This is a genomic window from Helicobacter ailurogastricus, from assembly GCF_001282945.1.
GTDB lineage: Bacteria > Campylobacterota > Campylobacteria > Campylobacterales > Helicobacteraceae > Helicobacter > Helicobacter ailurogastricus.
The window spans coordinates 409,383-495,979 of record NZ_CDMG01000009.1; the positions used below are offsets into that span (position 1 = coordinate 409,383).

Consider the following 86,597-nt stretch of genomic DNA (forward strand, 5'->3'; position numbering starts at 1 on the left):
TGTTTTTGGGCAAATCTTCAAAACCAAAGGAGCTAAGGCCTCGATAAATCGTGTCAAAGCCCACATAATCGACTAAATTAATCGTAGCAAGGTTAAGCGAGTGGGTGAGAGCTTGTTTTAAGGTAACTAGGCCATTGACTTTGCGGTTGTAGTTTCTGGGCCGCCAGTGGCGTTGTTGTGGAGTTGCGCCGTTGCGGTTATTAAAACTGCGCGCCATGTCCGGGATTAAAGACGCGCTTGTCAAGCCATTGTCAAAGGCGACTTGGTAAATAAAGGGTTTGACGGCACTGCCAAATTGGCGTTTGGCCTGCGTGGCGCGGTTAAAAGCACTCCTGTGGTGATCCACGCCGCCCACAAGGGCTAAGACATGCCCGCTGTTGGTTTCTGTCACCACGATTGCGCCATTTAGGGTGTCGTCTTCGCTCTTGCCTAGCTTTTTAAGCGTGTTGGCATAGCCCAGTCTTAAAGAATCGCGCGCAAATTTTTGGTAATCCAAATCGATGTAAAGCTTGATTGTGTAACCCCCAGTTTTTAAATCGGGTAAGAAGTTTAGGGTACGCACCACTTCATCGACCACATAGGGGGCGACATTTTGGGTTAGAGTGGTGTGATAGACCTTAGGCACTTCATTTAAGGCCGTGTCCATCTCTTGTTGGCTAATCCAACCCAAATCATACATGCGCTTGACAATGCTATTGGCACGGGCCAAAGAAAATTCTAGCCGTCTTGTGGGGTCGTAAAAAGAGGGGGCGCGCGGCAGTGCCACGAGCATGGCAATCTCTTTGAGGCTCAAAAGGACTAAGGGCTTTTTAAAATACCCCAAAGCCGCTGTTTTGATGCCATAAAAGCCATGCCCAAAAAAGGTCTGGTTAAAATAACGCTCTAAGATTTGTTCTTTGCTTAGAGCCCGCTCCAATTTCAGTGACAAGATCATCTCTTTGAGTTTGCGATCCAGTGTTTTAGCGCGGGTAAGCAGCATATTTTTCACCAATTGTTGGGTTAAAGTGCTGCCCCCCTCGGCGTACTTTTGGTTGCGTAAATTCTTAATAAAAGCGCGCATGATCGCGTCTAAATTCACGCCATTGTGCTCAAAAAATAAGGTGTCTTCTACGGCAAGCAGTGCCTCCACCATGCGCGGAGGGATTTCATTAAAGTGCGCATAGACACGAAATTCTTTATCGTAAATGTTGGCGATGAGTCGCCCTTTGGTGTCTAGGATTTGTGTGGTCAAGTCGGGCTTGTAATCCACAACTCTTTGAATATCCTTGCTCGCTTCTTGCCACAAGTAAAACACATACCCACTCCCAAAGACCCCGCCCAAAACCATGGGCAGGATGAATAAAACCCATAGGACTTTTTTAAGAATCTGCATTAAAACTTCTTCTTGTTCGCGTCCTCTAAAATGTCTTGGGAGATGCGCTCAATGTTGTTACCCACTTCTAAAGAAGTGTTGGCGACATTGAGGTTGTTTTGTGTGTCCTCTTTAAACACTTGTAAAGAGGCGTTGATCCCCTCCACGCTTTGGCTTTGCACCTTAATGGACTCTGTGGTGTCGGCAATGCTTTGGACTAAAATATTGATGTTTGCCTCAATTTCGCCCAAAGACTTTTGGGTGCGTTCAGCTAGCTTTCTCACTTCATCGGCCACCACCGCAAAGCCCCGCCCGTGTTGTCCCGCTCGGGCCGCCTCAATGGCGGCATTGAGGGCCAATAAGTTTGTTTGATCGGCGATGTCTTTAATGATCTCTACAATGTTTCTAATGTCTTGTCCTTGGGCGATCATCTCCTCGCTTTTTTGGCTGATGTTGGTGATGTTCTCTGTGATGGATTCGATGGATTGAGAAGTTTGAATCAAACTTTTATTTTGCTGGTTTGCGCTGTTTGTGAGCTGATCAACACAGGTTTTTAAGCCTTTTGATTCTTTTGTGAGTGCGCTGGCAAAATCTAGAGAAGTGCGTAACATTTTGGTGATCTCGGCCCCCAAAGCATCGATAGCCTTTTCAATATCGCCGGAGGGATTTGGGATACCCTTTGTGAAGTCTAGAGCCTGATAGCGTTCAAAGGCTTGGTTAATGGTTTGCATGTAAGAACCTATGCGTTCTTGCAAATACGCCACCACATCGTTAAAGAGCTCTCTTAATTGCAAGAGATCGGGGTTATTAGGCATAGCGGTGATCCTTTGCGTGAAGTCACCTTCCTTAATGTGGCGCACCACCTCTAGCATGTTCTCAATGGTGGCGCTGTCCGTTTTGGTGTTTTCGTGGATTTTTAAGATACTCTCATTGATGGATTGTTGCATATACCCGATCTCATCGAGCATTTTTGGCTCGACAATGTGTATATCCTGGCTATTCTTAGGATCGTTAAGTAATCTAAAGAAACCACTTAGGGTGTTGGAAACCACTCCAATGCGGTCACCCACCAAATAGCGTACGAGGATATAAACAGTGGCTACCAACACAATCACCACAACCAACCCCATGATAAAAATCAACTTTTGCAAATAGCGAGCTGCTGCAAAAACCTGGTCTTTGCTCACAAACCGTGCGATCGCCCAATTGAATTTAAAATCATCAGGACCAATTTTGCTAAAAATATCAAAGGATCTAACGATTAAAAAGCTACTTTTCTTGGTACTAATGGCGTGGTAGTCCATAGCACCGGAGCGGTTTTCATGCACAACTTCCATGAGATGCTTTGCTGTGGGATCGGTATTTACATCGCTGAGTAATTTACCTTGGATGTCTTTAGGGTGTGTGAGCAACAAATACCCGTTTTGTTGCATCACAAAGGTGTCGTTTTTGGCACGCATGACCACATCCGCAAAGCTATCAATATCCACAAAAGCGATCATCACTCCCACTAACTTAGTTGCACCACGCTCATCTCTGTTAAGGGGCACCGCTAATTCAAAACCAAAAGCCCTTTGCCCACCAATCTCTTTAAAATAGGGCTTCGTTTTGAGAATCCTTCCATTTTGTAAAACTTGACGGGTGATCTTGGGGTTGTAAAAATCTTTTTTAATGAAAGTTTCTAGGGTATTTCCCACTTTGCTCACAATGTAAGAGCCATTGGGATCGCCCACGGCGGATACACTGATCAGTCTAACGTTTGGAGTACTATTTAAAAATTTTCCAATCAGTTGTTGCTTTCTACTTTCATTATGGATAAAATCAATGGAGGCGAGATTTTCTCCTAGGACGCTCATAGATGCAAACATGCGATCCATCACCCTTTGTAGGCGAGCGGCATTTTGATTAATATTTTCTTGCATGGTTTCAATGGTGGTGTTGCGCATAACACTTCTTACCTGTTTGCTAATCATCACCCCTAGGACCGTAATGCCTAGCATCACCACCACGCACACGCCAATAATGAGCTTGGCCGCTATCCCTAGTTTAGCAAACATAAAATCCATCTTCTGCACGATGCATTAAAAGTCTTTTTTCAAAATCTCTTCCACTTTAAGAATTGAAACCAATTTATCCTCTCTTTTGCCAATGCCATAGATCAATTGGTTATTTTCTAAAAGGGTTTCGGGCACGGGGTCGATGTCGGATTGTTTAATGCGGATGGCTTCTGTGAGGCGGTCAATGAAAAAGCCAGCAATTTGATCCTTGTGGCGCACCACCAAGTAGCGCATGTCCTTATTGAGCTTTTCGGCCGACAAACCAAACTTCAAGCGCAGGCTAATTAAAGGGAAAACATTGCCCCTAAGGTTAAACACCCCTAAAACATAATTGGGCGTTTCTGGCACCCTTGTGTAGCCTATGGGTTTGACAATCTCTAAAATATTCAAAATGGGGATGGCGTATTCCTCACTGCCAATGATGAAACCGATGAATTGTAAAATCTCCTCGGTGTCCTCTTGTTTTTCCACTTCGCCTTTTTTTTGCTTTTCAAACAACTCTTTTAATGCGATGGCATCTTGCATACACGCTCCTATACATCTAGTTTAATGCTGCGTTTGACAACATTAGCTAAATACTCAGGGCTATAAGGCTTGGTGATGTACTCTGTCATCCCGCTTTCCACCCCTCTAATGCGATCGGTCTTGGTCACCCTTGAAGTTACGGCAATCAAAGGCAGATTTTTAAACTTATTGTACTTACGCACTTCAGAAGCGAAGGCGTAACCATCCATTTTAGGCATTTCAATATCCACCAACACCGCATCCGGCGTTTTATCAGCGTTTTTCACCATCTCCAGCCCCTCTATGCCATTTGTTGCCTCTAGTACGGTAACGCCTAGCGGTTTTAAGGACTTGCGCATCATTGCCCGATCTGTGCTGCTGTCGTCAATGGCTAAGACAATGTAATCGCTGGGGTTGTTTTTGGCATTGGAGCTTTGCGCCTCGTCTAAAAGGCTATTGACATTGACTTTGACATTTTTAGCCATTTCCATCATCGTACCCACATCCACGATGAGTGTGATCTTGCCATCGCCACGCACCGTGGCCCCGGCAATCCCCTTCGTGCTTTTTAAGTAGTAGCCTAAGGATTTGATCACCACTTCCTCTTGCCCGATCAAGTAATCCACAATCACCCCGATTTTTTGATCGGCTAGGCCGATGATGACGACATACACCTCTCTAGAGCTCTCTAAAATCGCATCGACTTTAAAAATATCTGCTAGGCGCACGAGCGAAAGCACCTCATCGCGCAGACGCAGCACACTCTTGCCATCCACGCTGTAAATCTCATCTTGGCTAACACGCACGGTTTCTAGCACAGAAGAGAGCGGGATTGCGTAGTACTCCTCTTGCACGCCCACGAGCAAGGCTTGGATGATGGCCAAAGTGAGGGGGATTTTGAGTTTTTGCGTGGTTCTCACACCCACCTCTGACTCGAGCTCAATGATTCCATTGAGTTTTTCAATGTTGGTCTTCACCACATCCATGCCCACGCCCCGCCCGGAAACATTGCTTAAAGTTTTAGCGGTGGAGAAGCCGGGTTTAAAGATGATGTTTAAGGCCTCTTTGTCCGTCATCGTGGCCGCTTCTCTTTCAGTGATCACGCCCTTTTCAATGGCTTTTGCTTTGAGTTTTTCTGGGTCTAAGCCCGCCCCATCATCGGTGATCTTGATCACGATATGGTTGCCCTCATTGTAAGCACTAAGCTCTACCCGCCCCGTCTCTGGCTTGCCTAACATTTTGCGCTCTTCTGGTTTTTCAATCCCGTGGTCGCAAGAGTTGCGGATGATGTGAATCAAGGGGTCGCCGATCTCCTCCACAATGGATTTATCCAGCTCTGTTTCCTCCCCATCGATGATCAAGTCAATGCTTTTACCCAGCTCGCGACTCAAATCGCGCACCATGCGGGGGAATTTATTAAACACCTTGCCAATGGGTTGCATCCTTGTTTTCATCACCGCCAGCTGTAAGTCTGTCGTTACGGCCGAAATTGAGGACACCACTTGGTTCAACTCTTCTAAGAATTTCTCCCCATCGTAGCGCTCCTCCACATCGCTATAAATGCGAATCAGGCGGTTTTTACCCAGCACCAACTCCCCAATGAGATTCATTAAGTGATCCAGCCGCCCCACATCCACGCGCACGGTTTGCTCCACTCCAATAGCGACCGACTTTTCTCCGTCTTTCTTGGGAGCGGGCCCCGCTTTAGCAGCGGGTTGAGGGGGCGCACTTGGGACTGGGCTAGGTGTGGGCGGCTTGGGAGCGCTTTGTGTGGCCTTACCTTCAGTGGTTTTCTTTTTCTCTGCGCGGCGGGCTTTGTCTGCCTCTTGGCGCAATTTTAACAACCGCTCGATCTCTTGCTCCACCTCTTGCGGGCTCATATTCGAGTAATCCGGCTCGCCCTTTGACTCGGCCTCTTCTTTTTTAGCCTCTGCTGTCGTTTCGGCCTCTGTTTTGGGCTCTTCTGTTTTTGCGGGCTCTGCGGATTCGCCCTCTTGGGTTGGGGCTTGTGTGCCATCGCCTTGCACAATGGCCTGCAACTCCCTAGTGATCCCCTCAATGTCCAAGCCAGCATTCGCATCCGTGCCCGTGTCGCGGATATTGACCAATAGGGTCTTCATCATATCCACCGAACGCAAGACCACATCCATCACGTCCGGGGTGATCTTTAGCTCGTTTTTGCGCGCCCGATTCAACACATCTTCCATGTTGTGGGTCAAATGGGTTAGGGTGTCTAGGTTGAGAAAAGAGCTCGAGCCCTTGATTGTGTGGGCGACCCTAAAAATGCGGTTTAATAAGTCTAAATCCTCCGGGTTGTGCTCCAACTCCACCAAATCTTGGTCGAGCTGTTCATTCATCTCGAAGGCTTCGACTAAAAAGTCCTCCATGATCTCCTTCATATCATCCATACAAACACCTCTTCCTTTTAAATCTGTCGTATTATACTTAAAATTAGCCTAAAATCTTAGCGATCTCGTCCATAAAACGCTCTTCATCAAACTTCACCAAATACCCCTTGGCCCCCAAATTTAACGCTCTTTGCGCGCTGTAATCATCGCAAATCGAAGAGTTAAAAAGTACAGGGATTTGGCAAAACCTTGGGTCTTCTTGGATTTTAGAAAAAAAATGATAGCCATCCATCTTAGGCATCTCTACATCCGACACGATGAGTCTTAATTTTTGATCCAACTTGTTTTGGTATTGCTGGTAAAGCTTTTCTAATTTAGCCAAGCCATCCTTGCCATCCACCGCCTCCACCACCTCAAAACCCATTTTTAACAAGGTGCGCTTAATGATGGTGCGCGCGGCTTTACTGTCATCCACAAACATAGCAATCCCCTCAAACTGCCTAATCTCTTGTTTTTCTGCGTGGAATCTAGGGGCTTTGGGCTCATGTATTTGCAGGTCGTCTAAAATGCTCTCCAAGTCCAAGATCAACAAGGTTCGATCCCCCTCGATCTTGGTGATCCCTGTGATCTTGTCCCTACTCATCGTGTTGTGGTTGCTAAAGGCAGCGGTCTCGACTTTGCTCCAGTCAATGCGCCGAATGCGCTTGGCCTCATGCACTAAAAAGCCCATTTTAACGTTGCTAAACTCGGTGATGACCACGACCCTTTCTACAATGCGCTGTTCATCCTCAGGGATCCCCAGCCATTTAGATAGATCGATGAGGGGGATGATGGTTGAGCGCAGATCAAAAACGCCCAAAATGTAGTCCAAATTAGTGGGGCACTCAAAGATTTCAGGCATCATGATGATCTCTTGCACCTTAGACACATTGATCCCATAAATGCCCTCAAAGGGTTGATCACCCTGCAAGCCAAAGATTCTAAAATCCACCAACTCAATCTCACCCAAATTTAAGGCGGTGTTTAAATTTTGTTCCGTCAAGCGCCATCCCCATTTCACAAAATTTAAAAGGGCTTTAATTCTAGCTTATTTTCTCTTAGTTTAGCGCAGGGCTGGGTGGATAATCCAGTCCAAACCCCCCAATTCTGTAATCTCTTTCGTGCAGTAAAAGGAGGGCAGACCCACATACAACGGGCTTTCTTGGGGTTTGTGGATGCGCCCAATGTGAAAGTGCCCCTCGATGACACCGCTTAAAGGTGGTGTGCCGTTTTTACACAAAGTGTATTGTTCTAGCCGCGCCGTGGCAAAGCGTGTAAAATCTAAATCGCTTTGGGGGAAGTTTTTAATTTTTTTGGCATAAATGGGCGTGCTAACGAGCGCGTAAAGGGGACGAAAACGGGCTAAAAAACCTAAAGATCGCAGGCTCAAGCCATTTAAGAGCAAGCGGATATACAAACCATACCCAAAGCCTAAAAACAAATCCCCATGCGCGAGGCAATAGATTTTATTTTTGTGCGTAAAGGCCACGGGTTGCGTGCCCCTAGGGTAGATTGTGGCGTTTTTCAGCTGGGGCAAAGAGCGCAAGCCAAAGTCGTGGTTGCCCTCAAAGTAAAAAACGGGGATTTGTCGGCTCAAAGACTCTATTTGCTCTAAAACACATGGGGCGTGGCTTTGCACCACGCTGCCCACTAAAATTTGGAAAATATCGCCCATCAAAAAAAGCTGGCTAGGCGGACGGGCTCTAATCTTTTCCAAAAAATGAGGCAAATCTGCCATGCCCTCTTGGTGGTGGGCATCGGCGATAAAAAGCGCGCCCTCTAAAATTTGGGGCAAGACGAAAGCAGAGCGCGGGCGATCTTTAAACAATGGCAACTTTTTAGTAAAAGGCATTTTTAAACAAAGGCGATCCTCTATGTCTTAAAGGCGGTGGCAACACCAGCCCTAAAACGATTGAGGGAGGCGGTTGCCGGCTGAAGGCGGTTGATAATATCAACCGCCTCCCATAAACTGCAAACACTCTAGGCGGTCGTTTTCTTTTAAGGGCGTTGTGCTCCACTTCTCTTTTTTCACCACCGACTCGTTTAAAGCCACCGCACACACCTGCGCCTCAATGCCCAACTCTTTAACGGCGGTGCCGATGTCTAGGGGCTTGTCAAATTCCCTTGCCTGCCCATTGATGAAGACTTGCATATCAATCCTTTGGCTAAATAAGCCCCCATTATAACAAAAACTCCTAAAAACTCCATGCTATAATTCTTAAAAACGCTAAGGTTTGTCGTGTTTGCTCCGCTCTTAAGAGTTTTTATTGAGTCTAGTCAGCTAAAAAATGCCCCGGTTAAAAAGCCGATCGCAATTGGGGTTGCCAATTGGTTTGCCGGCGACACTTTAGGGAATTTTAAGAGTTGGTTTTTCTACCACATTCTAGCCACACAACACGACATCACCCTCACCACGAGCCCTAAAGATCCTTGTGCTCTCGTTTTTGGCGCTTCTTTTAGAGAAGAGGGGTATCATTTTTTTAGAAGTATCTTGGACTTCCCCCAAAAGCGCATAGGGCACACGGGCGAAAACGAGCGCATCGATTTTAATGTTTATGACTTTGGCATGGGATTTGATGAGATTGAATTTAACGATCGCTATTTACGCGTGCCTTTGTATTATCTCAACTTATGGCAGATGCATGCAAATCTTTTAAAACACACAAACACCCCTTTTCATTTAGAAACCACAAACCCCACTAAGGCAGACTTTCAAAAAGTCCATCCCCAAATAGATAGCCTCGCACGAGAACAAAGCGACCCACTCAAACGAGGATTTGCGAGTTTTGTGGCCTCTAATCCTAATGCACCTATCCGCAATGCTTTTTATCAAGAATTAAACACCTACAAACCGGTTGCGGGGGGGGGGGTGTTTAACACGATCGGGCACTTGGTGCAAAACAAACACGAGTTCATCAGCGGGTATAAATTTAATCTGTGCTTTGAAAACTCAATAGGCTTAGGTTACACCACAGAAAAAATCATAGACGCTTACTTTGCCCACACCATCCCCATTTACTGGGGCAATCCTGAAGTGGCTAAAGATTTCAACCCGAAGAGTTTTGTCAATGTCCATGATTTTAAAGACTTTAAAGAAGCCCTAGACTTTATCCGCTATTTAGACACCCACGACAACGCCTATTTAGACATGCTGCATGCCCACCCATTAAACACTTATGAGGGCAAGCCTAGATTTTATCAAGATTTGAGCTTTTCTAAAATCTTAAACTTTTTACAAAACGCCATAGAGTGTCCGCACCTTTATCACGAACACACAAGCTTTAACCACACGGGCACTTCCTTAAAACACGCCTTTTTAAGCAAACTTACACAAATTAAGGCCAAGTTCTCCCGCGCACAAGACACTAGGTGAGGGCAAACAGAGCCACAGACTAGATCTTAGGTGCAAGTCTTAAGTGGCTCATTCAAGTTGCCCCATTCCTGTCTTAAAACTTCTTCTTATTGACATCGTCAAAAATTTCCTTAGCGATGTCATCGACTTTTTGGGTGATCTGATCGGTGTCTTGGGCGATTTGGGCGTTCTTTTGCACCACAACTTCTAATTGCTCGACCGTTTCATTGACCGCTTCAATCCCACTGGCCTGCTCTTGGACATTGGCAACAATCTCATTGATGCTTTGGATCAATAAATTAGCATTGGCCTCGATCTCGCCTAAAGATTTCCCGGTCCTCTCGGCTAATTTTCTCACTTCATCAGCCACCACCGCAAAGCCCCTCCCGTGCTCGCCCGCTCTGGCGGCTTCAATGGCGGCATTTAAGGCCAAAAGATTGGTTTGATTCGCGATGTCTTGGATGATGCCAATGATGTTTTTGATCTCTTGGGCCTGCTTGGTGATCTCTGTGGTTTGGGTGCTGGTGTTTTGCATAAAAGCAGTGATTTGGGCAATTTTTTTGGCTGTCCCCTCTAGGGAGTTGGATTGCTCCACACTGCTTTGCGAGAGAGCTTGCATGGATTCTCTTAAGATGGCACTCTGGGAGGACAATTCTTTGGCAAAAGCAAAAGAGGCACTCAGCATCTCGCGGATGTCTTGGCCTAGCATATTCGTGGTGATCTCCACCGCGCCCTTAGCCTCTGGGATTTCAGCCGTGAAGTCAAATTTCTTGTAAGCTTCAAAAACGGCGTTGATGGTCTGCATATTGCGCCCCACCTTGCTCTCTAGGGTGTCTAACATGGTGTTGAGTACATTTTTAAGTTCTTTAAGCTGGGGGTTAGCAGGGATTTGTGTGATTCTTGCGCTCAAATCGCCCGACTCGATGATCTTAGCCGTGCTGACTGATTGGGACACTGCCTGCTCGTCCTCTTGCAAAGATTTTTGGATGTTTTGGATATTGGCATTGATGACACTCACCATCTGCCCCAATTCGTCATTGCTTTGCGTCTTTAAGGGCTTCAGGGAGACTTTTTCGTGGTTTAAAAACCTAAAAAAAGTAACCAAGCCCTCCAACACGACAGAGAGGCGCGCAGAGATGATTTTATTGGCCAAAAACGCCACGCACACCCCCGCGGCAATGAGAGAACAAACAGCGGTCACGATGATAAGTCTTGCAAGCTCGTTTCTAGGCTTAAAAATGGCCTCTTTAGTGGCGACAATAAAGACCGACCAAAACTGATCGATGCCGCGCCACACCTTAAAATTCACCAATCCAATGAAAGATTCTTGGTGTCTAATATTCATATAAGGAAACACCCCTTCTTTGTGCTCTTTTGCAGCTTCTAAAATGGCCTCTGTCAAAGGGCCCGGATTGACTTCAATCAAGGGTTTTCCAATCATTTTGGTGTCCGGGAAAGCGGCAACCTTGCCCGTAGGGGAAAGCACTGCGATGATGTCCCCCCGATAAACCGAGCTGTTTTTATCCAAGATGATCTCTTGGCGCATTTTAGCAAGATCGATGGCAACGCTGATAAACCCTACCACTTGTTTTTGTTTATTTCTAATGAGGACGGTGGCGATGACGGTGCTTATCTCCTTGCCTGCAATGTTGATGTGCATCGGCTCACTCACCGCGTCTTTATTCTTCTGCAACACTTCTTGGATGTGGGCGCTGTTAAAAACACTGGCACTCTGCTGGGCAGAGAGGGAAATCACCCCTCCTGCGTGTCCCATATCGGTGTCCTCAAAAGCCAAATAGAAACCTTTAGAATCAAGGTGTTTTGCTTCTTCTGGCTGCAAAATTTTAGTGCGCGAATCTTTAAAGACGGCGCGTGGAAGGTAAAGAAAACAATAGTCTGACCAATTGGCCTCGTCAAAAGCAGTGCTCACAAAATTAGACAATTCATCTTCGTATAAGGAGTTGTTGGCAATGGAGGCTTGAATCGTCTCTCTTAGGGTTTCTAGAAGGGCAAAACTTTGGCCAAAGGCGGGGATGATGCGATTAGCGTGCCTCTCGGCAACATTGTAGAGGGTTTTGTAAGCCTCTTCTTGCAGAGTTTCAGAAGACTTGTGGGTGATCACTAAGGCCAAAACGATAAAGATGACCAGTAAAACTGCAATGATTAAACCAACGAGCTTTGTGCCAATCCTGACATTAGATAAATTCATAAGCCATGCCTTTCATTCCTAAATTACAGCGCTATGCTTTTTTGACTCCACTCCACACCTATGTTTAATAAATAGTAATTTTAAATACAAAATTCTAATGCAAGGCAACCAATTGTATAGGGTTACCCTACAATGAGTCAAGCCACGCTTTTACAATCTGCCATGCCATTCTTTTAGACTTTAACCCTAAAATTTTTGTCAATCTTCTATGATTTTAAAGACTTTAAGGATTTTAAAGAAGTCCTAGATTTTATCCGCTATTTTGCAAAATGCGCTAGAGTACTCCTATGTTTATCAACTGCGGGTTTAACTTTAGGCAAATTTTGCTAAAATGGAAAAATGTTTGAAATCAAAGTGCAGGCTTTTGGCAACACACAAACAAATTGTTATGTCTTGCAATTGGCACAGGGCGATTTGGTGATCGATCCGGGCTTTCAGGCCAGCTCGTGGGTGCAAGAGCAGGCCAAAAACCCCCTAGCCATCCTCATCACACACGGGCATTACGATCACATTTGGGACGCGCCCGCCTTAAAGCAAGCATGGGCTAGCGTGCCTTTGTATATGCCTAAAGAGGACATTTTCATGCTCACCACAGATTGTTTTCATTTAGGCCAGCCCACTTGCAAAGAGGCAGACATCCAGCCCATTGAGGGGCATAAAAGGAGCCATTCTTTTGAGGTGGAGGGGGTCAAGATCACTTATTGGCACTTTCCCGGGCACACCCCGGGGTGTAGTGTCATCGAAGTGGGGGGGGTGTTTTTTAGCGGGGATTTTATCTTTCACAGAAGCATCGGCCGTTACGACTTCCCCTACTCCAACCCCAAAGACATGAAAGAGTCTTTAGAGCGTTTTTACGCACTAGATAGGCCAGATTGCCCCATTTACCCCGGGCACGGGCGCGCCACAAGCCTAAAGGCCGAGCAGCCCCACATGCCCGCGTGGATTGCACACATCACTTCTTAAGGAAAGCTATGACAGAGAGCCAAAAAGAACGCTATAAACGGCATTTAATGTTAGAAGATGTGGGCGAGGAGGGGCAGGAAAGGTTGTTGCGTGCGAGCGTGCTTGTCATTGGAGCCGGGGGGCTTGGCTCGCCCAATTGTTTTTATTTGGCCGCAGCGGGCATCGGGCGCATTGGGATTTTGGACTTTGACATCATTGAGTTGAGCAACCTGCAGCGCCAAATTTTACACACCACGCCCGAGATTCACAGCTCTAAGGTCAAGTCTGCTGAGCGCAAAATGCTGGCCTTGAATCCTGAAGTGCAAGTTGAAACCCATTTTGAGAGACTCACCGCCGCCAATGCTTTGCACCTGATTCAAGACTACGATTTTGTCATCGATGCAACCGACAACTTCGCGGGCAAGTTTTTGATCAACGATGCCTGTGTATTGGCAAACAAGCCTTTAAGCCACGCCGGCATTTTCAAGCACCACGGACAAACCATCACGATTTTGCCTAGAAAGAGCGCGTGTTTTGCCTGTATTTTTGACAAACCCCCGAGTGTGGAGCTTAACAGCGTGTTTAAGGCGGGGTTATTCGGGGTGGTGCCCGGGGTTGTGGGTTGCATCCAAGCGTCTGAAGCGATCAAATATTTTCTAGGTTTCCCCCTACTCACTAACCAGCTCTTGCATGTGGATACCAAAAACATGGATTTTAGAAAAATCAGTGTCCAGCGCAACGAAGAGTGCCGGGTGTGCGGAAAACATGGCATACAGGCTTTAACGGATTATCCGCAGTAGATTTTAAAGAAAGGGTAGTTTTTCATGGATTTGTCATCAATCCTAGGTGTGGTCTTGGCGATTGCATCCATTGCAGTGGGGGATATTTTAGAGGGGGGCAACCCTGCCCATGTTATACACATAAGCTCCTTAATCATTATCATCCCCACGACCTTGTGCGCGGCGATGGTGGGCACCCACGCCCGCCATGTCAAGGCAGCCTTTAAAGAGATTAAAATTGTGTTTTTAAACCCCAAAGTGAATTTACAAGACACGATTAAAAACATCGTGGAGCTCTCCACCATGGCAAGAAAAGATGGGGTGCTCTCGCTCGAGTCTAGAGTGGCACAGATTGAGGACGACTTCACCCGCAACGGCTTTTCGATGATCGTGGATGGCAAGGACATTAAATCCGTGCAAGAGAGCCTAGATGTGGCAATCGAAGAGTTAGAAGAGTATTACCACGGGGCAGCACACTATTGGATCACCGCGGGCGAGTCCTCCCCGACCTTTGGGCTTGTAGGGGCGGTGCTGGGGCTGATGTTGGCGCTGCAAAAACTAGACAACCCCCCAGCAATGGCAGCAGGCATCGCGGGGGCTTTCACCGCCACGGTGACGGGGATCATGTGCTCTTACGCCCTCTTTGGCCCCTTTGGCAATAAACTTAAAAACAAATCTAAGGACATTTTAAAAGAAAAGGTGATGATTTTAGAGGGCATTATCGGGATTGCCAACGGAGACAACCCTAGGGATTTAGAAATGAAGTTATTAAACTACATTGCTCCCGGCGAGCCTAAAAAATCGCAGTTTGAATAATGGCAAAGAAAGCAAAAAAGGTCGAGTGTCCCGTTGGGGAGCGCTGGGCGGTGCCTTATGCGGACTTTTTGTCCTTGCTGCTCGCGCTTTTCATCGCCCTTTACTCGATCACCGTGGTCAATAAAGCCAAGGTCAAGGCCTTAAAAAAAGAATTTATTAAGATTTTTGACTACACCCCTGTGCCCGATTCCATGCAACCTGTGATTCAAATCCCCCCCGCCCCGGGTGAAACCCAAAGCAATGTAGACGAAGAGAAAGAATCCTCAGAGCGCTCCAACCGCTCACAGATAACAATCATCAAAGTGGGGGAGGGCTCGATTTTAGAGCAAACCGATCAGGGGGCTGTGCTTAAATTGCCCTCTAGTTTGCTCTTTGAAGACCCCTATGGCGATAAGATCAACGCCGGCATGCGTGAGTACATCCACCGCATCGCCAAAATCATCAAACTCTTGCCAGACCAAGCAGAAATCAATGTACGCGGTTACACCGACAACACCCCCTTACCCGCTTCTAGCCATTTTAAAGATCACTACGCCCTTGCGGCAAGCCGCGCCTACAAGGTCATGCAAGCCTTGTTAAGTGATGGCATTAATCCACAAAAGCTTTCTTTCACCTCCTATGGCAAAAACGACCCCATCATGCCTAATGACAGCGTAGAAGATCGCATGCGCAACAACCGCGTAGAGATCTATTTTTCCACCAACCACCAAAATGTCGAAAAAATCCGCTCCATTTTAGATCGCAACATCAACAGGAGCAATGATTGAAAGCCCTTGCGCTTGGTTTGCTCTTAAGCCCCCTGCTGGCTTTACCCACCGGCGAACAACTCTTAAGAGAAGAGCAGATGCAACAGCCTAGAGCCCCTTTAAGTGCGGTGTTTTTTAGCCAAAAACAGCCCTACACCTCTTGGACAAGAGATTATGGGGTGTGGCAAACCAAGCACATTTTAGAGATCAAAGCCCTAGTTAAAAGAGTGCATATCAATAAAATTATTCTCAACCGGGGGCGTTGCGCCCTCTTGCCTATCTTGCCCAGCTTCGTGCTGAATTTTGGCGAAAAAATGGACTACGAAGTTTTTTGTGAGGGGTCCTTAAGGGTGGAGGTGGATACAGATTTTGGAGCGCAAGTTTTCCACTTGCGCGAAGACCTGCCTAACGACCCTTCTTAAATTTTTCCACCAAGTAGCGGTAACCTGTGAGCTGGTCAGGGTCTAAGGTTTGACTGATTCTATGCACTCCCTGCGCATAGATTTGCATTAAAATTTGGTAAACATTGCTGTCAAAGCCCTCCCCGCGGATGGGGGTCACTACACTTGTAGGCATATACCCCCCAGAAACGCCGCGCTCTTGACGCACGGTTACAGGGGTGCGGACTTGATAACCGGGCAACTCTAAACTCGCCATATTCAAGGGTTTTTTGCTCTTAGGCTCTAAAACTTTTAAGGTCAAATACCCCATGGACAAATTCGCGTTTTTGCCCTCCAAGCCGCCATTTCTTAGCCTATCCTCCTTTAAGCTGATGTCCTCCAAGACTTTCACAGACCCGCTCACCTCTATGAGGGCGTAACCCTGCTCTTGCTGAGTGGGGCTTAAGGGGAGTGTAACCTCTTGCACGCTAAAACCACGCCTTGTTAAGATTGCCTTGATCTGATCGCGCATAGACTCTTTAAAGCCTTGTTGCATACTCACCGGCACGGTTTTACTAAAGCTGATGGCAAGTGGGGGGATCAAAACCAATAAATGGTTTTTAGGCTGGGGCTTTTCGCTCTCCTCGTAGTAAGAAAAGGGAATCGGGCCTTGCTCGTGTTTGTCTGCTACCTTAGGCGCACAGCCAAACCCTAACAAGCCCGCCAATGCTAATGGTAAAAATGTCGTTTTTTGCATGTTCTCCTCAATGTTTTTTTAAAAAACGCCAAAGGCTTTTAAGCAAGCGGGTGAGCGCTTTAAGCTTTTTATAATTGTCATAAAAAGACCCGCCCCGGCGTTTAGGCATTAGCAAGAATAGGTGGTTTTAAACTCAAAGGGGTGGGGGCGGCTCTCCCAAGGAAAGACTTCTGAGCGGAATTTAAAGCTCTGGTAAGCTTGGATAAACTCCTCTGTAAAGACCTCCCCCTTTTTTAAGAACTCTTTATGCACCAACATCTCTTCTAGCGCGCTTCTTAGAGTGTGGGGGAGCTGTTTAATCCCCTTGTCCCTGATTTCATCCAAAGTGAGCTGAAAGAGGTTGATGTCCATAGGCGCACCCGGATCGCTTTTTTGCGCCAGCCCATCCAAGCCGGCCATTAAAATCGCCGCAAAGGCTAGATAGGGGTTAGAAGAGTTGTCGGGGAATCGAAACTCAAAGCGCGCCGCCTTGCCCTTCACCCCATAGGGGATCCGTACGCTGGCACTCCTATTTTGCGCTGAATAGGTCAAGATAGAAGGGGCTTCAAAGCCGGGGATCAAGCGCTTGTATGAATTGCTAGACGCGTTGGTGAAAGCCGCTAAACTTCTAGCATGCCCTAAAACTCCTCCCAAAAAATGCAAGGCCATTTGGCTTAGATTTTTATAAACATCGCCACTAAAGAGATTCTCGCCATTTTTCCACAAGCTCACATGCGTGTGCATGCCACTACCATTATCCCCGTGTAGGGGTTTTGGCATGAAAGTGGCGGTTTTGCCATTTAAATGGGCGACCATTTTCACCACATATTTGAGTTTTTGCACATTGTCCGCCGCCTCGACCAACTCCCCAAAGCGCACGCCGATCTCGCCCTGTGCCTGCGCCACCTCGTGATGCACGACATAGGTTTCTAACCCCACTTGGTTTAACACCTTAACGATCTCGGCGCGAATATCCATCATCGTGTCGGTGGGGGGGGTGGGTAAATACCCGCCCTTGTGTCCCGTGCGGTGCCCAAAATTCACGCCCCCCTCAAAACTGCGATCCCGGTTCCACTCGCCCTCTTCACTATCAATTTCGTAATACTGGCAGTTTGCGCTGTTTTTGATTTTAATGGAGTCGAAGATAAAAAACTCATTTTCTGCTCCAAAGTAGGCCATGTCCGCGATGCCTAAGTTTTGCAAATGCCTGAGTGCTCGCTTGGCAATGCTTCTAGGGCATTTCTCATAATCCTGCTCTTTATAGACATCCCACACATCACAAAACACCACCACCGTGATGTCTGCGCTAAAAGGGTCTATGAAGTAGCGGATCAAGTCTGGTTTTAAGATCATGTCTGACCTGTCAATGCTCTGCCACGCCTTGATTGAGCTGGCATCAAAGGGGATGCCCTTTTGCAACAAATCCTTATCCACCCCCCCGATAAAGTAGCCCATGTGATTCCAAGTCCCCTTCACATCAGTAAAGCGAAAATCCACAAATTCCACTTCTTTTTCTTTGCAAAAGGCAAAAAATTGCTCTACATCGGCATCGCTGTTATGAATATCCATACCATTCCTTAATTTTTTACTCCATTTTAACATGCCTAGCATTAAGACACAGCCACAAATGCGCTTTCGGCCAGAGGCGGGGCGATGCGCCCCTTGTAGGCATTCAAGCAAATGCGCGCGCTCGCCACGAGCACCAACAACGCCACGAGCATGAAAAACACGCACAAAATCGCGTCTATGCTGTGGTTAAAAATGGCCTGCTTGAGTAGGCTAGCTTGCTTAGGGTCTGTGGCGTGGGTGAGCTTTTCGCTTAAAATTTGGGCGGTAGCGACATGCGACACTTTGTTTAAAATAGGATCCGTGCCTTTAGGCAACACCTTTAAAATCCCGCTGTAAAAGGTGATGAAGAGGATAAAAACAGCCGGTAGAGCACTCACCAAAGCGTGTCTAAAGCGCCCCATTTTAAATAAAACCGTGGTGCCAAGAAGCAACGCCATGCCTGCGAGCATTTGGTTGCTCACGCCAAAGAGCGGCCATAGGGTGTAAATGCCCCCTTTAGGATCGATCGTGCCTTGATACAAAAAATATCCCCAAAGCCCGACTGCCAATAAAGTCGCCACAATGCCCGCCGCGTAAGAATTGGTGTTGCCTAAAGGCTTGTAAATATGCCCTAAAATGTCTTGGATCATGAAGCGGGCGGTGCGCGTGCCCGCATCCACAGCGGTTAAAATAAATAAAGCTTCAAAGAGGATCGCAAAGTGGTACCAAAACGCCATCACGCTAGGATGCCCCACGACTTTATACACGAGCAAACTAAGCCCAATGGCAAAGGTGGGCGCGCCTCCCGTGCGGCTTAAGATGCTTTGCTCGCCGATGTGCTTAGTGATGCTTGTAATCTCTTGGGGGGTGATTTGAAAGCCCCAAGAGTTGATCACCCTAACCGCTTGGGCGATGTCGCTGCCAATCGTGCTTTGGGGGGCGTTGATCGCAAAATACAGCCCCGGGTGTAAAATGCCCGCCATTAAAAGCGCCATTAAGGCGACCACAGACTCCATCAGCATCGAGCCATAGCCCACTAAACGGGCGTGGCTCTCTTTGGCGATGATCTTAGGCGTGGTGCCCGAGGCGATCAAGGCGTGAAACCCGCTGATCGTCCCACAGGCGATGGTGATGAATAAAAAGGGAAAGAGCGCGCCCGCAAAGACAGGCCCGCTCCCATCCACAAAGTGCGTGAGTTTGGGTAAGTGCAAAGGCGGGGCGACAACAACAAGGGCTAAAGCCAAGATCAACACGACCCCGATTTTTAAAAAAGTGCTTAAATAATCCCTAGGCGCGAGCAAGAACCACACGGGCAAAATCGAGGCCACAAAGCCGTAAGCGATGATGATCCACGCTAAAGAGCTGGCCTTAAGGGTGAAGTAAGAGGCCAAAGTGGGATCGTTAGCCACCACCTTGCCATAATAAATCGCTAAGAGCAAGAGTGCAAAGCCAATCAGCGAGCTTTCGAGCACTTTGGGGCGCAAAAAGCGCATGTACAGCCCCATAAAAATAGCAATGGGGATCGTGCAAGCGATCGTAAAAAGCCCCCAAGGCGAGTGGGCGAGGGCTTTAACCACCACCATCGCCAAAATGGCGATGATGATCACCATGATCCCCAAAGTCCCCAACATGGCAAACCAACCCACAAAAGGACCCATTTCATCCTTGATCATCTCCCCTAAAGAGCGGCCACTTCTGCGCATGGAGCAAAAGAGCACGATAAAGTCATGCACGCAGCCGCCTAAAACACTGCCGATCAAAATCCACAAAATGGAGGGCAAATAGCCCATTTGGGCGGCTAAAATAGGCCCGACCAAAGGCCCCGCCCCTGCGATGGCGGCAAAGTGGTGCCCAAAGGTGATCGCCTTGTGCGTGGGGACAAAGTCGCGCCCATCGTTAAAGACACAGGCAGGCGTGGCGCGCTTGTCATTCAGACACAGCACTTGATACGCCACAAAATGGCTGTAAAAGCGATACCCTAAACTATAAATACACACCGCCGCACACACGAGCCAAAGCGTGTTGATGCTCTCGCCCTTATGCAAAGCCAACACGCTAAGAGCCACAGCCCCCATAATCGCCACTAGCCCCCAAAGCAAGGCCTTGAATTGTTGCATGGTGCTCCCTTAGCAAAAAGCAAAGTCTAACACAAGGGGGTAAATTTAAACAGGTTTTGGCGTGTAGGGCGTGTTTTTAACTCAAAATGTGTAGAAATAATGCGCAAAAAGAGCGATCCCGCGCTTTAAGAAAATGCGGGCTTTACCATTTTTGCCATAAATGCCCCACTTGTTTTTGTCTTCCTCGGTGTAGTAGGTGTGCTCTAAAAAGGGAAAGCGCACCCCCACTTCAAAGCTTTGGTGCTTAGAGAGTTGCACCCTAAAGCCCCCTTGCACCGCCACTTGAAAGCTAGGCATCTCATAAAACTTTGCGTCATTGCCCATAGAGTTGGCGATCGCAGCGTTGTTTTTCCACACCACATCCGCACTCACGCAGTCTTTAGGCTGTGAGGGGATTTGGGTTTGGCAGAGTTTGGCCGCATACGCCCTGCCAAGAAGCCAGCTTTGCCCGCCAATCATCCCGCCCACAAAGACCCCTAAGCTGTGATCGCCCCTATCGTAAAAATTAGACAAAATGTCGATCCCTGCCCCATAAAAAAATGTGGCGGCGTTTTGTGTGGCACTTGTCATTTGGGCGTGGCGATCAAAGGTTAAGTAGTTATACCCCCCATCCATCCCATTGGCAAAGGCAAAGTAACGCAAGCCAAAGAGTCTAGGCTTGCCAAAGAATTGTTTGTAGCCCAGCATAATCTCCCCCCCATAGAGCGCACCGCTGTGCTGCTGGCTATGTGTGGTGCTCTCATCGGGCACGGGGTCTAGGGTGTGTGTGCCATCAATGGGGATGGTAAAATCCAAATTACGGGTAAAGTGGTTGTAAATAAATCCGCCCCCCATGAAAAACCCGTTTTTTTCCGCAAGCAGAGGGGAAAAGAGCAACAAAGCCACCGATGATAAAATCCGATTCTACCCCCACCTTTAACACTAAAATCCATGCCTATCCTCACCTATGCAATAAGATCTGAGATTAACATAAATCCACCCATTAAGCGATGGGTGTTGTGGCTTGGCACTAAAAAGGTGGGATCAAGATTAAATTAAGCTTTTTTAAAAACGCCCCACAGACACAAGCGGTGTTAGCCACTTTATCCACCACAAAAGGCCTTAATACACCCCAAAACTGGCTAAGACCATCCCCACCACTAGGGCAAAGACGGGAATCACCACGGCCACAACGGCGATGTCTTTATAGCTGCGCTTGTGATCCATTTGTGTGATGGCAAGCAAAGTGAGCACGGCCCCGTTGTGGGGCAGAGCGTCTAGTCCCCCAGAGGCAACAGAAGCAACTCTGTGCAAAAGTTCTAAGGGGATGTGCGTGCTTAAGGCTAATTTGGCATACTCTGCGCCCAACGCTTCTAGGGCAATACCCATACCACCCGAAGCTGAACCTGTGGCCCCGGCCAAGATGTTGATCGTGATGGCCTCACAGATTAAGGGGTTGGATTTAGCGCTTAAAAAGTGCTGGGCTAAAGTGTGGAAACTGGGCATCACCTTCACCACAGAGCCAAAGCCCACAGCCGCGCAGGTGTTGATGAGAGCCAAGATCGAATCTTTGGCCCCGGCATTGATCGCGCCAACAAAGCGTTTGTATTGCCCCACGCTTAACATTAAAATCAGGCCAATCCCACCCAAAAGGGCGTAGATGATGGACAAAGAGAACACGTTTAAGGCGCACACCACGCACAAAAGGGGTAAAAGAGAGAGCCAAACGGGCGGAGTGTTGGCGCTTAGTGTCTGCTCTTGTTGGCTGGGCGCATCGTAGCTTTCGCCCAAAGCCTGATAACGCCTCTCTTGTCTTCTTAGGTACAAATAACCCCCAACAAACATCACTAAAGCACAGACAACTTGGAATAGGGATAGGGACAGGGGATAAACACAAAACACAACCACAAACAAACTCACGCCCCCATAAGTGAGCAGGGCGCAGGCTAAAACCACCCCCAAAATGGCACGCTTTTGCCCAAGTGTTTTGGCAATGAGTCTAGCGATTGCGCTTGCCATGCCACTCATCTCCATTAATTTACCAAAGATGGCCCCGAGCATAAAAACGGGAAACCACACCTTAGCAAAGGCACAAAACCCGCCCATGTAAGTTTGGGTGTAGGTTTCTAGCCAGTCTAGCCCACCGGTCAGTGCCACCACCCCCGCCGCAATGGGCGCAACCCACACAATCGACCAACCCAAATAAGCCAACACCATTAAGACAACTAGGCCTAAGAGAATGCCCCACATACACGCCCTTTATTGTGCGGTGTAACCGCCATCGATCACGCAGGCCTGCCCCGTGATGTTCTTGCCTGCATCGCTGACTAGAAACAGGGCATATTGGGCGATGTCCTCAATGGCGATGAGGCGCTTTTGGGGGATGAGGGGGTAGATGATCTTTTCTAGGGCCTCCTCTTGGCTTATTTGGCGGGTTTTAGCCAAGTCGGCTAATTGGTTGCGCACCAAAGGGGTATCCACATAGCCCGGACAAAGGGCGTTGGCCGTGATGTTAAAGGGCGCTCCCTCTAAAGCGCAAACCTTTGTAAGCCCGATGAGTCCGTGTTTGGCGCTGTTGTAGGCCGCCTTGCCCGCAAAGCCCACTAGACCATTGATAGAGGCCATGTTGAGGATGCGCCCAAATTTTTGCGCTTTCATGATGGGGAGAGCATATTTGGTGAGCATAAAAGGGCCTACAAGTTCCACTTTGAGCATCTTTTCAAAAATGTCTGTGGGAAAGTCCTCTATGAAAGCCACATGCTGGAAGCCGGCGTTGTTGATGAGAACATCCACTGCATTAAAGGCCTTTTGGGTTTGGGTGATGAGGTTTTGACAAGAATCTTCGTTTGCAACGTCGCAGGGGATAAAACGGGCATTTTTGGATGGGGTGGTGCTCGCCACTTGCTCTAAGGCTTCTTGATTAAAATCCGAAAAGACCACTTGATGACCCTCTTTTAAAAAAGCTTGCGCCACGCCTAGTCCAATCCCGCTGGCACTTCCCGTAACCACAACAACCATGCGCGATCCTTTCGATTTTTAGGAATGCTAACCACCTTAAAACAACACGCAGATTTTAAGATGGGTTTTTAGTGGATGAAAGAAACCGCTTGTTGAAATTTTACACAAATCCCCAATCTACTGGGGTGGTTTCGATAGCAAGCCCCACCCCAAAAGTGGGCTTTAAAGCCGCGGCCTATAAGATTTGTTAAAAAATGCCAAAAGCACTTAGGTTAGGGGGTTTGCGCCCTAAAGAGACCCGCGCACTTAAACTGAAGTCAAGGGCATCTTATCCAACTAATCGACATATTCTGTTGTACACCAATTATTACCCCCTAAAGTGCGCTCCGCTAATCTTTTTAGAGTGTTGTTCCACACATTTTCGCCTCCATCAAAGTCCCCGCTCAAACACCCACACACAAAGTTGAAATCATTGTACATAATGCTCCCATACTCTTTGCGTGTGCCGACCATGCCAAGCGCACGCTCGCACACTTCTTGTTAAAACAAATGGGCCTTGATCTCTCTTGGGTCGTATTAAAATAGAGTAAAACAAGCTAAAATGATAGAAAAAAGAAGAATACATGTTAAGCATTGCCCACAGCCCCGATGCGGATGATATTTTTATGTTTTATGCCCTTGCCTTCGGGTGGGTCAATTTTCCTAAGCCTTTCACACACCACGCCCTAGACATTGAAACTTTAAACGAGCAAGCCCTCAAAGGCACGCACGCCATCAGCGCGATTAGCTTTGGGCTCTACCCACTCATCAAAGACCATTACGCCCTATTGCAACCCGCCACAAGTTTTGGACAAGGCTATGGGCCTAAGCTGGTTAGGCGCAAGGACAAGCCCTTAAAAAAGAATTTTAAAGTGGCTCTAAGTGGGCGTTACACCACAAACGCCCTGCTCTTTCGACTTTACTACCCACAAGCCAGAGTGGTGTATAAGAATTTTTTAGAAATTGAAAAAGCGGTTTTGAGTGGTGAAGTGGATGGGGGGGTGTTGATACACGAGAGCATTTTAGACTTTCACCCTGATTTGGTGGTGGAAAAAGAGATTTGGGAAGTGTGGTGTGAGCTCTCTGGCTCTCATTTACCCCTGCCTCTAGGGGGCATGGCTTTGCGCCGCTCAATCCCTTTAACTCAAGCAATCCACATGCAAAAGGCTTTGACTCAGGCGATTGTCATTGCTCTAAAACACCAAGAATTATTGGCAGACATGCTCTTAGAAAGGCATTTAGTGCGGGTCAATAAAACGCATTTAAACACTTATCTTAGCATGTATGCTAATGAAAACTCTTGCGCCTTGAGCGCGGAGCAGATGGCGGGCATCGATGCGCTTTTTGCTTTGGGCTTTAAACACGGGTTTTATCCCGAGCCCATCACTTGTCAAGATCACTTGATTCCCGACTTGTATGAAAATTTGCGCTTCTCTTAAAGGATGGTTATGGTGTCTAAGAATCAACGCATCAACAGCGACAACCCCCCTTATTTAGAGCTCTACTTTGATCGCTATGAGCCTGAAGAGTCTAGGGGAGTGGTGGTGCAAATTGCCACGGGCATGGTGGAGCATAAGGAGCATTATAAATGGGTCGCTAACGAGTTGTGCGCCAGAGGGTATGTGGTCTTTGTGGCCGATCACAGAGGGCATGGACTGAGTGTTTTAGAGGATAAAAGCGAAATTTATTGGGGAGAGATGGGGGAACATGGCTTTGAGTGGGCGGTAAAGGACATGGTAAAGCTGGCCCGCCACATTAAAACCCTCTATCCCACGCATAAGCTGGTGCTTTTAGGGCATAGCATGGGCTCTTTACTGGCGAGGCGGTGGGTGCAACACAATTACTACCCCCTAGACGCTTTAATTTTAACGGGTACGCCCTCTCCCTTTTGGGGTTTGAGATTTTGCGCCTTTTTGCTAAAAACTTTGGGCCGTTTTAATGTCCGCTTGAAAGCTGGGGTCAATACCCTATTTAGTTTGCACCCAAAGATACGCCGTTATCAGGGCAACTGGGTTTGTAAAAACACGGCGGCGTTGAAACTTTTACGCATCGATCCTGCCTCGCGCTTTTTATTCAGCACAAAGAGTTTTGCGCTCTTGGTTGAGGGGGCTTTTATGGTGTTTCACACCCACGCCTACGGGCGCAAAGATTTACCCATTTTGTTTTTGAGCGGGCTAGATGATGTGTGCGGGGGTTTTGGTGTGGGCGTGGTGAAAGCGCACCACTGCCTAGAAAAACAAGGTTTTAAAGACATAGAATTGCGCCTTTTTTCTAAAGATCGCCACAAAATCCTAGATGAGACCGACAAGCAAGTGGTGTTAGAAAGTTTGCTTAAATGGCTAGAGAGCAAGGGGCTTTAGCGGTTTCTCATTTGCTGGATGTGCGCTACTTGGGCAAACACAATCGCCACCGCCTCAAACAACACTTTAGGGATCACCTCATCAACATCCACATCTTGGTAAAGTTGGCGGGCAAGTTTGGGGTTTTCGATGATCTCGATTTCATGCTCTCTTGCCACGCCCTTAATGCGGATGGCTAAGTGGTCAATGCCCTTAGCCACCACCACAGGGGCGGGGTCATCCTCCTCAAAGCGCAGAGCCACGGCGTAGTGCGTGGGGTTTGTCACAACCACATTTGCGCTAGGAATCGCCGCCATCATTTTACTCATCGAGTTTTTCAACATAAGTTGCTTGATTTTTGCCTTGATCTCAGGGTTGCCTTCTTGTTGCTTGTATTCGTCCTTGACCTCTTGTTTTGTCATTTTAAGCGACTCGATGTATTGTCTGCGTTTGAGCATAAAATCGAGCAACGAAGCCACTAAAAACAAAAACAACAAACTGGCAATGACTTCTAAAGCCTTGCTTCTAAACCACAGCAGCTGGTCTTTATAACCCACTTGCGCCACGCCCATGATCTCATCCACAAAAGAATACACCAAGACAAAACCCAAAATAAAGGCGATAAAAACTTTTGTGGTGATGAGTAGCCCGTCTAAGAGTCGTTTTAAACTAAAGAGGTTTTTAAAGCCCGTGATGGGGTTGATCTTGCTCCATTTGGGCGCAATCGCCTTGGGGCTGAATAAAAAACCAAATTGCAAGACATTGGCCAAAAAGGCGATAAATCCCACTAAAAAGAGAAAGGGCAACAAAATCCATAGGGCATCTTTGAGAAGTTGCAAGCACAGCACATATAAATTGTGCGGGCTAAAGTCTAGCTTGATCCAGTGCAAAGACTCTCTAAACATGCTCTCAAACCCTTCAAGCCAGAACTTAAAAAGCGCAAAAATCCCCCCAAAGCTGCCAAGCAAGCCCAAAAACCCTAAAACCTCAATGCTCTTAGCCACATTGCCCTCTTCGCGGGCTTTTTCTATCTTTTTAGCTGAGGGGAGCTCGGTTTTTTCTTCTTCAGCCATTTAACGCCTCTGTATAGTCAGTGTAGGTGTTTAAATTGCTAAACTCTTTGCTCTCTTGCACTTCTACCCCAAAGCCTATTTGTTGGAAGAGCGCCCCCACTTTCTCTTGCCCGCTTGCCAACGCCTCTTTTAAGTAGCTCAAGGCGGTCAGTTGGCATAAATTAGGCAAATAAAAACCCTCAGCACTTTTTAGATAAATGAGGCAGGCTTTAAGGCGGTTTTCATAGAGTTTTAAAAGACTCTCTTTAGAAATAAAGGGCATATCCACGGGGATAAAAATGAGGGGGGCTTTAAGCGTGGATAAAGCGTGCGCCATCCCCACTAAAGGGTTAAAATGGCTCGTTGCCTCGATCAAATACGCGGCCTTAAAAGAGTAGGGCTGTTTGCAAGAGATATAGACTCGTTGAAACCATTGTTTGAGCTTAGTGTGCTGGTGCTCTAAAAGCGTGGTGTCTTTAAAGGGCAATAAAGCTTTGTCAAACTGCTGCCCTTGCATTTGCATACGGCTACTTCGCCCCCCGCAGAGCAACACGCAGCTAAGTTCTTGCACTAGGCGATCCACTTAGAGATTTTTTTAGACAGCTCGCCAAAGCGCATGTCTAAATCCTCTTTGCGCTTAATGGCAAGTTGTATAAACTCAAACTCCCTTTCAATCCCCACAAAGGATCGCCCGAGTAAATTTGCCGCAATGCCCGTAGAGCCTGAGCCACTAAAAGGGTCGCAAACCAAACTTTCTTCATGGCTTGCCATTAAAATCAAGCGGCTAAGAAGGCTTAGGGGCTTTTGCGTGGGGTGCTTGCCTAATTGTTTCTCCCAAGGGGCAATGGCGGGTAAAGTCCATACATCGCGCATTTGTTTATTGCCGTTTAATTCTTTCATGCGCTTGTAGTTAAAAATGTGAGCGTGCTTGGGGCTCTTTCTTGCCCAAAGGATTTGCTCGCTGGCATGCACTAAGCTGCGGCAAGAAAAATTAGGCGGGGGGTTGCTCTTATGCCATGTGATGAGGTTTAAAAGTTTAAAGCCCAGAGATTGTAAAGCAAGCCCCAAAGAAAAGAGATTATGGTAAGTCGCGCTGATCAATAGACTCCCCGCGGGCTTTAGGGCCTCTTTGGCAAGGCCTAGCCACTCCACATTAAAGGCGTGCATGTGCTCTAGCCCTTGGCTTTTGTCCCACTCTCCCTTATTGACGCTCACGATTTGCCCGCTTTGGACACTAAGTCCGCCGTTTGAGAGAAAATAGGGCGGATCGGCAAAGATCAAATCCACTTGTCCTTGCAAATGGGGCAACACTTCCCTACAATCCCCGCAATAAAGCTGGAATTTTTGATCTAAGCTGGTGAAAGCGGGTTTAAGCATGGCTTAACTCGTCTAATAAAGTGTCTAGCTGGCTTAGGTTGTAAAGGCGCACGCTCTTATAGGCTTCTTGGAGTTTATTTTTGGCGTCCAGCCACCCCTGTCCGTCTGTGATCCAAATAAATTCTTTGTGTGGGTCGTTGGCAAAACGGGGGGCGAGTTCTTGATAAGCCCGAGCGACTTCGTTTAACTTGCTCCCCCCGCTGCTGTAAAAATTGCACTCAATAAAATAAGTCGTCCGTTTGCCAAAGACCACAAAGTCAAATTTCTTAATATCGCTGCCAAAACTCTCATGCAAGGCGGCAAACTCTTTAACGCTCACCTGTGCTTTAAAATTTAACTTGGCTTGTTTGAAGGCGTGTTCTAGGTGTTGCTCCATTAGGACCCCGCTGCGGTTCTTACGCGCATTGCTGTCTAGGCCAATCTCAATCCCTAAAATCACATCGTTTAAGTCTTTGATCTGATGCGCGCCAAAGATTTTTAAAAGCCCGCTCTCTTGTAAAAGCGTGCAAATGCCCTCAGGGCTTTGTAAATACTCTTGCAGGGTTTTTTCTTGGCTGGCGTGGCGCACAATTTCGTTAGGGTTTCTCATGGCAAGCAACAAAGGCAAAATTGTAAAGGCATGGGGGCACTCTTTAAAAAGTTGCGCCACTTTTGCAGCCAAGTCTGGCGCGCTCACCCCGAGCAAAGAGTTTAAATGGTTGGCATAAATGCGGGTTTTTTCTCGGTTGTTGAGGCATTTTTGCCAATCCACGAAAAAATCTAAGGAGCGGTTGGTTTTTTGCAGAGTGGCTAAAAAATCTATAAAAGGCGTGGGGTTTGTCATCGATTTCCTTAAAAATGTCTAGGCTGTGCGTGAGCCCTTAAAATTTCAGCCTAAATTGTAAATGGATTTGCTATTTTACCCTTTTAGCCTAAAAAGTGGAGAAATTTATGCTTGTGGATACCTTTGCACGCCGTATCGATTACCTACGGGTGTCTGTAACCAAGCAGTGTAATTTTAGGTGCCAGTACTGCATGCCGACCACACCCATGGATTTTGAAGAAGAATTGTTGCCCCTTGATAAAATGCTAGAGTTCATTAAAATCGCCATCGATGAGGGGGTGGCTAAAATCCGCATCACGGGCGGAGAGCCTTTGATTCGCAAAGATTTAGCCCCCTTCATCGCTAAAATCCACGCCTACGCCCCGCATGTGAAGTTAGCCCTAACCACAAACGGGTTTTTGTTAAAAAACCAAGCCGCACAACTCAAAGAAGCGGGCTTAGAGCGAGTCAATGTGTCCTTAGATTCGCTAAAGCCAGAGAGGGTCGCTAAAATCTCGCAAAAAGACGGCTTGAAAGCGGTTTTAGAGGGCGTGGAGGAGGCGTTAAAGGTGGGCTTGGGGCTGAAGTTTAACATGGTTGTTTTACGTGGGATCAATGAGGATGAGGTTTTAGAGCTTTTGGAGTTTGCCAGGGGCAAAAACGCCCAAATCCGCTACATTGAGTTTATGGAGAACACGCATGCCAATAGCCAACTAAGGGGCCTTAGCGAGGCGCAGATTTTGAAGGCAATTAAACAAAAATACCCCAACTTGTGCCTTAAGAGCGAGGGGTTAAGCCCTTCTAAGATTTACGCCCTAGAGGATGGCTATGAATTTGGCATCATTGCCCCGCACAATGACGACTTTTGCAAACATTGCAATAAAATCCGCCTGAGTGCGGATGGTACGATTTTCCCCTGTCTTTACTACCAAGACAGCGTGAGCGCAAAAGGCGCGATTTTACAAGGCGATCTAACGCAAATGCGCCACGCCCTGCACCAAAGCGTGCATAACAAACCCGAAAAGAATTTATGGCAAGCGGGCACACAAAACCAAGTGTCCGAGCGGGCTTTTTACAAAACGGGAGGATGACCCTGAAAGGATGAAGCGATGGATTTATTAGAACAAGCCCTAAGCGGGCAATGCACTGAGGCGAGCGCTCTAGCTAAACTTTATGATTACGATTTATTCGTTTTAGCTAAAGAAGCGCACGCGATCCGCACCCAAATGCACCAAGACAAAGTCTATTTCAACACCAACCGCCACATCAACCCAAGCAATGTCTGCCAAGATAGTTGCAAGTTTTGCGCTTTTTCTGCTGGCCGCAAGAACCCCAACCCCTACGAGATGAGCCAAGAGCAGATTTTAGATCAGATTTCTAGCTCTTATGCGCGGGGCATTAAAGAGGTGCATGTGGTGAGCGCACACAACCCCAATTACACCTATCATTGGTATTTCGAGCTCTTTAGGGCGATCAAGGCGGGGTTTAAAGACCTGCATTTAAAGGCGATGACCGCGGCTGAGGTGCATTTTTTAAGCACGAAGTTTAACAAGCCCTACCAAGAGGTGCTAGAGGACATGCTAAAGGCGGGGGTGGATAGCATGCCCGGGGGCGGGGCGGAGATTTTTGATGAAAAGGTGAGGAAGCACATTTGCGCGGGCAAGGTGAGCTCTGCTAGGTGGCTTGAGATTCACCAATACTGGCACTCTTTAGGCAAAATGAGCAACGCGACCATGCTCTTTGGGCATGTGGAGAGCAGAGAGCACCGCTTGGATCACATGTTGCGCTTGAAGCACGCCCAAAGCCCGCAAACAAAAGTGCAGGCAAAAGAGGGAGGGTTTAACGCCTTCATCCCCTTGCTCTATCAAAAGGACAATAACTTTTTAAAGGTGGATCAAAGCCCAAGCGCGGTGGAGATTTTAAAAACCATTGCCATTGCCCGCATTGTGCTCTTAAACATCCCCCACATTAAGGCCTACTGGGCGACTTTGGGTCTGAACTTAGCCCTAGTGGCCCAAGAGTTTGGGGCGGATGATTTGGACGGCACGATTGAAGTGGAGATGATCCAATCAGCCGGGGGGGCTAAGAGCAAAAAAGGGGTTTGTAAAGAGGATTTGATCTATCAAATCAAGGACGCGCGCTTTTGCGCCATTGAGAGGGACAGCTTGTATAACCCCATCCAAACATGGTAAAAAGTGTGTATTTTTGTTATTTTGTTGGTTTTTTGTTTACCAAAATGTTATTTTTGGGTATAATGCACGGATTGCAAAAGCCAAATGCAAGGATTCCGCATTAAAAAGTTTTTCACAGTTTGCCTAGTTTGGCTCGGCCAATTTTTTTTGCCCCTAGACGCTGCTGAGGAGAGGATCACCAGAATTGAGTACAGAAACCTCTCTTACATGTCGGATATGCTTGCCAATGAGATTGTCAAGATCAAGAAAAACGACGTTTTGGACTTGAAAGCGATCGATGAGGCCGTCTTGGCTTTGTATAATCAGGGCTACTTCGAAGATGTCTATGCGACCTTTAAAGACGGTGATTTGGTCTTCCACTTCAAAGAAAAGCCCCGCATCGCTAGCATTGAAATCAAGGGCTATGGGACTGAGAAAGAGAAAGAGAATCTTTACAACCAAATGGGGATCAAAAAAGGCGACACCTACGATGAAACCAAACTAGACAACGCCAAATACATTTTAAAGAGTGCCCTAGAGCAACAGGGCTATTATGGCAGCGTGGTGGAGGTGCGCACAGAAAATTTAGCCGGCGAGGGGGCGTATCGGATCATCTTTGATGTGAATCGTGGGAATAACATTTACATCACCAAATCCGTTTATGAGGGGCGCAAACAGCTAAAACCCCGCTTGGTAGAGAGTCTTAGCGCAAACAAACAGCGCGACTTTATGGGCTGGATGTGGGGCTTAAACTCGGGTAAATTGCACTTAAACGAGTTAGAGTACGACTCCATGCGTATCCAAGATGTCTATTTACGCAATGGGTTTTTAGATGTCAATGTGTCCTCCCCTTTCTTAAACACCAACTTTGGTACGCACAAGGCCAAGCTTTACTATAAGGTCAAAGAGGGGATTCAATACCGCGTTTCAGGCATCGAGATCAAAATCGATAAACAAGTCGTGCCGATGGCTAAACTTTTAAAATCCATTAAGATCCACAAAAACGCCGTTTTTAACATCGAGCACATGCGCGCAGATGCCCAAATCTTAAAAAGAGAAGTCGCTGACCAAGGTTATGCTTTCGCGGTGGTTAAGCCCGACCTAGATAAGGATGAAAAACACGGCACCGTGAAGGTGATTTACCACATCCAAACCGGGGACTTGGTCTATATCAACGACATCATCATCTCGGGCAACCAGCGCACCAGCGATCGGGTGATTCGCCGTGAGGTGTGGTTAAGCCCCAAAGAGCGTTATAGTCTCACTAAAGTCGCCAGCTCTGAAAGTGCGTTGCGCCGCTTAGGCTTCTTCTCTAAAGTAAAAATCGAAGAGCGGCGGGTCAATAGCCAGCTGATGGACTTGTTGGTGAATGTCGAAGAGGGGCGCACGGGGCAGTTGCAATTTGGGCTAGGTTATGGCAGCTATGGGGGGCTCATGCTCAATGGCAGTGTGAGCGAGAAAAACCTCTTTGGCACGGGACAAAGCATGAGCTTATACGCCAACATCTCCACCGGTGGGGGCAATAAAAACTACGGCATTCGGGGCAGCGGACGGATGTTTTCAGGCAACTTGACTTTAAGAAACCCGCGCATTTTTGACAGCCGCTATAGTTCTTCTATTAGCCTTTTTGCGGAATACATCATCAACTACAACTATATCCAACAAGGCGGGGGTTTTAGCGTGAGTGCAGGGCGCATGATCACCAACACCTTCAGCATGAATTTGGGCTACAATTACAGCCTCAATAAAATTTTGGGCTTTTCTAGCCCCTTGTATGAAATGTTTTACAGCAGTACCAACACGATCATTAAAGGCCCCAATGGCTCGCCCGTCACAGGCCCCGATGGCCAACCCTTACGCGGATTGTGGAGCAGGGACTACAACACTCCCACAACCAGCTCTTTCACACTCAGCACTAATTTTGACAACACAGATGACTATTACTTCCCCAGAAATGGTTTCACCTTTTCTAACTACACCACAATGTCTGGTCTGCCCTCAGATCACCCCCTTAATTCGTGGAATGGACTAGGAGGGAATGTCCGCAACACGAAAATTTATGGCAAATTTGCCGCCTATAAAGACCTCAAAAAATATTTACTCATCGATCTCATCGCCCGCTTTAAAACCCAAGGGGGCTATATTTTCCGCTACAACACAGAAGACTACTTGCCCCTAAACTCTGTGTTCTATATGGGGGGCGTTACCACCATTAGAGGCTTTAGAAACAGCTCGATCACACCCAAAACCAACTTAGGGATGTGGGTAGGGGGCGATGGGCTTTACACAGGCTCAGTGGAGCTGAGTTATGGGCTTTTAAAAGCAGCGAAAATGCGCTTGGCGTGGTTCTTTGACTGGGGCTTTTTGACCTATAAAACCCCTGATAAAGCCGGGGGCTTTTGGCAACAAGCTTACTCAACCAATGTGAGTTTTAAAGATTATGGCGTGGTGGGGGCGGGCTTTGAGCACGCCACTTGGCGGGCTTCTACGGGCCTACAAATTGAGTGGATTTCCCCCATGGGTCCTTTGGTGCTCATTTTCCCCATTGCCTTCTTTAACGAGTGGAGCGATAAAAAGGGCTTGTGGTTTAACCCCAACTTGAACGACTACACCCAACGCTTCGCCTTCTCAATGGGTACCCGTTTTTAGGAGAGAATATGCGTTTAAGCAGAGCAGAATTGCTAGATTATATGGCCAACAAGCCCCTAAAAGAATTGGGGCAAATGGCTTTAGCCAAAAAGCAAGAGTTGCACCCAGAAAACACCACGACCTTTATTGTGGATCGCAACATCAATTACACCAATATCTGTTTCGTGGATTGTAAATTTTGCGCTTTTAAGCGGACGCTCAAGGATAAAGACGCGTATATCTTGGACTTTAAAACGATCGATCAAAAAATCGAGGAGCTGTTAGCCATTGGGGGGACGCAAATCCTCTTTCAAGGCGGGGTGCATCCGCAGTTAAAAATCGATTACTATGAAAATTTAGTCGCCCACATCGCCCAAAAATTCCCCACCATCACCATACACGGCTTTTCAGCAGTCGAGATCGACTACATTGCCAAAATTTCTAGGCTGTCCTTGCAAGAAGTTTTGGGCCGTTTAAAAGCGGCGGGCTTAAGCTCAATTCCTGGGGCGGGGGCAGAGGTTTTAAGCGATCGGGTGCGTGCGAAAATTGCGCCTAAGAAACTAAGCGCAGATCGCTGGATTGAGGTGCATAAAGAGGCGCACAAGTTAGGCATTAAAAGCACGGCGACCATGATGTTTGGCACAACGGACACCGATGAAGACATCGCCGAGCATTTGGAGCGGGTGCGCAATCTGCAAGATGAAACGGGGGGCTTTAGGGCGTTTATTTTGTGGAGCTTTCAGCCCGATTTTACCCCTCTGCAACAAGAAATGCCCCACATTAGAAAAGCCAGTTCTAACCGCTATTTGCGCCTGTTAGCCTGCAGTCGGTTATTTTTAGATAATGTAAAAAACATCCAAAGTTCTTGGGTGACACAGGGGGCTTTTATCGGGCAGTTGGCTCTGTTGTTTGGGGCCAATGATTTAGGGAGTGTAATGATGGAGGAAAATGTCGTTAAGGCAGCCGGTACGAGCTTTTGTTTAAACGAGCAGGAGATGGTGCGCTTGATCGAGGACATCGGCAGCCTTGCGGCCAAGCGCAACACGGCCTATGAAATTTTAAAACACTACCATGTCTAATAAAATCCGCAACATGCGCTATACTTTGTTGCTGGTCTTAGTGGCCGTGCTTCTTATAGTGCTTGGAGTTTATAAGGAAAAGAAAATGCCAACAAAAACACAAGAAAAAACCACAGAGGTGATTAAACGCAACGAAGTGGGTGAGAGAATCCATTATTTTGAGGTCAAGGGCGTAAAAATCCCCGTCATTTATGAAAATAACCACATCTTGCCTATGGGGACGGTCAAGCTGATGTTTATGGGCGGGGGCAACGTCATGGATAAGGACAAATTCGGCCTCTCAAAGCTGAGTGCGAGCATTTTAAATGAGGGCACAAAGGAGCTAGGCAGCATCGCCTTTGCCGAACAATTAGAGCAATTGGCCATCACGCTGGATGCAGACATCCGCTTAGAGTCCTTACACATTGATCTGAGCTTTTTAAAAGAATACCAAGGCAAGGCCATTTCTTATTTGCACGATCTCTTGCTCTCGCCCAATCTCACGCCCAGCACTTTAGAGAAAGTCCAACAGCGCATGGTCGCCGCGGCCTTGAATAAAGAGAGCAACTTTGACTATGTAGCGCAACTGGGTTTAAACGAAATTTTATTTGCGGGCACTCCCCTAGCGCACCCGGCCACAGGCACCCCCAAGAGCATTAAATCGATCTCACTAGAGGATGTCAAAAAACGCCTAGAGGATGCCCTAGACATTGAGCGGTTGATCATTGTCATGGGGGGGGATTTGGATATCAATAAAACCCTAGAGGCCTTAAAACCCACTCTAGAGTCCTTGCCCTCCAACAAGCCCTTCTTCACCCCCTATTTTAGCACCACTGAAAAACCTGAAACGAAAGTGGTCTATAAGGACAGCCAACAGGCTTATATTTACTTTGGTTCGCCCTTTGTGATGAAGGATTTAGCCAAAGAATTGCCCTTAGCAAAAGTCATGGGCTTTGTGTTGGGCTCTAGTGGATTTGGCTCTCGTTTAATGGACATCATCCGCGTTAAAGAGGGCTTGGCCTACAGTGCCTATATGCGCATCCAGCTCTCTAGAATCATCAATTGCACCACAGGCTATTTACAAACAAAACTAGAGAACCAAGATAAAAGCGTGGCTTTAGTTAAAAAGGTGATTAAAGAGTTTGTCGAAAAAGGGATCACACAGGAAGAGCTAGATGGGGCGAAAAAGTTTTTACTAGGCTCTGAACCTTTGGCTAACGAAACCATCAGCAAAAGGCTCACAACCAAATTCCACAACTTCTACTTAGGCCTGCCCATAAACTACGATGTTACCATGCTAGAGCGCATTAGAAAAATGACCCTAGAGGAAATCAACGATTACATCAAATCGCACACAGAGATCAACGATCTAAGCTTTAGCATCGTAACCATGGACCCCAAAAACCCCAAATACAATAAGCTCGTGGGCAAAGAAGAAAAAAAAGAAGTGGCTAACCAAGGTATTTAAAATACGCCGCGCAAGCCCCCTCGGCGCTCACCATGCACGCCCCCACAGGATGGCTAGGGGTGCAGGCTTTGTTAAACAGGGTGCAATCTAGGGGTTTGGCAAGCCCTTTTAAAATCTGTCCGCAAAGGCAGTTCTTGGGCTCAAGTGCGCTTTGCTTTGGTAGGAGCTTGGCAAACACCACTTCAGCGTCAAAATCCGCAAACTCGGGGCGCACTTGCATGGCTGAAAAAGGGATTTCTCCTAAGCCACGCCATGCAAAACTTGGGCGCACTTGCATGGTCTGCGCGATCAAACTTTGTGCCTTTAAATTGCCTGCAAAGCTCACCACGCGGCTATATTGGACCTCTAAAAGGGCTTGTTTGTTTAAAGCTTGGCGCACAATCCGCAAGATGCCATCCAACATATCCACGGGCTCAAAGCCTGCCACCACAATGGGGATTTGAAAGAGATCGAGCAGGGGTTGATAAATCTTAGCCCCCGTGATGACGCTTACATGCGAGGGGGCGATGAGGGCATTTATGGAGGCGTTTTTTAGCACGGCTTGCACGCTGGGGGGCACAAGCACATGGTTATTGTGGAAAAAAAGGTTTCTCAAACCTTTTTCTCTAGCCTGCAATAATAAACTTGCTGTCATGGGGGTGGTGGTTTCAAACCCGATCGCCACAAACACGACCTTTTTATGCGGGTTAGTGGTGGCGATCTCTAGGGCTTGCAGGGGGGAATAGACAAAGCGCACATCAGCCCCCCTAGCCCTTAAGCCTTGCAGGCTCAATTTGCTCCCGGGTACACGCATTAAATCCGCCAAAGTGATTAAAATTGTGTCTGGCATTTGAGCTAAAGCGATGGCCTCATCGATGCGCAGTTTTGGCATCACGCACACAGGACAACCGGGGCCATGCACAAAGTCTAGGGGGGTGTCTTGTAAGAGATTTAACAAACCATAGCGCATGAGAGAGTGGGTGTGCCCGCCACACACCTCCATGATTTTAAAGGGGGCTTGCAGCTTAGAGCTCTCTTTTTTAATTTGGCTGACAAGGGCTAAAATGGTGTCCTTGTCCCTAAAAGAGCCGATAAAATCAGTCATCCTGCTCCATTTTAGCGACCATCTCGGCGTAAAGCTTTAAAGATTCTAGGGCTTCATTGGTGTCGATCTTACCCACCACAAAGCCAATGTGTAGCAACACAAAATCTCCCACATCTACGGGCTCGTCCATTAAGTCCAAACTTGCCCGCCTTTGCACGCCCAAAGTTTCTAAAGTCGCCGTGTTGCCCTCAAGAGCAATGACTTTAGAGGGAATCGCTAAACACATTAAAAGGCGTGGCTTGATTGGTAATTTTGCGCCCGCCTTGCAACAAGAAAGTCTTTAAAGGCCTCTAGACTCGCGCGGTCTTTAGAGCTTACGGTAAAAATGGGCGTGCCCGGCTTGAGCTTATCCATGTCCTCTTGCACCTGAGAAATCCTAAAGCCAAAGACATCCATTAAATCCGCCTTGCTCACCACCACGGCATCGGCGCACAAAAACATGCTGGGGTATTTGAGCACTTTATCATCGCCCTCTGGCGTGGAGAGCAAAACGATATTCATCGCCGCGCCCAAGTTGTAGCTAGAGGGGCAAACCAAGTTGCCGACATTTTCAATCACCAAGTAATCACTTTGAGCGATCGCGCCCTTGTCTTTTAAAATGTCATAAGCCCCCTCTAACATCGCCGCCTCTAAGTGGCACGCCTCCCCTGTGGTGATCTGCTGGGCGGCGACATTTTTCTTAATCAAGCGATCGGCATCGCGGTTTGTCTGCAAATCCCCCTCAATCACACAGAATTTAAAATCCTCAAAGCTGGCTAAATTCTCCAAAAGTGTGGTTTTGCCACTGCCCGGCGAGCTCATGAAATTGAGCACATACAGCCCATCTGCTGTGTAGCGCTCTTTCATTTCAAGGGCCTTTAAATCGTTCTTGCTTAAAATTTTCTCCACAACCTTGACATCTTTTTTACTCAGGTTGGGGTTGTTGTTAAGGCTTTGTTCTCTTGTTGTTGCTTCTAGCATGCGTAACTCCTCATTTTGAAAACCCCCCATATTAACACAAAAGGTTTAATAATCTCTTTTCAAGCCAAAGAGGCTAAAATGCCCGGATGTTACCTTTAATCTTTTTTAGCAACAACGCCCATAAATGCGCCGAAGTGCGCGCCATTTTAGGCCAAGAGGTGTTGCCCTATGCAAGCCTTGTCGGACGCGTAGAAGTGCTAGAGAGTGGGGCAAGTTTCACCCAAAATGCCCGCTTAAAAGCGCGCGCACTCTACCCTCTTTTAAAGGATAAGTTTCAAGATTTTTGCGTGTTGGCGGAGGATAGCGGGCTGTGCGTGGATGCTTTAGCAGGGTTGCCCGGTATTTATAGCGCGCGCTTTGCCAGCATTAAAGAAAACGCCAAAGAGATGATCGCTAGGGATTTTAACCCGCCTAGCGTGTCTTGCAGCGACACAGACAATAACTGCAAACTCTTGGCATGCTTAGAGGAATTGGGGTTACTGGAGTCTCCTGCCCGTTTTGTGTGCGTGGTGGCGGTGGGCGTGTGCGGGCAGGGGCGTGTGCTTGAAAAAACCTTTAGGGGGGAGTGCTTGGGTAAAATCATCAAAGCCCCCTTAAAGCCTAAAGCCTTTGGCTACGACCCTTTATTCATCCCCCAAGGCTATCACCAAACCATGGACACCTTAAAAGAGAAAAACCAAATCTCTCACCGCTTTTTGGCCCTAAAGCAAGTCCAAAGCTTTTTAAAAACCTTGGTTTAATACACCAAATGGCCGCAATAAACCCTTTTTCTATGTGTATTGTGTATCAAACTTGGGGCTAAAAAGATTTTTAGTGTCTAGGTTGTCCTTGGTGTGTATGCCTACAAGGGGCAAAAGAGAATGGATTAAATCATCGCTCATGAAGGGTTTATGCACCGCTTGGGCGATGGATTTTACTTTATCAGGATGCCTTTGTTTAAAGGTGTTGGTAACGAAGATCATAAAGGGGATTTCTACCCCTTGAGGCGAACAGCTGTGCCCGGCATAATGCCCGCCTTGAAACACAGCTTCGGCGTGGTCTGAAAGATAAACCATGAGGACATCTTTGTTTTGAAAAAAGCGATAAATCTTGTCTAAGACATGGTCAGTGTAGTAAAGAGAATTGACATAATCTGCCACAATTTGCCTATCTGTTTGGTCTTTGACTTTTAGACCGCTATAAGGGATGTCTTGAGGGCTAAATTTGCTAAAGCTTTTGGGGAAACGCCGGTTGTAAATAAAATGACTCCCAAAGAGGTGTAAAAGGATAAAATTTTTGCTTTGCAACTGTGGCTGTATGTGTTTTAACATTTGAAGCGTCCAAATGTCTTGAGTGGTTTGCGGGAGATCTGAGGGGGCGTTTGTCCAATATTTATGGGCAAAAGGGTGGGCTAAGTGGGCATAAACATTATTCCGCGCCAAATCCTCTTGCACATCTATCCAAAATGTTTCATACCCCGCTTGTTTAAACACCGCCCCCATAGTTTTATAGATGTACCAAGGGGTGTTTTTATGCTCAAAATCTTTATAACTGAGTAAAGTGGGGAAGACAGCCTCAGTGGTGGCTTGGGCCGAGATGACATCGCTGAATACAAAGAGGTTTTGGCTTTTTTGTAGAGCGCTGGCTAGGGGGGAGTTAGGCACACGATACCCATAAAGTTGCATGAAATTGCGCGAGGCGCTTTCTCCTATAATTAAAACGACATTGGGTACGCTGTCTTGATCCACGCGCAAATAGTCTTTCTCTAGAGGTTTGTTTAGATTTTGATACAGCGTTGCGCTGGTTGTGTAGTCTTTGATTGTGGTGAGGATAGCAAGGATTTCTTTAACCACGGGGATATTGTGCGTGGTGATGTTAGGGTTAATCACAATCCCGTGCATGCCTTGTAAGTAATAGCCCACCCCCGTATGCACCCCAAAAATCCCCAAAACCCCCACCAAAAACCCATAGCTAGATTTGCGGCTTAAGCTTACCCCCCCCCCCCCCCGGCGCCAGCCACATCAGCCAAAATTTATTGTCCAAAACAACCATAAAAACTCCTTTGCAAAAGCCCTTATTCTAGAGCAAGGGAGCTAAAGCAAAAGTTAGAGCCACTGATAAGGCCTTTGACCCAAGAGAAACACAAAGGGCTCAAAACACCACAAAGCCAATTCTCTAGGCTCAACCCTAATAACCCCCGCTCCTATGCTGATAAAAAGCACTAGATGAGGCTGTGAGAAAAAGATATGAAGGGTGGTCTTGTTTTAGTGATGTCTTGCCAAGACTGGCTGCACGCCAAAATCCCGCCCAAAATCTACATTTTCTTAAAATTCAGCGCAATCTTTCAGTTTAAAACCAAGAGTCTAGTCTTTTTAATAAAACAAAAAGAGACATAAAAGGGATTTTTATCCCTTTAATTAGTCTTTACGCTCCACTCTAAGGGCATGAAGTGGGGGATGACAAGTTGCCCCTTTAAAAGTGCGTTAGGTAAGTTGGGTGGGGTTCTTTGGAGGGTGATGCGCTTTTGAGGCAGGTCTTTTAACCCATAAATGCGCGTGGCGTTGGTGCTGATGAAATCTTGTAAAAATTCGAGCGCCCCGTGCTTTTCAAACAGACCACACAACCCGCTAAGAAGCAAGGGCGCGCTAAACACCCCTGCCGCACAAGCACAGGTGTGCTTAGTGCCGATTAAATGCGGGGCGCTGTCCGAGCCAAAGCACACTTTGGGGCAAGCTTTTAAGGCAAGCTCTAAAAGGGCTTCTTGATCTTTAGGGGTTTTTAATAAGGGCTTACAAAATAGATGTGGGGCCAGCGCGCCTCCGGCCAAAGCGTCTAAATTTAGGGCCAAATGGTGCAAGGTTAAGGTGGCGTAAAGGTTGGGGTATTGCTCGAGTAAGGCGATGCTGCGCCTATCGCTCATGTGCTCTAAAATGATGGTGAGCTTGCTAAAAGTCTTGGCTAAGGTGTGGATAGTGGCGTGAAACTCAAATTCGCGCTCCAAAACAAACCCCCCGCTCTCAGCGTGGATACACAAGATAAAGCCCAAATCTTGCGCTGTTTGTAAAATCTCTAGCATTTTGGGGCTTAATATGTCGCTCACCCCTTTAGCGGAGTTTGTGGTGGCGTTTTTGGGGTAGAGTTTGAGTAAAAACAACCCTGCTTCTTTGGCTTGCGCTAGGCTTGGTCTGAGGTTTTCATTTAAATACAACGCCACAAGGGGTTTAAAGTCAGCGGCTAGGGCTTTGATTTGCTCTTGGTAATCTAAAGCAAGGGCTGGGGTGCTTAAGGGTGTGCTAAGATTTGGCATCACCACCGCCGCGCTAAAATGCGCCGCGCTAAAGGGCAAGACGGCTTTAAGCAAATCCCCCTCTCTTAGGTGTAAGTGCATGTCTAGGGGGTTATTTAAAATCAGAGTCTGCATGTTCTAGCGGTAGATGAAGTAACGCACACGGATACGGATCAAGGTCGTGGTCGTGGGGCGGGGGTAGTCTTTGTAGGCGATGGTGATGGTTTTTAAGGTGTTGTCGTCTAAGAGTTTATAGCCGGACGCTTCGATGATTTTTAAGCCTGTGATGTCGCCATTGGGGTGTAGATAAAACTCCACGGCATCCACGCCATCTTGCCCTAAATACCCGGCTGCGCTGGGGTATTCTAAGTATTTTTGCGTGATCCGCCCGATTTCGCTTAGATTGCTTCTAATGAAGTCTTTTTCCGCTGTGCCCAAGTCCCCAAACTCTTCACCATAAAGTTCGTCAATGTCTTTGCGGGTTTGGCTATCCATCCCCTTGTCGTTCTCATAGCTGCGGTCGCTTTGTTGTCTGGGTGGGGGGGTGGCGTTTTCTTCAGAGGGCAAGAAAGAAAGATTGTTGGGGTTAAAGGTGTCGGTTTGTTCTTTCTTGGTGGGTTTTTTCTCCTCCCTTTCTTCTTGGTAAAGGGCTTTGTGTTTGTTCTCATGGCTAGCCACTTCGGTGCGCTTGCGTCTGTGGGCGTGGCGCTCTTGCGGGCGGTGCGTGGTGGGCTTGGGCTTGAAGCGTGGCGTGGGTTTAACCTGTGGCGTGGGGGGCGTGGGTGGGGTTGGGGGTTGTGGGGGGGTTTGGGCAACTGGGGGCGTGGGTGCGGTTTTAGGCGCGGCTCTTGTGGGCCTTAGCGCGCCCTGAGTGTGCTTGGTTGGATCAAGCGATCGCCCTCTTTTTAGGACCAATAAATTACTAGGGTTGATTTTGACTAATTTGGGCTTGTGGAAAAATTTGTGGCCGTACTCTAAAAGCCACCAAATAAACAGGTGCAACAAGCACGACAAGAGCAAAGAAATATAAAAATTGCGATCAGAGCGGCTGTTGCTCAACTCTTTATCAAGAGCGCGCACCCTAGACATACGAGCTCTTCAATTTAGATTGCCGTAGGTGCTTTTTGGTTTCTTCAACGAGGGCTTCTTTTTGGCGCAAGGGGGGGTCTTTCTTGGGGAAGTCTAAAGTGATCTTGTCTAAAACGAGGCTTTGGTGCGAGTTTAATAAAATCAAGTACAGATGGTTACGCACTTCAACGGTGATGAGCTTATGGGTCGCGTCTAAGGGCTTAATGTAGGTGACGCTAGGCTCTAAGCCCACTTTGGGGAACAAAAACTTTTGCGTGTCTTTGCGTCTTAGCAACCATAAAATCAGCAACAAACCCGCAATCACCACGCCCACTTTCCATAAATAATCCCACTCAAAATCAGAGAGTCTAGTCGTTGTGGGAGCGGGCTGCACTTGTTGCATTTGCTCGGGGGGAGTGGGGTTTAAGTCGGCAAATAAGGGCACAAATTCCAAGTGCAAAAAGCGCTTGTCTTGGGACAATTTGGCATTGACTTTAAAAAGGGCGTTGCTCTTTGGCACGATAAAAAGGGTGTTGTTTTGGTTGTGGATTTCTAATTGGCTCAAAATGGCGGCACTAAAGTGCTCGAGTCTAGGCGCAAAGGGGGAGATGTCTTGCAAAGTGATGGTCTGCGAGGGGGAGATTTTGGGCACTTGCGTCAGGGCTTGGCTAAAAAGCAACTCCAAAAGTATGCCCTTATGATCGGGTGTGGGTGTTACTTGGATGTGCGTGAGTTGGTTGGCCCCAAAAAGCGCGCTAGGTCCGCACAAAACCCCCAAAACTAAAAAAATGCGTGCAATGGCTCTCAAGCTTACATATCCTTAGCGATGTAATAGACAATGGCGTTTGAGTCGAGCACTTCGTTTAAGCGAATCGCGAGGTTCTTTTCATACACCATGACTTCTCCCTTGCCGATGACCCGCCCATTGACAAAGGTATCTACACTTTCTCCTGCGGGCTTTTGTAAATCGATCACCGACCCCCTTTCAAAGCGCAAGACCTCTCTTAGCGGGATCGAAGTCGAGCCCAGCTCTGCCATAAAAGTTACCTCCATGTCCAACAAACCCTTATAGTCGTTGATGAGCTCTTCTAGGTAAGTGGTTAGCTCCAGCTCCCTAGGGTTTAGGGTGGGTTGCTTTTTGAGCTTGGGATTGACAGAAGGCAAATTGGCTAGCGTGGGGTTGGATTGGATATTCACCCCATCTTTATTGTTATTTTGGTTGTCCATGGCAATCTCGCTTTATTTTAACACTCAACTTAAAGACCCACAAAAGAAAATATGCCATTATACTAGATTTTGATTAGCGGGGTTTGAAATTCGCCCGACTCACGCAAAATTCTTGTAAAAAACAAGCGGAGCATTTAGGATGGATCGCCTTGCAAATGCGCCGCCCAAATAAGATCATGGCATGGTGTAAAAGGCTTAGGTCATTGATAAAAAGCGCGCTCAAGTCGCTTTCTGTTTGCTTGGCGCTCTTGGCATTTGAGAGCCCTAAGCGGTGCGCCACTCTAAAAACATGCGTATCGACCGCTAAGAGATTTGCCCCAAAGGCGACAGACAGGACAACATTCGCGCTCTTTTGCCCGATGCCTGCTAGGCTTTTTAACTCAGCTTGGGTCTGTGGGATTTGTCCTTGAAAGTTTTGTAAGACTTGGTTAGCCATTTTGATGAGGTGCTTGGCCTTGCTGTTAGGATAAGAGATGCTTTTAATGCACTCTAGCACTTCTGCAAAGTTGGCACTGGCTAGGCTCTTCATGTCTGGGTATTTGGCAAAAAAGGCGGGGGTGGTGGCATTGACTCGCGCGTCTGTGCATTGCGCTGAGAGCAACACCGCCACCAAGAGTTGGTAGGGGTCTTGATAGGTTAGCTCAGTGGTGGGGTTAGCAAAGTGGGTGAGTAGCCTTGCTTTGATGGTGCTTGCACTCATAGGGGGCGCACCAAAATGTGCTGGGCTTCGCTGGCACGCAAGGCGATTTGGGCGTGATCTATGGCGATGCTAAAAGTGGCTTTCTTTAGAGAGTGTTGCAACAGCACAAACTCCACGCCCACAGCAATTCCAAAGGATAAAAGCCTCTCTTTTAGCTGTGAATCGGGGGTGGTGATTTCAAGGATTGTGTAGCGTTGGTTTTTTTGGCACTCCAGTAGGCTCATCTTGCATTCCTTTTCTAATTTCATCGATGATAATATCAATGGGTGTAAAAATCCGCCTTAAAATCCTAAAGGGGGCTTGCAAAATGTCTTTGGCTAAAGTTACATTGGCCTTTGGGTTGTCTAGACTCCCGCTTAAACTCACGTGCGTGGAGATTTTGCCATCTCCGCCCAAAATCAAGTAACTTAAAATGGGGATTTTGTTGATCACATTAGCAAAACCCTTAATGGTTGCGATGTTTAAAGACATGTCGATCGTGCGCTTAGACAGCTCTACGATCCCGTTTCCATCGACATCTAGGGTCGTACCCGTGAGCTGAATATGCTCTAGCCCTAAATAGTCTGAGTTGATGCCAAAGACCACTTTGCCCTTAGAAATCTCATAGCCATTGGCTCCAAGACGGGGGTTTCTAAACACGATTAAAGAGGGGATTGTGTTGATTAAATTGATCATGTTTTGCAAGACTTTAAAGTTTTTGATCGTGGTGTTTTGCAATTTAAGCTCTCCACTAAAGACATTGTCTTTATAGCCACCGATGAGCGTGTAAAGCCCCCCTTGTATGAGATTTTTTGTGGTGATGGTCTGTAACACCATGTTTAAATAGTCCCCACTAAAATTGTGCGCTTTGATCCTCAGTTGCCCGTGCGCCATGTCAAGGGCAAGTGAGGCATGGCGGTAGCTCGCATCCGCTTTTAAACGCCCATCACGCATGCGAACAAGGATGTTTTCTAACGCAAAGGGGAAACCTTTAAAGGTGATCACGGCATTTTTAGCCTGAATGATGAGCCGATTTGGGGGGATGTTGTGCTCTTTTTCGTAGCGTTGCTTGGCTTTGATAAAAATCGTCTCGTCCTTGATCTGCTCTTTTGTGGGTTTCTTACCACTTGAGGCCAGCAATTCTTTGATGGCGGGCATTTTTGCCTTTAAAAACGCATCCACATTAAAATTAATGTCATTGACGAACAAAATTTTCTCCCCACCTTTAATGCGCCCCATCACTGCCCTATCTGGGGTGAAAAACTCCAAACCCCTATCCCCAAAAGTCCCCAAAAGCGAAAAAGATCTAAAACGCCGTCCATCGTTGCGATACAGCGGTAAATCGATGTCTAAATTTGTCCCAAAAAACTTAAATTCTTTTAAATCCTTTGTGGTCACTTTAAGCGCGCCTCTTTTAACGGCAAAGTAGCGTGCTAGGGGCGAAATGGGTACCAGTTTGGCTAAATTCTTAAGGTGCAGACCATAACCCTGATCGATCTCGCCCTCAATCTCCAATTCCTTGACTTGAAAGGTGGTTTTGCCTTCTTTGGAAAAGTCTAAATCAAAGCTTAGATTTGGCAAATTCTCCTGTGTGGCGTAAATGACATCTTGGCTAAAAACTTCGGCGTTTTGGGCTTGGACAATTTGGCGGATTTTATTCTTAAAGGCAAAGGTATCCACGCCCTTAGCGATTAAATTAGGCAAAGTGCTTAGGTGCAAGACGGGGGGGGCTTTGGGTAGGCTCGTGCGCCTTGTTTCAAAGGGGCTGTTATTAATGGCTTGGTTGGTGTTGATTTGGATTTTATTGATCGTGGCTTGGCTGGTTAAATTCTTGTGGGTGAAGTCTAGGGTTATGCGGCTATCGATGTCGGCCATGTTTTTGTAGCGCGTGTGTGTGGTGTTGATGTAGATCATTTTACTCGTGGGGCTGATGTCTAAGAAAACTTGGGCGTTTTGGGTGTGTAAGGGTACACCATAGAGTGCAAAGCCCCCCGCCTCCACATCCACGCTCCCTTGCACGAATACTAGGGGCTTGGCGTGGGGGACAAATTGCATGGTGAGTAAAATGTCTGCCCCTATAACAGGCTTAAAGTGCTCTAAGGGTAAAGTGATGTCATAAGCTTTTAAGATATTTTGCACGGGGCTAAAAGCCAGGCTTGGGGCGTTTTTAATGCCGGCCACTAACCTTAAAGTGGGGCCAAAATGATCCATCACCACTTGCGAGCCTTCTAGGCGCATGTTTTGGTAGTTGATGTGTTTAGGCGTGATTGTCAATTGCCCGTCTTTAAACTCTAAATCCACTTCTTTTGCCAAAATAGGGGGCAATTTAGGGTTGTAAAAAACCCGTGCATTTTGCACCACAGCCTGCACACTTAAATTCTTTTGCAACGTTTGCAAAATGTGTTTTTCTTTGAAATTTAGGGCGATTCTTGCGTCCTTAATTTGAAAGCCTGAAAAGGCAATGTTTTCAAAAAGCCATTTTTGCAACCCTTGATGTTTGTCGGGCTTGAAGTAAGGTTTTAAAAAGTCTATGTGCTTGATGCTGTTGGAGTTGAGCTTGAGTGCGATGGCTTGAAAGTCGGTCAGGCCCTGCATAAAAACCCTTAAATGCGACTCTTTAATGTTGGGGACTCTTGTGGGAGAAACTTCTACATTGAAGTTTAATTGTTGGGTGCGCCTGTGGTAAGTGGCGCGCCCCACAAGGCGCACATAGTAGGGCTCAACATTCAAATAAGCGATGTTTAAATGCAATTCTCGGCGTTCTTGTTCTCGTAGGTAAAATTGTCCGCTCAGGTAGTTAGGAAAGACAAATTCATAGCGGTGCCCATCAAAGAAGACATGGGCTTTGATTTTGGGCTTGATGTCGATCTCGTGGATTGTGAGTCTCTCGAAGTAGTCCATCCCCCACATACTGTATCGGATGTAGCGCACAATGGCATCGACTGTGGGGGGTTTTCTGTGCGGTTTGGGCTTGACAAGCTCTATGACATCTAACCGACCGATGTCTAGCGAGAATTTATTATTTAGTTTTAGATACAATCGCTCTATTTTGAGCCCGCCAAAGTGCATGGAGGAGATGTAAATTCCGTTTTTTAGAATGAGAAATAAAATTAAAAATAGTACCGCCACAAGCCCGACAGAAAAAAAGGGGCGTAGCATCCTCTTGGAAATGGCTTTTATCATCGCGCTTTCGTTAATGTTTTACCTAAGTATAACCATAAAATCCTACCCAATCGTTTATATCCCTAAAGGTTCTCTTAAAAACGCCTTAAGTCATTTGAGCGCGCTAGAGGCCCCCACGCCCACGACGAACATTTTAGATTTGTGGATTTTAAGACTCATGGCGCGTTTGCACCTGTGGCACACCCCCAAGAGAGGGTATATTTCAATCCCGGTGAGCCCTAAAAACACCACCACGAAGGGCGGCTTTTTGCACGCCTTGAGTCTGTCTAAGGCCGTTTACAAGAACACCACCTTGATCCCGGGCGAGACTTTGTATTTTTTCATCAGGCATCTAGCCAAGGCGTTTCGTCTAAAAGTGGAGGATCTAGAGCAAGCTTACAACGCCAAAGCCCTTTATGCTGATGGGGCGATTGTGCCAGACACCTACCGCTTCACTTTAGGCATTTCGGCTAAAAATCTCATGGATTATCTCTTGCAACACGGGCAAAATCATTACAGAAAGCTCAGTGAGCAACTGCTAGGCAATTACGATCCGCAAAAATGGGAAAGGGCTTTAATCATCGCCTCCATTGTCCAAAAAGAGGCGGCAAATGTGTCTGAAATGCCTCTCATTGCTGGGGTGATTTACAACCGCCTAAAGAAAAATATGCCCTTGCAAATGGATGGCGCGCTCAATTACGGTAAATACTCCCACGCCAAAATCACGCACGAGCGAATCGCCACAGACAACAGCCCTTACAACACCTACAAACATAAGGGCTTGCCTAGCGCTCCCGTGGGCAGTGTCGGGCTAGAGGCCATTAAAGCCGCCCTTTTTCCTGCCAAAACCCCCTTCTTATACTTTGTCAAAACCAAGGAGGGGATGCATAAATTCAGCGCCAACTACAAAGACCATGTCCGCTCAATCCACAAATTCTAGCTGTACCTTAGTTTGGCTTTAGATATTTAATGCTAGTATCTTGGGCGGATTTTACTAAGGGTCAAGGAGATTAAATGGCAAAAATGCTAGCCCCCGAGGGCGTGCCGGTTTGGGTCAATGAAGCCCGGTGTAAGGGTTGCGATTTATGTGTGTCGGTGTGTCCGGCGGGGGTTTTGGGCATGGGTTTTAAGCCCACGCACATACTGGGTAAGGTCGCCAAAGTAGCCTACCCTGAAAGTTGTATTGGGTGTTGCAAATGCGAATTGGGTTGTCCTGATTTTGCCATTTATGTCGCAGAGAAAAAGGAATTTAAATTTGCAAAGGTGTCTAAAGAAGCTGAAGAGAGAGGGGCTAGAGTGCGGGCAAACCATTACATGCTCTTAGCAGAAAGCGTGCAAGAGGGGAGGGGACAATGAGAGAGGTGATCTCTGATGGCAATGAGTTGGTCGCTAAGGCGGCCATTGAGGCGGGTTGCCGCTTTTTTGGGGGCTATCCCATCACGCCTAGCTCAGATGTCATGCACGCCATGAGTGCGTTGTTGCCCGCACACGGGGGGCATTTTATCCAAATGGAGGATGAGATCGGGGGCATTTGTGTGTCTTTGGGCGCGAGCATGAGCGGGGTGAAGGCGATGACGGCCAGCTCAGGACCGGGGATTTCTTTAAAAGTGGAGCAAATGGGCTATGCGTTCATGACCGAAACCCCTCTTGTGATTGTCGATGTGATGCGCTCAGGGCCTTCTACGGGGATGCCAACAAGGGTGGCTCAAGGCGACATTAACTTTTTAAAACACCCCACACATGGGGATTTTAAAGCGGTGGCCCTAGCCCCGGGGAGCTTGGAGGAAACCTACACCGAGACGATTCGGGCGTTTAATTTGGCGGAAAAGCTGATGACTCCTGTTTTCTTGTTGCTGGATGAAACCGTTGGACACATGTATGGCAAGGTGTCTTTACCCGATTTGCAAGAGCTAAAAATCATCAATCGGCGGGTGTTTGAGGGCGATCCTAAAGAGTACCGGCCCTATGGCGTGGCTGAAAATGAACCCGCCATTTTAAACCCCTTTTTCAAGGGCTACCGCTACCACATCACCGGCTTGCACCACGGGCCCATTGGTTTTCCTAGCGAAGACCCTAAAATCGGTGGGGCTTTGATCGATCGCCTTTTTAACAAGATCGATTCACAGAGCGCAGAGGTGTGCCTAAATGAGGAAATGGACATTGAGGGGGCGGATCTTTTAGTGGTGGCTTATGGCTCAAGCGCGCTGGCGATTAAAGAGGTCTTAAGGGAGCTAAAAACTGAAAAGTACCCCAAGAAAGTGGGCTTTTTTAGGCCACTCACGCTGTGGCCCAGCCCCAAAAAACGCCTAGAAGAGCTAGGCAAGCAATTTAAAAATATCTTGGTGGTCGAGCTCAACAAGGGGCAGTATTTACAAGAAGTGGAGCACATTTTAGGGCGCAAGGTCCCGGCTTTGTTGCAAGCCAATGGGCGACCGTTTTCACCCAGGCAAATCATGGCAAAAATCAAGGAGTTTTAATGGCGTTTGATTACGACACATATTTACGCGTGGATAAAACCCCCACTTTGTGGTGTTGGGGCTGTGGGGATGGCGTGATTTTAAAATCCATCATCCGTGCCATTGACGCTTTGGGCTGGAACATGGACGATGTGTGCTTTGTGAGCGGGATCGGGTGCAGCGGGCGCATGAGCTCTTATGTCAATTGCAACACCGTGCACACCACGCATGGGCGCGCGCTTGCCTACGCCACGGGCATTAAAATGGCAAACCCCACCAAGCATGTCGTTGTGGTCTCTGGCGATGGGGACAGCTTTGCCATCGGGGGCAACCACACCATCCACGCTTGCAGGCGCAACATTGATTTAAATTTAGTTTTGGTCAATAACTTCATTTACGGTTTGACAAATTCGCAGACCTCCCCCACCACACCAAATGGCATGTGGACGGTAACCGCCCAAACCGGCAACATTGACAACAGCTTTGATCCTTGCGAAATTGCGATGGCAGCGGGGGCGAGCTTTGTCGCCCGTGAGAGCGTGCTTGATCCTAAGAAACTAGAGCGCACCCTTGCTGAGGGCTTTGGCCACAAGGGTTTTAGCTTTGTGGATGTGCATAGCAATTGCCACATTAATTTAGGACGCAAAAATAAAATGGGTGAAGCGGCACAAACTTTAAAATGGATCGAGTCGCGCTTAGTTAGCCGCCGTAAATACGAGGAAATGACCCCTGAAGAGCGCGTGGGCAAATTCCCCACAGGCGTGCTAAAACAAGACACTTCTAAGATGGAGTATTGCCAAGCGTATCAGGGCGTGATCGATGCTGCCCTAGCCAAGAAAAAAGCATAAGGAAAGTTATGGAAACACAATTGCGTTTTACGGGCGTGGGCGGGCAGGGCGTGCTTTTAGCGGGCGAAATTTTAGCCGAAGCCAAGATTGCTGCCGGGGGCTTTGGCACCAAAACTTCCACTTACACCAGTCAAGTTAGGGGAGGTCCTACGAAAGTGGACATTATTTTAAGCCCTGATGAGATCATCTACCCTTATGCCAAAGAGGGCGAAATTGATTTTATGCTCTCAGTGGCGCAGAGCAGTTACCAGCTCTTTAAAAACGATGTCAAAGAGGGGGGGATTGTGGTGGTCGATCCCAATCTGGTCCAGCCCACGCCCGAGGACGAGGCGAAGTTTCAGCTTTATAGACTCCCCATCATCACGATTGCCAAAGAGGAAGTTGGCAATATTATCACACAATCGGTGGTGGCTTTGGCGGTAACGGTCGTTTTAACCGGCTGTGTGGATAAAGAACAAGTTTTAAACACCATGGTTTCTAAAGTCCCCGCTAAAGTCGTGGAGCTGAATCAAAAGGCTTTTGCCATCGGTGAGGCCCACGCCCTAAAAGCTCTTGTAGCTAGAAAAATCTCTTAGTGGTAGACCCCGCACAAATCGCCACTTTGGCGCACAAAACCCCTTTTTACCTCTACGATTTAGACGGCGTTAAAAACGGCTTTTTAGAGTTTAAAGAGGTCTTTAAAGGACAAAAGTCACTCATTTGCTACGCCCTAAAGGCCAATTCTAATCTAGCTCTTTTAGAGGTCTTAGCCAAAGCGGGGGCGGGGGCAGATTGCGTGTCTATTTATGAAGTCCGCCGCGCGCTTTTAGCCGGCATTGCGCCCTACAAGATCATTTTTAGCGGGGTGGGTAAGTTAGAAAATGAAATTGTAGAGGCCCTAGAGAAGGGGATTTTATTTTTAAATGTGGAGTCTTTTGAAGAGCTAAGACTCATAGAGCAAATCGCAAAAGAGCACAACACAAAGGCCCGCATTAGCGTTAGAGTCAATCCTAACATTGACCCCGCCACACACCCCTATATCTCTACGGGGCTGTGGGAGAATAAATTTGGCGTGGAAGAAAAAGAGGCGGTGCAAATGTTTATGTTTGCCAAACAATCCGCCTTTTTAGAGCCCATCGCCTTGCAGTTTCACATAGGTTCGCAACTCTTGCAACTCTCCCCCCTGAAACAGGCCTTTGAAAAAATGGCGGCTTTAGCCCGCTTTTTGCTAGCCAGTGGGGTGGAGCTGAAGTTTTTTGATGTGGGCGGGGGGCTTGGCGTAGCTTACCAAGACGCACAACAGCCCATATCCTTAAAAGACTACGCTAAAGCTATTTTTAAAGCCACAAAGGGCTTGGATTTAACCCTTGTTTGTGAGCCGGGGCGGCGCATTGTGGCAGATCATGGGGTTTTGATCACTAAGGTGCAATACACCAAGTCCAACGCCTATAAAAACTTCGCCATTGTCGATGTGGGGATGAACGACTTTATGCGCCCCGCCCTTTACCAAGCCACACACCCCGTGCATTTACTCACCCCCAAAGACACCGCACCAGTGGCTTACGATTTGGTCGGGCCCATTTGTGAGAGCGCGGATTGCTTTGTTAAAGGTGTCAGTTTGCCTAAGTTAGAGCGGGGGGATTTGTTGGTGTTTGAAAAAGTGGGGGCTTATGGGGCGAGCATGGCAAGCCACTACAACAGCCGCCCCAATCTTTTAGAGTTAGGTTTTGAGGGGGGAGAAATCCGCACTCTAAGGGAGAGAGAAGACTTTTTTGACTTGATTGAACACGAAATGGGGCATTTAAAGGGGGAGGGCATCGCTTCTAAACGAGCGCAAATCGATCAAATCGATCAAACCTTAAGCAAACTTCTAAACGCCCGTTTTGCCTTAAGCGCGCTCATCGCCAAGGACAAACACGAAGCAGGGCTTAGTGTCTATAACCCCATTAGAGAAGCTGAAATTTTTACCAAAGTAGGAGGGCAGTTAGAGAGCGTTTATACAGAGATTTTAGGCGTGTCTAGGGGGTTGGTGCGCCCCGAAAAAGTGGGTGTGGCCACGCACGCCAACACGGCTAGAAGACTTTTAGGGCAGAGGTTTCAATTAAAACTTTACAACCCCCTAACGCTCTTTGAGTCCATTTTGCTTAAAAATGTGGATTACGGGCTTTTAGAAGTGCGTGGCAGTAGCGCCTACGCTCAAGGGCTAGAAACCCTAGTAGAGCATGTCAGCCAACAACGCCTAGAAGTGGCGCACAGCTTTAAAATCGGGGAGGTGTGGTGCTTGTTGATCGGGCGTTTTGGCTTTTTGGTGCAAACAAGTCCCACACGGCGGGCGTGGTGGTTTGCCCCCACAAAAGTGCAAGAAGTGCGCGCCCTTTTAAATTCTTGCAAAGACCCTTATTTTTTAGCCATACCGCCAGGGTGCTTGCTAGAGGCAAATATAGACCTAGAGTTGCCCGCCCACTTACAGCCCCTCATGTTAGGCACTTATTCTCATACACGGAGGACATGTGGAGTTTAGCCCCCTTAGTTTAGAACAAAAGAGTGCTTTAGATGCAGCCTTGCAAGCGGATCACTTTATCGTGGCCGATGTCAATTTTACCAATCTATATCTTTGGCAAAACGCCAGAGAGATTAGCCTAGCCTGCACGTGTGGTTGCACCATCATAAAAACTCGCTACCCCCAAGAAAACCCTTTTTATTTTTACCCCATAGGCTCAGGGGACAAAAAAGCAGCCCTAGAGGAACTCAGCGCCCACGCAAGGGCACAAGCGCAGACCTTAGAATTTAGAGCGTTGCAAGTGGAGCAAAAAGAAGAATTAGAGCGTTTTTTCCCCAACGCCTTTAGCTTTGAAGCTAAGAGGGATCGCTTTGACTATGTTTATAGTGTAGCCGAGCTCATCGCTCTAAGCGGTAAGAAATTCCATAAAAAGAAAAACCACTTAAATGCCTTTTTAAAAGCTTACCCCCACTACACCTACGAGCCGATAAACCCTCTAAATGTTCCCGAATTAAAACTTGCTCTAAAAGAGTGGCACGAGTTAGACGACCCACAAGACTTAGGCCTAAAGCACGAGCATATGGGGATTTTAAACACCCTAGACATTTACGAAAAACTGCCCTTGCTTGGAGGGGTGATTAAAATCGAGGGGCGGATTGTGGCGATGAGTTTTGGGGAGAAAATCAACGAGGACATGGCGGTGATTCACATTGAAAAGGCGGATCCAAGCGTGCGCGGAGCTTATCAAATGATCAACCAACAGCTCTTAAAACACGCCTTTGCTGATTGTGTGCATGTCAATAGAGAAGAAGATTTAGGCATTGAGGGCTTGCGCCAAGCCAAAATGGGCTATAACCCTGTGTTTCTCGTAGAAAAGCACCACGCCCGCTTGGTCTAAAATTTGAGACTAAAATTACCATCGATTAGCTTTAATACCCTAGCATGGGGTATTTAATTAGAAGGAGTGTTTCGTGGATTTGCTTGTTAGGCAACTTAAACATGAGGACTTGCAGGAGTTTCAAAAGATCGTTGCTGGGTTTGGGGCGAGCGTAACTGTGTTACCCGACATTAAAACCTCCCCCCAGCCTTCGGTCTTACAAAGACTCTCGGACGACCCCATTGAGGTGAATATGCCCCTTGTGGATGGGGCGTTTGTGGCAACTTTAAACCGCGAAAAAAAAGAAGTCCAAAAGACTTATTCCAGGCGTTGCCAAGATGCGCTAAACACACAAAAACATCGCCACGATCACCACAAGCTCGGCTGTGGGCGCACGCACCACGCTGATAAATTCACCGAACGCCCCCTACGCCACAGCGACAGAGACTCCGACTCTGGGTTTGGGATGGATATTTAGAGCCACTGCTCTAAGTCTTGCATGACTTGGGTGTGTTTGTCATCAGGCGCACCGTCTTCTTCGTAGGTCTGGTAGTTTTTAATCGCCTCTGTGTAGAGTCCTTTGGCTTTCCCTAAGTCTTGCGCCACGCCTTGCCCGAGCTCGTACATTTTGCCTAGAGCGTAAAACTCATAGCCGAAGTCGTTTTCCCTGCGGGCGATTTTATAAAAATATCCAAACGCCTTTAAATAGTCTTGTACCATGTGAGGCGCGCCCTGCGCCTCGCCATTGTATTGGTTAAACAAATCCAAGAGCGCATCATCGCTCAAGTGCAAAGATAGATGGGATAAATCCTCTAGCATGGGCATCCTTGTTTTTGGGTTAAAAAGAGAGTCTTCTTTTTGCTTTGGGGTTTGGTTTTTTTAAATAAAGGCGTAAATAGGACTTGGTGACTTCTAATTTCGCCTCCTCTAGCTTGCTTTGATAGTGCAAGGCTTTTTGGGTGTCCTTAGCCACGCCATCGCCCATCTCATAGGCCGCAATGAGCTTAGTCAAGGCGTGTATATAAATCCACTGGGTCTTAACCGCCACTTGCACGACCCCCTGATAGCAAGAAAGGGCTTTTTGCATGTCTTGAGCGACCCCCTGCCCCTTTTCATACATTTGCGCCAAGCGGTGGAACACCTGCCCGTTGCGGCAATGCCCAAAGACAATTTGCTTATACAGGCTAAACGCTCTTAAGTAGTCATGTACGCTGTGAGGAGAGAGGCAAGTTTTAGAAGCTCCCACCTGTCTTTTTCCGCACCCATTGTAGGCGTTAAACATTTCCAACAAGGCAGCATCACTCAAATTTAAACCCATTCCAGCGGACATACAACTCCTTTTGCGAAGCGAGGATTCTAACACACTATGTTAAATTTAAAGCTATATTGTAAAGCTTTTTACGCTCTGTGGAGCTGGCGATGTTTAAGAGTTTGCGGTACTTGGTGATGGTGCGGCGCACCATCTTAAGCCCAAATTGCCTTTCAACCAACTCCAGAATTTTTAAATCGCTCATGGGGTGTTGTCTATCCTCCTTGCTGATGATCTCTAGCAAAAATTCTTTAATAGCGGCGTTAGACACATCGCCCTCTAAAGCGGTGGCAAAAAAGCACTTGATCGCAAAGACCCCCCGACTGCACGCCAAATATTTATTCGAAATCGCTCGCGAAATGGTGCTCGCCGAGTAGCCAAACTCTTCTGCAATATCCACTAAGCGCATGGGCTTGATCGCCCCGCCCTTAAAAAAATCGTATTGGTATTCCACGAGCATGAGCCCGATTTTTTGGATGGTTTGGTGGCGCATTTGCAACGCATCCACCAAATCCCTAGCCTCTTTAAGTTTCTCTTTTAAATACCCATTGTCTGCGGTGATTTTATGCTGTTCTAACACCACTTTAGGGTAATAACCCTCATTGAGTTGCACGCTGATGTCCCCGTCTTCTTCAAGCACTAAAATGTCGGGGATGATGGGGGGCAAATTCTCAGAAAACTCCAAAGCGGGGGGGGTTTTAAAAGAAGTGATGGTTTGCATGGCTTTTAAATATAGGGGATTGTGGCGGTACTTTTGGTGTTGCTCTAAATCCTCTAAAATCTTAGCGCAAAGTTCGTAAGTGGGTAAGTCCAGCTCTTCGTGCTGGATCAGCTGAAAATAAAAACTCTCCATCAGATCGCGCGCGGCTATGCCCGGAGGGTCTAAGTAGGCGAAGCGTTGGCGCACCTTTTCATAGTCGCTCGCTAACACGCCCAAGCTTGAGGCCTGCGTCTGTGTGTCTCCCTCAAAATACCCCTCTGGGCTTAAATTATCGATGATGTCCATGGCGATTTTAAGAGACATCTGTGTGGGGAATAAGGGGGGTAAAAGTTGTTCGTTTAAAGTTTGGTGCAAAGTTTTGGGGCGCACGCTCAAGCGTTCGATGTGATCGCCCAAAGCGTTTTTAGGGAGTTTGTAAAATCTTTGGGAGCTAAAGTCTGTGCGCATCCCGCTTTGCACCCGCACAAAGGGGTTATCTCTGGCACAAGTCAATAAAGTTTCTTCAATTTCTAAGGGGTCGCTTTGCAAAATAGGCAACCAACTTTTGAGGGTAGCAGAGAGCTTGTTTTTAAGGTTTGGGCGGGCGCGTAGCATTAGGCCTTAAAACTCTCGCCTAGATAGTATTTACGCACTAAGGGGTTGTCATAAATTTGCGCCGCACTCCCGCTAGCTAGCAAAGTCCCGCTTTTGATCACATAAGCCCTGTGGCACACGCTTAAAGTCTCACGCACATTGTGGTCGGTGATCAAGACCCCGATATTCATCTCTACGAGGTGCTCGATGATCTTTTGGATGTCTAAAACAGCGATGGGATCCACCCCCGCAAAGGGTTCGTCCAATAAAATAAACTTAGGGTTTTTCACCAAAGCCCTTGCGATTTCCACGCGCCGCCGTTCCCCGCCACTTAAGGACATGCCCTTGCGCTCTCTAATGGCTTGGATATTAAAAGCGTCTAGCATCTCTTCAATACGCTCTAAAGCGTCTTGATTGCTTTTAAAAGTCGTTTGGGCGGCGAGCATTAAATTGTCCTGCACGCTCAAATCCTTAAAAATGCTCGACTCTTGGGGCAAATAGCCAATGCCCATATTCGAGCGTTGGTGCAAGGGGTAGCTAGACAGATCGATGTCGTTTAAATACACCTTGCCCCCGCTGGGTTGCAAGAGCCCACAGATCATATAAAAAGTCGTGGTTTTGCCCGCCCCATTAGGCCCTAAAAGCCCCACCACTTGCCCGCTTTCCACTTCTAACGACACATCATGCACGATTTTGGTCTTTTTAATTTGTTTGCTGAGGTTTTCGGCTTTTAATTTATCCATGCGTCAGTGTGTAGCGGCAACTCTCTTTGCCCCGCTCTAGGCTTAAGATTAGGGGAAGAAATCCGCAGGATTTTAGCCACGCTAAAAGGCGGGTGTCTCCCCACTCGATGAAATGCACCCCCGCTTGCTCTAAATTCTCCAAAACCCCCAAAGCGTGCAACTCGTTGAAGTCTTTTAAATAAAAATCGTAATGGTAAATGCAAAGGTTTTGGGCGTTGTAGATGTGTAGCAGGCTAAAAGTGGGCGAAGTGGCGCTGGGGGCATTGTGCGCCTTGCAAAAATGTTGTACGAAAGTCGTTTTCCCACTGGCTAAATCCCCTTGTAAAAAAATGAGCGTGTGGGGGGTCAAGTGGGCTTGCAGAGCTTGCACCACTTGGGGGATTTGTCCTTGGTCGGCGCGCATGTCTAGCAATCCTCCACCTTGCCATCTGTGGTGCCCAACTTGTCTTGCATGGCTTGCATTAAGGATGGGTTATTTTCTTTAAATTGCTCTAAGGGCTTGGGGTTTGTCTTGTTTGTTTCGATGCGGGCATTTGCGCCAAAAACCTCTCTCAATCTGGGTACAACCAAATTTTCATAGTGTTGGCGTAAAAGTTGCCTAGCCGGTCCTGTGGCGCTAGAGTGCAAAAACAAGACACCATTTTTAAAAGACTGAAACACCACAAACTCCCTAAACACCCTACCCAAGTCGGCATGATCGCTCTCGATCTTGGCGATGAATTGTTGAAACAACTCTTCAGGAGAACCAGCGTGGCTAGGGGCGGGCTGTGCTGGGGGTTTGGGCTGTGGCTGGGCTTGGGCGGGGCGATGATCTGTGGGCGGAGCGGGGTTTTGTAGGCTAGCTTGCATTTTAAGCGTGCTTAAAGCCAGCACAAAATCCCCCTCGATCCCATAGTTTAAGAGGGGTCGTGCTTGCGCGATTGCGTCCATTAAAGGCTCTAGCACGCTTAAAGACCATTTTTGGCTAAACATGGCCTCTTTTAAAAAGCGCGCCATCTCCTCTAGCACCATTGCAATGTCATGCGCGCTTAAAATCTGTAAAAAGTCCTCAACACTCTCGCGGGCAATCAAAGCGTTAAAAAACCCCTCCAAGACTTTTGTATCCACAAGCCCCAACATCTGACTTGTGGCCAGCGCACTGACATTTTGCCCGCTAAAGCTCATCGCCTGCTCGGCTAAGGTCAGAGTGTCGCGCAAGCTCCCCCCTCCACTTCTAGCCAACATCTCTAAAGCGGCCTCTTCATAGCCCACGCCCTCTTGCTCGAAAATAAATTTTAGATGCGCCACAACCGCTTTAAGGGGGATTTTTCTAAAGTGGAATTGCTGTGTGCGGCTTAGGATTGTGGCGGGGAGCTTAAAAGGGTCTGTGGTGGCTAAAATGAATTTGACATGGGCAGGAGGCTCTTCTAAGGTCTTTAACAAAGCGTTGAAAGCCTCTTTGGTGAGCATATGCACCTCATCGATGATGAAAATTTTAAACCGCCCTAAAGAGGGTTTGTATTTGCTCTGCTCGATGATCCCGCGCACATCTTCAATGCGCCGATTAGAAGCCCCATCCATTTCAATGGTGTCTAAATGCGTACCTTGCAGACTCTCCACACAACAAGAGCAAGCATCACAGGGCGTGGCGCTGATGCCCTCTTTACACTGCAAAGCCCGAGCAAAAATGCGCGCACTGCTCGTTTTGCCACTCCCTCTAAGTCCGCTAAACAAATAGGCGTGCGCTAAACGGCCACTCTCTAGGGCTAGGCTTAAGGTTTTAGCGACACTCTCTTGCCCCACCAACTCTTCAAAATGCTTGGGGCGGTATTTCAGCGCAAGGCTCAAGGGTTTCCTTTAAAATGGATGTACCATTATAGCCTAATTTACATGGGGCTTTGCTCAAACAATTCATGCTAAAATGCGGGTTTTACTTTAATCTTTGGAGGCAAATATGCGTGTATTTGGGCGTTTATGTGCTTTAGTGGTCATTAATGTGAGTTTAGTTTTTGGAGCATCTTACCCCCCCATTAAAGGCCCCGCGCTGGCTCTTTCAAGCCACTCTTTAGCCGATCAGATCGGGCAAGAGGTGCTGGCTGAGGGGGGCAACGCCATCGATGCGGCGGTGGCGATCGGCTATGCTTTGGCGGTGGTGCATCCCTCTTCGGGCAATTTGGGAGGGGGCGGATTTGCCGTGGTGCATTTGGCTAATGGAGAAAACATCACTTTAGACTTTAGAGAAAAAGCCCCCCTGAAAGCCACAAAAAACATGTACTTAGACAAACACGGCAATGTAATCCCTGATTTGAGCACCGATGGCTATTTGGCAGCAGGTGTACCCGGCACTGTGGCTGGTCTTAGCGCACTTTTAGACAAATACGGCACCCGTAAGCTCGCCACTTTAATCCAACCCGCCATCGATCTAGCTCAACACGGCTTTAGACTCACCCAAAGGCAGGGCGAAACGATGTTGGATGCCAAACCCCGCTTTGCCAAATACGCGAGCAGCCGTAAATATTTCTTAAAAAGGGGCATGGTGGCCTATCAAGAGGGGGATTTATTCGTGCAAAAAGACCTCGCTAAGACCTTAACCCTCATTAAAAATCAGGGCCCCAGTGCCTTTTACAAGGGCAAAATTGCGGATTTAATCGTGGAGGACATGCGCAAAAACGGCGGGATCATCACTAAAAAAGACCTAGCCACCTACAATGTCGTGTGGCGTAAGCCCGTAGTGGGCAGTTATAGAGGCTATAAAATCATCTCTATGGGGCCACCCAGCTCAGGCGGCGCGCATGTGATTGAGATTTTAAACACCATAGAAAACGCCGACTTACACAAACTCGGCTTTGGCTCTAGCAAGACCATCCACATCATGGCCGAGGCAATGCGCCAGGCTTATGCTGACCGCTCCGTGTATATGGGCGATCCAGACTTCATCACCATCCCGCTAGAAAAACTCACCAGCAAGGCCTACGCCAAAGAAATTTACGACCACATCCAGCCAGGCAAAGCCACTCCAAGCAGCCAAATCAACCCCGGACTAGGGCAGTTGCACGAGGGCAAGAACACCACACACTATTCTGTTGCCGATAAATGGGGCAACGCCGTGAGCATCACCTACACCATCAACAACTATTATGGCAGCGCGGCTGCTGTCAATGGAGCAGGCTTTTTGCTCAACGATGAAATGGACGACTTCTCCATAAAACCGGGCACACCCAATCTTTACGGGCTTGTGGGTGGGGAGGCCAATTCCATCGAGCCCAACAAACGCCCCTTAAGCTCCATGTCGCCCACTATTGTGTTAAAGCACAATAAGGTTTTTATGGTCGTGGGCAGCCCCGGGGGTGCAAGAATCATCACTACCGTGTTGCAAGTGATCAGCAATGTCATCGACCACAAAATGGACATCTCTCAGGCTGTGAGTGCCCCGCGCTTTCACATGCAGTGGTTGCCCGATGAAATCCGCACAGAACCTTTTGGCATGGTAAAAGATGTACAAGAGAACTTAGAAAAAATGGGCTATCACATTGTGGTTAAACCCGTGATGGGCGATGTGAATGCGATCGTCGTCAACTCCAAAAGCCATATGATGTATGGCGCACACGACCCCCGCAAGGAATTTTAATGTTTGTATTTGAGCCGACCAAAACCCTAGAGGGCAAGAGTTGTCAAGCCACGCTTTATCACTCCAAAATGGGGCAAATCGCCCACATCACGGGGCAACAAGGGGGGTTGCTCTTGCAAGACTTCCCCCACTTAGAGGCCGAGCTTTTAGCCCATATAGCCGCTTGCACGCACCCTAAGCCACAAGATGCGTTGATCTTAGGGGGCTTTAACACAGAGATCGCCTTTGAGCTGTTACGCCATGAAAATTTAAAAGTGGATTTTGTGCAAGAAGAGGGGGTACTCTTAGAGGAGCTAAAAGACTTCTTGCCCCACTTTGCAAGCCTACAATCCAATCCCAACTTTAAGCAATACCCTAAAATCCTAGATTTAGAGGTGAAAAAATACGATTTGATTTTTGCCCTAAACACCCTTAACGCCCACCAGATTGATGGCTTGCAACGCATGCTTGGCACAGAGGGGATTTTAATTGCGAGTACGCCTAGCCCCCTAGTAGAGCCCACAGCCTTTAAACAAAGCGTGCAAGAGCTTGCCCCCCACTTTAGCGTGCTGATGCCCTTTTTAAACCCTTATGCACCCCTGCCAACAAGCTATCTTTTTGCCTCCAAGCAAGCCCACCCTTTAGCAGACATGATCTTGCAAAAAATAGACATGCTCGAGGGTTTAAGCCATTACAATGAAGAAATCCACACCGCCGCCTTTGCCCAGCCCCAACGCTTACATCAAGAGCATTTAGGGTTGTTTAAAAATTGAGCCTCAAACACGCCTTTGTGCTCACCGGGGGGATTGGCACGGGCAAGAGCACGGTGGCTAGCCTACTTGCTCTGCATGGTTACGCCATTTTAGATGCCGATAAGAGCGCACACGCCTTACTGGGAAAACACGCAACAGAGTTGATTAAAATCTTTGGTGAGGGCATTAGCCAAAACGGGCAAATTGTGCGTAAAAAACTAGGGGCACTTGTCTTTGGCGACCCGGCTAAAAGGGCAACCCTTGAGGCGTTTTTACACCCTAAAATCCGCCTAGATTTATTGCAACAAGCCCACTCCCTTGAAACCGCTAAGAAACCCTATTTTTTAGACATTCCGCTGTATTTTGAGATCGAGGGGCAAAAGAGTTATGGCATTTCGCAAATCATCTTGGTTTATGCCCCAAGAGAGGTGCAGATACAAAGAGTCGCTCAAAGGGACCACTTGAGCCAAGCACAAATCTTAGCCCGTCTAAACGCCCAAATAAACATTGAGCTTAAGCGCACCCTAAGCCCCTACATCTTAGACAACTCCAAGGATTTAAAACACCTGCAAACACAGGTAGAAGTCTTTTTAAACAGCCTATGAGCCTTTATTTCACCCATAACAACATCTCTTTACACCACGCCAGTGCCCTAGACCCTATGGCTTTAGAAAAAGAGAGTCTCGATTGCACCATCACCTCCCCGCCCTACAATGTCGGGATCGCCTATAGCAGCAATGAGGATGGCCAAAGCTATTTAGAATATTTAGACTTCAGCGCCACTTGGCTACAAAACGCCTATTTATGGGCTAAGGATAGTGGGCGGCTGTGCTTGAATATCCCCCTAGATAAAAACAAGGGCGGGCAACAGAGCGTGGGGGCGGATTTGATCACTCTGGCCAAAAAAGTGGGCTGGCTTTATCACAGCAGCATTGTTTGGAACGAGGGCAACATCTCTAGGCGCACGGCGTGGGGCAGCTGGCTTAGTGCGTCTGCTCCCTATGTCATCGCCCCAGTCGAGCTCATCGTCATTTTATATAAACGGACATGGCGCAAGGCACACAGGGGAGAGAGCGACATTTCTAAAGAGGAATTTATGGCTTGGACCAATGGGCTTTGGCAGTTTAACGGGGAGTCTAAAAAGCGCATAGGACACCCCGCCCCCTTCCCTAGAGAATTGCCACGCCGTTGCATTAAACTCTTTTCCTTTGTGGGAGACACCATTTGCGACCCTTTTAGTGGGAGCGGGACAACCATGCTCGAAGCCCACCTACATAAACGCGCCTTTGTGGGTTTAGAGCTAGATGAAAGCTATTGCGCCCTAGCCAAAGAGCGGTTTTTAAAGGAAGTGGCTAAAGAGAGGAATTTATGGGACAATTAGATTTAATTATGGAGTTTTTTAAGGCAAATCCCCATCGAGACATCGCCCACCTAGAGGTGGTGGATTGGGTGGTGAAGACCTACCAAGAGCGCACGGGCAAGGTGTTTAGGGATCCGGATAGAGGGATTCGCTCATTGCACCAACAGGGCAAACTCATCAAAGTTTCTAAGGGTGTGTATCGTTACGACCCTAATTTTGTGCTGCACCCAAATTTAGAGGATTTTAGCCCGGCTTTAAAAAAGCAAATTTTAGAACGAGATGAGCATAAATGTGTGATCTGTGGAGCTGGAGAAAAAGAGGGCGTGGAGTTGCATGTCGATCACATCAAGCCCAAAGACTTAGGGGGCAAAGCCACTTTAGAAAACGGACAGACTCTCTGTGCTAAACACAATTTCTTAAAAAAGAATTTTAATCAGACCGAAACGGGCAAAAAGATGTTTCTACGCCTTTTAGAGAGCGCACAAGAGGCACAAGAGCTGGAGCTCGTCGCCTTTTTGGAGGAAATCTTAAGTGTGTATGAAAAGCATGGGATCAATGGACATGTGGTGTGGAAAAAGCCGGATTTGGGCACAGAAAACTAAAATGTTTCACTAGACTGACACCCGACTAAAAACACCCGGGATTCCTCGCCCACCCACCACAAATCCACAAACCCCACTTTGCACGCCATGTTTATTGTGATGCGCTGTGCTTGTTGTGAAGCCTTTGGCATTCAAAAAGGATTTTTTGCGCCTCACTGCCAAGACTCAAAGGCGCTTGGAGTGCTGTTTTACTTGTGCTGGTAATGTTTTAATTACTGTGTGCTCTACCACTAGGGCGGCTTGAGAAGATGGACCACCCTCTCGCATAAAGCCAACAAAACACCGCTACCCCCACGGCTTAAGGGGAAACTAAGAGTTTTAGGGGGTGTGCTAACCCCCCTAAAAGAGCTCTAAGCAGGGCTTAAAGGCTACTCTGCCTCCACATCGATCACATCATCGTCTTTTTTCTTGGAGGCTTGTGCGCCTCCTTACTCGTTTTGTTGGCGTTTTCGTTTTTGAGCGTGCTTTCCAAATCGCTTAACGCTTTTTGGATTTTTTCCACTTCGCTAGGCTCCAGGTTTGCCTTGTGTTCTTCGAGGTTTTTCAATGCTAATCTTGTGGTGTTGCACTAGCACCAGATGAAGATTTGAATGTAAGTGTGAATATTTCGTAAAAAGGGCATCTGCTCTTGGCATGAATATAGACTATAAAACGGCCAGCGGGCAAACTAGATGATCCAAAATCCCCTGTGTTAGCCGTTAGGGGTATGTCAATCTTAGGCCTAAAATTTGCATCTACAATATGATTTTCTGTATAATTTTGTCTCTAAGTTCAAAAATTAAAAGGGTTTAAGGTGGGTATTGCTCGCGCACGCAAAATTGTATTTGAGAACTTTAGGAACTTGGGGGTTTATGGTTCTAAAAAATCCGAAACTAGGCTTGATCTAGGTGTGATTGGAACTGGGGGGTTGATTTGTCTCATCGGAGCCAACAATGAGGGAAAAAAGCTCTATCACAATATCAAATACTATATCAGAAAGTTCTGCCCCGAGTTCCTCGAGAGCTAGCTCCATAATCTCCACCCTACAAAGCAAATTATACAAGGCGTTCAGCCGCTACATCTATGGATACATAATCAACAAGAGAAAGAAAAAACACAATCAAAATAGATGGACTGTATAGAGGTATTAGCTCACAACACACTTTGGGGGTTATCACATCGTAGGCTTGGTTTTCAAGATAAAAAACCTTGGCAGCGTAAAATTGGCAACATTGGCAAATATTTTAACAACTTCTCAAATGAAGTTCATCACCCCGCGGGGGTGATTTCTTTGTATGGTTGAAGGTAAATGGTAGGTTGGTTGGATAAAAAAATAAAAAAATAGATTAAACAGCAGTTTAGCTAAGTTCGGATACAATAGCCTTGTGGTGGGAGACAGCCCCATAGAAAGGTCGCCTCTCGTTTTTCTAGTTCAACGGCGTGACCAGCACCGCCAAAACCACAAGCGCTATCAAAATTTTCATAGCGGGGTCTCTTTCCAAGATGTCACCCCCTACAGTCTTCGACCTTAAGCTTGCGCTTATGCTCCAAATTGTGATCAAAAGGCGACCTGCTATGGCATCCGTAGGGCAAAATATAGCCAAAAATGGTTGAAAAATACACTTTTTACAAGAGCTTAGAATTTTTGAGAAGACCTTAACTTTTTTATTTTTTAATCCACACCAGCCTAACTATGCTACCCTTGCCCCAGTCAAAGGATTGCGTATTGAGCCGCAAAGAACGCATTAAACTTGAAATTGATGTTTTGAGGGTCTTGATAGTGGTCCTGCTCACCACCACCTTTGGGATTTTTGGATTTGCCACCATTAGTTATCTCAAGGTTAATCTTTTTCAAGGCATTGCGATTTTCATTGGACTAACAATCCTAAGCGATTCTCATCGCTCAAGGCTTGGTAGATTTGCTTGAATTTTTGCGCTGCAGCGCTGTATTTTTGCCGTCTGTGTTTAGAAACCCGTTTTTGCAAAGCATCCTGAATTGGGGGTGTGCCTTCCTGTTCCTTAGTTTGGGAGGCTTTCTGTTTTTTAGGAGGTTTAAGTTTTAGGTTCTTACCATACACTTGATACGCTTTGGATGTGGTGATTCGAGCGTATCCAACCTCTTCTTTAGAAAAAGTTAAAATCCTCCAAAAATTTGAAAAACTTGTCTGTTTGACCTATTTTTGATGTGTCGATTAGGTTTGAGATTACCTAAACTTCATTGTGCCAATGGCACATATAAGATTATAACCGTGTTTTAATTGACATTGGGGGGACACATCAGTATGTTTGGCTATCGCCTCCTTTGATATGCCACGAGTCGACCAATGCTACTAGGTGCACAATATAACTACTGCTTTATCTTGGTAGTAAGATCATTTTGGGCATTAATGTGGAGTATATAAGAATTTTTTGAAGAGCCGATTCATCCTGCAAAAAAGAAATTTATTAGGATTTTGTACGTTGTCGAGAAGATTAATAGGTCTGTTGATGAGGTGTATAAAATGTAGGAAAAAAGAGGTGGAGCGCGCGGTGAAACATAGGGTGCGTATAGAGAAGGAAAGAATACGTGCGGAAGAAGAGAAAATATGCACAGAGAAGGAAAGAGAGATTTATAGGCAATTGATGGAATGTGCAAGGTATATTGTAAAGACGATTGATGGGAAAGGCAAAGCTAATTCTAGTAGTCATAAACGCCAATGCCTCTTAGAGTTAGTGTATGCTATTTTGCGTCCTTTGCAAAGTGAGCTTTTTTTGCACTTTTTAGAAGGAGGGGGAATGATAGAGTGTGATTTTTTTGAACCATGCGTAATGGATTTTATGAGAGGGCAACGATCAGAGCAAAACGAGTTGGAATTTAATGCTTCGAAGCATGCGTTGTGTCTTAACAAGGATGCTATATTTGCTTGTACGTGGGATAGTGGTAAGTATCTTGATGCGCTTTGTAGTTACGGAGATTGCAGGACACCTAAATGGGAGTTGTGGAAACAACAGAATCAGGAGGGTAAACCTCAGTGTGACAGACATGACATAATATTATGGCTTCCTTGGTGTATTGCTAAGGTCGGGGCCAATGGTAACCATTCCATTGCAGCTGGTATTTCAAGTTCTATCTGTGCTCCTTTAAAGCCTGATCGTATTTATGATATGTCGTTTATATTGGATTTAATTGAAGTTGATGAAAAGGGAGAATATTATCGCGATAGAAAAACTAATGAAAAAATAGCAGAAGTTAAGTCTGGGCATCGTGCGGCTGCTTTTGAAATAGGGCGTCTTATTAGAGAATGCGAGAATGCGACTTAACCCAAACCCACCAATCCACCCTTTACCCCTAACCCCCAAAATCCCAGGGGGCGATAGACTTCACTTGAACACCATTGCCGACATAGGCAAACACAGCTATCTAGCCAAAGCCGAACGAGAGATGGTAAGACGGCGCATAAAGTCTGCTTTGGTGGCTAAAAAGCTGAAAGACAACACTTGGGGCGTGAGAAAAGCACTTTTAATAAGAATCACCCACTAGACCCTTTTCAGGACACAATCCGTTTTAAAGTTACTAGATTGTCCTAAAAAACCCAAGCTTGTAAGTTTTTTGCGTTATTGCAAAACGAGGGGACAAAAGTAGAGATCACGCTTTTGAGTAACAATAAACTAAACTAATACTTTTACTTTGAAAATATAAATAACAAATACAAATATATAGAGATTAAACTAATGCAAAAGTTAGCTAAACATGCCTGCCCACATCTCCCTTTTGCTGTTGCTCTTGGTCGGCGTTTAAAAGGCCATAGGACGCTTTCTTGGGGGTTTATGGGTTAGGGGTGAAGTAACGATTGTAGGCGTGATATGGCGTGAAGAGAAGGTATAAAGGGAAGGAGTCGAGCTAGACAAGTTGGTAAGATAGTCATAGAACGCTCTAAAACGCTCCACAATCGATTTTGTGGGCTTGGTAATGGGCGGTGTGGGGGGGTTTACTATTTTTGCCAAAATCGCGCTGTATGACCAGTTTATGGCTCTAAAAACGCTATGTATTCTCTGGAGCAGTCTTTGGGGCTATTGGTTCATTGTCTTGTCTGCCCCTTTTCTTGGATTTGGGCTTGGATTTGGGTTTTGTGAGCAATTTTGTGGACTTTGTGGGTTCTGTGAGCTATAAGGGCTTGTTGTGGAGCTTGGGTTGTGTGAGCTGGTTGCTCTTTCTTGAGACGGCCTACGGGGCGTTTAGGCTCATTGCTAGGTTTTTTGGCTTTCGTGGCACTTAGCATAGCCCCAAAAGCTCGCTCAATCTTCAAAGCTCTTTCGTATTGCTCTAGCAAATTTGCTTTTTCATGGTAGCTTTGATCTTTTGGAGCTCATAGCTATAAATGGTTATGGTTGGCTCACCTAATGCATTGTCATAAGTGCTTAATTCGGGCTGCCTTATAAAGCACACAGAAATGCCGTTTTGGTTAAAGAACTCCATTAGGTTCATCACTTCAACCATTGAACGCCCCAAGCAAGTTAATTCGGCCATTTTAAGCTCTCGCTTGAGTTCATAAATACGGCGTTGCTCTTGTACCTTATTTGCTACTCATTTCTACTTCAATCCATTTACCAACGGTTAGATTCTCTTTTCGAGCATAGGTTTCTATGTCGTGGCGTTGTCCATCTTGCCCTTGTGTATCTGTGGGTATACGCACCACTCTATGCAAATCTTTGTACTGTGACTGGGGTAAGTCCAAATTGATAGAATGTCTATCAAAACAAAGAGAAACTACCTTTCGACTTTTGAGTAGCTCTCAAAGGCGTAATGCATGCAGAATATACAAACTTGCGCAACGCAAGTGTACCATTTATACTTTTTTAACAATTTAACAATAAGGATTTGCAGGAATTTTTTCCAAAATCTTGTCAAAAGACCCGAATACATTGTCTAGATCAATGGGATAGGTATTCTCACCTATTTTAACTTCGGATTTTTGGCTATTAGCAAAGACATGTTTATCACCAATTTTGAAGTGAGTGCTCTTGTAATAGTCCTCATCTTTCTTACTATTGCTAGTGTATTCCGCGCTTAGTCCAGTAACACCTTTCTCTCTGCAGTAGAGATAAAAACCATAGCCTAATAGATCACGTGCACTTGAAGAATCTTTCACCCCTTGTAAAAGAGAAACTTTCACAAGCACCAGATCACCAGGTTTGGGTTTAAATGGTTTAAAAGCAATTCTGCGAGTTCTCTCAAAGACATCCTGCTTTTCATTTAAAAATTCGAACAATCCCTTTTGTCTAATCAAAAGTTGATCCCACCATGCCCTTTTGAAAAAAGCATCGCTCTCCATATAACTTTTTACGATTTCCTCCATCCTTTTCTTTAACATTCCAATCAATTCTCCTTGGATCCTAGTCGATTCTTCTTCCTTTTTCTGTTCTACTATTCTTTTTATAGCCTCTCTGATTCCATTAACCTTAATAATCTCGTCCAAAAGATGTTGAAAATAGGGTAGCTTCTCTTTATTTTGAGAGCCACTCAAAAGTCGATTAGTGGCCTCTTGATCTCTAACATGTTTAGTTGGTTTGTGTCCGTAAAAATAATTAGTCTGATAAAAACTATAATCTCCCATGCACAAAAACGCCCTCTGGAATAGGGCAAGGTACTCTTTGAGAAATTCTTCACTATAAATTAGCATAGTAAGATGAGCATATTGTTGGAATTTCTCCAAATTAGGACATTGATATTTTGATGGCTCAGAAGATTGAGAAATAGGCTCTATTTTCCCGTCAAATTTTTCATCACTAAAATCTAACAAAAAATCTACCCATCCGCACAAAATATAGTGATCGCTAGTTAGGTTCAAAATATTTTCCCAATCTTCAAAGCCTTTCTCCCTCTCTCTATCATTTTTAATGAGCATCGCCTTTCTTTTTTCTAGAAGATAAATTTTACGGTGGAAACTTGTAATATTTTCTTCATTCTCCTTATCCTTCTCTGATTTTCCCCCTAAAGATAAAAACTCATAAATATTCTTATCGTGACAACCCTCAGAAATAAATTTTAAAAGGTGAGAAAATTTTTCGATGTCATTTGTAGATATCTCACAGTTTTCTATGAGATGCTTGCTTACCCTTAAATAGTCTGTAAGAGCTTGCTGTCCGATCCCTTGTTCTTGATTTGTTTCAGCTAAAGCTAATAGAGAGAAAAAATGGCAAATTTCGTTGTGTTCTAATTTGATAGAAAATTTCGGTTCAAATTTAAAAAATTTCTCACCACGGTTTTTTTTAAGAATGTTCATGACACGATCTAGCGATCGAATATTTTCGATGTCTTGCAATGGTGCATAAAACTCGCCGACTGGCCTATCTAGATTATGGATATCATCGCTGTCGTCCACCTTATTTATCCCTTGGCTATATTTGAAAAAGATATTAGCATAGTGCAAGAAACGCAAGCCTCCAATATCAAATTTCTCAGGTTCCCCCTCGAAAAAGTAATCGCTCCATTTATTTTCAATATGTCTCAAGAGTTGTGCGTGGTCTTTGATATTTAACTTCTCCTCCATAAAGGCTTTGAGATTTTCATACGGACTCAATTGTTTACCTCTAGCGTTCATCTTAATATAGAGATCCTCACCTAGCTCAAACTTGCCCATGTTAAAAACATCGAAAGTGATGTTTTCTAAATTCTTAAGATTTTTCTTTAGTCGTGCAATACCCTTTTTGTTTTTCTCTTTGCTTTCACTGCAACACTCATATTTGTTGCAACAATGGTCATATATCAAATCCAACATACACAACATTGCACCAATGGTCGGATCATTATCCAAATTTTTCAATCCCCCGAAAGCACTACTTGCGTCTCTTATAGCCTTACTCGGTCTTATGGTTTGACTTTTCAAGGAATTCTCAAATTTTTTCTCCGAATCGAGAACAAGTGCTTTACAAAAATCTTTGGAGCCTGTGCGAACAGAATAAGTAAAATTTTTGAGAATATCTCTTACAGACTTACATGTCCGCTGATCTACGGTATCGAGTTTACTTGCTAGTTTATAGAGGTAAAGATGTAAAAGCCACAATGTGGTGATCCGTTGCTGTCCATCAATCGGAATAAATTTTTTATCCTTTTCATAACCATAGATAAAATCTAGGTGCAACTTCCCTCTCTCACCATTCAAAACTTCAAAAAGCGTATTTAGAAACTTGGTGGCAATACTTTTTTGATCCCTACGACCCTGAACATAATCTCTTTGAAGGATAGGGATTTCCACTTTGTAATCTTTTAAAAAATTTTTAAAATTATATCTTTTCATTGCTGTTCTTAACATACGATGCTAAACGCCGTTTAATCGCTGCCAAATACTTATTTCGATCCTCTAATGTAAAGATATTATAGGAAAGGAGTTCTTTCTTTTCTTTTTTTTCATGAAACTCTAGAAAATCTCTAGCAAAAATCATCTTGGTAGTGGTAAAAAAGAACCATCCAAATTTATCAATCTTTTCTTTCTTTTTACTAAAAATAAGATTTCCCATTGCACTATTGGCACTTTTACTTAGCAAAGTTAGGTTAGAAATTTTGTGTAAATCATCTCTGTTGTCAAAATCGTCATCAATTTTTTTAAGCAAGCTTTTTAATTCTTTTTTTTGTAAAGAATCAAGCTGTTTATTCTTTGTCTTAGATTCTTGCAAAATTTCCAGCATTTCCTTAATCTCTTGTTTGAGCTCTTCACTCACCTCACACTCTTCCACACCTTTCAACCATTCAATCGTAACTTCCCTCTCATCCTGCTCACTTTTCTTATTCTCACTTTTCATGGTGGTGGAAATACCCTTTGAATTTTGTGCATGAATATGCTCTAATGTCCACTCCCCCAATGCAAAACGATTGAATTCAAAATAGCCCTCCTCGTATCCCCTTTTTTCCTCACTGTAATCATCATCTGAACCATTAATCCAATAGTCTAGTTCAAAGAGCAGAAGTAAAGACTTCAGGATTTTCCTATCTTTGGGATAACATAAATCCTCAATATTCTTAGGAACTTCTTTTTTTACCCGTTTAAGGAGGAGCTCTACAAATTTTTCTTTTTTCTCAGCTTCATTTTTCGAATTATTGGCTTTCTTTTTCCAATCTTGGTATAAATTGTAGATGCTTATACCATTATAAACCAAAAAACCAAGATAGTGAAAGATTTTCCGCCTAGTCCTATCATCATCTTTGGAAATGTAAGCGTGATCGTGAAAGAAAATGATAGCACGCTTAACTTCATCCCACATCTCTTGTATTTTCTCTGCTTTTTCTGTTGCAAGATACTGATCGTAAATGCAACGAAAAAGACCCTTTTCCTTTATCTCTTTGTTAGGCACAACAGCTTCAAAATAAACCCTAATTCTTTGGATGCTATCGCGCAACATAGGAAAAGTATTTTTTTTTGATTTTTTCTTGCCAATATCATCCTTTAAACATTCTTCGACGAACATGATATCTCTCTTTGGATTGACAGCACTTAACCAACAATAAATAAAATCTCCATAAATAGCGTTATTCTTTTTTTCTCTCGTTTTAATTTCTGTTTCATACCAAAACTCTGCCCTTTCTTTAAGTTCACATGTCTGTTCATCTTTATCCTCTTTGCTACTTGCACCTTTACTCAAAAATAATGCCTTAATTTTCTCTACTTCCTCTAAGGGGATTTTGCCACTATTGAGTCTTCTAAAAACTTCATTTTCCTCATCGAGCGCTTCATACCAAAGAATTTTGTACTTTTCTTGATGTGGATCTAAAAAGTTTAATAAAAAATTTTCTCGTTCCTCTTTCTTTTTATCTTCAAAAAATCTTTTGATGCTTTCATAAGCCTTGACGAAGTGATAAAAGTCAATGTTTGTCTTGATGTTCTCTTTGGTTTCATCGCTTTGGAAATTGTCTTTGATTTTTTTTAAAAATTCTGCACTTCCCATACGTGCTTCATATGCTATTTCAAAGTGACTGTTTTTGTAAATACTTTCTTTTTCTAATCCCTCCTCAGCACTTTTAAGGTATTCAATTATCAAAAAGATTGTAGTAAGTCGCTGTTGACCGTCAATAACCCTATATTTTCCCTCTGAATCTTGTTTCACCACTATTGGTTGCAAACAATAAAACTTAGCTCCATTATTTTTTCCAAAGTCAAAATTCCAAATATCGTTCAAGAGATCTTTGACCTCTTGTTCTGTCCATCTATAACCCCTCTGATAACTAGGGACAAGAAATTTAAAACCTCTAAGATCTTGTATAGATTTTAGATTATCTAAACCATCGTCTTGCACAAGTTCTGAATTGTTGTATTCCACATTTTCTCTATTAAGCATCAAAAATCAGGCCCTCGTGATTCATGCCTCACATTTTACCACACTTTACTTTGCACAATAAAACGAGCAATGATCGTATCCCTTGTGCTCCTAATCGTTTATCGTTTTAATACAATTTTAAATATTAATTACTATTTGAATATATAGATCAAAGAAGTAAATAGCACAAAATTCGAGTCTTAGCTAATTAAGGTCAATGCAAAACCTTAACATAAATAAAACCAAAGGATGGAAGCTCTAGTTGTATACAACAAAGGCAGTAAATGAAACCCTTCAAGCATATTTAGTGCTATTTTAAATGATTTGAAATCATCAAGCGAGATGAATGGAACAAAACGAGCGGGTAAAATATGTCCACAGATCGAGAAAGGGTACAAGGGCGAAAAATCTTTAAGATGCTCACAACATATCTCATGGGCAAAGACCTATGGGCAGACATAGAAAGGTGTGGCTAGTGGTTACAACGGCCATAGAAAAAGAATTAAACGATCTTGATACTGAAATCATCAAGACCACTAAAAAGTTTCAGCTTGAACCTTATACCTTTACAGACTGCCAAGAGAGAATGCAAGCAAAAATCAACAAAATCTATATGTCTGCACTTAAGGTAGAGAAACCCACACCACAAGATATTAAAACCTTTACCAATGAAATCCGCAGATTACTAAGACTTCGTAAAGCCCCTGCCATGCAGATATTTCTAAGCAAGTCTGGGATATTCTCCAGTAAAATACTTAGGACATAAGGAGAAAACATGTTAGTTGAAATTCCTGATTCTCTAGCTCAAAAACTGCAAGCTGTCTTAGGGGTTCAGAGTTTAAAAAAGCCCTAGAAGAGTTTATCCATCAAAGAGAAGTCTTAGAACCTAATCAGGAAGCCCTAGAAGCGATACGGGAATTACAAGAGGGCAGAAACTTAAATTTTCTCTGCAAGAGTTCGTAGGGATGGTGGATGGGCTTAGATATTGAAGCTTCGAATAGTTTTCATAAAGACCTTAAAAAGGTTGGGTTTAGCCGGGCTTTCTTATTAAATACAAAAATCACCCACTGAAGGGAAAACTTGCAGGTTATTATGACTGCCACATAGACCCGATCTAATCTTAGATCTATCGTATCCGTAGTGATAGTGTATTGGAGTTAGCACGCTTGGATGATCACGGTGATTTATTTAAAAAATAAACGAAGCATAACACTAACAATTTTGGTGAGCTTAGGATGTGAAGCTTTGATCAAGCCAAGCATTCCACTTAATAACCTCTCTACAAGACACTAGGCTTAAACAACAGAAACCACAGCAAATAGCCATATCATTTTAAGCAACACCACAACAATAGTAAAACCACCAAAACACAATCCTTTTAACAAAACTTCTTAACCTCTATCAATCGGGCAATAAAAGATAATTTGTATTTGGTTAAGTTCAATTTAAAACATTAGTTATTATTTAAAATGTAGAGAATTAATGCAAGGCTGTCACACGTTGCTAACGAACAAAAGCTAAAAATGAAACCGCGCGTTGTATCCAAGAAAGGTAAATGTAAGCCTTAAAACCAGTCGTTCTATCGCTTAATCGGGCGATAAATACATCTTTGAAACATTGCTTAGGGTGATCACGCTGTCTATAAAAAGTGTGGATTTGATTAAACAGATCAGTGCATGCGATTATAGGCAAGAAAAAAATAGATGAATGGGCGTTTTAGTAGTAGTGCCCCCAAAACTTCCATAGAGTGATATAATTACCGAAACATTTTGGAGATGAATATATGCCAAATTTAAAACATACACAAGTTGAAATGAAACAGCCATTACATGAAAAGCAGGTAGAAATAAGTGAAGAACAACGCGCAAAAATCGTTCAAGATGCCCGTGTTGCATGTCGAAAAAGACTCGAAGATCCAAACATTTTAGCGGTCTATAAAAGATTGGCAGACAAATAGTTTGATTTATATCAATATTGGTGAAGCCATTGATATACATAATGAGATATTGGAGCTGACGGGGGGACTAAAAGGAATAAACCCTACTAGCATAGGTTACCTTGAGAGTGTGCTCGAACACATTAAGAACGATGATTACTACCCAACATTTGAGAGCAAAATAGTGCACCTTTTCTTTTCATGTGTCAAATTTCATCCATTTCCAGACGGCAATAAAAGAACAGCTGTTTATCTCTGTATGCATTTCTTTTTATGGCATACAAACTAATCGACTTATCTTTACTCCAAAGGGAGCAACTTTTTAGAACCTTGCGTGTTACACTCACGTACCACAGCAACGCCATAGAGGGTTTAAGTTTGCAATTTGGTGAAACTGAGCAACTTTTAGACAAAGGCTTAACCGCACCTAACAAACCCTTACACGAACAGCTCATTATTTTGGGTTTTGCTAATGCTTATGACTTAGTTGTGCGTGAAACTAGCAACAAAGACACGCTTTTAACAACAGGTTTTATTAAAGATTTACACTATTTGTTGTTTAAGACCGCTTTAGACATAACCCCGCAATTTGTTTCTAAGCCCATCGGCACTTACCGCACCGCTGAAGTCATTGTAGCGGGTGCAAATTTTGCCCCCACTCCCCCCATTTTTATCGCCCAAAAGTTAGAAAACTCATTGTTTCAATATCCAAGTAATGCCCTTAACCTAATCCAAATTGCTGTGTTTCACGCCGAATACGAGCGTATTCACCCTTTCATTGATGGCAATGGGCGCACAGGTCGGCTTATTATGGCATTTCAAGCTATCCAAAACGACTTAATCCCGCCCTTGATTGTAGATAGTCGGCGGGCGGAGTATTTGAGCTTTTTAGAAAGTTGTAAGGCAGAGGGTGATTGTGGCGGGTTTGCTCGTTTCTTAGAAAGTTGCCAAGAGCAAAGCTTAGAACAAGTGGAGCAAGATATGAAACAAGACACTTTAGGGCATAAGCATAGGCTTTAGCAAATGGCGGGCGCAAGTATCCACATTGAAAAACGCATAAACCTTCTTTCTAACAAACAAAGGCTAATGTAACTCTAAAGCCCAGAAAATAGGGGGTTGTTTGGTAGGGCTTTAAGGCAATGGATGCAGAGCTACTTTAGCCCTAGAGATTTGCAATAGGCTAAGACTTACTAATTGTGGTTGCTCAATGCCTCATAAACCACTCTTTTAGCATCCTTTGCTCTTTGGCAAATCACTTCACTACATGCCTTGATTAAACCACGACTTGGGCGGTATTTGGGGTGTGGGGTAAATGTGAAGTCTTGGAGCTTGTCGCATAACTCTAAGCTTTTAGGTGTGGCGTGCATTTTAACAAGTCTATCAAAGTAGTAGCCCAAGCTACTTTTGAAATAATAGGGTTGCGAGTGATGTAAATGAAAATAATTTTCAATCCTCCATCGATTGAGAAAGTTAAAAAGCGCCCGCCCATTGTCAAAGATAGGGGCGGGTTTTATGAGCTCATTTGTGTCGTTGTTAATCAGCATGCCATAATTGCCTAAGTGGCGGTCAATGTTGCCAATAACGGCATCAAAGAGCATTAAATCACTAAAGACTTGCTTACCCATCACCGCTTCTATGGCTTGCTCTAATTCTTTTGAACGCAACACCTCATAAAGCAAACACTCCCAAATGGCTAAAAACCCCACTTTTTGACTTGTAAAAAGCGGGCAAGTGCTGAACCTTTCACGCCTTCACCATTCCCCAATCCCTTTTTCTAAACCATAAACCACACAATCTAAGCCCATTGCTTGTGCGACTTGTGGCATGTAGTATTCACACAAAGGCTCTCTAGCTACAACATAGCGCACTTCATCTCCCTCCCCTGTCCCTTTGATGAGTTTAATAACGCCTTGAGGGGTTCTATACCAACACTTTCTAAGCATGCCATCGGTTGTGGGCTCAGGGCTTAAAATTTGTCCCTGCGTTTGCCCCCTTGCCCCCGTGATCGCCACTTCTTGCAAAATGGGGTTAAACGCATTTTCAAAAAGATTGACATGAGTCCATTTATACAGATGCGCCTTGTTAGTAGGCACAACCCAAAAGCTGTCTTTCAAGGAAAGGGCACAAGTTGTATCTAGGTAGGCTAAAGGGTTTTTTTCATCGGCCTCTAAACCTCCCTCTAGGGCGTTTAAGATTGAAAAAGCAAAACAGCGGTTATCGGGGACTTTACGCTTGCGTAGCTATCTTAAAAGGTGTTTTTCACTTGTGCTATTGACACGGATATAGTGGGGCAATAGAGCTTCATTTAACACTTTAAAGTGTAGGTTTGTGCCCTCGTTTGAAACTTCAAGTTCTAAAACGGGGTGGTCTTTGTTTTTAAGGGTGTAGTGCATTTATACTCGCTTTTTAGCATTGTTTTGCATTGATTCTGGGCATTTTAACTGTTTGGACTGAAAAAAAGGAGGCTAGAATGATGGCTTAAGTTGCCAAAAGCTCTTAAAAAGTTATTCAAGAGCAGATGAGAGCTTTGCACTAAGCCACTCACCAAAGCCATAAAACCTTTACATCCCCCTTAACACCTCTAACACCTTCACCATCGCCAAGGTGTCTAGCTTGCAATACTCTAAAAGGGCTTTTTTGTATTTGTCTTGTTGCTCTTTTGGCATGCTAGGCATTTTGGCGTAGATGGCCATCGCTTCTGTGCCTTTATGCACCAATTCCAAATCCTTATAAGCCTTTTCAAATTCGGGTACTAAAGCAGGCAAGACATTTTTAATACTAGAACTGCCATGCATACCGGGGGTGTAATGGTATTTCTTGGCAAAAGGGGTTTCTAGATCAATGATGTGATCACGGATAGCAAGCAAGGCTTTACTTAGGTCTTGGTGTGCTGTTTGGAATAGTTGTGCTAACTCTGTTAGCACCCTCTCTTCAAAATCCGCATGATAGGCTAGCACACACGCACCGCTCGGGATATCCGCCACCAATCTTTGGGCTAATTCCAAACGCCCATCTGTGCCACACGCGGCTAAAAATTCCCCATGTTCTAACTTGCCATCGCCATGATCGATGTGGATAGAGTATTGGAAGGGGACTTGCCCATGGGGTTTTGTGCCATCAAATGGAGGGATGGCAGGCTTATAAGTTTCAAAATCCAAATGATAGACGGGGTACTTTAGAGTCGATAAGAATTCTTTGATTTTGCCTTCTTTTATGTGTATCGTGTTTGTTTTAGCGCATTCTACTTGTATTCTTTGATTGTCTGTGAGAGTTAGGATGTCCTTCTCTTCTAAATCTTTGAAAAAGATTTTCTTGTTTTGGTACAACTTCATGATCTTGGAGCTAAATCCATGTCGATAAATGGCAAAGATGTGCTCATGCCCCACAATCCCCCGCTGTTTCTCCCAACAATGATGTTTAGCCAAACATTCATAAGGTTGATTGCAATGCGCGCCGATGTCGGTATCTGGCTCTTGTGGGTTTTTTAGGGTGTTGTGTATGTCCTCTAAACGCTGGGATATTTCGCTTTGAAAATCCTTGATAAACTCTAAAAAATCGTTTTTTAAGAATAATTGCTCTAAATCTAGCTGGCCTTTTCTAATGTAAGTGTTGTTAAGGCAGATTAAAAAAGCTCCTTTGATGTTATAGCCCAAACCAGCCAACACATAGTATTGGATGCCTAAATCCCATAAGTATTCTTCTTTGTGTTTTATTTTGTCCTTGTCTTTATTGTTTTTGCCATCAAAGGCACTCGTGGAGCTTTTCACTTCGTTTAACACCACGCCATCGCTGCGGATTTCTAAAATATCCACCATCACAACAATCCCTTGAAACTCAAAAGTGGCCTCATAAATGGTTTCAACACCCTGCTCTAATAACTCTTGTGTGCGTGCCACCATCTGCTTTGTGTCTGTGTTATAAGCCACTTCCACCCCTCCAGCAAACAATTCCCGCGCCAACTGCCCCACCTCTTTGCCCTCTTGCATCTTATCGTCCAGTTCTCCATACGCATCATTGGCTTGCTCTAAAATCTCTGGTTTGTGTTCTGCAAGCCACAGCATTTTGGAGCATTGCATGCCTTGAATAAACTTAGATTTAGACAACATCTCTTCTCCTTTGTAATGAAATTTGTATCTTGCCATTTTGAAAACACCCAAGCATTAGCTATTTTTCTTAGATGTGTTTAATGGAATCTTCACGGGCTCTTTTTTGTTTGTGATGGTTTCTGCCGTGATGATGCACTTGTAGCCACGCCACTTTTCCATGTCAAATCTCAATGGGTGGATCACTCGGTTTAAAAGGGTTTTAATGGCACGCATGCCCGTGCCCTCTTGCATGGCTTTCTCAATCAATATCTTTTTAGCTTCCTCATCAATTTCTAACACACTGCCATGCTCTCTAAAGAAGTTTTGGGAGGGCTTTAACTCTTGTGGAATGCCATCAGAGAGCATTTTATGATCGACATCTTCTAACACCACAATATTGCCAATGCGCCCGATTAACTCTCTAAACAGCCCACAACGCTGTAAATCCTGACTGCTCACTTCTTGTGGAGTTGTGCTTGACGGTGTGGGCTTGGTGTTTGTAAAGCCAATGGAGTTTTTAGGCTGTGCATTTGTGTTTAAGCTCGTGTAAAGGTCTTTAAAATGCCCCGCAAAGATGAATAAAATTTCATCGGTTTTAAGCGTGATGTCTTGCTTGTCGTAGGTGAAGGTGACTGTGTGCCCTTCCATGGGCTTTAACAATTCGGTTTGCACCAAAGATTTAAACTGGTTGTCGGTAACCTCCATGCCTAGCTTATCTACCTCGTCTAAGAATATCACCCCCTTTTGGGCTTTTTCTATGTCTTTGCCTGCACTGACATATAGCCCAACAAAGATGCTCATCAATTCCTCACCTTTCCATCCCGTAGGGGTTAAGTTAGAAGCATCAGCGATGTAGTAGGGGATGTCTAGCTTTTTTAACAGCGTGGTCGTCATGAAAGTCTTGCCACTGCCTGAAGGGCCGATTAAAAGCATGTTGGTTTTAGGCATGCATGGGTTGCCATTAAAGCGGGCATAGTGATCGCTAAGAGTAACACAAAGTGCCTCCTTGGCCTCTTCTTGACCGCGCACACAGTCCAAGTATTTGTATAGTGCCTCTGGAGTGTAAGAAGTTTGTGGCTCATCTTCAAAGGGATATTTGCCCTCCTCTAGCATCTTAGATAACAATTTTGCTTGTTCCTTTGAAAAAGCCTCATATTGTTGGTATTCCCACTCATCCCATTCTTCTTGGGTCATTGGCTCTTTTTGAGGCGTTTCAAGCATGGAGGGTGGTTGCTCTTTTTGTGTGGAGAGGCTGTCTTTATTAATCTTAGGGTTGTCCAACACCAGTAAAGTGCGTATCTCGTGTATGGGTGTGGGCTTTTGGTTTAAAGAGATGGCAAGGGGGAAAAAGTTAGAAACTTTTTCCACTTGCCATGTTTCTTTTTGCGCTACGACACGCAAAGGAAGTTGTAAATGACTTAGCAAGTCATGCACGTAAGACCAAAGCGCACGGCGTTTAATTTCATGAAGATGGGTTAATATAAATTGTTGTGGGTACTCTAGCCGATCATATAGGGTCTCTAGAGTGCTTCTCAATTCAGATTTTTTCAAGAGGTCTTTTAAACGCGCCAAAGCCCACAATCTAAAAGCCACCGGAAAGTAATAGTGGTGTGTGTCGGAGTTAAACACGTTTAGAAAGGCAATGTTTGCATTTTTTAAGTCTTCCTCTATCGTTGGTGTGTGTGCCAACTTTAAAAGTCCACAATCTCTCTCTAAGTGCAAACGGGTGAGTCTTTTTTCTTGGTGCGATGGCGTAAAACCTAATGGCTTTTTGCACAAAGTGTCAATCAGGCATTTAAGAACAGCTTTATCCTTTTTTTCTTGCTCTTCTAAAAACTTCAAGAACTGATCAGTGGATTCGCGTGGCAATGAAACTTTTGGAGTGCTCGCATTGGGTGTAATCGCAAACACCAAATTTCCATCCACACAATAGGGTTGTAATTTACAAAAAGCCTTGCACAACTCAAAATCATTGCCCTTGGAAGTCTTCAATAAATCTTGCTTAAAAGCTTCAAAGGAGATTTTAAAATCGCCAAACAACCCTCCATAATTGCTCTTTAGATAATGCTGGGCGACATGATCGCAAATTTGCTTAGAAAAGGAAAAGCACCCGCATATAAATTTTTCAATTTGAGCAGAGTTTGCAAAAAGCTGTTTGGGTTCTATGCTTTGGCGTTCTTGGCAGATTTGGGGGAAAAACCAATACTCCCCACAATCTTGGGCGATTTGGGAAAAATCAAGCTTTTGGACTTCTCTTTCTTCCCCTAATTTAGGAAAGTCCCAAGCCTCATCTCCCAACTTTCTGCCCTGTTTTTTTAACAAAGTCTTGGCATAGGCTTCATGCTCTTTGACAAAATCAAGAGCATAATTTTTAGGCAACTTGCCCCCATTTTTAAAAATGCGCTTGCTGATGCGTTTTGCTAAATCGTAACGCACACCTTTTCTAATGAGAAACTCTTGCAACTTGTAGTAACCAATTTTAATGAATTTTTGCATCGCTTCACCTTCAGTTTTTATTAAGGTTATCGAAAAACACAACCATGCTAAAACACTCTAGCTTACACATTTCTTAATTGTATAAACAAATATCTATTTTCACATACAAAACGCAAGACTTGATTTTAATTAGATTTTTATGTATAAACATTTTTTGAATTTCTTAAATTTCTTAAAAAAGGTTGATTTTGTCAGAATCTCCAAACCATAACAATAGCCCACAGCAAAAACCTGCCTTGTCTGTCATCGTGTGTAGAGGGCGCAATAAAAACTATTTAGAAGTGCCTGAGGTTCCAGTAGATCACCGCTTTGATCTTTTCACGCCTCCGCCTCCCAAAAGATACCCACTGGGTTTGTTTCATAAAAAAAGTTTAAAGTGTCTTGAAAGGCTTTATCAAAAAGCCAAAGAGCGCAAATCCAGCCTACAAGGCAGGAAAAGAAGTGGATTTGCTCCTCTAAAGGACAACACGCTCTTAAAGCTTGTATTTAATGTCTATGACAACACACGCCATAGCCAAATCACTCGTTTAATCGGTAAGATTGCCCGCTCTACGGGATTTGCCCTCCTAGAATACACTCAAATTACACCTGTCGCTTACGAAGTGTGGTTTTTCACTTTGGATTTAAAAAGTGGCAAACAATTAGCAAGGTATTCTGAGGCTTTGAGTAAAGAAAACCTAATGCGCTTTCAGAGTTTGATTTATGAAGTTTTAGACCCAAAGACAGAAATGCCCGAGCAAGGGATGTTTATCTCCAGTAAAGAGTATTCAAGGCTCACACGGATTGAGCAAGAACACCAAGACTTACAGGCTAAACTTAAAGAAGTTGAAACAGATACCACTGAATTTATTGATGCTCTTGAAGAGTGGTTGTTTTTTACACAGCTGACAAATGCCAACACTGAATTAGAATACCTTTGGCGTTTTTGTGAAAAGGCAAACCCCTTTATGAAAAAGTATTTTGGGAGTTTGATTGGGCTTAAGGAATTTGGGGGACAAAAGGCTTTGAGCTACTCTAATTTGAGCGTACAAGAGTTGGAGCGGATTAAGAGAGAGAAGAGGGGGTTTGGTTTGGGTAAAACACCAACGACTAGCTGAGAATGCCACACAAAATGGGTCAGATGATAAGCCTAGTGTTAGCGCATTCACCCGTCCTTTCTTTTTGTCCCTCTTTTTGCCATAGCAAAGCTGGAAGCAATATGCTGTTTAAGTCTCTCGTGTTTATATGGCTTTAATTGCACATTGTATTTTTTCAATTGCGCCCTGCATGCCCTCAACTCCTCTCGTTTTTCTCTGCGTTCTTGTAAAGAAGTGGTGATGTTGTCCCAAGCAAACTTAAAACACACATTCTTACACCATTTTGTGTCAAAAATGAGAGTGTGTTCATTTAATAAATGCCCTAAGCGCATCCATAAATCCTCGTATTTTAGAGTAGGGCGATCTATTAGAGATCTAAAATGGGGGACATTCTCCAAAAGATAAGAGGACTTTGTGTGTAAAAAGACATAAGAGGGTCGTCCAATACTTCCTAAGACTTTGCATAGAGTATACAAATACATCCGATCCAAATCCCAAGACAGCACGCTAGTGGGTGGCACGCCCTGCAAGATGTGTTCTAGGTGTTGCCAAGGCTCAAGCTTTCTTTGCTCTAATGAAAGAGATTCATCTTTCTCTTTATAAAACAAAGTGAGCACCGCTCCATATCCACACACTTTGGCTTTATCGGCATACACGCAACCGATGTGTGTATCCACTAATAATTTTTTCTCTTTAAAACGCCAAAAATTTATTCTCAAAATCTTTTAATCCAAAGGGTGGTGGGAGCGTTATACGGGGCTTTAGTGTCTGTGTTGCTTTCTTTTTTCTGATCATGTGTCTAGTATATCCTTATTTTGTTTGCGGTTATGTTTTCATATTGTTAAGGAGCTTTTTACACGATCTGTGTAACAGTAAGCATGAAATTCAACGGGGGGCTCCCCCGGCTCGAATGTTAGTTTTTAGTTGCTTCGCTAGGTTTTTTGTCCTAAGTTCTGCAGTAAAAACTCTAAAAAATGCTCGATCTTTTCGTATGCAAGGTTCACAATCCGCTTGGAATGCAAACCCATTTCAGCACTCCAAATACGCACAGAGAGCCTAGGGTAGGCAATGCCATCTTTTACTCTAGTTTTTGCTAAATTTTCCCAATGAAAACAGGCATTCCTGAGATTAGAAAATAAGTCTAAAATGACATTGACCTTGTGGTAGTTAGGAAGTTTTAAATCCACCCTCCTATTAAGATCGCAAAAATCCCTAAAATCTAGTCTATGTTTTCTAAAATCAAAGATCAAATTTTGCAAATGGTTTTGTTTGATGACAACGATAACAGACCCCAAGGTTAAATTAGACAGCAAATACGAATTGTAAGCTTTAAAATCAACGGATTGGGCATGGTCTATATTATCTTGGGCTGACTTATCTCTCCTTGTTCGCTTATGAATTTTCTCTATCTCTTTGCTTAAGTAGGCGTGTTGATAATCCAAGCTGGACTGCCAGTGACTAATTGCATGCAAAAATCTACAATGTTTCTTGGATAAATCTCTGCCTGGCAATCTTTGGAGTGAGCCTAGCGTTAAACTCTAAACTAGCGTTGTGCTTGGCAATGTCATTGTCATAGGTCTTCAAACGCTCTAAGGATATGAGATTTCTCACATCCTCTTTAAATCGTTGGATTTGCGCTTGTTTAGCCTTAAAATCCAAATTTTCGCCCATTAAACCGCTCACTATCTCCAATCCCGACTAGAAATGTCGTGATACTTGTCAAAAAAGGCTTGCAACTCTGCTTGGATTTTGTTTTTTAGCTGGTTGCGCATGGACTGACCTTCAGGGTTTCTGCTAAAAAACGATGCCCCTTCTTTAGGCAGAAGTGTGGGAAACTGTGTCCCTTTAAAGCTGATGTTATGGTGCTTAAAGGCTTTGGACATGAAATCACGGGCAGGTTTTTTTTGGAGCTTGTAATCTTGGATAATGCGGGCAAATTCTTGTTGCCGTTGGCTATCCATATAGTCTCTAAAACTGGCTTGGATATCTGCACTTGGATGTTGTTTGAAAAACTCCCAAAAGCTTAAAATCACCTCTTGTTTGCTACGCATTTTGGGGCTGGACTTGATGGCGCGTAAAATGTCTTCTTTGGGCTTATCCTCCGCAATGAGGTTTAAAATATAATCAATATTAATTTCTACTTGCTTGATGAGCTCCATCTCAAACACGCAATTGTCGTCAAATTCCTTACGCGCCTTGTCTGAACTTGCTCTAGGTCTCCTAAACTTTTCAAACAAGTCTAAATAATGCCCTTGGTAGTCTTGCAAATCCCTAGGGCTGATGGGGTCCTTATCTGAGCCAAACTCTGCAAAGCACACTAAAACATTGCGTGTTTTTAGAATTTCACCATAAAGATCAATGAACGCCTCTTGTGCGCTCTCTGCCTTTGTGTGCTGGGAAAATGCATGGAGGGGATATGTGCTTAAGAGCTTGGATGCCAAGGCTTCGTATTTTGCATAGATTTCTTTAAAGCCATCTAAGATCACAATCTCATGAGAATCCTTTCTGCCAAAGAGCCTTAAAGCATCGTTTAAATTGTCTTCTAAGGGTCTAAAACACACGATATTGCCTTCACTCTTAACGCTGTTGTAAGTGCGGTTTGTCCTTGAAAAGGCCTGCAGTAAGCCATGGTATTTTAAGTTCTTATCCACCCAAAGCGTGTTACAAGTGGGGGCATCAAAGCCGGTTAAGAACATATTGACCACAATGAGCAGATCGATCTCTCTTTTCTTCATGCGCGAAGAGATATCTTTATAGTAATCGTTGAAAATCCCAATGTCATAATTACTTTCAAAGGCGTGGTTATAATCTTGAATCGCTTGCTCTAAAAAATCCCTGTCATTTTGCTCAAGTTTGCCCGCCTCTTCGTTGTTCTCATCTTCTAGGTCATCGCTGGGGCTATAGCTGTAGATGATGGCTATTTTTAAAGGATGCGCACACTCTTTAAAGGCTTGGTAATATTTTTTAGCCATCTCTATGCTAGCACAGGCTAAAATGGAGTTAAAACTCCCCTTTGTAACTTTGGCAAAGTTATTCAAGATGTGTTCTACAACCCTAGCGGTGCGTTGAGGGTGGCAAAAATCCGCCTCGCTCTTTAGCTCCGTGTTGGTGTTGCAGTAGTGCATTAAAAAGGGCAAAACATTACCATCGTGGATGGCATTGACAATCGTATAATGGTGCAACTCTCTGCCAAACCTCTCTTTTGTGATGGCGTATTCTTTGCCATCACAATTCTCCTCAAAAATGGGCGTGCCGGTGAATCCATAAAAATGGTGTTTCTTAAAAGCCCTAGCAATGTCGGCGTGCATTTTACCCAGTTGGCTTCTATGGCACTCATCAAAGATAAACAACACCTCTTGCCCTAAAATGGGGGACTTAGGATTGCCCTTGATGAATTTATGCAGCTTTTGGATCGTGGTGATGATGGTCTTTTTGTTAGGATCGGGGTTTTCTAGCTGGATTTGTAGGGTCTTGGTGTTCTTGTTGGAGCTTGCGCTATTTTTCTGGTATTTCTCATATTCTTTCATGGTTTGGTGGTCTAAATCCTTGCGATCCACCACAAAAACCACCTTAGCAATGAAGTCCAGCCGCGCGGCAAGCTGGGCGAGTTTAAAGCTAGTTAAAGTCTTGCCACTGCCCGTGGTGTGCCAAATATAACCCCCATTTTTAGACTTGCCGTATTCCTTTTTGTTGTGTGTGATCGCCACTTGCTTTAAAATCTCCTCGATGGCAACCACTTGGTAAGAGCGCATGACCAATAACTTAGACTCGCTGGTAAAGACACAATAGTAAAGCAAAAGGCTTAATAGAGTGTGTTTATTAAAGAAAGTGGGGATAAAATCCTGCAAATCCTCAATGCGCTTGTTCTCTTGATCCGCCCAAAAGCTGGTGAATTTGTAAGAGTTTTTGCTCGTATCGCTGGCTGTGGTGTTGCTGTAATACTTGGTCTGTGTGCCATTGCTGATCACAAAGACTTGCACAAAGCCAAATAAGCTACCGGGTGCGCCCATGCTCTTTTGATGGTAGCCTCGGATTTGTCTAAAGGCTTCCTCTAGTTTAACCCCTCTTCTTTTCAACTCAATATGCACTAAGGGCAGCCCATTGACTAAAATGCTCACATCATAGCGGTGCTCTTTGTCCGGGGTTGGGTATTGCGCGATCACCTGTAAATAATTGTTATGGATGTGCTTT

The 86,597-nt window shown here is 45.4% G+C and carries 82 protein-coding genes and 1 pseudogene (1 of these 83 only partly in view); 35 read left to right on the forward strand and 48 right to left on the reverse strand.

Translation table 11 applies throughout. The features are described from left to right. From HAL07_RS07405 to thiS, 7 genes are all read right to left on the reverse strand, one after another. A protein-coding gene (locus HAL07_RS07405; RefSeq protein ID WP_053945598.1) for a penicillin-binding protein 1A crosses the window boundary here: on the reverse strand, positions 1–1,372 show its 5' portion. It extends 575 nt beyond the left edge of the window; only the first 1,372 of its 1,947 coding nucleotides appear in the window; the start codon lies at positions 1,370–1,372; its stop codon lies beyond the left edge, outside the window. Continuing rightward, entirely contained in the window at positions 1,372–3,417 is a 2,046-nt protein-coding gene (locus tag HAL07_RS07410; RefSeq protein WP_053945599.1) for a methyl-accepting chemotaxis protein, read from the reverse strand. Before HAL07_RS07410 ends, HAL07_RS07405 begins: the two co-directional genes overlap by 1 nt. Positions 3,418–3,432: 15 nt before the next feature. Beyond that, the gene (locus HAL07_RS07415) at positions 3,433–3,933 is read right to left on the reverse strand and encodes a chemotaxis protein CheW (protein ID WP_053940642.1); all 501 of its coding nucleotides are present in this window, start codon (positions 3,931–3,933) and stop codon (positions 3,433–3,435) included. An 8-nt stretch (positions 3,934–3,941) separates the two neighbouring features. Then, positions 3,942–6,320, reverse strand: a complete 2,379-nt coding sequence (locus HAL07_RS07420; protein ID WP_053945600.1) for a hybrid sensor histidine kinase/response regulator — start codon at positions 6,318–6,320, stop codon at positions 3,942–3,944. 43 nt (positions 6,321–6,363) lie between these two features. Continuing rightward, entirely contained in the window at positions 6,364–7,302 is a 939-nt protein-coding gene (locus HAL07_RS07425) for a chemotaxis protein (protein WP_053940640.1), read from the reverse strand. A gap of 60 nt (positions 7,303–7,362) precedes the next feature. Further along, positions 7,363–8,127: a UDP-2,3-diacylglucosamine diphosphatase gene (locus tag HAL07_RS07430; RefSeq protein ID WP_238374507.1), complete on the reverse strand. Its 765-nt coding sequence runs from the start codon at positions 8,125–8,127 to the stop codon at positions 7,363–7,365. Between the two features lie 123 nt (positions 8,128–8,250). After that, a complete protein-coding gene (gene thiS, locus HAL07_RS07435; protein ID WP_053945601.1) occupies positions 8,251–8,451 on the reverse strand; it encodes a sulfur carrier protein ThiS in 201 nt (66 codons plus the stop codon). A gap of 87 nt (positions 8,452–8,538) precedes the next feature. Here thiS and HAL07_RS07440 point away from each other — a divergent pair, with 87 nt between their 5' ends. Further along, positions 8,539–9,672, forward strand: a complete 1,134-nt coding sequence (locus HAL07_RS07440; RefSeq protein ID WP_053945602.1) for a glycosyltransferase family 10 domain-containing protein — start codon at positions 8,539–8,541, stop codon at positions 9,670–9,672. 73 nt (positions 9,673–9,745) lie between these two features. Here HAL07_RS07440 and HAL07_RS08315 read toward each other — a convergent pair whose 3' ends face one another. Next, a complete protein-coding gene (locus tag HAL07_RS08315; RefSeq protein ID WP_053945603.1) occupies positions 9,746–11,860 on the reverse strand; it encodes a methyl-accepting chemotaxis protein in 2,115 nt (704 codons plus the stop codon). A gap of 339 nt (positions 11,861–12,199) precedes the next feature. Here HAL07_RS08315 and HAL07_RS07450 point away from each other — a divergent pair, with 339 nt between their 5' ends. Genes HAL07_RS07450 through HAL07_RS07470 form a run of 5 tightly spaced genes read left to right on the forward strand, consistent with a single transcriptional unit; the run spans position 12,200 to position 15,565 of the window. Continuing rightward, entirely contained in the window at positions 12,200–12,823 is a 624-nt protein-coding gene (locus HAL07_RS07450) for an MBL fold metallo-hydrolase (RefSeq protein WP_053945604.1), read from the forward strand. Positions 12,824–12,831: 8 nt separating this feature from the next. Then, on the forward strand, positions 12,832–13,602 hold the full coding sequence (locus HAL07_RS07455; protein WP_053945605.1) for a HesA/MoeB/ThiF family protein: 771 nt from the start codon (positions 12,832–12,834) through the stop codon (positions 13,600–13,602). 24 nt (positions 13,603–13,626) lie between these two features. After that, complete coding sequence (gene motA / locus HAL07_RS07460; protein ID WP_053941396.1) at positions 13,627–14,397, forward strand: flagellar motor stator protein MotA; 771 nt, start codon at positions 13,627–13,629, stop codon at positions 14,395–14,397. Beyond that, a complete protein-coding gene (gene motB / locus HAL07_RS07465) occupies positions 14,397–15,164 on the forward strand; it encodes a flagellar motor protein MotB (RefSeq protein ID WP_053945606.1) in 768 nt (255 codons plus the stop codon). Before motA ends, motB begins: the two co-directional genes overlap by 1 nt. Then, positions 15,161–15,565 (forward strand): hypothetical protein, encoded by a 405-nt coding sequence (locus HAL07_RS07470; protein ID WP_202903495.1) that lies wholly within the window; start codon positions 15,161–15,163, stop codon positions 15,563–15,565. The genes motB and HAL07_RS07470 overlap by 4 nt, the downstream gene beginning before the upstream one ends. On the opposite strand, the gene HAL07_RS07475 is transcribed toward HAL07_RS07470, so the two are convergent. The 6 genes from HAL07_RS07475 to HAL07_RS07500 form a co-directional block, all read right to left on the reverse strand. Beyond that, positions 15,549–16,280: an HpaA family protein gene (locus HAL07_RS07475; protein ID WP_053941398.1), complete on the reverse strand. Its 732-nt coding sequence runs from the start codon at positions 16,278–16,280 to the stop codon at positions 15,549–15,551. The two genes, HAL07_RS07470 and HAL07_RS07475, sit on opposite strands and share 17 nt — an antisense overlap. Before the next feature lie 108 nt (positions 16,281–16,388). Continuing rightward, positions 16,389–17,828: a type I glutamate--ammonia ligase gene (gene glnA, locus HAL07_RS07480; protein ID WP_053941399.1), complete on the reverse strand. Its 1,440-nt coding sequence runs from the start codon at positions 17,826–17,828 to the stop codon at positions 16,389–16,391. A gap of 41 nt (positions 17,829–17,869) precedes the next feature. Beyond that, positions 17,870–19,924 (reverse strand): carbon starvation CstA family protein, encoded by a 2,055-nt coding sequence (locus HAL07_RS07485; RefSeq protein ID WP_053945607.1) that lies wholly within the window; start codon positions 19,922–19,924, stop codon positions 17,870–17,872. Positions 19,925–20,005: 81 nt separating this feature from the next. Continuing rightward, entirely contained in the window at positions 20,006–20,758 is a 753-nt protein-coding gene (locus tag HAL07_RS07490) for an outer membrane beta-barrel protein (protein ID WP_156295960.1), read from the reverse strand. Positions 20,759–21,025: 267 nt separating this feature from the next. Beyond that, on the reverse strand, positions 21,026–22,153 hold the full coding sequence (locus HAL07_RS07495) for a GntP family permease (RefSeq protein WP_053945609.1): 1,128 nt from the start codon (positions 22,151–22,153) through the stop codon (positions 21,026–21,028). 9 nt (positions 22,154–22,162) lie between these two features. Beyond that, positions 22,163–22,921, reverse strand: a complete 759-nt coding sequence (locus HAL07_RS07500) for a 3-hydroxybutyrate dehydrogenase (RefSeq protein WP_053945610.1) — start codon at positions 22,919–22,921, stop codon at positions 22,163–22,165. 563 nt (positions 22,922–23,484) lie between these two features. Here HAL07_RS07500 and HAL07_RS07510 point away from each other — a divergent pair. Together HAL07_RS07510 and HAL07_RS07515 are read left to right on the forward strand one after the other, a co-directional pair. Continuing rightward, the gene (locus HAL07_RS07510) at positions 23,485–24,339 is read left to right on the forward strand and encodes a menaquinone biosynthesis family protein (protein WP_053941406.1); all 855 of its coding nucleotides are present in this window, start codon (positions 23,485–23,487) and stop codon (positions 24,337–24,339) included. 9 nt (positions 24,340–24,348) lie between these two features. Continuing rightward, positions 24,349–25,260 carry an alpha/beta fold hydrolase gene (locus HAL07_RS07515; RefSeq protein ID WP_202903496.1) on the forward strand — a complete coding sequence of 304 codons (912 nt, stop codon included), beginning with the start codon at positions 24,349–24,351 and terminating at the stop codon, positions 25,258–25,260. Here the strand turns inward: HAL07_RS07515 and flhB are convergent. Genes flhB through HAL07_RS07535 form a run of 4 tightly spaced genes read right to left on the reverse strand, consistent with a single transcriptional unit; the run spans position 25,257 to position 28,491 of the window. After that, on the reverse strand, positions 25,257–26,312 hold the full coding sequence (flhB, locus tag HAL07_RS07520) for a flagellar biosynthesis protein FlhB (protein WP_053945612.1): 1,056 nt from the start codon (positions 26,310–26,312) through the stop codon (positions 25,257–25,259). The genes HAL07_RS07515 and flhB overlap by 4 nt on opposite strands. After that, positions 26,305–26,862, reverse strand: coding sequence for a molybdenum cofactor guanylyltransferase (locus tag HAL07_RS07525; protein WP_156295961.1), 558 nt, complete (start codon positions 26,860–26,862; stop codon positions 26,305–26,307). Before HAL07_RS07525 ends, flhB begins: the two co-directional genes overlap by 8 nt. Beyond that, the gene (locus HAL07_RS07530; protein WP_053941410.1) at positions 26,862–27,668 is read right to left on the reverse strand and encodes a DNA-methyltransferase; all 807 of its coding nucleotides are present in this window, start codon (positions 27,666–27,668) and stop codon (positions 26,862–26,864) included. The genes HAL07_RS07525 and HAL07_RS07530 overlap by 1 nt, the downstream gene beginning before the upstream one ends. Continuing rightward, positions 27,661–28,491, reverse strand: a complete 831-nt coding sequence (locus tag HAL07_RS07535; RefSeq protein WP_053945614.1) for a type II restriction endonuclease — start codon at positions 28,489–28,491, stop codon at positions 27,661–27,663. The genes HAL07_RS07530 and HAL07_RS07535 overlap by 8 nt, the downstream gene beginning before the upstream one ends. Positions 28,492–28,598: 107 nt before the next feature. On the opposite strand from HAL07_RS07535, the gene moaA reads away from it, so the two are divergent. The 5 genes from moaA (at position 28,599) to HAL07_RS07560 (ending at position 35,795) form a co-directional block, all read left to right on the forward strand. Continuing rightward, positions 28,599–29,561: a GTP 3',8-cyclase MoaA gene (gene moaA / locus HAL07_RS07540; RefSeq protein WP_053945615.1), complete on the forward strand. Its 963-nt coding sequence runs from the start codon at positions 28,599–28,601 to the stop codon at positions 29,559–29,561. 18 nt (positions 29,562–29,579) lie between these two features. Beyond that, complete coding sequence (gene mqnE / locus HAL07_RS07545) at positions 29,580–30,662, forward strand: aminofutalosine synthase MqnE (protein ID WP_053945616.1); 1,083 nt, start codon at positions 29,580–29,582, stop codon at positions 30,660–30,662. An 84-nt stretch (positions 30,663–30,746) separates the two neighbouring features. After that, positions 30,747–33,290, forward strand: a complete 2,544-nt coding sequence (gene bamA / locus HAL07_RS07550) for an outer membrane protein assembly factor BamA (protein ID WP_269431005.1) — start codon at positions 30,747–30,749, stop codon at positions 33,288–33,290. Between the two features lie 8 nt (positions 33,291–33,298). Next, positions 33,299–34,348, forward strand: a complete 1,050-nt coding sequence (locus tag HAL07_RS07555) for a dehypoxanthine futalosine cyclase (protein ID WP_053945617.1) — start codon at positions 33,299–33,301, stop codon at positions 34,346–34,348. A gap of 85 nt (positions 34,349–34,433) precedes the next feature. Then, positions 34,434–35,795 (forward strand): M16 family metallopeptidase, encoded by a 1,362-nt coding sequence (locus HAL07_RS07560; RefSeq protein WP_274377887.1) that lies wholly within the window; start codon positions 34,434–34,436, stop codon positions 35,793–35,795. Here the strand turns inward: HAL07_RS07560 and hypD are convergent. From hypD to hypB, 3 genes are read right to left on the reverse strand one after another with little or no spacing between them, the layout of a single operon-like run. Next, positions 35,779–36,879, reverse strand: coding sequence for a hydrogenase formation protein HypD (gene hypD, locus HAL07_RS07565; protein ID WP_053945618.1), 1,101 nt, complete (start codon positions 36,877–36,879; stop codon positions 35,779–35,781). The genes HAL07_RS07560 and hypD overlap by 17 nt on opposite strands. Further along, positions 36,872–37,105 (reverse strand): HypC/HybG/HupF family hydrogenase formation chaperone, encoded by a 234-nt coding sequence (locus tag HAL07_RS07570; RefSeq protein ID WP_053945619.1) that lies wholly within the window; start codon positions 37,103–37,105, stop codon positions 36,872–36,874. Before HAL07_RS07570 ends, hypD begins: the two co-directional genes overlap by 8 nt. Beyond that, positions 37,105–37,839, reverse strand: a complete 735-nt coding sequence (gene hypB, locus HAL07_RS07575) for a hydrogenase nickel incorporation protein HypB (RefSeq protein ID WP_053945690.1) — start codon at positions 37,837–37,839, stop codon at positions 37,105–37,107. Before hypB ends, HAL07_RS07570 begins: the two co-directional genes overlap by 1 nt. A gap of 86 nt (positions 37,840–37,925) precedes the next feature. Between hypB and HAL07_RS07580 the strand changes: the two genes are divergently transcribed. Then, complete coding sequence (locus HAL07_RS07580) at positions 37,926–38,579, forward strand: non-canonical purine NTP pyrophosphatase (protein ID WP_053941417.1); 654 nt, start codon at positions 37,926–37,928, stop codon at positions 38,577–38,579. 30 nt (positions 38,580–38,609) lie between these two features. On the opposite strand, the gene HAL07_RS07585 is transcribed toward HAL07_RS07580, so the two are convergent. The 8 genes from HAL07_RS07585 to HAL07_RS07620 form a co-directional block, all read right to left on the reverse strand. After that, complete coding sequence (locus HAL07_RS07585; RefSeq protein WP_082355971.1) at positions 38,610–39,776, reverse strand: phosphoethanolamine transferase; 1,167 nt, start codon at positions 39,774–39,776, stop codon at positions 38,610–38,612. A gap of 455 nt (positions 39,777–40,231) precedes the next feature. Then, positions 40,232–41,239 carry a dihydroorotase gene (pyrC, locus tag HAL07_RS07590; protein WP_053945620.1) on the reverse strand — a complete coding sequence of 336 codons (1,008 nt, stop codon included), beginning with the start codon at positions 41,237–41,239 and terminating at the stop codon, positions 40,232–40,234. Between the two features lie 3 nt (positions 41,240–41,242). Then, entirely contained in the window at positions 41,243–42,193 is a 951-nt protein-coding gene (locus HAL07_RS07595; RefSeq protein ID WP_053945621.1) for an energy transducer TonB, read from the reverse strand. Then, entirely contained in the window at positions 42,186–42,980 is a 795-nt protein-coding gene (locus tag HAL07_RS07600; protein ID WP_238374508.1) for a hypothetical protein, read from the reverse strand. Before HAL07_RS07600 ends, HAL07_RS07595 begins: the two co-directional genes overlap by 8 nt. A 2-nt stretch (positions 42,981–42,982) precedes the next feature. Next, on the reverse strand, positions 42,983–43,399 hold the full coding sequence (fliN, locus tag HAL07_RS07605) for a flagellar motor switch protein FliN (protein WP_053941423.1): 417 nt from the start codon (positions 43,397–43,399) through the stop codon (positions 42,983–42,985). 73 nt (positions 43,400–43,472) lie between these two features. Beyond that, positions 43,473–44,099: an endonuclease III gene (gene nth / locus HAL07_RS07610; protein WP_053945622.1), complete on the reverse strand. Its 627-nt coding sequence runs from the start codon at positions 44,097–44,099 to the stop codon at positions 43,473–43,475. Next, positions 44,096–44,323 carry a FeoA family protein gene (locus tag HAL07_RS07615; RefSeq protein WP_053941425.1) on the reverse strand — a complete coding sequence of 76 codons (228 nt, stop codon included), beginning with the start codon at positions 44,321–44,323 and terminating at the stop codon, positions 44,096–44,098. The genes nth and HAL07_RS07615 overlap by 4 nt, the downstream gene beginning before the upstream one ends. Continuing rightward, positions 44,277–47,237, reverse strand: a complete 2,961-nt coding sequence (locus HAL07_RS07620) for a DUF3971 domain-containing protein (RefSeq protein ID WP_238374509.1) — start codon at positions 47,235–47,237, stop codon at positions 44,277–44,279. Before HAL07_RS07620 ends, HAL07_RS07615 begins: the two co-directional genes overlap by 47 nt. A 10-nt stretch (positions 47,238–47,247) precedes the next feature. On the opposite strand from HAL07_RS07620, the gene mltG reads away from it, so the two are divergent. The 9 genes and pseudogenes from mltG (at position 47,248) to HAL07_RS07660 (ending at position 54,378) form a co-directional block, all read left to right on the forward strand. After that, the gene (mltG, locus tag HAL07_RS07625) at positions 47,248–48,180 is read left to right on the forward strand and encodes an endolytic transglycosylase MltG (RefSeq protein ID WP_053941427.1); all 933 of its coding nucleotides are present in this window, start codon (positions 47,248–47,250) and stop codon (positions 48,178–48,180) included. A gap of 74 nt (positions 48,181–48,254) precedes the next feature. Continuing rightward, positions 48,255–48,596 (forward strand): 4Fe-4S binding protein, encoded by a 342-nt coding sequence (locus HAL07_RS07630; protein ID WP_053941428.1) that lies wholly within the window; start codon positions 48,255–48,257, stop codon positions 48,594–48,596. Further along, positions 48,593–49,717 carry a 2-oxoglutarate synthase subunit alpha gene (locus HAL07_RS07635; RefSeq protein ID WP_053941429.1) on the forward strand — a complete coding sequence of 375 codons (1,125 nt, stop codon included), beginning with the start codon at positions 48,593–48,595 and terminating at the stop codon, positions 49,715–49,717. The genes HAL07_RS07630 and HAL07_RS07635 overlap by 4 nt, the downstream gene beginning before the upstream one ends. Beyond that, positions 49,717–50,544: a 2-oxoglutarate ferredoxin oxidoreductase subunit beta gene (locus HAL07_RS07640; RefSeq protein ID WP_053941430.1), complete on the forward strand. Its 828-nt coding sequence runs from the start codon at positions 49,717–49,719 to the stop codon at positions 50,542–50,544. The genes HAL07_RS07635 and HAL07_RS07640 overlap by 1 nt, the downstream gene beginning before the upstream one ends. A gap of 8 nt (positions 50,545–50,552) precedes the next feature. After that, positions 50,553–51,119, forward strand: coding sequence for a 2-oxoacid:acceptor oxidoreductase family protein (locus HAL07_RS07645; RefSeq protein ID WP_053945624.1), 567 nt, complete (start codon positions 50,553–50,555; stop codon positions 51,117–51,119). A 17-nt stretch (positions 51,120–51,136) separates the two neighbouring features. Further along, positions 51,137–52,333: pseudogene (gene lysA / locus HAL07_RS08335) on the forward strand (diaminopimelate decarboxylase); the annotation flags it as partial. Continuing rightward, positions 52,316–53,044 carry a chorismate mutase gene (locus HAL07_RS08340; RefSeq protein ID WP_306315105.1) on the forward strand — a complete coding sequence of 243 codons (729 nt, stop codon included), beginning with the start codon at positions 52,316–52,318 and terminating at the stop codon, positions 53,042–53,044. The pseudogene lysA and the gene HAL07_RS08340, both read left to right, overlap by 18 nt. Beyond that, entirely contained in the window at positions 53,034–53,921 is an 888-nt protein-coding gene (locus HAL07_RS07655; RefSeq protein ID WP_082355977.1) for a DUF2156 domain-containing protein, read from the forward strand. The genes HAL07_RS08340 and HAL07_RS07655 overlap by 11 nt, the downstream gene beginning before the upstream one ends. 73 nt (positions 53,922–53,994) lie before the next feature. Then, positions 53,995–54,378 (forward strand): hypothetical protein, encoded by a 384-nt coding sequence (locus HAL07_RS07660; RefSeq protein WP_053941433.1) that lies wholly within the window; start codon positions 53,995–53,997, stop codon positions 54,376–54,378. On the opposite strand, the gene HAL07_RS07665 is transcribed toward HAL07_RS07660, so the two are convergent. From HAL07_RS07665 to HAL07_RS07690, 6 genes are read right to left on the reverse strand one after another with little or no spacing between them, the layout of a single operon-like run. Then, positions 54,375–54,719, reverse strand: coding sequence for an SEL1-like repeat protein (locus tag HAL07_RS07665; protein WP_053941434.1), 345 nt, complete (start codon positions 54,717–54,719; stop codon positions 54,375–54,377). The genes HAL07_RS07660 and HAL07_RS07665 overlap by 4 nt on opposite strands. A 19-nt stretch (positions 54,720–54,738) precedes the next feature. After that, entirely contained in the window at positions 54,739–55,230 is a 492-nt protein-coding gene (locus HAL07_RS07670; RefSeq protein WP_053941435.1) for an SEL1-like repeat protein, read from the reverse strand. Between the two features lie 34 nt (positions 55,231–55,264). Further along, positions 55,265–56,524 (reverse strand): RNA polymerase factor sigma-54, encoded by a 1,260-nt coding sequence (locus HAL07_RS07675; RefSeq protein WP_053945626.1) that lies wholly within the window; start codon positions 56,522–56,524, stop codon positions 55,265–55,267. Further along, positions 56,524–57,246 (reverse strand): LPS export ABC transporter ATP-binding protein, encoded by a 723-nt coding sequence (gene lptB / locus HAL07_RS07680; RefSeq protein ID WP_053941437.1) that lies wholly within the window; start codon positions 57,244–57,246, stop codon positions 56,524–56,526. The genes HAL07_RS07675 and lptB overlap by 1 nt, the downstream gene beginning before the upstream one ends. Then, positions 57,239–57,649, reverse strand: a complete 411-nt coding sequence (gene tsaE / locus HAL07_RS07685) for a tRNA (adenosine(37)-N6)-threonylcarbamoyltransferase complex ATPase subunit type 1 TsaE (protein WP_104741907.1) — start codon at positions 57,647–57,649, stop codon at positions 57,239–57,241. The genes lptB and tsaE overlap by 8 nt, the downstream gene beginning before the upstream one ends. A 2-nt stretch (positions 57,650–57,651) precedes the next feature. Beyond that, positions 57,652–59,073: a DNA polymerase III subunit gamma/tau gene (locus HAL07_RS07690; RefSeq protein ID WP_053945627.1), complete on the reverse strand. Its 1,422-nt coding sequence runs from the start codon at positions 59,071–59,073 to the stop codon at positions 57,652–57,654. Positions 59,074–59,179: 106 nt separating this feature from the next. Here HAL07_RS07690 and ggt point away from each other — a divergent pair, with 106 nt between their 5' ends. Genes ggt through HAL07_RS07715 form a run of 5 tightly spaced genes read left to right on the forward strand, consistent with a single transcriptional unit; the run spans position 59,180 to position 63,546 of the window. Next, entirely contained in the window at positions 59,180–60,853 is a 1,674-nt protein-coding gene (gene ggt / locus HAL07_RS07695) for a gamma-glutamyltransferase (protein WP_053945628.1), read from the forward strand. Beyond that, positions 60,853–61,605 carry a spermine/spermidine synthase domain-containing protein gene (locus tag HAL07_RS07700; protein WP_053945629.1) on the forward strand — a complete coding sequence of 251 codons (753 nt, stop codon included), beginning with the start codon at positions 60,853–60,855 and terminating at the stop codon, positions 61,603–61,605. Before ggt ends, HAL07_RS07700 begins: the two co-directional genes overlap by 1 nt. After that, positions 61,602–62,189, forward strand: coding sequence for a dephospho-CoA kinase (gene coaE, locus HAL07_RS07705; RefSeq protein WP_053945630.1), 588 nt, complete (start codon positions 61,602–61,604; stop codon positions 62,187–62,189). Before HAL07_RS07700 ends, coaE begins: the two co-directional genes overlap by 4 nt. Continuing rightward, positions 62,186–62,965, forward strand: coding sequence for a DNA-methyltransferase (locus tag HAL07_RS07710; RefSeq protein ID WP_053945631.1), 780 nt, complete (start codon positions 62,186–62,188; stop codon positions 62,963–62,965). The genes coaE and HAL07_RS07710 overlap by 4 nt, the downstream gene beginning before the upstream one ends. Then, positions 62,953–63,546, forward strand: a complete 594-nt coding sequence (locus HAL07_RS07715) for an HNH endonuclease (RefSeq protein WP_053945632.1) — start codon at positions 62,953–62,955, stop codon at positions 63,544–63,546. Before HAL07_RS07710 ends, HAL07_RS07715 begins: the two co-directional genes overlap by 13 nt. Before the next feature lie 388 nt (positions 63,547–63,934). Here HAL07_RS07715 and HAL07_RS08035 read toward each other — a convergent pair whose 3' ends face one another. Further along, positions 63,935–64,093, reverse strand: coding sequence for a hypothetical protein (locus tag HAL07_RS08035; protein ID WP_162200579.1), 159 nt, complete (start codon positions 64,091–64,093; stop codon positions 63,935–63,937). 1,961 nt (positions 64,094–66,054) lie between these two features. Between HAL07_RS08035 and HAL07_RS07730 the strand changes: the two genes are divergently transcribed. Then, on the forward strand, positions 66,055–66,825 hold the full coding sequence (locus HAL07_RS07730) for a DUF6710 family protein (RefSeq protein ID WP_156295962.1): 771 nt from the start codon (positions 66,055–66,057) through the stop codon (positions 66,823–66,825). Positions 66,826–66,889: 64 nt separating this feature from the next. Continuing rightward, positions 66,890–67,045, forward strand: coding sequence for a hypothetical protein (locus tag HAL07_RS07735; protein ID WP_156295963.1), 156 nt, complete (start codon positions 66,890–66,892; stop codon positions 67,043–67,045). 783 nt (positions 67,046–67,828) lie between these two features. Here HAL07_RS07735 and HAL07_RS08410 read toward each other — a convergent pair. The 3 genes from HAL07_RS08410 to HAL07_RS07750 all read right to left on the reverse strand — a co-directional run bounded on the left by HAL07_RS08410 (position 67,829) and on the right by HAL07_RS07750 (position 72,816). Continuing rightward, positions 67,829–68,032 (reverse strand): recombinase family protein, encoded by a 204-nt coding sequence (locus HAL07_RS08410; protein WP_156295965.1) that lies wholly within the window; start codon positions 68,030–68,032, stop codon positions 67,829–67,831. Between the two features lie 337 nt (positions 68,033–68,369). After that, positions 68,370–70,802, reverse strand: a complete 2,433-nt coding sequence (locus HAL07_RS07745) for a DUF262 domain-containing protein (protein WP_053945638.1) — start codon at positions 70,800–70,802, stop codon at positions 68,370–68,372. Continuing rightward, the gene (locus tag HAL07_RS07750; RefSeq protein ID WP_053945639.1) at positions 70,789–72,816 is read right to left on the reverse strand and encodes a DUF262 domain-containing protein; all 2,028 of its coding nucleotides are present in this window, start codon (positions 72,814–72,816) and stop codon (positions 70,789–70,791) included. The genes HAL07_RS07745 and HAL07_RS07750 overlap by 14 nt, the downstream gene beginning before the upstream one ends. A gap of 472 nt (positions 72,817–73,288) precedes the next feature. Between HAL07_RS07750 and HAL07_RS07755 the strand changes: the two genes are divergently transcribed. The 4 genes from HAL07_RS07755 to HAL07_RS07765 all read left to right on the forward strand — a co-directional run bounded on the left by HAL07_RS07755 (position 73,289) and on the right by HAL07_RS07765 (position 75,769). After that, positions 73,289–73,579: a hypothetical protein gene (locus HAL07_RS07755; protein ID WP_053945640.1), complete on the forward strand. Its 291-nt coding sequence runs from the start codon at positions 73,289–73,291 to the stop codon at positions 73,577–73,579. A 1,017-nt stretch (positions 73,580–74,596) separates the two neighbouring features. Then, the gene (locus HAL07_RS08000; RefSeq protein ID WP_156295966.1) at positions 74,597–74,770 is read left to right on the forward strand and encodes a hypothetical protein; all 174 of its coding nucleotides are present in this window, start codon (positions 74,597–74,599) and stop codon (positions 74,768–74,770) included. Position 74,771: 1 nt separating this feature from the next. Next, positions 74,772–75,038 carry a type II toxin-antitoxin system death-on-curing family toxin gene (locus HAL07_RS07760; protein WP_053945641.1) on the forward strand — a complete coding sequence of 89 codons (267 nt, stop codon included), beginning with the start codon at positions 74,772–74,774 and terminating at the stop codon, positions 75,036–75,038. Further along, positions 75,023–75,769 carry a Fic family protein gene (locus HAL07_RS07765; RefSeq protein ID WP_053945642.1) on the forward strand — a complete coding sequence of 249 codons (747 nt, stop codon included), beginning with the start codon at positions 75,023–75,025 and terminating at the stop codon, positions 75,767–75,769. Before HAL07_RS07760 ends, HAL07_RS07765 begins: the two co-directional genes overlap by 16 nt. Positions 75,770–75,939: 170 nt before the next feature. Here the strand turns inward: HAL07_RS07765 and HAL07_RS08245 are convergent, their stop codons facing one another. The 5 genes from HAL07_RS08245 to HAL07_RS07785 all read right to left on the reverse strand — a co-directional run bounded on the left by HAL07_RS08245 (position 75,940) and on the right by HAL07_RS07785 (position 81,330). Then, positions 75,940–76,455 carry a HipA domain-containing protein gene (locus tag HAL07_RS08245; protein WP_053945643.1) on the reverse strand — a complete coding sequence of 172 codons (516 nt, stop codon included), beginning with the start codon at positions 76,453–76,455 and terminating at the stop codon, positions 75,940–75,942. A gap of 45 nt (positions 76,456–76,500) precedes the next feature. Continuing rightward, positions 76,501–76,842 carry a hypothetical protein gene (locus HAL07_RS08250; RefSeq protein ID WP_053945644.1) on the reverse strand — a complete coding sequence of 114 codons (342 nt, stop codon included), beginning with the start codon at positions 76,840–76,842 and terminating at the stop codon, positions 76,501–76,503. A gap of 147 nt (positions 76,843–76,989) precedes the next feature. After that, positions 76,990–77,142 (reverse strand): hypothetical protein, encoded by a 153-nt coding sequence (locus HAL07_RS08090; protein WP_202903497.1) that lies wholly within the window; start codon positions 77,140–77,142, stop codon positions 76,990–76,992. A 168-nt stretch (positions 77,143–77,310) separates the two neighbouring features. Continuing rightward, entirely contained in the window at positions 77,311–78,855 is a 1,545-nt protein-coding gene (locus tag HAL07_RS07780; protein WP_053945645.1) for a DUF2779 domain-containing protein, read from the reverse strand. 54 nt (positions 78,856–78,909) lie between these two features. Continuing rightward, positions 78,910–81,330 carry an AAA family ATPase gene (locus HAL07_RS07785; RefSeq protein ID WP_053945646.1) on the reverse strand — a complete coding sequence of 807 codons (2,421 nt, stop codon included), beginning with the start codon at positions 81,328–81,330 and terminating at the stop codon, positions 78,910–78,912. Positions 81,331–81,518: 188 nt separating this feature from the next. On the opposite strand from HAL07_RS07785, the gene HAL07_RS07790 reads away from it, so the two are divergent. Next, positions 81,519–82,427 carry a hypothetical protein gene (locus tag HAL07_RS07790; RefSeq protein ID WP_053945647.1) on the forward strand — a complete coding sequence of 303 codons (909 nt, stop codon included), beginning with the start codon at positions 81,519–81,521 and terminating at the stop codon, positions 82,425–82,427. A gap of 47 nt (positions 82,428–82,474) precedes the next feature. Here the strand turns inward: HAL07_RS07790 and HAL07_RS07795 are convergent, their stop codons facing one another. The 4 genes from HAL07_RS07795 to HAL07_RS07805 all read right to left on the reverse strand — a co-directional run. Continuing rightward, entirely contained in the window at positions 82,475–83,083 is a 609-nt protein-coding gene (locus HAL07_RS07795) for a hypothetical protein (RefSeq protein WP_156295967.1), read from the reverse strand. A 255-nt stretch (positions 83,084–83,338) separates the two neighbouring features. Then, entirely contained in the window at positions 83,339–83,665 is a 327-nt protein-coding gene (locus HAL07_RS08045; protein WP_238374510.1) for a hypothetical protein, read from the reverse strand. A gap of 217 nt (positions 83,666–83,882) precedes the next feature. After that, positions 83,883–84,089, reverse strand: a complete 207-nt coding sequence (locus HAL07_RS08095) for a hypothetical protein (protein ID WP_053945650.1) — start codon at positions 84,087–84,089, stop codon at positions 83,883–83,885. Continuing rightward, positions 84,089–86,597: type I restriction endonuclease subunit R (locus HAL07_RS07805; RefSeq protein WP_053945693.1), on the reverse strand; the 2,509-nt coding region annotated here is incomplete at its 5' end. The genes HAL07_RS07805 and HAL07_RS08095, both read right to left, overlap by 1 nt.

Coding starts and splice junctions, on each gene's coding strand:
- HAL07_RS07410 (WP_053945599.1), bottom strand. CDS start 3,417: ATGGATTTTATGTTTGCTAAACTAGGGATAGCGGCCAAGCTCATTATT.
- HAL07_RS07415 (WP_053940642.1), bottom strand. CDS start 3,933: ATGCAAGATGCCATCGCATTAAAAGAGTTGTTTGAAAAGCAAAAAAAA.
- HAL07_RS07420 (WP_053945600.1), bottom strand. CDS start 6,320: ATGGATGATATGAAGGAGATCATGGAGGACTTTTTAGTCGAAGCCTTC.
- thiS (WP_053945601.1), bottom strand. CDS start 8,451: ATGCAAGTCTTCATCAATGGGCAGGCAAGGGAATTTGACAAGCCCCTA.
- HAL07_RS08315 (WP_053945603.1), bottom strand. CDS start 11,860: ATGAATTTATCTAATGTCAGGATTGGCACAAAGCTCGTTGGTTTAATC.
- HAL07_RS07450 (WP_053945604.1), top strand. CDS start 12,200: ATGTTTGAAATCAAAGTGCAGGCTTTTGGCAACACACAAACAAATTGT.
- HAL07_RS07455 (WP_053945605.1), top strand. CDS start 12,832: ATGACAGAGAGCCAAAAAGAACGCTATAAACGGCATTTAATGTTAGAA.
- motA (WP_053941396.1), top strand. CDS start 13,627: ATGGATTTGTCATCAATCCTAGGTGTGGTCTTGGCGATTGCATCCATT.
- motB (WP_053945606.1), top strand. CDS start 14,397: ATGGCAAAGAAAGCAAAAAAGGTCGAGTGTCCCGTTGGGGAGCGCTGG.
- HAL07_RS07475 (WP_053941398.1), bottom strand. CDS start 16,280: ATGCAAAAAACGACATTTTTACCATTAGCATTGGCGGGCTTGTTAGGG.
- glnA (WP_053941399.1), bottom strand. CDS start 17,828: ATGGATATTCATAACAGCGATGCCGATGTAGAGCAATTTTTTGCCTTT.
- HAL07_RS07485 (WP_053945607.1), bottom strand. CDS start 19,924: ATGCAACAATTCAAGGCCTTGCTTTGGGGGCTAGTGGCGATTATGGGG.
- HAL07_RS07490 (WP_156295960.1), bottom strand. CDS start 20,758: ATGGGGGGCGGATTTATTTACAACCACTTTACCCGTAATTTGGATTTT.
- HAL07_RS07495 (WP_053945609.1), bottom strand. CDS start 22,153: ATGTGGGGCATTCTCTTAGGCCTAGTTGTCTTAATGGTGTTGGCTTAT.
- HAL07_RS07500 (WP_053945610.1), bottom strand. CDS start 22,921: ATGGTTGTTGTGGTTACGGGAAGTGCCAGCGGGATTGGACTAGGCGTG.
- HAL07_RS07510 (WP_053941406.1), top strand. CDS start 23,485: ATGTTAAGCATTGCCCACAGCCCCGATGCGGATGATATTTTTATGTTT.
- HAL07_RS07515 (WP_202903496.1), top strand. CDS start 24,349: ATGGTGTCTAAGAATCAACGCATCAACAGCGACAACCCCCCTTATTTA.
- flhB (WP_053945612.1), bottom strand. CDS start 26,312: ATGGCTGAAGAAGAAAAAACCGAGCTCCCCTCAGCTAAAAAGATAGAA.
- HAL07_RS07530 (WP_053941410.1), bottom strand. CDS start 27,668: ATGCTTAAACCCGCTTTCACCAGCTTAGATCAAAAATTCCAGCTTTAT.
- HAL07_RS07535 (WP_053945614.1), bottom strand. CDS start 28,491: ATGACAAACCCCACGCCTTTTATAGATTTTTTAGCCACTCTGCAAAAA.
- moaA (WP_053945615.1), top strand. CDS start 28,599: ATGCTTGTGGATACCTTTGCACGCCGTATCGATTACCTACGGGTGTCT.
- mqnE (WP_053945616.1), top strand. CDS start 29,580: ATGGATTTATTAGAACAAGCCCTAAGCGGGCAATGCACTGAGGCGAGC.
- bamA (WP_269431005.1), top strand. CDS start 30,747: ATGCAAGGATTCCGCATTAAAAAGTTTTTCACAGTTTGCCTAGTTTGG.
- HAL07_RS07555 (WP_053945617.1), top strand. CDS start 33,299: ATGCGTTTAAGCAGAGCAGAATTGCTAGATTATATGGCCAACAAGCCC.
- HAL07_RS07560 (WP_274377887.1), top strand. CDS start 34,434: ATGCCAACAAAAACACAAGAAAAAACCACAGAGGTGATTAAACGCAAC.
- hypD (WP_053945618.1), bottom strand. CDS start 36,879: ATGACTGATTTTATCGGCTCTTTTAGGGACAAGGACACCATTTTAGCC.
- HAL07_RS07570 (WP_053945619.1), bottom strand. CDS start 37,105: ATGTGTTTAGCGATTCCCTCTAAAGTCATTGCTCTTGAGGGCAACACG.
- hypB (WP_053945690.1), bottom strand. CDS start 37,839: ATGCTAGAAGCAACAACAAGAGAACAAAGCCTTAACAACAACCCCAAC.
- HAL07_RS07580 (WP_053941417.1), top strand. CDS start 37,926: ATGTTACCTTTAATCTTTTTTAGCAACAACGCCCATAAATGCGCCGAA.
- pyrC (WP_053945620.1), bottom strand. CDS start 41,239: ATGCAGACTCTGATTTTAAATAACCCCCTAGACATGCACTTACACCTA.
- HAL07_RS07595 (WP_053945621.1), bottom strand. CDS start 42,193: ATGTCTAGGGTGCGCGCTCTTGATAAAGAGTTGAGCAACAGCCGCTCT.
- fliN (WP_053941423.1), bottom strand. CDS start 43,399: ATGGACAACCAAAATAACAATAAAGATGGGGTGAATATCCAATCCAAC.
- nth (WP_053945622.1), bottom strand. CDS start 44,099: ATGAGTGCAAGCACCATCAAAGCAAGGCTACTCACCCACTTTGCTAAC.
- HAL07_RS07615 (WP_053941425.1), bottom strand. CDS start 44,323: ATGAGCCTACTGGAGTGCCAAAAAAACCAACGCTACACAATCCTTGAA.
- HAL07_RS07620 (WP_238374509.1), bottom strand. CDS start 47,237: ATGCTACGCCCCTTTTTTTCTGTCGGGCTTGTGGCGGTACTATTTTTA.
- mltG (WP_053941427.1), top strand. CDS start 47,248: ATGGCTTTTATCATCGCGCTTTCGTTAATGTTTTACCTAAGTATAACC.
- HAL07_RS07630 (WP_053941428.1), top strand. CDS start 48,255: ATGGCAAAAATGCTAGCCCCCGAGGGCGTGCCGGTTTGGGTCAATGAA.
- HAL07_RS07635 (WP_053941429.1), top strand. CDS start 48,593: ATGAGAGAGGTGATCTCTGATGGCAATGAGTTGGTCGCTAAGGCGGCC.
- HAL07_RS07640 (WP_053941430.1), top strand. CDS start 49,717: ATGGCGTTTGATTACGACACATATTTACGCGTGGATAAAACCCCCACT.
- HAL07_RS07645 (WP_053945624.1), top strand. CDS start 50,553: ATGGAAACACAATTGCGTTTTACGGGCGTGGGCGGGCAGGGCGTGCTT.
- HAL07_RS08340 (WP_306315105.1), top strand. CDS start 52,316: ATGGGGCATTTAAAGGGGGAGGGCATCGCTTCTAAACGAGCGCAAATC.
- HAL07_RS07665 (WP_053941434.1), bottom strand. CDS start 54,719: ATGCTAGAGGATTTATCCCATCTATCTTTGCACTTGAGCGATGATGCG.
- HAL07_RS07670 (WP_053941435.1), bottom strand. CDS start 55,230: ATGTCCGCTGGAATGGGTTTAAATTTGAGTGATGCTGCCTTGTTGGAA.
- HAL07_RS07675 (WP_053945626.1), bottom strand. CDS start 56,524: ATGCTACGCGCCCGCCCAAACCTTAAAAACAAGCTCTCTGCTACCCTC.
- lptB (WP_053941437.1), bottom strand. CDS start 57,246: ATGGATAAATTAAAAGCCGAAAACCTCAGCAAACAAATTAAAAAGACC.
- tsaE (WP_104741907.1), bottom strand. CDS start 57,649: ATGCGCGCCGACCAAGGACAAATCCCCCAAGTGGTGCAAGCTCTGCAA.
- ggt (WP_053945628.1), top strand. CDS start 59,180: ATGCGTGTATTTGGGCGTTTATGTGCTTTAGTGGTCATTAATGTGAGT.
- HAL07_RS07700 (WP_053945629.1), top strand. CDS start 60,853: ATGTTTGTATTTGAGCCGACCAAAACCCTAGAGGGCAAGAGTTGTCAA.
- HAL07_RS07710 (WP_053945631.1), top strand. CDS start 62,186: ATGAGCCTTTATTTCACCCATAACAACATCTCTTTACACCACGCCAGT.
- HAL07_RS07715 (WP_053945632.1), top strand. CDS start 62,953: ATGGGACAATTAGATTTAATTATGGAGTTTTTTAAGGCAAATCCCCAT.
- HAL07_RS08410 (WP_156295965.1), bottom strand. CDS start 68,032: ATGGCCGAATTAACTTGCTTGGGGCGTTCAATGGTTGAAGTGATGAAC.
- HAL07_RS07745 (WP_053945638.1), bottom strand. CDS start 70,802: ATGAAAAGATATAATTTTAAAAATTTTTTAAAAGATTACAAAGTGGAA.
- HAL07_RS08000 (WP_156295966.1), top strand. CDS start 74,597: ATGCCAAATTTAAAACATACACAAGTTGAAATGAAACAGCCATTACAT.
- HAL07_RS07765 (WP_053945642.1), top strand. CDS start 75,023: ATGGCATACAAACTAATCGACTTATCTTTACTCCAAAGGGAGCAACTT.
- HAL07_RS08090 (WP_202903497.1), bottom strand. CDS start 77,142: ATGCACTACACCCTTAAAAACAAAGACCACCCCGTTTTAGAACTTGAA.
- HAL07_RS07780 (WP_053945645.1), bottom strand. CDS start 78,855: ATGTTGTCTAAATCTAAGTTTATTCAAGGCATGCAATGCTCCAAAATG.
- HAL07_RS07785 (WP_053945646.1), bottom strand. CDS start 81,330: ATGCAAAAATTCATTAAAATTGGTTACTACAAGTTGCAAGAGTTTCTC.